Source organism: Pseudomonas sp. (genome assembly GCF_030698175.1).
GTDB lineage: Bacteria > Pseudomonadota > Gammaproteobacteria > Pseudomonadales > Pseudomonadaceae > Aquipseudomonas.
Window position 1 is genome coordinate 1 of the sequence record NZ_JAUYNT010000041.1, and the last position, 114124, is coordinate 114124.

The 114124-nt window shown below is 59.9% G+C and carries 100 protein-coding genes, 1 tRNA gene and 2 pseudogenes (1 of these 103 cut by a window edge); 62 read left to right on the top strand and 41 right to left on the bottom strand.

The features are described from left to right. From gspG to Q8R10_RS19775, 11 genes are all read left to right on the top strand, one after another. Positions 1–262 (top strand): type II secretion system major pseudopilin GspG (gene gspG / locus Q8R10_RS19725; protein ID WP_305655718.1); only part of this gene is annotated, 262 nt, incomplete at its 5' end. Between the two features lie 179 nt (positions 263–441). Beyond that, on the top strand, positions 442–987 hold the full coding sequence (gspH, locus tag Q8R10_RS19730) for a type II secretion system minor pseudopilin GspH (protein ID WP_305655719.1): 546 nt from the start codon (positions 442–444) through the stop codon (positions 985–987). A 149-nt stretch (positions 988–1136) separates the two neighbouring features. Beyond that, positions 1137–1622, top strand: a complete 486-nt coding sequence (gene gspI / locus Q8R10_RS19735; RefSeq protein ID WP_305655721.1) for a type II secretion system minor pseudopilin GspI — start codon at positions 1137–1139, stop codon at positions 1620–1622. Then, positions 1619–2353, top strand: a complete 735-nt coding sequence (gspJ, locus tag Q8R10_RS19740; RefSeq protein WP_305655723.1) for a type II secretion system minor pseudopilin GspJ — start codon at positions 1619–1621, stop codon at positions 2351–2353. The genes gspI and gspJ overlap by 4 nt, the downstream gene beginning before the upstream one ends. Then, on the top strand, positions 2350–3345 hold the full coding sequence (gene gspK / locus Q8R10_RS19745; protein ID WP_305655724.1) for a type II secretion system minor pseudopilin GspK: 996 nt from the start codon (positions 2350–2352) through the stop codon (positions 3343–3345). The genes gspJ and gspK overlap by 4 nt, the downstream gene beginning before the upstream one ends. A gap of 73 nt (positions 3346–3418) precedes the next feature. Next, positions 3419–4525, top strand: a complete 1107-nt coding sequence (gene gspL / locus Q8R10_RS19750) for a type II secretion system protein GspL (RefSeq protein WP_305655899.1) — start codon at positions 3419–3421, stop codon at positions 4523–4525. Further along, positions 4522–5043, top strand: a complete 522-nt coding sequence (locus Q8R10_RS19755) for a type II secretion system protein M (RefSeq protein WP_305655726.1) — start codon at positions 4522–4524, stop codon at positions 5041–5043. Before gspL ends, Q8R10_RS19755 begins: the two co-directional genes overlap by 4 nt. Before the next feature lie 374 nt (positions 5044–5417). Further along, complete coding sequence (gene cls, locus Q8R10_RS19760; RefSeq protein ID WP_305655727.1) at positions 5418–6845, top strand: cardiolipin synthase; 1428 nt, start codon at positions 5418–5420, stop codon at positions 6843–6845. Positions 6846–6886: 41 nt separating this feature from the next. After that, positions 6887–7591: a YafY family protein gene (locus Q8R10_RS19765; RefSeq protein ID WP_305655729.1), complete on the top strand. Its 705-nt coding sequence runs from the start codon at positions 6887–6889 to the stop codon at positions 7589–7591. A gap of 65 nt (positions 7592–7656) precedes the next feature. Next, positions 7657–7965 (top strand): antibiotic biosynthesis monooxygenase, encoded by a 309-nt coding sequence (locus tag Q8R10_RS19770; RefSeq protein ID WP_305655731.1) that lies wholly within the window; start codon positions 7657–7659, stop codon positions 7963–7965. A 96-nt stretch (positions 7966–8061) separates the two neighbouring features. Further along, positions 8062–8448 carry a DUF3703 domain-containing protein gene (locus Q8R10_RS19775; protein ID WP_305655733.1) on the top strand — a complete coding sequence of 129 codons (387 nt, stop codon included), beginning with the start codon at positions 8062–8064 and terminating at the stop codon, positions 8446–8448. On the opposite strand, the gene Q8R10_RS19780 is transcribed toward Q8R10_RS19775, so the two are convergent. The 3 genes from Q8R10_RS19780 to Q8R10_RS19790 all read right to left on the bottom strand — a co-directional run bounded on the left by Q8R10_RS19780 (position 8439) and on the right by Q8R10_RS19790 (position 11950). After that, positions 8439–9167 carry a tellurite resistance TerB family protein gene (locus tag Q8R10_RS19780; protein ID WP_305655735.1) on the bottom strand — a complete coding sequence of 243 codons (729 nt, stop codon included), beginning with the start codon at positions 9165–9167 and terminating at the stop codon, positions 8439–8441. The two genes, Q8R10_RS19775 and Q8R10_RS19780, sit on opposite strands and share 10 nt — an antisense overlap. A 129-nt stretch (positions 9168–9296) precedes the next feature. After that, positions 9297–10874: an ATP-binding protein gene (locus Q8R10_RS19785; protein WP_305655737.1), complete on the bottom strand. Its 1578-nt coding sequence runs from the start codon at positions 10872–10874 to the stop codon at positions 9297–9299. A gap of 158 nt (positions 10875–11032) precedes the next feature. Beyond that, complete coding sequence (locus Q8R10_RS19790) at positions 11033–11950, bottom strand: LysR family transcriptional regulator (protein WP_305655739.1); 918 nt, start codon at positions 11948–11950, stop codon at positions 11033–11035. Positions 11951–12301: 351 nt separating this feature from the next. Between Q8R10_RS19790 and Q8R10_RS19795 the strand changes: the two genes are divergently transcribed. The 3 genes from Q8R10_RS19795 to Q8R10_RS19805 all read left to right on the top strand — a co-directional run bounded on the left by Q8R10_RS19795 (position 12302) and on the right by Q8R10_RS19805 (position 16555). Continuing rightward, the gene (locus Q8R10_RS19795) at positions 12302–13483 is read left to right on the top strand and encodes an acyl-CoA dehydrogenase (protein WP_305655740.1); all 1182 of its coding nucleotides are present in this window, start codon (positions 12302–12304) and stop codon (positions 13481–13483) included. Between the two features lie 242 nt (positions 13484–13725). Then, positions 13726–15117: a glutamine synthetase family protein gene (locus Q8R10_RS19800; protein ID WP_305655741.1), complete on the top strand. Its 1392-nt coding sequence runs from the start codon at positions 13726–13728 to the stop codon at positions 15115–15117. A gap of 70 nt (positions 15118–15187) precedes the next feature. Next, positions 15188–16555, top strand: a complete 1368-nt coding sequence (locus tag Q8R10_RS19805) for an aspartate aminotransferase family protein (protein WP_305655743.1) — start codon at positions 15188–15190, stop codon at positions 16553–16555. 165 nt (positions 16556–16720) lie between these two features. On the opposite strand, the gene Q8R10_RS19810 is transcribed toward Q8R10_RS19805, so the two are convergent. Then, complete coding sequence (locus Q8R10_RS19810; RefSeq protein WP_305655745.1) at positions 16721–17068, bottom strand: hypothetical protein; 348 nt, start codon at positions 17066–17068, stop codon at positions 16721–16723. Positions 17069–17657: 589 nt separating this feature from the next. On the opposite strand from Q8R10_RS19810, the gene Q8R10_RS19815 reads away from it, so the two are divergent. The 8 genes from Q8R10_RS19815 to pelG all read left to right on the top strand — a co-directional run bounded on the left by Q8R10_RS19815 (position 17658) and on the right by pelG (position 31430). Next, positions 17658–18881, top strand: coding sequence for a CaiB/BaiF CoA-transferase family protein (locus Q8R10_RS19815; RefSeq protein WP_305655747.1), 1224 nt, complete (start codon positions 17658–17660; stop codon positions 18879–18881). 432 nt (positions 18882–19313) lie between these two features. Continuing rightward, entirely contained in the window at positions 19314–22067 is a 2754-nt protein-coding gene (locus tag Q8R10_RS19820; RefSeq protein ID WP_305655749.1) for a bifunctional glycoside hydrolase 114/ polysaccharide deacetylase family protein, read from the top strand. Next, on the top strand, positions 22045–25665 hold the full coding sequence (locus tag Q8R10_RS19825; protein ID WP_305655751.1) for a tetratricopeptide repeat protein: 3621 nt from the start codon (positions 22045–22047) through the stop codon (positions 25663–25665). Before Q8R10_RS19820 ends, Q8R10_RS19825 begins: the two co-directional genes overlap by 23 nt. A 24-nt stretch (positions 25666–25689) precedes the next feature. Next, positions 25690–26220, top strand: coding sequence for a penicillin-binding protein activator LpoB (locus tag Q8R10_RS19830; protein WP_305655753.1), 531 nt, complete (start codon positions 25690–25692; stop codon positions 26218–26220). A gap of 5 nt (positions 26221–26225) precedes the next feature. After that, complete coding sequence (locus Q8R10_RS19835; protein WP_305655755.1) at positions 26226–27581, top strand: PelD GGDEF domain-containing protein; 1356 nt, start codon at positions 26226–26228, stop codon at positions 27579–27581. Continuing rightward, positions 27556–28551, top strand: coding sequence for a HEAT repeat domain-containing protein (locus tag Q8R10_RS19840; protein ID WP_305655756.1), 996 nt, complete (start codon positions 27556–27558; stop codon positions 28549–28551). Before Q8R10_RS19835 ends, Q8R10_RS19840 begins: the two co-directional genes overlap by 26 nt. Continuing rightward, entirely contained in the window at positions 28542–30065 is a 1524-nt protein-coding gene (pelF, locus tag Q8R10_RS19845) for a GT4 family glycosyltransferase PelF (protein WP_305655758.1), read from the top strand. The genes Q8R10_RS19840 and pelF overlap by 10 nt, the downstream gene beginning before the upstream one ends. Further along, positions 30066–31430, top strand: a complete 1365-nt coding sequence (pelG, locus tag Q8R10_RS19850; RefSeq protein ID WP_305655760.1) for an exopolysaccharide Pel transporter PelG — start codon at positions 30066–30068, stop codon at positions 31428–31430. It abuts the gene before it with no gap. Positions 31431–31544: 114 nt separating this feature from the next. On the opposite strand, the gene Q8R10_RS19855 is transcribed toward pelG, so the two are convergent. Beyond that, positions 31545–32207, bottom strand: a complete 663-nt coding sequence (locus Q8R10_RS19855; protein ID WP_305655762.1) for a polysaccharide lyase family 7 protein — start codon at positions 32205–32207, stop codon at positions 31545–31547. Between the two features lie 468 nt (positions 32208–32675). Here Q8R10_RS19855 and Q8R10_RS19860 point away from each other — a divergent pair, with 468 nt between their 5' ends. Together Q8R10_RS19860 and Q8R10_RS19865 are read left to right on the top strand one after the other, a co-directional pair. Beyond that, positions 32676–32921 carry a hypothetical protein gene (locus Q8R10_RS19860; RefSeq protein WP_305655763.1) on the top strand — a complete coding sequence of 82 codons (246 nt, stop codon included), beginning with the start codon at positions 32676–32678 and terminating at the stop codon, positions 32919–32921. Between the two features lie 55 nt (positions 32922–32976). Next, the gene (locus tag Q8R10_RS19865) at positions 32977–34329 is read left to right on the top strand and encodes a sodium:proton antiporter (RefSeq protein WP_305655764.1); all 1353 of its coding nucleotides are present in this window, start codon (positions 32977–32979) and stop codon (positions 34327–34329) included. Positions 34330–34393: 64 nt separating this feature from the next. On the opposite strand, the gene Q8R10_RS19870 is transcribed toward Q8R10_RS19865, so the two are convergent. From Q8R10_RS19870 to Q8R10_RS19885, 4 genes are all read right to left on the bottom strand, one after another. Then, complete coding sequence (locus tag Q8R10_RS19870) at positions 34394–34921, bottom strand: hypothetical protein (protein ID WP_305655765.1); 528 nt, start codon at positions 34919–34921, stop codon at positions 34394–34396. Between the two features lie 148 nt (positions 34922–35069). Further along, on the bottom strand, positions 35070–35372 hold the full coding sequence (locus tag Q8R10_RS19875; RefSeq protein WP_305655766.1) for a hypothetical protein: 303 nt from the start codon (positions 35370–35372) through the stop codon (positions 35070–35072). After that, positions 35369–35776 (bottom strand): phage holin family protein, encoded by a 408-nt coding sequence (locus Q8R10_RS19880; RefSeq protein WP_305655767.1) that lies wholly within the window; start codon positions 35774–35776, stop codon positions 35369–35371. The genes Q8R10_RS19875 and Q8R10_RS19880 overlap by 4 nt, the downstream gene beginning before the upstream one ends. 12 nt (positions 35777–35788) lie before the next feature. Beyond that, complete coding sequence (locus tag Q8R10_RS19885) at positions 35789–36169, bottom strand: YqjD family protein (protein ID WP_305655768.1); 381 nt, start codon at positions 36167–36169, stop codon at positions 35789–35791. A gap of 278 nt (positions 36170–36447) precedes the next feature. Between Q8R10_RS19885 and Q8R10_RS19890 the strand changes: the two genes are divergently transcribed. The 6 genes from Q8R10_RS19890 (at position 36448) to Q8R10_RS19915 (ending at position 41151) form a co-directional block, all read left to right on the top strand. Beyond that, positions 36448–36609 (top strand): hypothetical protein, encoded by a 162-nt coding sequence (locus Q8R10_RS19890; RefSeq protein ID WP_305655770.1) that lies wholly within the window; start codon positions 36448–36450, stop codon positions 36607–36609. After that, positions 36606–36809 (top strand): CsbD family protein, encoded by a 204-nt coding sequence (locus Q8R10_RS19895; protein WP_305655772.1) that lies wholly within the window; start codon positions 36606–36608, stop codon positions 36807–36809. The genes Q8R10_RS19890 and Q8R10_RS19895 overlap by 4 nt, the downstream gene beginning before the upstream one ends. An 89-nt stretch (positions 36810–36898) precedes the next feature. Beyond that, a complete protein-coding gene (locus tag Q8R10_RS19900) occupies positions 36899–37723 on the top strand; it encodes a BON domain-containing protein (RefSeq protein WP_305655773.1) in 825 nt (274 codons plus the stop codon). A 230-nt stretch (positions 37724–37953) separates the two neighbouring features. Next, positions 37954–38115 carry a hypothetical protein gene (locus tag Q8R10_RS19905; protein WP_305655774.1) on the top strand — a complete coding sequence of 54 codons (162 nt, stop codon included), beginning with the start codon at positions 37954–37956 and terminating at the stop codon, positions 38113–38115. Between the two features lie 86 nt (positions 38116–38201). Further along, positions 38202–39008, top strand: a complete 807-nt coding sequence (locus Q8R10_RS19910; RefSeq protein WP_305655776.1) for a BON domain-containing protein — start codon at positions 38202–38204, stop codon at positions 39006–39008. Positions 39009–39063: 55 nt separating this feature from the next. Further along, the gene (locus Q8R10_RS19915) at positions 39064–41151 is read left to right on the top strand and encodes a bifunctional diguanylate cyclase/phosphodiesterase (RefSeq protein ID WP_305655778.1); all 2088 of its coding nucleotides are present in this window, start codon (positions 39064–39066) and stop codon (positions 41149–41151) included. A gap of 16 nt (positions 41152–41167) precedes the next feature. On the opposite strand, the gene Q8R10_RS19920 is transcribed toward Q8R10_RS19915, so the two are convergent. Together Q8R10_RS19920 and Q8R10_RS19925 are read right to left on the bottom strand one after the other, a co-directional pair. Next, positions 41168–41890, bottom strand: coding sequence for a Crp/Fnr family transcriptional regulator (locus Q8R10_RS19920; RefSeq protein ID WP_305655780.1), 723 nt, complete (start codon positions 41888–41890; stop codon positions 41168–41170). A 105-nt stretch (positions 41891–41995) separates the two neighbouring features. Continuing rightward, a complete protein-coding gene (locus Q8R10_RS19925) occupies positions 41996–42763 on the bottom strand; it encodes a Crp/Fnr family transcriptional regulator (RefSeq protein ID WP_305655782.1) in 768 nt (255 codons plus the stop codon). 234 nt (positions 42764–42997) lie between these two features. Here Q8R10_RS19925 and Q8R10_RS19930 point away from each other — a divergent pair, with 234 nt between their 5' ends. The 3 genes from Q8R10_RS19930 (at position 42998) to Q8R10_RS19940 (ending at position 43676) form a co-directional block, all read left to right on the top strand. Beyond that, positions 42998–43147 carry a lmo0937 family membrane protein gene (locus tag Q8R10_RS19930; RefSeq protein ID WP_305655783.1) on the top strand — a complete coding sequence of 50 codons (150 nt, stop codon included), beginning with the start codon at positions 42998–43000 and terminating at the stop codon, positions 43145–43147. 30 nt (positions 43148–43177) lie between these two features. Then, a complete protein-coding gene (locus Q8R10_RS19935; protein ID WP_305655785.1) occupies positions 43178–43396 on the top strand; it encodes a hypothetical protein in 219 nt (72 codons plus the stop codon). Between the two features lie 70 nt (positions 43397–43466). Beyond that, positions 43467–43676 carry a YgdI/YgdR family lipoprotein gene (locus Q8R10_RS19940; protein ID WP_305655787.1) on the top strand — a complete coding sequence of 70 codons (210 nt, stop codon included), beginning with the start codon at positions 43467–43469 and terminating at the stop codon, positions 43674–43676. A 357-nt stretch (positions 43677–44033) separates the two neighbouring features. On the opposite strand, the gene Q8R10_RS19945 is transcribed toward Q8R10_RS19940, so the two are convergent. From Q8R10_RS19945 to Q8R10_RS19975, 7 genes are all read right to left on the bottom strand, one after another. Then, entirely contained in the window at positions 44034–52676 is an 8643-nt protein-coding gene (locus Q8R10_RS19945) for a GH36-type glycosyl hydrolase domain-containing protein (RefSeq protein ID WP_371133376.1), read from the bottom strand. A gap of 141 nt (positions 52677–52817) precedes the next feature. Continuing rightward, positions 52818–53135: a BON domain-containing protein gene (locus tag Q8R10_RS19950; RefSeq protein ID WP_305655790.1), complete on the bottom strand. Its 318-nt coding sequence runs from the start codon at positions 53133–53135 to the stop codon at positions 52818–52820. Between the two features lie 983 nt (positions 53136–54118). Further along, positions 54119–54718 carry a hypothetical protein gene (locus tag Q8R10_RS19955; protein ID WP_305655792.1) on the bottom strand — a complete coding sequence of 200 codons (600 nt, stop codon included), beginning with the start codon at positions 54716–54718 and terminating at the stop codon, positions 54119–54121. Positions 54719–54730: 12 nt separating this feature from the next. Next, complete coding sequence (locus tag Q8R10_RS19960; protein WP_305655794.1) at positions 54731–55891, bottom strand: hypothetical protein; 1161 nt, start codon at positions 55889–55891, stop codon at positions 54731–54733. Positions 55892–56038: 147 nt separating this feature from the next. After that, positions 56039–56617, bottom strand: a complete 579-nt coding sequence (locus Q8R10_RS19965; protein WP_305655795.1) for a cysteine peptidase family C39 domain-containing protein — start codon at positions 56615–56617, stop codon at positions 56039–56041. After that, entirely contained in the window at positions 56614–57858 is a 1245-nt protein-coding gene (locus Q8R10_RS19970) for a nitrilase-related carbon-nitrogen hydrolase (RefSeq protein ID WP_305655797.1), read from the bottom strand. The genes Q8R10_RS19965 and Q8R10_RS19970 overlap by 4 nt, the downstream gene beginning before the upstream one ends. A gap of 140 nt (positions 57859–57998) precedes the next feature. Beyond that, positions 57999–58445: a hypothetical protein gene (locus Q8R10_RS19975; RefSeq protein ID WP_305655799.1), complete on the bottom strand. Its 447-nt coding sequence runs from the start codon at positions 58443–58445 to the stop codon at positions 57999–58001. Between the two features lie 704 nt (positions 58446–59149). Here Q8R10_RS19975 and Q8R10_RS19980 point away from each other — a divergent pair. Beyond that, positions 59150–59254, top strand: a pseudogene (locus Q8R10_RS19980) (CopG family transcriptional regulator); the annotation flags it as partial. Positions 59255–59796: 542 nt separating this feature from the next. On the opposite strand, the gene Q8R10_RS19985 reads toward Q8R10_RS19980, so the two are convergent. The 4 genes from Q8R10_RS19985 to Q8R10_RS20000 all read right to left on the bottom strand — a co-directional run bounded on the left by Q8R10_RS19985 (position 59797) and on the right by Q8R10_RS20000 (position 62197). After that, positions 59797–60804, bottom strand: a complete 1008-nt coding sequence (locus Q8R10_RS19985; protein ID WP_305655801.1) for a hypothetical protein — start codon at positions 60802–60804, stop codon at positions 59797–59799. Between the two features lie 94 nt (positions 60805–60898). Then, positions 60899–61093 carry a hypothetical protein gene (locus Q8R10_RS19990; RefSeq protein WP_305655802.1) on the bottom strand — a complete coding sequence of 65 codons (195 nt, stop codon included), beginning with the start codon at positions 61091–61093 and terminating at the stop codon, positions 60899–60901. Positions 61094–61108: 15 nt separating this feature from the next. After that, on the bottom strand, positions 61109–61240 hold the full coding sequence (locus Q8R10_RS19995; protein ID WP_305655803.1) for a hypothetical protein: 132 nt from the start codon (positions 61238–61240) through the stop codon (positions 61109–61111). A gap of 138 nt (positions 61241–61378) precedes the next feature. After that, positions 61379–62197, bottom strand: coding sequence for a hypothetical protein (locus Q8R10_RS20000; protein WP_305655805.1), 819 nt, complete (start codon positions 62195–62197; stop codon positions 61379–61381). A 1079-nt stretch (positions 62198–63276) separates the two neighbouring features. Between Q8R10_RS20000 and Q8R10_RS20005 the strand changes: the two genes are divergently transcribed. Further along, positions 63277–63492, top strand: coding sequence for an AlpA family transcriptional regulator (locus tag Q8R10_RS20005; RefSeq protein ID WP_305655807.1), 216 nt, complete (start codon positions 63277–63279; stop codon positions 63490–63492). Positions 63493–64426: 934 nt separating this feature from the next. On the opposite strand, the gene Q8R10_RS20010 is transcribed toward Q8R10_RS20005, so the two are convergent. Next, the gene (locus Q8R10_RS20010; protein WP_305655809.1) at positions 64427–65662 is read right to left on the bottom strand and encodes a tyrosine-type recombinase/integrase; all 1236 of its coding nucleotides are present in this window, start codon (positions 65660–65662) and stop codon (positions 64427–64429) included. Between the two features lie 165 nt (positions 65663–65827). Beyond that, positions 65828–65904, bottom strand: a tRNA-Arg gene (locus Q8R10_RS20015). A 372-nt stretch (positions 65905–66276) separates the two neighbouring features. Here Q8R10_RS20015 and gabD point away from each other — a divergent pair. Both gabD and gabT read left to right on the top strand, forming a co-directional pair. Beyond that, positions 66277–67719: an NADP-dependent succinate-semialdehyde dehydrogenase gene (gabD, locus tag Q8R10_RS20020; protein ID WP_305655810.1), complete on the top strand. Its 1443-nt coding sequence runs from the start codon at positions 66277–66279 to the stop codon at positions 67717–67719. A 207-nt stretch (positions 67720–67926) separates the two neighbouring features. Beyond that, the gene (gabT, locus tag Q8R10_RS20025) at positions 67927–69207 is read left to right on the top strand and encodes a 4-aminobutyrate--2-oxoglutarate transaminase (protein ID WP_305655812.1); all 1281 of its coding nucleotides are present in this window, start codon (positions 67927–67929) and stop codon (positions 69205–69207) included. A gap of 110 nt (positions 69208–69317) precedes the next feature. Here the strand turns inward: gabT and Q8R10_RS20030 are convergent, their stop codons facing one another. Both Q8R10_RS20030 and Q8R10_RS20035 read right to left on the bottom strand, forming a co-directional pair. Continuing rightward, complete coding sequence (locus Q8R10_RS20030; protein ID WP_305655813.1) at positions 69318–72218, bottom strand: EAL domain-containing protein; 2901 nt, start codon at positions 72216–72218, stop codon at positions 69318–69320. A gap of 207 nt (positions 72219–72425) precedes the next feature. Next, a complete protein-coding gene (locus Q8R10_RS20035; protein WP_305655814.1) occupies positions 72426–73493 on the bottom strand; it encodes a fatty acid desaturase in 1068 nt (355 codons plus the stop codon). A 98-nt stretch (positions 73494–73591) separates the two neighbouring features. Here Q8R10_RS20035 and Q8R10_RS20040 point away from each other — a divergent pair, with 98 nt between their 5' ends. The 7 genes from Q8R10_RS20040 to Q8R10_RS20070 all read left to right on the top strand — a co-directional run bounded on the left by Q8R10_RS20040 (position 73592) and on the right by Q8R10_RS20070 (position 79166). Beyond that, on the top strand, positions 73592–74611 hold the full coding sequence (locus Q8R10_RS20040; RefSeq protein WP_305655816.1) for an AraC family transcriptional regulator: 1020 nt from the start codon (positions 73592–73594) through the stop codon (positions 74609–74611). A gap of 236 nt (positions 74612–74847) precedes the next feature. After that, on the top strand, positions 74848–75360 hold the full coding sequence (locus Q8R10_RS20045) for a DUF962 domain-containing protein (RefSeq protein ID WP_305655818.1): 513 nt from the start codon (positions 74848–74850) through the stop codon (positions 75358–75360). Positions 75361–75532: 172 nt separating this feature from the next. Continuing rightward, on the top strand, positions 75533–76717 hold the full coding sequence (desA, locus tag Q8R10_RS20050; RefSeq protein ID WP_305655820.1) for a delta-9 fatty acid desaturase DesA: 1185 nt from the start codon (positions 75533–75535) through the stop codon (positions 76715–76717). A 406-nt stretch (positions 76718–77123) separates the two neighbouring features. Further along, the gene (locus tag Q8R10_RS20055) at positions 77124–77450 is read left to right on the top strand and encodes a helix-turn-helix transcriptional regulator (RefSeq protein ID WP_305655821.1); all 327 of its coding nucleotides are present in this window, start codon (positions 77124–77126) and stop codon (positions 77448–77450) included. Continuing rightward, complete coding sequence (locus Q8R10_RS20060; RefSeq protein WP_305655823.1) at positions 77447–77881, top strand: YeeE/YedE family protein; 435 nt, start codon at positions 77447–77449, stop codon at positions 77879–77881. Before Q8R10_RS20055 ends, Q8R10_RS20060 begins: the two co-directional genes overlap by 4 nt. A gap of 2 nt (positions 77882–77883) precedes the next feature. Then, positions 77884–78306: a DUF6691 family protein gene (locus Q8R10_RS20065; protein ID WP_305655824.1), complete on the top strand. Its 423-nt coding sequence runs from the start codon at positions 77884–77886 to the stop codon at positions 78304–78306. Continuing rightward, a complete protein-coding gene (locus Q8R10_RS20070) occupies positions 78303–79166 on the top strand; it encodes an MBL fold metallo-hydrolase (protein WP_305655825.1) in 864 nt (287 codons plus the stop codon). Before Q8R10_RS20065 ends, Q8R10_RS20070 begins: the two co-directional genes overlap by 4 nt. Positions 79167–79409: 243 nt before the next feature. Here Q8R10_RS20070 and aguA read toward each other — a convergent pair whose 3' ends face one another. The 4 genes from aguA to Q8R10_RS20090 form a co-directional block, all read right to left on the bottom strand. Continuing rightward, positions 79410–80516, bottom strand: a complete 1107-nt coding sequence (gene aguA, locus Q8R10_RS20075; RefSeq protein WP_305655827.1) for an agmatine deiminase — start codon at positions 80514–80516, stop codon at positions 79410–79412. A gap of 304 nt (positions 80517–80820) precedes the next feature. Beyond that, entirely contained in the window at positions 80821–81453 is a 633-nt protein-coding gene (locus Q8R10_RS20080; protein ID WP_305655828.1) for a TetR/AcrR family transcriptional regulator, read from the bottom strand. 57 nt (positions 81454–81510) lie between these two features. Next, positions 81511–82569: a polyamine ABC transporter substrate-binding protein gene (locus Q8R10_RS20085; RefSeq protein ID WP_305655830.1), complete on the bottom strand. Its 1059-nt coding sequence runs from the start codon at positions 82567–82569 to the stop codon at positions 81511–81513. Between the two features lie 170 nt (positions 82570–82739). Further along, positions 82740–84116, bottom strand: a complete 1377-nt coding sequence (locus Q8R10_RS20090; RefSeq protein ID WP_305655832.1) for a glutamine synthetase family protein — start codon at positions 84114–84116, stop codon at positions 82740–82742. Positions 84117–84393: 277 nt separating this feature from the next. On the opposite strand from Q8R10_RS20090, the pseudogene Q8R10_RS20095 reads away from it, so the two are divergent. The 9 genes and pseudogenes from Q8R10_RS20095 to Q8R10_RS20135 form a co-directional block, all read left to right on the top strand. Next, a pseudogene (locus Q8R10_RS20095) lies at positions 84394–84732 on the top strand (gamma-glutamyl-gamma-aminobutyrate hydrolase family protein); the annotation flags it as partial. Between the two features lie 156 nt (positions 84733–84888). Then, positions 84889–86247: a glutamine synthetase family protein gene (locus Q8R10_RS20100; protein ID WP_305655834.1), complete on the top strand. Its 1359-nt coding sequence runs from the start codon at positions 84889–84891 to the stop codon at positions 86245–86247. A gap of 55 nt (positions 86248–86302) precedes the next feature. Next, the gene (locus Q8R10_RS20105; protein ID WP_305655835.1) at positions 86303–87670 is read left to right on the top strand and encodes an aspartate aminotransferase family protein; all 1368 of its coding nucleotides are present in this window, start codon (positions 86303–86305) and stop codon (positions 87668–87670) included. 144 nt (positions 87671–87814) lie between these two features. Continuing rightward, positions 87815–88912, top strand: coding sequence for a polyamine ABC transporter substrate-binding protein (locus tag Q8R10_RS20110; protein WP_305655837.1), 1098 nt, complete (start codon positions 87815–87817; stop codon positions 88910–88912). 165 nt (positions 88913–89077) lie between these two features. Further along, positions 89078–90157: a polyamine ABC transporter substrate-binding protein gene (locus Q8R10_RS20115; protein WP_371133377.1), complete on the top strand. Its 1080-nt coding sequence runs from the start codon at positions 89078–89080 to the stop codon at positions 90155–90157. 55 nt (positions 90158–90212) lie between these two features. Further along, on the top strand, positions 90213–91358 hold the full coding sequence (gene potA, locus Q8R10_RS20120) for a polyamine ABC transporter ATP-binding protein (RefSeq protein WP_305655839.1): 1146 nt from the start codon (positions 90213–90215) through the stop codon (positions 91356–91358). Between the two features lie 23 nt (positions 91359–91381). After that, on the top strand, positions 91382–92263 hold the full coding sequence (locus Q8R10_RS20125) for an ABC transporter permease subunit (protein WP_305655841.1): 882 nt from the start codon (positions 91382–91384) through the stop codon (positions 92261–92263). After that, complete coding sequence (locus Q8R10_RS20130) at positions 92260–93159, top strand: ABC transporter permease subunit (protein ID WP_305655842.1); 900 nt, start codon at positions 92260–92262, stop codon at positions 93157–93159. Before Q8R10_RS20125 ends, Q8R10_RS20130 begins: the two co-directional genes overlap by 4 nt. A gap of 101 nt (positions 93160–93260) precedes the next feature. Next, on the top strand, positions 93261–93731 hold the full coding sequence (locus tag Q8R10_RS20135; protein WP_305655844.1) for a hypothetical protein: 471 nt from the start codon (positions 93261–93263) through the stop codon (positions 93729–93731). Positions 93732–93893: 162 nt separating this feature from the next. Here Q8R10_RS20135 and Q8R10_RS20140 read toward each other — a convergent pair whose 3' ends face one another. Beyond that, complete coding sequence (locus Q8R10_RS20140) at positions 93894–96272, bottom strand: penicillin acylase family protein (protein WP_305655845.1); 2379 nt, start codon at positions 96270–96272, stop codon at positions 93894–93896. 109 nt (positions 96273–96381) lie between these two features. On the opposite strand from Q8R10_RS20140, the gene Q8R10_RS20145 reads away from it, so the two are divergent. Further along, complete coding sequence (locus tag Q8R10_RS20145; RefSeq protein ID WP_305655846.1) at positions 96382–97446, top strand: AraC family transcriptional regulator; 1065 nt, start codon at positions 96382–96384, stop codon at positions 97444–97446. Positions 97447–97459: 13 nt separating this feature from the next. On the opposite strand, the gene Q8R10_RS20150 is transcribed toward Q8R10_RS20145, so the two are convergent. Beyond that, positions 97460–98032, bottom strand: a complete 573-nt coding sequence (locus Q8R10_RS20150) for a DUF6436 domain-containing protein (protein WP_305655847.1) — start codon at positions 98030–98032, stop codon at positions 97460–97462. A gap of 141 nt (positions 98033–98173) precedes the next feature. On the opposite strand from Q8R10_RS20150, the gene Q8R10_RS20155 reads away from it, so the two are divergent. After that, positions 98174–99100 carry an alpha/beta hydrolase gene (locus Q8R10_RS20155; protein ID WP_305655849.1) on the top strand — a complete coding sequence of 309 codons (927 nt, stop codon included), beginning with the start codon at positions 98174–98176 and terminating at the stop codon, positions 99098–99100. A 71-nt stretch (positions 99101–99171) separates the two neighbouring features. Here the strand turns inward: Q8R10_RS20155 and Q8R10_RS20160 are convergent, their stop codons facing one another. Continuing rightward, positions 99172–99915: a hypothetical protein gene (locus tag Q8R10_RS20160; RefSeq protein WP_305655851.1), complete on the bottom strand. Its 744-nt coding sequence runs from the start codon at positions 99913–99915 to the stop codon at positions 99172–99174. 85 nt (positions 99916–100000) lie between these two features. Here Q8R10_RS20160 and Q8R10_RS20165 point away from each other — a divergent pair, with 85 nt between their 5' ends. The 3 genes from Q8R10_RS20165 (at position 100001) to Q8R10_RS20175 (ending at position 101670) form a co-directional block, all read left to right on the top strand. Continuing rightward, a complete protein-coding gene (locus Q8R10_RS20165) occupies positions 100001–100621 on the top strand; it encodes a 2OG-Fe(II) oxygenase (protein ID WP_305655853.1) in 621 nt (206 codons plus the stop codon). 44 nt (positions 100622–100665) lie between these two features. Next, entirely contained in the window at positions 100666–101151 is a 486-nt protein-coding gene (locus tag Q8R10_RS20170) for a DUF523 domain-containing protein (protein ID WP_305655855.1), read from the top strand. A gap of 84 nt (positions 101152–101235) precedes the next feature. Continuing rightward, a complete protein-coding gene (locus Q8R10_RS20175) occupies positions 101236–101670 on the top strand; it encodes a DUF4399 domain-containing protein (RefSeq protein ID WP_305655857.1) in 435 nt (144 codons plus the stop codon). 109 nt (positions 101671–101779) lie between these two features. Here the strand turns inward: Q8R10_RS20175 and serA are convergent, their stop codons facing one another. Then, the gene (gene serA / locus Q8R10_RS20180; protein ID WP_305655858.1) at positions 101780–103012 is read right to left on the bottom strand and encodes a phosphoglycerate dehydrogenase; all 1233 of its coding nucleotides are present in this window, start codon (positions 103010–103012) and stop codon (positions 101780–101782) included. 201 nt (positions 103013–103213) lie between these two features. Here serA and Q8R10_RS20185 point away from each other — a divergent pair, with 201 nt between their 5' ends. The 3 genes from Q8R10_RS20185 (at position 103214) to Q8R10_RS20195 (ending at position 106541) form a co-directional block, all read left to right on the top strand. Next, positions 103214–104608 carry an FAD-binding oxidoreductase gene (locus Q8R10_RS20185; RefSeq protein ID WP_305655859.1) on the top strand — a complete coding sequence of 465 codons (1395 nt, stop codon included), beginning with the start codon at positions 103214–103216 and terminating at the stop codon, positions 104606–104608. A 211-nt stretch (positions 104609–104819) separates the two neighbouring features. After that, the gene (locus Q8R10_RS20190) at positions 104820–105488 is read left to right on the top strand and encodes a fumarylacetoacetate hydrolase family protein (RefSeq protein WP_305655861.1); all 669 of its coding nucleotides are present in this window, start codon (positions 104820–104822) and stop codon (positions 105486–105488) included. A gap of 159 nt (positions 105489–105647) precedes the next feature. Then, entirely contained in the window at positions 105648–106541 is an 894-nt protein-coding gene (locus tag Q8R10_RS20195) for an SdiA-regulated domain-containing protein (RefSeq protein WP_305655862.1), read from the top strand. Positions 106542–106565: 24 nt separating this feature from the next. Here Q8R10_RS20195 and Q8R10_RS20200 read toward each other — a convergent pair whose 3' ends face one another. The 6 genes from Q8R10_RS20200 to Q8R10_RS20225 form a co-directional block, all read right to left on the bottom strand. Next, positions 106566–107594, bottom strand: a complete 1029-nt coding sequence (locus tag Q8R10_RS20200) for a histone deacetylase family protein (RefSeq protein ID WP_305655863.1) — start codon at positions 107592–107594, stop codon at positions 106566–106568. A 169-nt stretch (positions 107595–107763) separates the two neighbouring features. Beyond that, a complete protein-coding gene (locus Q8R10_RS20205) occupies positions 107764–108807 on the bottom strand; it encodes an extracellular solute-binding protein (protein WP_305655864.1) in 1044 nt (347 codons plus the stop codon). Between the two features lie 26 nt (positions 108808–108833). Beyond that, entirely contained in the window at positions 108834–109622 is a 789-nt protein-coding gene (locus tag Q8R10_RS20210) for an ABC transporter permease (protein WP_305655901.1), read from the bottom strand. Continuing rightward, a complete protein-coding gene (locus Q8R10_RS20215) occupies positions 109622–110536 on the bottom strand; it encodes an ABC transporter permease (protein ID WP_305655865.1) in 915 nt (304 codons plus the stop codon). Before Q8R10_RS20215 ends, Q8R10_RS20210 begins: the two co-directional genes overlap by 1 nt. Next, complete coding sequence (locus Q8R10_RS20220; RefSeq protein ID WP_305655867.1) at positions 110533–111582, bottom strand: ABC transporter ATP-binding protein; 1050 nt, start codon at positions 111580–111582, stop codon at positions 110533–110535. The genes Q8R10_RS20215 and Q8R10_RS20220 overlap by 4 nt, the downstream gene beginning before the upstream one ends. 328 nt (positions 111583–111910) lie before the next feature. Next, positions 111911–112921, bottom strand: a complete 1011-nt coding sequence (locus tag Q8R10_RS20225) for an AraC family transcriptional regulator (RefSeq protein WP_305655869.1) — start codon at positions 112919–112921, stop codon at positions 111911–111913. Between the two features lie 104 nt (positions 112922–113025). On the opposite strand from Q8R10_RS20225, the gene Q8R10_RS20230 reads away from it, so the two are divergent. Then, positions 113026–113949, top strand: coding sequence for an SdiA-regulated domain-containing protein (locus tag Q8R10_RS20230; RefSeq protein WP_305655870.1), 924 nt, complete (start codon positions 113026–113028; stop codon positions 113947–113949). A 32-nt stretch (positions 113950–113981) separates the two neighbouring features. Here the strand turns inward: Q8R10_RS20230 and Q8R10_RS20235 are convergent, their stop codons facing one another. Continuing rightward, a protein-coding gene (locus Q8R10_RS20235) for a hypothetical protein (protein ID WP_305655872.1) crosses the window boundary here: on the bottom strand, positions 113982–114124 show its end. It continues 502 nt past the right edge of the window; only the last 143 of its 645 coding nucleotides appear in the window; its start codon lies beyond the right edge, outside the window; its stop codon occupies positions 113982–113984.

A 114124-nucleotide genomic window follows, 5' to 3' on the forward strand; every position in this document is an offset into this window, starting at 1 on the left:
TATGTACAAACTCGACAACGGCACCTATCCCAGTACCCAGCAAGGCCTGGATGCCCTGGTGAAGAAACCCAGCGGCAACCCCCAGGCGAAAAACTGGAACAAAGACGCCTACCTGAAGAAGTTGCCGGTTGATCCCTGGGGTAATCCTTATCAGTTCCTGTCGCCGGGCAGTAAAGGCAAGATCGACCTCTACTCCTTCGGCGCCGACGGCAAAGAAGGCGGTACTGAGTACGACACCGACATCGGTAACTGGGATAACTGATGCACCACCTTGTAGGAGCGGACTTGTCCGCGATGGCCGTCAGTTGCACGCAAGCCTCGGATTGCAGCGCGCGGGCGAGCACCATCGCGGGGCCGCAGCCGTTCCAGACGGCCTGCGGCACTTCCCACATCCCTGTGGGTCGTAAATCCGCTCCTACAAAACCGTCCAGATCAAAGCGGGTGGTACATGGCAGTGGCGGCTTCACCCTGATCGAGCTATTGGTGGTGATCGTCATCATCGGTTGCATGCTCAGTTTGGCGGTGTTCTCCATGGGCAGTTCCGGCGGTGGCCGTGAGCTGCGCGGCGAGGCCGAGCGCTTGGCGGCGGTGATGGCTTTGTTGCTGGAAGAGGCGACCCTGGATAACCGCGAATACGGCCTGCAGCTGCGTAACGATGGCTATCGGGTGCTGGCCTATGACGATGTCAGCGGGCTCTGGGCACCCGCGCCGCAGACCACTGACTATCGCCTGCCCAGCTGGATACGCCTGGATCTGCAGCTGGAAGGCGCGGCGTTAAAGCTGCCGCAAGTGGCCAGCAAGGATGATGAAGATGACGAGATGCCGGCCAACGCCAAGCTGCAACCGCAACTGTTGCTGCTTTCCAGTGGCGAGCTGTCGCCCTTTAGTCTGCAATTGAGCGATCGCCGCCCGGTCGGGCAAGCCTACGAGCTAACCAGCGACGGTTTTAGCCTGCCCCAGGCCACTGCGGCCCAGGGGCGCAAATGATGGCGCTGTACTCGTTATGTGTTGCGCAGGCTGCAGCTTTTGTAGGAGGGGATTTAGCCGCGATGGCTGTGCGCTGGTCGCGGCTAAAGCCCCTCCTACGAGGTCTGCGGCGTTTGACAGTTAACAGGTACATAGCCCCAATAATACCTATGTTGCTGTTCGCTGGCGCAGAACGAACCGTACGGCGAGACGTAGGGCGGACTCAGGAGCGCAGCGAACAGTCCGCCATTGCGCGCACACATCAGCACTTCCAGCAGCGCGGCTTCACCCTGCTGGAAGTGCTGGTGGCGCTGGCGATCTTTGCCAGTGTTGCCGCCGTACTGCTGACCGCCAGCGCCCGCAGTTTGCAAAATGCCGCGCGGCTGGAAGAGAAAGCCCTGGCCGGCTGGGTGGCGGACAATTACCTGACCGAATTGCAGCTGGCCGAAACCCCACCGGAGACCGGTAACGACAAGCGCGAGCTGGAGTTCGGCGGGCGCCACTGGCAGCTCTATAGCGAGACCGTCACCACCAGTGATCCGGGCATGCGCCGGGTTAATCTGTGGGTGGCGCTGCCACCGGGCTCGCGGGACAACTCGCCGGTGAAAGAGCGCTCCACTGTGACGCTGACCGGCTTTGTCGGGGTGCGGCAATGAGTCGATGTCAGCGTCCATGCGCGACTTCAATCAATAGCCGTAGCGCGGGTTTCACCTTGCTGGAAGTGCTGATCGCCATCGCGATTTTCGCCTTTCTGGCCTTGGGCACCTACCGCATGTTGGCCAGCGTGTTGGCCAGCGATGAGGCCACCCGCCGCCATGAGTTGCAGCTGCGCGAACTGCAACGGGCCTTTGCTGTGCTCGAACAAGACCTGGCCCAGGTTGGCCCCCGGCCGATCCGCGATGCCTTCGGTGAGCCGCGCCCGGCACTGGTCGGTGACGCCGAACCGGCGGCCATGGAGTTCAGTCGCCTGGGCTGGCGCAATCCGCTGGGTGCGCCGCGCTCCGCCTGGCAGCGGGTGCGCTGGGAGTTGGTCGGCAGCACCTTGCAACGCAGCTATTGGACGGTGCTCGATCAGGCTGTCGACAGCCAAGCTTTGCCACAAAAAGTGCTGACAGACGTGCGCAGCCTGGAGTTGCGCTACCTCGACAGTCAAGGCAATTGGCTCACCGAATGGCCCTCGGCACAGGCTGACAGCGACCCGAAAAGCCGCCTGGTGCAATTGCCGCGGGCGGTGGAAATCCGCCTGGAGCATGCTCGCTACGGGCTGCTAACGCGGTTGCTGCGGTTGCCCGACATGCCCAAGCCGAAGCCGAAAACCCCAGAGGGCGGCAACCCCGAACAGCCCAATGGTGACGGCAATGCGCCGGTCCCGGAGGTCACGCCATGATCGCGCCAAGAGTTCACGCGCAGCGTGGCGTGGCGCTGATTACCGTGCTGTTGGTGGTGGCCATCGCCACCGTAGTCACGGCCGGGATGATTGCCCGGCAGCAGCTGAGTATTCGCAGCAGCAGCAACCAGCTGAGCGCCCGCCAAGCCTGGCATTACGCTCTGGGCGGCGAGGCCTTGGCGCAGGCCATGCTGGCCCGTGATTTGAAGCAGCCGGGCGGCAATCCGGGCCAGCCGGTCGATCACCTGCGCGAAGCCTGGGCCAGAAAGCTTGCGCCTTTCGAGGTCGATGAGGGCCGCATCAGCCTGCAGATCGAAGACTTGGCCGGGCGCTTTAATCTGAACAGTTTGGTGGTTAACCAGAAGGTGATTCCGCAAGCAAGAAAACGCTTCGATCGCCTGTTGCAGCGCCTGCAAATCGACCCGCAGTATGCCGACCGGCTGGTCGACTGGCTGGATGAAGGTCAAGACCCGAGCGGCGCTTCCGGTGCCGAGGACAATCAGTATTTGCTGCTGCAACCGGCCTATCGCACCGGCAACCGGCGGCTGCAGGATGTCTCCGAGCTGCGCTTGCTGTTGGAGCTCAGCGAGCGCGACTACCGCCGCTTGCAGCCCTATGTCAGTGCCCTGCCGGCGGACATCAAGTTGAACGTCAATACCGCCAGCGCCTTGGTACTCTCCACCCTGAGCGATACCTTGAGCCTGCAACAAGCCCAGGAGTTGATCCAGGGCCGTGGCGCCGAGGGTTACCGCACGCTGGCAGATTTTACCGCGCAGCCCGTCTTGGCTGCAGCCGGCGCTCAACTGAATGACTTGGCGGTGAGCAGCCGCTTTTTTCAGGCCCGCAGCGAAGTCCAGTTGGGCGAGCGCAAGCGGGTGTTGATCAGTGTTTTGCAACGCGAAGCAGACGGCCGGGTGCTGGTGCTGCAACGGGATTTAGGCCAATCAGCAAGAGTCTTGTTGACGGATAAAAAGCTTGAGGAACGACCATGATCGATTGCCTGTTTTTACTCGTGCCCTGCAACTGGAAGGCCGGCACCCGCTGGCTTGAGGAGTAATAAGCATGATCGATTGCTTGTTTTTACCCGCCGACTGCGCCGCTGAGCTGAGCGCCGACACCCAGCTGTATTGGCAGCCAGCCAATGGCGCGGGCGCCGCGTTGAGTTGGGCCGAGTGCAGCACCGAGCTGGCCGGCCGCAGCCTGGCACTGGTGTTGCCGATGGCGATGGCCAGCGCCTGCGCGGTGAAGCTGCCGACCGTCAAGGCCCGCTGGCTGCGCCAAGCCTTGCCCTATGCGGTGGAGGAGCTGCTGGCCGATGAGGTCGAGCAATTGCACTTGGCCTTGGGCGAGCCGCTGGAAGATGGCCGGCATCTGCTGCTGGCGGTACGCCGCAGCCTGCTGCAGGGCTGGCTGGCGCAACTGGCGGCGCAGGAGCTGCAGGTCGCGGCGATTTATGTGGATGCCGACTTACTGCCCCGTGAGGGCACGCAAGTGCTGCTGCACGGTGAGCACGGTCTGCTGGGTGGTGCCGGGGAGTTGCGCCTGGCCTTTAGTCGCCGCGATTGGGACAGCCTCGCCGCCGGCCTGATTGAGCCGCCGCAGCTGATTGAGGAGGCGTGTCCCTGGCCGTTGCTGGCGGCTGGGCAAGCCCGGGCGATCAACCTGGCTCAGGGCGAATTCGCCGTGCAACAAGGCTCGGGTAATTGGCGGGTGTGGCGCAGCGTGGCGGCGCTGGCCGGGCTCTGGTTGGTGCTGCAACTGGGTTTCGATCTGGGCCAGAGCTGGTATTTGCAGCGCCAAGGCGATAGTTACGCGGCCGCCAGTCAGGCGCTGTACAAGGAGTTATTTCCCGCTGACACGCGCATCGTCAACCTCAAGGCGCAGTTTGCCGAACACCTAAATGCCGAGAGCGCCAGCGCTCAAGGCAGCTTCTTTGGCTTGCTCAATCAAGCCACCAGTGCCTTGGGGGACGCGCCGCAACTGACTGTGCAGCAACTGGATTTCAGCCAAGAGCGCGGCGATCTGGCCCTGCAACTGCAGGCCGCGGACTTTGCCAGCCTCGAGCAATTGCGCCAGCGCCTGCAACAAGCCGGCTTGCAGGTGCAACTCGGCTCGGCCAGCCGTGAGGCGCAAGGTGTCAGTGCGCGGATGATCATTGGCGGTGGCGTATGAGTGCCGTGCAGAGTTTGAGCGCGCGCCTGCAGTTGCAAATCAGCAGTTCGCCGCTGTGGCAGCGCTGGCAACAACTGCCAGCCCGTGACCGCTTGGCCTTGCTTGGCCTCGGCGGGTTCTTCGCCGCCTTGCTGGTTTACCTGCTGATCTGGCAGCCGGTGCAGCAGCAATTGCAGGCCTCACGTAATTGGTATGCGCAGCAAAGTGAGCTGCACCAGTACCTGTTGGCGCACGCCGACGAAGCCCGGCAAGTGGCCGCCGCGCCGTCGCAGCAAGTGGATCCCGAAGCCTTGCAAGGGCTGGTGACCAGCAGTGCACAAACCGCCGGGCTGAGCATCGAGCGGGTCGACAGCGACGCCGGCGGCCTGCAAGTCAATTTGGCGCCGAGCGCCTTTGCCAGCCTGTTACCCTGGTTGCAGCAACTGCAAAGCAGCGGCGTCAGCTTCGGTGAAGTGAGCCTGGAGCGCGGCGAGAATGGCCTGGTGCTGGCGCGTTTGAGCCTGGCGGTCAGCCACTGAGTAGGCTCTGTATCCGTTATGTGTTGAAACGTGCGGGTCGGTTAGGCGATGCCTGGTGCGCGGTAATTCGTAGGGTGGTAGCGGCGCGGGCGGTGGTTGTTTGCATCACCGCGCAAGCCAGGCGCCGCGTAACCCACCATGCGGTTTGCCGGTCGAGCGCCATGGTGGGTTAAGGCGCGGTCGGTTTTTGCGTTGTTGGCAGGCCGTAGTTCGCGCAATCCCCATGGATGGGGTGAATGCCGCAAGCCCGCCGGGAGCGGGCGCGGCCTAACCCACCCTACTTTCTACCAACTGAGGCGTCGACTCGCCACTTGCCACTCCCCACTTTCTAGCGGTTATGCTGCCTGGGTTGTTTGACTGCGGAGTGATTGACAATGAACTGGTGGGCGGATTTTGCCTGGCTGATTGGCGTAGTTATCACCCTGTTGCACCTGCTCGGCATAGCCGCGGCGCTGCATGCGGTACTGAGCGTGCGCACCGCCCAAGGCACCATCGCCTGGATGTTATCGCTGGTGTTGCTACCCGAGCTGACCTTATTGCCCTACCTGGTGTTTGGCCGCAGTCGCTTCGAAGGCTATATCGCCGCCCGCCGCCAGGAAAACCAACAAATGCTGCGCGCCGCCCATGCCCAAGGTTGGCCGCTGACCAGCGACAGCCATGCCGTCGAAGCCGGCTTGCCCGAACTGGCGCAACTGACCGGTATGCATTGCCGTGGCGGTAATCAGGTGCGCTTGCTGATTAATGGCGAAGATAGTTTTGCCGCAATGCTGCGCTCGATGCGGGCGGCGCGCGAATTAATCATCGTGCAGTTTTTTATCATCCGCGCCGACAGTCTCGGGCACAGCCTGCAGCAAACGCTGCTCGAACGGGCGGCGGCGGGCGTGCGGGTCTACCTGTTGTTTGATGGCATCGGCAGCCACGACCTGCCCAGCAGCTATGTCGAGACGTTGCGCGCCGGTGGCGTGCAGACCCAGGCCTTCAAGGCCCAGCGCGGGCTGATTAACCGCTTCCAGTTAAACTTTCGTAACCACCGCAAAATCCTGGTGGTGGATGGCGAGGTGGGTTTTGTCGGTGGCCACAATGTCGGCGTCGAATACCTCGGCCTCAAGCCGCCGCTGGCGCCCTGGCGCGACACCCATATCGAGGTGCGCGGGCCGGCGGTGGTCGATCTGCAACTGTGCTTCAGTGAAGACTGGTATTGGGCAGCCCAGCAACTGCCTGAATTGCAGCTCAAGCCCCAGCAAAACAGTGGCAGCATGCATTGCCAGGTGATTGCCGGCGGCCCGGCGGATCGGCAGGAAACCACTCAGCTGATGTTCCTTGCGGCGATTCATCGCGCCCGGCGGCGGATCTGGATCACCTCGCCCTACTTTGTCCCCGACGAAGCCATCGGCGCCGCGCTGCGTTTGGCGGTGCTGCGCGGGGTCGAGGTGCGCTTGCTGCTGCCCTCGCGGCCGGACCACAAAGTGGTGTATGCCGCCTCCAGCCTGTACGCCTATAAGGCGGTGGCCGCAGGCATCCAGGTGTACCGCTATGGGCCGGGTTTTTTGCACCAGAAGGTGGTGCTGATTGACGACGAATTAGCCGCCATCGGTAGCGCCAACCTGGATAACCGCTCGCTGCGGCTGAATTTTGAAGTGATGCTGCTGACGGTGGACCGCGACTTTGCCACGGCAGTCGAACAGATGCTGAATGACGACTTCGCCCTGTCACGGCAAATCGGCGTAGACGAGGGCAACCAGGTCGGCTTTTTACCGCGCTTATGGATGCGCCTGGCCCTGCTGTTTGCGCCGATTCTGTAAGGCTAACGGCGGCTTACCGCCCACTGCAGTAGAGCGAGCTTATGCGTAAAGCCGAACGGCTGTTTCAATTGGTCAACTTGCTCCGCGCCCAACAGCCGATCACGGCTGAGCAACTGGCGCAGCGTATCGGTGTGTCGGTGCGGACGATTTATCGCTATATCGACGATTTATCCCTGAGCGGCATTGCCCTCTATGGCGAGCCGGGTCGTGGCTACTCGTTGCAGGAAGGGTTCGAGTTGCCGCCGCTGACCCTCAGTCAGGGCGAGATTGCCGCCCTGCTGCTCGGCGTCGAGCTGCTCTCGACCTCCAGCGGTTCTGGTTTAGCGGCGGCTGCACGGTCGTTGCTAAGCAAAATCGGCGCGGTGTTGCCAGCCCGCAGCATCGACCCCAGCAATGCGCCCGTACGGGCCTTGAGTACCCAGCTGCGCGGCGAGCAGTTACGCCATTGGGACGCTTTGCACCAGGCCATTTTGCAGCAGCAGGTCGTCAGCCTTAGCTACCTCAGTTTGGATCAGCAGCAGACCCAGCGGCAGATCTACCCGCTGGGTTTATTTTACTGGGGCGGCAAATGGACGCTGGGCAGTTGGTGCACGTTGCGCGGCGGCTATCGGGACTTTCGTATTGATTGCATCCAGACCTTGGCGCTGATCGAGCCTGCCGAGCCACTGGGCGCAGAGATTAATTTGGGTGCCTATATGCGTCACCAAGCACAGCAATGGCAGCAAAAAATCGACGGCGGCTACTGACACTACGCTGTCAGTAGCGCCGCTTATGCTGGGCACTCTTAAATCAGCAATTGGAGTGCTTGAACATGCCAAATTCCCATGTCCTGGAAATCGCCATTTTCACCGTCAAAGAGGGCTATCAAGGCGATATGCCGGCGTTGCGTGCGGGCCTGCGCGAAGCCCTTAAAGGCTTTCCCGGCTTGCTCGAGTTTTGTGCTTATAGCCCAGTACAAAATGAGCAAACCTTTGCCGACATCGCCAAATGGGACAGCCTCGAAAATGCCACGGCGGCGGCCAATGCCTTTGCCGCCGGCGACCCGCGGTTTGCGCCCTATATGCAAGCCATCGACGGCTTGGTGTTTATGGGCCACTTCAGTCCGCAAGCGGCTATTTAGCCGTCTACGGAAAAAAGGCGGCCAGACACTGTTTTATTCAGCCAAAATCAACAGTGCCTGCCCCTTTTGCGCTTAGAGGCGCGTGGAGTTTTGCCTATGCAGCCCGTTACTAAGTTGGCCTTCGTGGCCGAAATAAGCCAAGCCCAAGGGCTGATCGCCGAGGGTAAGCTCGCGGCAGCTTTCACTCATCTGGAGCGCGCTCATGTGCTGGGCCAGCTGGAGGTGGTGTCCCATGTGCAGGTGCATTGGCTGATGTTTAAAGTCGAGGTCAGCCGTCGCCGGGTTATGGCGGCGGTCGGTCAACTGCTGCGGATTGTGCTCGGCGGGCTGGGCTCGGCCGTGGGGGTGGTGCCGGTCGGCAATACCGGCGGCAGCGATATCAGTATGTTCAAGCGCCTGCCGATTGCGCCGGACTTGCAGGACTTGGCCGCCGGGCGCACAGCTGACGTCGGCCAAGCGGAGCAGGATAAACCTCAGGCTTGAGCCGCGGCCTGCTTGACCTGCGCTTCCAGTTCCACCTTGAGCGCGGGATCGAGCTTGAGTTGGCGGGCCAGTTCGTCCAGATAAGCGCGTTCCATAAAGTGCTCCTGGTCGACCAGCAGCACGCTGGCCAGGTACATTTCGGCGGCCATTTCCGGGGTGCTGGCGGCGCTGGCCACCTCGACCGGGTCCAGGGGTTTATTCAGTTCGGCGCTCAGCCAGTGCTGCAACTCTTGATCGCTGCTGAGCTTGCTGAACTCGCCCTCAATCAACTGCCGCTCGCGGGCATCGACATGGCCGTCGGCCTTGGCGGCGGCCACCAGCGCTTTAAGAATGGCTTGGCTGTGTTGTTCGGCGGCCGGCGCCGGTAGCCGGTCGATGGTTTGCGGCTCCGGCTGCGCCGCGCCGCCTTGCTGGCTTTGCCAGTTGCCATAGGCTTTATAAGCCAGCACGCCAAGGGCGGCCAAACCGCCATAGGTCAGGGCTTTGCCACCCAGGTTGCGGGCGGTTTTATTGCCCATCAGCAAGCCCATGGCGCCCGCTGCCAGGGCACCGCCGCCGGCGCCGCTGAGCAAACTCCCAAGACCGCCGCCACCGAGTAAGTCGCTCAGGCCACCGCCGGTAGAAGGCGCAGCGTTGCCTTGGCGCGCAGGCGGGTTGTTGCCTTGCAGCGCTTGTTGGCCGGATTTAAGCAATTGATCGAGTAAGCCACGGGTAATCATCAGAGCAACTCCAGAGGGCGGTTAGTCATGTCAGGTCAGCGCTCAGGGTAAAGCCAAGTGTGCGCGGGTGGGACAGTCGGAGTGCTTCGAGATGTTGCCTGCCGCCGTCACTGGCCAGGCAACAGTTGATTAAGCTTTGGCGGCAGGCGCCTGCAGCGGTAAGCGAATGTCGAAGCGGGTGCCGCCGCCCGGCTGGGAATCCAGGGTGAGGCTACCGCCGAGGACCTCGTAGACCAATTGATGCACCAGATGCAGGCCCAGCCCCGTGCCGCCGGTGCCCTGGCGGGTGGTGAAAAACGGCTGGAAGGCTTGCGCCGCCACCTCCGGGCTCATGCCGCGGCCATTGTCGCTAAGGGTTAATTGCAGCGATTGCGTGTCTACTAGGCACGCGCTAATGCTGATGGTCAGCGGTTGATCGTCATGCATGCCGTGCAGCACGGCGTTATTGATTAGGTTGCTGATGACCTGCTCCAGCGGCCCCGGATAGGAGTCGAGGCGGATCTCGGTGGGGATGCTGGTGTTGATGCTCACCGGGCTGTGTTTATGGCTGGGCGCCAGGGTATGCAGTGTCTCGTCGACCAGTTCGGCCAGGTTGAATTCGCGCCGGCGCTGGCTGACTTGATCGGCGCTGACCTGCTTGAAATCGGCGACTAGCGCGCTGGCACGCTGCAGATTGCGTTCGAGCAGCGCACAGGCCTGGCTGGCAGCGCTGGCAAACCCTTCCAGCTGGGTTTTGCGCAACTGATTGGCGGCCAATGCGCTGTTCAGCTCTGCGACTTGTTCGGTCAGGGTGCTGAGCACCAGCGTCGCATTACCCATGGGCGTATTCAGTTCGTGGGCCATGCCGGCGATCAGCGCGCCGAGGGCCGCCAGGGGTTCGCTGCGTTCGATATGGTGCAGGGCCTGGTGCAGATCGGCATTGGCCTGGGACAGATCCGCCATGCGCGCCTCGACGCGGTCTTCCAAGTCGCGGTTGAGCTGCTGCAAGGCACCGGCGGCGCGGCGGGTGGCGAAGGTGGCGACGCCGGCGAGGGCGAGAATTCCGGCCAGCACGGCGAGACCGACCTTGAGGATGCCGCGATCGATTTCGCCCTCGATTCGATCCACCGGCACCGTGACTTCGATGGCGCCACGCACATCGCCGACTTGCCAGTCGCGCTTGGGTGAATCGCTGCGCGCGTTATGGCAGGCCACACAACCGGCTTGCATGCGGTCGGCCACCACCAGGCGCAGCAGGCGGCGGCCATCGCGCCGCTCCAGCAGCGCTTGCGGCTGCTCGGGCGCGGCCATCAGCACGGTCAGGGCGCGAGTCTCGAAGGCGTCATAGCGTTCGCTGGCGACGCGATTCGGGAAGGGGTAATTGCTGTAGAGGCGGATCGACATGCCTGGGTATTCGCGTTCGATACTCTTGCCTAAGGCCTTTACCAGGGTGGCCGGCAAGGGTAGCGTCCCTGGGCGGTGCTCGAATTCGGAGTCCAACTGCATCCCGGCCTGAATGGCGCGCGTGGCGATCTCGGCGGTGTAGAACTGGCGCAGATTGACTATCTGGCTGGCGACGGCCTTGGCGGTGGCGATGCCGGCCGCCTCGACTGTGTGCTCACGCACGCTGAGGAGGATGGCCAGCACCCCCAGTAGCATGGCGATGCTGGCCAGCACCAACGGCAGCAACATTTTGCGCGTCACGCTATCGAGCCGGATCCGCCCCATGGTCACCACTGTCGTTGGCAAGTTAAACCGCTGAGGAATCCAGTGTTGGATTGGCGCCCGCCGGCCGTCACCGCTAAATCCCTCAAAGCACTTTAGTTGAGGTTTGCTAACTGCACTGGCAGACAAACGCGCAAATCTGCTTGCGGTTGCCTGGCCGCTTAACTCGGCGGATTTATCCCGGCTTGCTGGCGGTACTCGGCCGCCGCACCCAGTAGCCAATCGCGAAACGCCTGTAAGGTGGCCGACTCGACCTTGCGCTGCGGCACCATCAAGTAATAGCCCTTGTCGCTCTGCACGCTGTATTGATGGGCAATCACCAGGCGACCCTCGGCCAGTTCGCGCTGGATCAAAAACGGTGGGATCAAGGCGATGCCCATCTCGTGCATAGCCGCCTGCGCCAGCATCGAGAACAGCTCATAACGCGGCCCGCTCATGTCGCGCGGCACGTTCAAACCCTGGGCATTGAACCATTGGCGCCAGGCATAGGGACGGGTGCTCTGCTGCAACAGCGGCAAGTTGGCGATCTGCTCGGCGCTCAGTTGCTTGTGTTCGTCCAAGAGCGCCGGGCTGCACACCGGCAGTAAATTTTCCGACATCAAAAAATACGCTTCGGTGCCCGACCAGTCGGCGTCGCCAAAGTAAATCGCGGCGTCCAGCTCGGTGTCGGCAAACAGAAAGGGCCGGGTGCGGTTGGTTAGATTAACCGTCACTTGCGGGTTCAGCGTTTGAAACTGTTTCAAGCGGGGCAGCAGCCACTGGGTGCCGAAGGTCGGTACCACCGCCAGTTCCAAGCTGCCGGCACCGGGTTGGCCCATCACCGCCAGGGCGTCGCGCTCCACCGCATCTAGCTGCGCCGCCACCCGCCGGCTGTACGACAAGCCGGCCTCGGTGAGCTTGACCCCACGGCGCGAGCGGCGAAATAACTCGATACCGAGAAAGGCCTCCAGCCCGGCGATTTGCCGGCAGATGGCGCTCTGGGTCAGGGCCAGTTCATCGGCGGCCTTGGTAAAACTCTGATGGCGGGCGGCGGCTTCGAAGCTGATCAAGGCGGTGGTGCTGGGGATTTTGCGGCGCATGCTGGGCTTCTTTGCTGAGGTTGTATTGGCACAGTGCAAGTTACAGCGAGTAGGGTGTACTCGCCGCAGGCAGTACACCATTGAGGCTGGCGGACTGTTCGCTGCGCTCCTGAGTCCACCCTACGCCCGTCCTACGATTTTGCGGCGCAGCTGGGCTTTATATGCGGATACTGCACTTTAAACCGGCATATCGGGACTAAAAACCCAGTTCGAAGTGCGAAATTAGCACAACGGCGTGCGAATTCCTCGGTTGTCGGACAAGGCGCGGCTGGCTAGGCTTAACTCATACGAACTTTCGCCTGCCGCTCGCTGCGTGCAGGCCATCACCGCGCAACTCTTGAGGATTGGATTATGGCCGGCAAGGCAAGCTTCAACTGGGAAGACCCACTGTTGCTCGATCAGCAACTGAGCGACGAAGAACGCATGGTGCGCAACAGCGCCCAGCAGTTCGCCCAAGACAAGCTGGCCCCACGGGTGCTGGAAGCCTTCCGTAAGGAATACACCGACCCGGCGATTTTCCGCGAGATGGGTGAAACCGGCCTGCTCGGCGCGACCATCCCGGAAGCCTACGGCGGTAGCGGCCTCAACTATGTCAGCTACGGTCTGATCGCCCGTGAAGTGGAGCGTATCGACTCCGGCTATCGCTCGATGATGAGCGTGCAGTCATCCCTGGTGATGGTGCCGATCAACGAATTCGGCAACGAAGCCACCAAGCAAAAATACCTGCCAAAACTGGCCAGCGGTGAGTTCATCGGCTGCTTCGGTTTGACCGAACCCGACCACGGCTCCGATCCCGGCTCGATGATTACCCGCGCCAAAAAGGTCGACGGTGGCTATCGCCTCAGCGGTGCGAAAATCTGGATCACTAACAGTCCGATCGCCGATGTGTTCGTGGTTTGGGCCAAGGACGACGCCGGCGAGATTCGCGGCTTCGTGCTCGAGAAGGGCTGGCAAGGCCTGAGCGCCCCGGTGATTCACGGCAAGGTCGGGCTGCGCGCCTCGATCACTGGCGAAATCGTCATGGACAACGTGTTCTGCCCAGAAGAAAACGCCTTCCCCGATGTGCGCGGCTTGAAAGGCCCGTTCACCTGCCTGAACTCGGCCCGTTATGGCATCAGCTGGGGCGCGCTGGGCGCCGCCGAAGCCTGCTGGCACACGGCGCGCCAGTACTGCCTGGACCGTAAACAATTCGGCCGGCCGCTGGCGGCTAATCAGCTGATCCAGAAGAAGCTGGCCGACATGCAGACCGAAATTACCCTGGCCCTGCAAGGCTGCCTGCGTCTGGGGCGGATGAAGGATGAAGGCACCGCCGCGGTGGAAATCACCTCGATCATGAAGCGCAACAGCTGCGGCAAGTCTTTGGACATCGCCCGGATGGCTCGCGACATGCTTGGCGGCAACGGTATCAGCGACGAATACGGCGTGGCCCGGCACTTGGTCAACCTCGAAGTGGTCAATACCTATGAGGGTACCCATGATGTGCACGCGCTGATTCTGGGTCGCGCGCAAACCGGCATTCAGGCGTTCTTCTAAGTCCCGGCAGGTGGCGCACGGGCAGCTTGGCTGCCCGTTTTGGTTGGGTTCTGTTTAAGGAGATTTTCAATGCTGGCTGGCCTTACGTGCACCGCGCGGCTCAAGGCGGGCAGCCGCCGACTTGTTTAACCGCAGCAAAGCTTTACACCCAAGCGTCCTAAACTTTCCGCTGCCGCTGCCCGAGTATCCTGCAAGAATGCCACTTGGTGACTTTTTGCTTAATGACCCTGAGGTTTCACCCCATGCATCCGCAACTTTCCAGCGCCAGCGAAGCCCTTGCCTGGCTGACGGCCAATGACATTCGTCGAGTTGAACTGGTGTTCGCCGACCTGACCAGCGTGGCCCGTGGCAAAGTCATGAGCACGGCCAGCTTTGCCGAAACCCTGGGGGCAAAAATGCCTTCGTTGTTTCTCGGCTTGACCGTGACCGGTGGTGAGCCGCCGGCGGTATTTGAAAAAGTCTTTCCACCGACTTTCCCGGACATGGCCATGCAGCCGGACTGGCGCACCCTGGCGCGTGATCCGCTGGCGGCGGTGCCATCGGCCAGCGTTATTTGTGACCTTGAAGCGCGCTTTACCGCCGCCGATGGCAGTCACGAAATTGAAGTGGCGGACCTCTCGCCACGGCAAATCCTCAAGCAAGTGCTGGCCCGTTTGCAGGCGGCCGGTTACCGGGCCAAAGTAGCCCCGGAGCTGGAGTTTTTCTTAGTCCATCGGCAGCGCACGGCAGACGGTGGATTGCAGGTGGCGCACGGCATGTCGGGCCAGGTGCCGCATATCGAAAGCTCCCATGATTTGGGTTCGGCAGAAAGCGCCGCGACCTTCACGCCGTTTTTTGATGAGTTGTGGGCGGCCTGCGAAATGCTCGGCATCCCAATCAGCGGCTACGGTCACGAGTCGGCGCTCGGTCAGTTTGAAGTCAACTTCAGCGCCGGCGAACCCTTGGCCCAGGCCGATGCGGTGTTTCGCTTCAAGCGCCTGGCCCGTGAAGTGGCGCGCCGGCATGGCTGCTACGCAACCTTTATGGCCAAGCCCTACCTGGAAGAGCCCGGCACTGGCTTGCATTGGCATATCAGCCTGGCCGATGCCGAGGGCAACAATCCGTTTACCGCCACCGACGGCTCGCCCCGTGAGCAGCTCAAGCACTTTATCGGCGGCTGGCAGGCCTCGGCCCGCGCCTCGATGGCGTTTCTGGCCCCGTACGCGCACTCCTATGTGCGCCTGCAGCGCCCGGACGCCTCGCCGGCCAGCGTCGAGTGGGGTTTTGACAACCGCACCGCAGCCTTCCGAGTGCCGCAATCGAACCCGGCCAACCGCCGCGTAGAACACCGCTTGCCGGGTGGCGACGCCAACCCCTACCTGAGCTTGGCTCTGATGTTGGGCGCCGGCTTGATCGGCATGCAGCAACAGATTCAGCCGGGCCCGGAAGTCAGTGACCGCGCGGCCGTGTCCGCCCGTGGCGCCTTGCCGATGCAGCTGAGTGAGGCGCTGGATGAACTGCAGCGCTGCTCGATCATGGCGGATATTTTCAGCGCCGACTTCCTCGCGCTGTACGACATGATCAAACGTTTTGAGCTGGACGAGCAGGCGGCCGATGCCGATTTTGCCCTGAAGCACTTGCTCGACAGAAGTTGATTGGGATGGCGTCGCTGACCCGGCGACGCGTCTTGGGCAGACCCGCCCGCCGCACTACCTTGGAGGCGCTATGAGCAGCAGTAGCAATAACCCGCAAACCCTGAAATGGCAGGCCATGAGCCGCGACCATCACTTAGCGCCCTTTACCGATTATCAGCAGTTGAGCGACAAAGGCCCACGGATCATCGTGCGCGCCGATGGCGTGTACCTGTGGGACAGCGAAGGCGAGAAAATCCTCGATGGCATGGCCGGGCTTTGGTGCGTGGCCATCGGTTATGGCCGCGATGAGCTGGCCGATGCCGCCAGTAAACAGATGAAAGAATTACCCTTCTACAACACCTTCTTCAACACCGCCCACCCGCCTGTGCTGGAGTTGGCCAAGACCATCGCCGAGCTGACCCCGGAAGGCATGAACCATGTGTTCTTCACCGGCTCGGGTTCGGAAGGCAACGACACCATGTTGCGCATGGTTCGCCATTACTGGGCGATTAAAGGTCAGCCGGACAAAAAAGTAATCATCAGCCGTATCAACGGCTATCACGGCTCGACCTTCGCCGGCTCCAGCCTGGGCGGCATGCAGGGCATGCACGATCAGGGCGGCGTGGTGCCGGGCATCGTGCACATTCCGCAGCCGTACTGGTTTGGTGAAGGTGGCGACAAGACCCCGGAAGCCTTCGGCATCTGGGCCGCCGAGCAGCTGGAAGCGAAAATCCTCGAAGTCGGCGAAGCCAATGTCGCCGCGTTTATTGCCGAGCCGATTCAGGGCGCCGGCGGGGTGATTATTCCACCCGACAGCTACTGGCCGAAGATCCGCGAGATCCTCGCCAAGTACGACATTTTGTTCGTCGCCGATGAAGTGATCTGCGGTTTCGGCCGCACCGGCGAATGGTTCGGCAGCGACTACTACGGCAACCAGCCGGACCTGATGACCATCGCCAAAGGCCTGACCTCCGGCTATATCCCCATGGGCGGCTTGATTGTCAGCGACAAGGTCTTCGATGTACTGAAAACCGGCGGCGACTTCAACCACGGCTTCACCTACTCCGGGCATCCGGTGGCGGCGGCGGTGGCGCTGGAAAACATCCGCATCCTGCGCGATGAAAAGATCATCGAGCGAGTCCGTGAAGAGACTGCGCCCTATCTGCAAAAACGCCTGCGCGAACTGGCCGATCACCCGCTGGTTGGCGAGGTGCGTGGGGTGGGCATGCTCGGCGCTATCGAGCTGGTGCAGAACAAGCAAAGCCGCGAGCGCTATGTCGGCAAGGGCGCCGGCATGATCTGCCGTGGCCATTGCTTCGCTAACGGCCTGATCATGCGCGCCGTGGGCGACACCATGATCATCGCGCCGCCGCTGGTGATCAGCAAAACCGAGATCGACGAGCTGATCGACAAAGCCCGCCTGTGCCTGGACCTGACCCTGCAGGATTTGCAGAAGTAGGCAGTGGGAAGTCGGAAGTGGGGAGTGGGCGGATGTAGGGTGGACTCAGGAGCGCAGCGAAGCGGCCACCGTGTCCAGCGAAGCGGCCACCAATGCCCCCAGCTCTGCGCCATAAACAACTACGCCCGGCATTGCCGGGCGTAGTTGTTTTCGCCTGCCGGGTTTCTACATGTCGACAGTCAGCGACAGGTGCACGGCCTGTGGCAGCGCTTTGCGGTCCGCATAGGGACTTTGGCGCAGCACTTCAGTGAGCGGCAGTTCCAGCGGCATGCCGGTGCTGCTGCGGCCCTTGAGCAGGGTCCAGGGGTGTACCGAGTCGATATAGCGCGGTGCTTTACCGTAGGTTTCGGTAAACAGCGCGACGGCCTGGTCGGCTTGATTGGCGGCGAAGTAGTCCTGTTCCAGCTGGAAAAACTGTACCGGGCCGCCTGCACTCAGTTGTCCGCTGCGATTGGACTTGCCCAACAGCAGGGCAAGGGTGTGTTCGATCAGGGCGAGTAAAGTCTTAAGCATCAGCTAATCCTCGTCATTGGTGGTGCTTGGAGCGCCAACGTATGCGATTGAAACCCACGCCAAAGGCGGCGAGGTTCAGTTAGGGTATTTTAAGTGGGTTTTCATTTTCACCCATGACCTGGGTCATGGGGCCGCGCATCCGGTTTCGCGGTACCCGGCAGGCGTCTGGGTGACGCCGTGGCCGGATAAGGGGCAGTCTTGACGGCTGCTTTATGCGCCGATTATGCCGTATTAGTCAGCAAAAGCCCGCTTTGGTGATCAGCGGTCATATTACCGAAGGCTCTGGTACGCCTGTTCCAGCCGGCCATCAGGCCCCCGCCGGGCTTCTCGCCGGTATTGCTGGGCCGCTCTTGAGCGCATAGCTACGCACCCTAGTCCCCTTCCTCGCCTGTTTGCTCGGGGTTGTTAGGCGGCATGCGCCACAGCGGTGCTGCAATTGTGGTGCGGCGCTGGTTTGGAGTGCGGATTGCGCACAATGGCGTGCGAATTCCTCGTTTGCCGGGGCGGCCTAGGGCTCCTAGGATGAGGTATGGGCACTTGGACGCACGGCTTTTGCGGCGCGCCGCCCCCCTTCCTTGGAGCACTTTCTATGTCCGGCGCCCTTGCGCATATTCGCGTCCTCGACTTGAGCCGGGTTCTGGCAGGCCCTTGGGCGGGTCAGGTGCTGGCCGACCTGGGCGCCGAAGTGATCAAAATCGAACGCCCCGGTTGCGGTGATGACACCCGCGCCTGGGGCCCGCCGTTTCTCAAAGACGCGCAAGGCCAGGACACCAGCGAGGCGGCCTATTACCTGTCAGCCAATCGCAATAAACAATCGGTCACCGTCGACTTCACCCAAGCGGAAGGTCAGCGGTTGATTCGCGAACTGGCGGCGCAGTGCGACGTGGTGTTGGAGAACTTCAAGGTCGGTGGTCTGGCCGCCTATGGCCTGGACTACGAGGCCCTGAAAGCGCTCAATCCACGGCTGATTTACTGCTCGATCACCGGCTTTGGTCAGGACGGCCCCTACGCCAAGCGCGCCGGCTACGACTTTATGATCCAGGGCCTCGGCGGCCTGATGAGCCTGACCGGTCGCGCGGAAGGCGAGGAAGGTGCCGGGCCGATGAAAGTCGGCGTGGCCGTGACCGATATTCTCACTGGCCTGTATGCCACGGTTGGCGTGCTGGCGGCGCTCAATCACCGTGAACAAACCGGCATTGGCCAGCATGTCAATTTGGCCCTGCTGGATGTGCAGGTGGCTTGCTTGGCCAACCAGGCGATGAATTTTCTCACCAGCGGTGTAGCGCCGCGCCGGCTCGGTAACAGTCATCCCAATATCGTGCCTTATCAGGATTTCCCTTCGGCCGATGGTGATTTTGTGCTGACGGTGGGCAATGACAGTCAGTTTCGTAAGTTTTGCGAGGTCGCCGGCCAACGGGAGTGGGCCGACGACTCGCGTTTTATTAGCAACTCCGCGCGGGTGGCCAACCGCGAGGTACTGGTGCCGCTGATCCGCCAGGTCACGGTGTTTAAAACCACCGCGCAATGGCTCGCGGCGCTGGAGCTGGCCGGGGTGCCCTGCGGGCCGATCAACAACCTAGCGCAAGTGTTCGCCGATCCCCACGTCCAGGCCCGTGGCCTGCGCCTCGATCTGCCCCACAGCCTCGGCGGCACCACACCGCAAGTCGCCAGCCCACTGCGCCTGTCCGCCACCCCGGTGGAATACCGCAACGCACCGCCGCTGCTCGGCGAACACACCGACGCGGTGCTGCAACGCCTGCTGCAAATGAGCGCTGAGCAGGTCAATGAACTGCGCAGTGCTGGGGTGATTTGAGCCGCTAGGGGCAACTTTGGTCGTGGGGCCGGGCTTCTATTATCTTTTGCTCGGCGAGGTTGCTAGGATGCCGGCCAATATGTGATCGTCGTCACATTTGGCTGGCGCTGTGATAGGCAATTAGTCCTCCCTGCGGTGAAGTTTGCGCGCTGAACTGTTGCCGGCACTAGCAGCCTGTCGGACTTAACGCTGTCCTACTGCGGAAAAGCCGGATTTGGTCATTTTCTGCGTTCTTTCTCGTTGAATAGAATGACTATTCGCCTCAAAAGAACGCAAAAACTGCCTCAAGCCGGTCTTTCCCTCGCTACGAACGGTCAAGCCCGACAGACTGCTACGCTGCAGTTATCTACGCTAGAGCCTTCTGCTTATATCTATTGAGTGTTGGCTAACCTCTGCGGTGGGCTCACATTGAATTTTTTTGAGGCAGGATGCGTGCGGCATATTTTGGTTTTTATGGGTTTGCTGCTGGCGTCTGTCGCGATTCAAGCGGCGCCCAAAAGTGTTGCGTTTTTTTATGCCGATCAGCCGCCCGTGGCCGAGCTGGCGCAATTTGACTGGGTGGTGCTTGAGCCTGGGCATGCCAGCGCTGAGGCCCTAAAAACCCTGGCTGATGAAGGTTCGCGGGCATTTGCCTACCTCTCGGTAGGGGAAATGATCACCGACCAGACCAACAGTTCGCTGATTGATCCAAGCTGGAAGCTCGGCAGCAATCAAGCCTGGTCCAGCAGTGTTATGGACTTGGCCAATCCCGGTTGGCAGGGCTACCTGCTGCAGCGCGCCAGGACCCTGCAGAGCCAGGGCTTTCAGGGTTTATTCCTCGACACCCTCGACAGTTACCAACTACTGCCACCAGCTGCTCGCGCGACCCAGCAGCAAGGGCTGCGGCAGATTCTCGAACGCCTGCACCGCGAACTGCCGGGGCTGGCGCTGTTTTTCAACCGCGGCTTTGAAGTGATCGAGGGCTTGTCATGGACGCCGGATGCGGTGGCCGTGGAGTCGCTCTACGCCGGCTGGGATCAGGCCGGGCAGACCTACCGAGCGGTGCCCAAGGCCGATCAAGAGTGGCTGCAAGTGCAATTTGCTCCACTAAAAAAGCGCGGCATCCCGATTGTTATCCTCGATTACTTGCCCCCCGAGCAGCGCGATGCCGCGCGCGCCCTGGCCAAGCGCCTGAGTGCCGAAGGCTTTATCCCCTGGGTCAGCGTGCCGGCCCTGGATTATCTGGGGGTTGGCGCCGTTGAAGTGCTGCCCAGGCGCATAGCGGTGATCTACGACCCGCGCGAAGGCGATCTGAGCCTGACCTCAGGGCACCTGCTGTACGGCGGTTTACTTGAGTACCTGGGTTACCGGGTGGATTATTTTGCCGTTGACCAGGCGTTGCCCGCGGCGCCAACCCGTGGACTGTACGCCGGCGTTTTGCTCTGGATGACCTCCGGGCCGCCGGCCAATGCTGCGCAATTTGAACGCTGGCTGCTGGCGCAAAAAGCTCAAGGCGTGCCCTTGGCCTTTATCGCCGGCTTGCCGATTGCCCAGGAGCGGACCTTAACGGCCTTGGGCCTGGAGCTGAAAAACCGCAAAATCGCCGGGCCTTTGCAGTTGCAACTCAAGGATCCCAGCCTGTTTGGCTTCGAGGCGCCGATTAGGCTGCGTACCCGCGACCTCGTGCCCCTAAGTATTAAAACCGAACAAGTGACTCCATTGTTGCAACTCAGCGGTGCCAAAGGGCAGTTATGGACAGTTGCCGGGCTTGCCGATTGGGGCGGTTTTGCCCTCGCCCCTTATGTCCTCGAGGACGGCGCTGAAGGGCAGCGGCGCTGGATTCTTGACCCGTTGAGTTTTATCCAGAAAGCCTTGCGTCTGCAGCCAATACCAATACCCGATGCCACCACCGAAAATGGCCGACGGATTGCCACCGTGCACCTGGATGGGGATGGTTTTGTTTCGCGGGCCGAAGTTGCCGGCACCCCCTACGCCGGGCGATTGATTCTTGAGCAGTTCCTTAAAAAGTATCCACTGCTCAGCAGCGTCTCGGTCATTGAGGGTGAAATTGGCCCGCAAGGCATGTTCCCGTACTTGAGTCCCGAGCTTGAGCCCATAGCCCGAGAGATTTTTGCCGAGCCGCAAGTAGAGGTGGCTAACCACACCTTTAGTCACCCGTTTTACTGGCAGTCACAGCAGGCCGCCAAACGCGAAGGCTTCACCGCTAAATATGGCCTGCATATGAATATCCCGGGCTACAGCTTGAACTATGCGCGTGAAGTGCTCGGCACCCAGGCGTATATCAACTCACGTCTGACCACCCCACAGAAACCCGTCAAAGTGATGTTCTGGTCAGGCGATGCGTTGCCCGATGAGGCCACCCTGCGCCTCGCCTACCAAGGCGGGATGGACAATATCAATGGCGGGGCAACCAAACTGACGGCGGCGTTCCCATCCCTGACCGGGCTCTACCCTATGGTGCGCCCGGTTAATGGGCTGCTGCAGTTCTACGCGCCGATCACCAATGAAAACGTTTACACCAACCTCTGGGCCGGCCCGCACTACGGTTTCCGTGACGTGCTGGAAACCTTCAAGTTGACCGATGAGCCACGCCGGCTGCGGCCCTTGAGCCTGTACTACCACTTCTATGTGGGCACTAAACTGGCCGGAATTGAGTCGCTGCATACCATCTATCGCAGCATCCTGGCCCAGCAACCCTTACCCCTGTGGATCAGTGAGTTTTTGCAGCGGCAAAAGGGCGCCTACTACGCCAGCATTGCTGTGCGGGCCGATGGTGGCTATCAGCTTCGCGCGCTGCAGGGCCTGCGCACGGTGCGCCTGCCCAAAGAACTGGGCTGGCCGGATATGGCCCGCTCACACAATGTGGCCGGCGTGCGTGACCTGCCACAGGGCCGTTATGTGCACCTGAGTGGCGCCCAAGCAACGCTGTATTTGCGCCCTGACGCCGATCCAGGCCCCAGCTTGTTGCAGGCCAACCTGCCATTGCTTGACTGGGCGCAAGAGGGCCCGGGCCAGGTGCGGTTAAGCTTCAAAGGTCAGTTCCCCCTGACCTTCAGTGTGCAGGCCTCCGGTAATTGCCGGTTGCAGTTGGCCGGGCAGTCTTGGGCCGCCACTCGAGTCGGTAAGGAACAGCAGTTTTCGCTGAGTCAGAATCAGGTGAGCGATGCGCTACTCCAGTGCCGATGAGCGCCGCCCGCACCTACTAAACGGTTGGGGTTTGAGTCTGATCGGCTTGCTTATCGTGGTGGTGCTTGGCTTGGTGTTTCCGCGCCAGTCGGTACTCACGCTGCCGGCGGGAGGCAAAGCCGATGGGGTGTCGATTGCCTACGCCGAGCTGCTGCTAAAAAGTAAGCCCGATGATCAAAGCCTGCGCCTGCAACTGATCGAGCAATTGGTTGCGGTCGGCAATTTCGATCGCGCCGAGTTGCACCTGGCGAATATGACCACCGGCGAGCTGCAAGCCCAGGCAGATTTTTTGCGCTTAGAGGTCAAGCTGCAAAAGGCCTTTGCCCATCCAGGCGGCTTGACTGAAAGCCAGCGCCTTGAGTACAGCAAATTACTCGCCAGCTTATTACAGCGTGGCTTATCCGCTGCGCGTCTGCAGCAGGCCGCCGAGTTGGCGTTGGCGTTTGCTGAGCCACAGTTGGCGGCACAGGCCTATGGGCGCTTGGCTCAGGTTGATCCAAATAACGCGCCCTATTGGTTGGAGCTGGGGGCGCGCTGGTACCGCGCGGCGGGTGATTCAGCCCAAGCGGCCGCGCTCTACCAGCGCTTGGTCAGCCTCAGCGCCAGCGCCGATGAGCGTGATCGCTATCAACTCGCGGTATTTACCAGCCTGGTGGCGGCGGGTGAGGGAACCCAGGCATTGCGTTGGCTCGATCAGCGACTCATGCAATTACCGCCTTCGGCTGCGGCCATCGAGTTGCTCCAAGCGGGTATTCGCGAGGCCCGTGGACATTCCGATAATGCTCGCGCCTTGGCCTATTTAGAGCGCTGGCAAGCGTTGCTGCCGAATCAGGAGCTGTGGCTGGAGCAGGCTTTCGCCTTAACCCTGGCGATGGGCAAATTGGACTCGGCGTGGTCCCTGGGCTTGGAGTTGCAGGCGGTGCGCCCGGATGATCAAGGCTTGCTGCGGCAATTAGCCCAGCTCGCCGAGTGGTCGGGGCAGCCCGCGCAAGGGCTGCCGTTCTGGGTGCGCCTGGCCCGCGAGAACCGGGCGACGGCAGACTACGAGCATGCCTGGCGCCTATCTGGACAGTTATTCGACTATCCGCAAATGAGTGTGTTGCTGGTCGAGCTGGCCGAGTTGCGCGCACTTAGTCTGGAAGAACTCAAGGCCTTGGTTTTCGCCCTGGAATCCCAAGCCAAACCCGAGCAGGCCCGCGACTGGTTGGCGCTCTATGTGCGACGCCGGCCAGGCGAGCGCGATGCGTGGCGGCAGTGGGCGCAAATCAATCGCAATATGCAGCACCTGCAGGCCGAGACCGAAGTGTGGGCGGCCATGGCCCGCCGGCATAAGTTGAGCGAGCAAGAACGCATCGAGTGGGCCGGCGTCCACTGGATGATCTTCGCGCCGCAACAAGGCTGGGATGTGCTGGCGCCAATACCCGTGGAGCAAGCCCGTTCTGTGGCCTTCCTGACCTTGCGCAGCGATCTGGCCTGGGCGCTGGAATTGGATGCCGAAGTCGTGCGCTCCCTTGAGCAGTTACAACGGGTGCAGGAACACCTGAGCGGCGATCAAACCGAGCGCCTGCTGTCGCTGTACCTGAGCCTCGATCCGGCCAAAGCCTTGCAGTTAGCCATCCACTCCTGGCATCAGCGTCAGGCACTCAACCGCCTGGCCTTGGCGCTGCAACTGGCCAGCCAACTGCGCGATTGGCCGACGCTGCGCAGCCTGCTGGATGAGGCCAAACCCTACGCCCAGCAACTGCAGGGGGAGCCGATCTACTGGCAGGCACAAATCGAGCAGGCCACCCAGCGTGGCGACGATGCGCAAGTGGATAAGTTGCTGGCGCGCTTGCTGGCGCTGTTTCCCGAGCAAAGCTGGGTGATTGAGCGTTACCTGTGGACCCAGATTGATCGTCAGCGCACTGCCGATTTAGCCCAGCGCCTGCAGCACTGGCGGCCATTGGCGCGGCAAGAAGCCAGCCTGTGGCTGCCTTTCGCCTCGGCCTACAGCGTGCTCGGCGATCTACCCGAGTCGTTGCGCTGGTATCGCCTCTACACCAAGGCTCACCCCAACGACCTGCTGACGCTGGCCGCCTATGCCGACACCCTGGAGCTGGCCGGCCAGGCGGACAGTGCCTGGCGTTTACGCCGTTATTTACTGGCTAAATGGCAGCTGCACACGCCCGAGAGCGCTGAGCTGCAGCCGCAACGCTTTACCAGCTATTTGCGTTTGCTGGCCAACTTGGCCGGTGCCCAGCGGGCCCGTTTGGTCAGTCAGCAGGCCCTGCAACAGGCCGCACCGGCAACCTCACAGCCGCTGCTGGAGGCCTGGTTCGAGCGTTGGCTGGCGCAGCTGGAAAGCCTTAAGCAAGGCGGCGCCATCGAGCCTTGGCTGGCCTGGGGCAAGGCGCGCGGGATCAAGATCGACAACAATGCGCGCCTGCAAAGTGCCTTGCGCGGCATGCGTCGGCAGGAGTTGCAGCAATGGTTGGCCAAGGATGAGCTGCCGCCGGACAGTCGCGCCGAAATCTGGCTGCGTTTAGGGCTGGAGCAACGGGCGCTAAACGAGAGCCTGCAAGCCTTGCATGACCGCCGCGCTCCGGCGCAGTTGCAAACGCTGCGCAATCAGGCGCAGGGAGTTATCGAGCGGCAACCTCAGGGTGTTCAGCTCGCTTTGAATGAGCGTAACTTTGGCGGTTTACGCCAGCTTGGCGAGCAGTTTTTGCTGGCGACAGCTGTGGGCGATAGTTACCTGGCCGTGGGCCTGGATAGCTCCAAGTTCTCCGGCTCTGACCTGCTGGACGAACAGCGGCTCGGCCGCGAGCAGGCGTTGCGCTTGAGCCTAACAACCCCGCTGGCCGATGGTGATTGGACACTGCTGCTGGAGGCCAGCCAGAACGCCGTGCAGAACCGCCAAGGGTTTGGCTTGGAGCGCAGCTGGCAGCTTAGCGGCCGTGATGCACTGGCATTGGGCCTGGAGTGGCAAGTGCAGTCCGATGACAGCGGCCTGATGCGCGCGCTGGGTGCGCGCGACAGTCTCTATGCGCAGGGCCAACATGCTTTGTCGGTGCGCGACCAGCTCAGTTGGCGGCTGGCGCGTAACCAGTTCAGCACAGCTGAGGGGGCTGCGCTCGGCGATGGCTGGGCGGGGTCTTTCGAATTGAGCCATAGTTTGCTGGCCCGCGAGCCGCAATGGTTGCTGCGCAGTGGCGTTACCTGGCAGGAGAATAAAACCGTTTCAGAGCTGCCGAGTGAGTTGTTTAGCAGCCATGGCGGGGCGCTGTATGACAGCGCTGGTAGTTTTACTGGTGCGGCCCCCAGTGACTTTATCTCCAGCCGCTTCGGTGAGCTGTATGTCGGCAGCTCCTGGCAGCGCGGCACCCCCGGCGCGCTGAACCGCGCCTGGCCGCAGTTTACCTACCGGCTGGATGCCAAGGCCGGCTGGCAAGTACCCGCGAAGAAACTGGTCTATGCCCTTGAGGCAGGGTTGGGTGTGGAGGTAATCGGCGACGACGAATTGGCGTTGCTGGGTAGTTACAGTTCGGCTCCGGTCGGTGGTACGGGTCAAGCCGGCGGACAGTTACGGCTGGCTTACAGCCTGCGGTTTGGCCGTTAATGAGTCATGCAAAGAGGAAGTGTTATGCGCGTTGTTAACCGATTCGCCCTGTTGTGCTTAAGCCTGAGCCTGAGTGCCTGCTCGATTCAGTCCAGCCAACCGAATGTTAAATTGCCGCGCGACGGCAGCTGGGTGCTGTTGCCGTTGCTGAACTATTCGCAAGCCCCGCAAGCGGGTGAGCGTGCCGAGCAAATTCTCTACACCTTGCTGGCCAAGCAAGGACTTAACGCCGCCCCTTACCCGGTGACGGACAACCAGGACATGCCGTTGCTGGACGATGGCGAGCGGCTGCAGCAAGCCTTGCTGTGGGCCAAGCAGCGCGGCGCCAACTATGCCGTCAGCGGCAGCGTCGATGAGTGGCAATACAAGAGCGGGCTGGATGGCGAGCCGGCAGTGGGCATTACCCTTAAAGTGATTGAGCCGGCCAGTGGCCGCATTCTTTGGAGCGGCAGTGCGGCGCGCGCGGGTTGGTCGCGTGAAAGCTTGGCTGGCGCCGGCCAGCGGGTACTGGATGCGCTGGTCAATGACTTGCCCATCGATCAAATAGATGAGTAGCACCCATGCCGGATAGTTTGCAGATCGCCCCACGCCAAGCCGGCGTCGCTACCTGGGTGGAAACCCTGGTACTGACCATGGTGGTGGTCGGCTTGGGCTACTGGAGCGAGCCGACCGATCCGTTGTTGGCGTTTTCGGGGTTTGCCTGGTCGTTATTTGCGCCGTTATTGCTCAGTCTGCGTTACGGGTTTTTCCATGGTTTGGTCAGCGCGGTGTTGTTGCTGGCGGTGATGCTGGTGTTGCATTTTGCCAACTATGGCGATTATCAAACACTGCCCAGTCACTACCTGGTCGGGGTGTTGGTGGTGAGCATGGTCAGCGGCGAGTTCCGCGATCTCTGGGGGCGGCGTCTGGATGGCCTGCAACGGGCCAATGACTACCGGGAGATGCGCCTCGAGGAGTTCACCCGGGCGCACCATATTTTGCGCATCTCCCATGACCGTCTCGAGCAAAAGGTGGCGGGCAATGATCACAGCTTGCGCAGCGTGCTGCTGGCCATGCGCCAACGCATGGCCAGCCTGGAGAAAGGCCAGGACAATCTAGTGGTAATGGCCGAAGCCATTCTCGATCTCTTCAGCAATTACGGCCCGCTGCGGCAAGCGGCCCTCTATCGGGTCGAGGACAACAGGTTGAGCGGTAAGGCCATGAGCATGCTCGGCGAGATGGACGAAATCAGCGACAGCGATCCGCTGGTGCGCCTCACCTTGCAGCAAGCCGAGCTGATTAGCCTGCGCCCGGAGCTGCTTGAGCAAGGCGGCGCGGTGACTACGTCGCCGCTGCTGGCCGGCATCCCGCTGCTCGACACCCATGGCAAGATTCACGCGTTAGTGCTGGTGCAGCAGATGCCATTCTTTGCCTTCAATGACCGTAACCTCAACTTGCTGGCGATTTTAGGTGGGCATATTGCCGATTTACTGGCCAGTCAGGTGCAAGCCGCCCGGCACAGCGATGTCGATGCCCAGCGCTTCGCGCAACTGTGTTTGCGCTCCCTGGCGGATGCTAAACGCTATGACATTCCTGGCTACTTGCTCGGCCTTGAGCTCAACGATGTTGCTTGGTCGCAAGAGGTGTCGCGCTTACTGCATACCCAGCAGCGCGGGTTGGATGTGATTTTGGCCTTGCCCAATGCGCGCGGGAATACCTTGGTGTTGGTGCTCTTGCCACTGACGGCCGAAGACGGCTTGCGCGGTTATTTAGAGCGCATTCGGCTGAATCTGTTGGAGAACATTGGCATGAGTCTCGCGGTCGCCGGCGTGCAGGTGCATAGGCATGCCATCGGCCGCAGCGACAACGTCAAACGTCTGGGTCAATTTTTGCAGCAGGAGTGCGCCCTGAATGAGTTCGAAGTGGCTATTCACTAGCGCCTTTTTGCTTGAGCTGGGCAGCCTGCTGAGCCTGCTCAGTGAGTCATCGTCCTTGGCGGCAATCCTCACCTTTGCCCTGCTGCATGGCGCCGCATGCCTGTGCCTGATGGCGGGATTATGGCCGTTACTGCCTCGGCAATACCGTCAACCGTTGCCGTGGAGTCCGTTGTTTATCTTCGGCTTGGCGTTTTTTATTCCGGCGCTGGGCGTACTTGGGGTGGCGGCGGCGGTGTTTCCGGCGTTGTACTTTCCGCGCCGGCAAAGGGCGGATGTTTGGAAGCAGACCGCCATTCCAGACTTGCCTTTCCGAGCCACCGAGCCGGACATGCGCAGCATGATGAGTGCCGGCGGTTTGCAGGATGTGCTGCGCCATGCGGTTAACCCAAACAAGCGCTTGTCGGCCATTTTGTCGACCCGGCAAATGTCTGGCCGCGACGCCATCCCGATTCTCAAGCTGGCGCTGAAAGATCCGGTGGATGATGTGCGCTTGTTGGCCTACTCGATGCTGGATGCGCAAGAGAGCGGCATCAATCTAAAAATCAAACAGGCGCTGGAAGAGTTGCACAACGCCGCCAGCGACCGCATTGGCCAATTGCATGCCAGCCTGGCCCAGCACTATTGGGAGCTGGTGTACCTCGGCCTGGCCCAGGGCAGCGTGTTGGAACACATGCTGCAGTGCGCCCGCAGCCATATCGAACAGGCAATGAACAACCGTGAGTCCGCGGATGACTGGCTCTTGGCCGGGCGCATTGCCCTGGAGCAGCGGCGTATTGACGAGGCCGATACGGCCTTTGCGAAGGCCCAGAATTTAGGCATGGAGGCGGCGCAGGTGGCCACCTATCGCGCTGAGGTGGCGTTTATTCGCCGGCGCTTTGCGGATATTCCCGGTTGGCTCGCACAACTTCATACCGATGATCGGCAGCGCCTGCCGTTTTCAGCTTTGGCAAGGTACTGGCAATGTCCCTGATGACAAAAAAAATCGCTCCAATCGCCGATGTTTGCATGCTGCTCGAAGGCACCTATCCCTATGTGCGCGGCGGTGTGTCGAGCTGGATTCACCAGTTGATCAGCGGTTTGCCCGAGGTTAGTTTTTCGATCATTTTCATCGGCGGCTCGCCAGCCTCCTATGGTGAGATGCAATACAAGATGCCGGCCAATATCGTGCACTTTGAGAAGCACTTTCTGGAGACCGCGTGGCAAACCGGTGACGCTAAACCGCGCCGCGGCGACCCTAAACGTATGGCCAAGGTGCGTGAAATGCATCAATGCATGCACCGCCCAGGCGGCGAATTGCCGAGCGAGTTGGCCGATGAAGTGATGACCATGATTGGCGATGGCAAGGGCCTGTCGCGGGAAGACTTTCTCTACAGCGAGGCGTCCTGGCAGGCGATCACCGAGGGTTACGAAACCTACTGCAGCGATCCGTCCTTCGTGAATTATTTTTGGACCTTGCGCTCCATGCATGCGCCGATTTTCCTGCTCGCCGAAGTCGCCCGCAACGCGCCCCCGGCCCGGGTGATTCATTCGATTTCCACCGGCTATGCCGGCCTGCTGGGGGCTTTTCTCAAGCGGCGCTGGCAGTGCCCGTTCATCCTCAGTGAGCACGGCATTTACACCAAAGAGCGCAAAATCGATCTGGCCCAAGCCAGCTGGATCAATGACCGGCCCGATTCGGTGGGGGAAGGTTTGTCGGCTGAGGTGGGTTATATCCGGCGCATGTGGATTCGTTTTTTCGAGCAGGCCGGGCGCCTCACTTATCAGGCGGCCGACCCGATCATTGCGTTGTACGACGGTAATCGTTTACGCCAGGTAGCCGATGGGGCCCAGGCCGAACGCACCCAGGTGATCCCCAACGGCATCAGCCTGGCGGCTTACCGCGATGCCATGGCCCAGCGCCCAGTTGGCATTCCGCCGGTGGTCGGTTTGATTGGCCGGGTGGTGCCGATCAAGGACATCAAAACTTTTATTCGGGCGATGCGCGGCGTGGTCTCGAGCATGCCCGAGGCGCAAGGCTGGATCATCGGCCCGGATGAAGAAGATGCTACTTACGCCGAAGAGTGCCGCAGCCTGGTGACCAGTCTGGGCCTGCAAGAGCAGGTTAAGTTTCTCGGTTTTCAAAACATCAGCGCCATCATGCCGTCGCTCGGGGTGATGGCCTTGACCTCCATCAGCGAGGCGCAGCCGTTGGTGATTCTGGAGGCCTACGCGGCGGGCGTGCCGGTGGTGGCGACCGATGTCGGCTCTTGCCGGGAGCTGATCGAAGGCGGCTGCGCCGAGGATGTCGCCTTGGGCAGCGCCGGTGAAACCGTGGCGATTGCCGATCCGCAGGCCAGTGCCCGAGCGATCCTCAACTTGCTGCAAAACCCCGAGCGCTGGCTGCAGGCCCAGCAAGCCGGCTTGCAGCGGGTCAGCCGGTTTTATACCGAGGCGCTGATGTTTGAGCGTTACCGCACGCTGTACGCCAACGCCATGGAGGTTTAAATGGCCGGCATTGGTTTTGAATTACGCCGCATTCTGGTTAAGGACACCTACAGCGCAACCTTGCGCGCCTATATCTACGCCGGGCTGATCAGCTCCGGGCCTTGGGTGTTGTCGATCCTCAGTGTGATGCTGATCGGCATTATCAGCCTCGGCGTATCGGAGCTGAAGGTTCGGCAGTTTCTGATCAGCGTGACCTATCTGATGGCCAGCTCGCTGATACTGACCGGCGGCCTGCAGCTGTATTTCACCCGCTTTATTTCGGATCGCCTGTATGAGCAAAAGGCCAAGGTGATTCTGCCCAACCTGATCGGCATCCTGACCCTGGTGACCTTGTCTGCCGGGGTGCTCGGCGGCCTGTTTGTGTTCAGTATGTTTACTGAGTCGCTACTGTTTTGTGTGCTGCTGGTGGCCAACTTCGTCACCCTGTGCAACCTGTGGATGGTGATTATTTTTCTCTCCGGAATGAAGGCCTATAACCGCATCCTGATCACCATGCTGATTGGCTACTCGGTGATGGTTGGCAGCGCGCTGCTGCTGCGCCAGTTTGATCTGCCCGGCTTGCTGCTGGCGTTGCTGATCGGCCATGCCAGCCTGTTGTTTATGTTTCTCTTTGAGATCCTCCGTGAGTACCCGACTGAACGCTTCGTCAGCTTTGATTTTCTCGAGCGCAAAAAAATCTTCATTAGCCTGTTGTTTACCGGCTTGGCTTACAACCTCGGGGTCTGGGCGGATAAGTTTATTTTTTGGTTCAACCCCAGTACCTCGGATGCGGTGATTGGGCCATTGCGAATGTCACTGATCTACGATCTGCCGATTTTTCTGGCGTATCTGGCGGTGATTCCGGGCATGGCGGTTTTCCTGGTGCGCATCGAAACCGACTTTGCCGAAGCTTACGAGCGCCTGTATGCGGCCATTCGCGGCGGCGAAACCCTGGAGCATATTTACTACCTGAAGGACCAGATGCTGCTGGCCATCCGCCAAGGGATCTTTGAAATCTTCAAGGTGCAGGGCATTACCGTGGTGCTGCTGTTTCTCTGGGCGCCGAACTTGCTGAGTTGGCTGGGTATTTCCCAGCATTACTTGCCACTGTTTTATGTAGACCTGGTGGGTGTGAGTATTCAGGTGCTGCTGATGGCGCTGTTGAATGTGTTTTTCTATTTGGACAAACGGCGGATTGTCTTGGAGCTGACGCTGCTGTTTCTGCTGCTCAACGTGATGCTCACCATCGTCAGCCTGTACCTTGGTCCTGGGTTTTATGGTTACGGCTTTTCCTTGTCGCTGCTGGTGACGGTGCTGGTTGGGCTGGCCCAACTGTCGCGCTCGTTACAAACCCTGGAGTACGAGACCTTTATGCTGGGGCGCTAGTCGGACCGGTGCGCGCTTGGCCCTTATAGGCGCGGAGAAGTCCGCGCCTATAAGGGTGTTTGGCATGCACCGACACCCAGGCAGCGGGTGCCGGCGCTGCTCAATGGCCTAGCTCTAGCGGTGACTGATGCGCAGTCTGCTGTAGGTGGCCGCGCCGGCCTCGGTTTCATAGCCGCTGTTGTCCTGGGTATAGACCCCGGCTTTGAAATACAGCGGCTGTGTCGCCCAGGCGGCGCCGATCTTGCCGTACCAGCGCACGCCGTTGAAATTGACGCTGAGGATGCCACCCGGCGTCAGGTGCACGTAGTAGGTGAAGGGCTGATTCAGCGGCACCCCCTGTACCAGCACATGGGTGACCGATTCGGCGTCAGTGGGGCGTAGACGAATCTTGTAGACCAGGTCGGCGCTGCCGGAATCCTTCATCTGGTATTCGAGTTTGAGCAACGGCCAATGGCTGTCGGCGTTGTGAATCTGGCCGATCACCACCTTGCCGCTGGAGGGCACCTGGTTCACCTGCAGGCGGGCGCTGAGGATATTGTCGGCCGCTGGATACAGCCAGTTGTGCAGGGTGCCGTCGGCATAGGTTTCGCGCAGCTCACTGCGTGGGTAGTGGGCGTTCTCGGTGGTGGTGCCGTTAACCGGCGACCAAAAATAAATCTGCTCGTCGTTGGATTTGAAGTAGTGGTCCCGATAACCGCCGGCCAATTGCGGCGTATCTATGGTGGTGGCTGGAACGCCGACAGGAATACTTAGATTCCAGGTGGCAAGATCGATCATGCAAATGACTCCCGATACCGGCAACGCCTTACCTGTGGTTACCCGGCCGGGAGGGCGGGCAACTCACGACTACGCTCGCGCTGCGATTTGCTTGAGGGGTTTGAAGGTGTCCAAACGGACACCTGGCGTGAGCTCTAGCGACGGCTGCGCAAGGGCTGGAGGGCCCCTCGTCGTGCGCATGGAGCGATCGGGCCTGGTCAGAGAGCACGCTATCGTCGTTGCCTGCAGCCTTGCAGTGACTAGCAAAGCCTGGATTAGTTCAGATTTTTTGTGCCGACTTGCTGGGTGGCTGAGTTCATACCCCCGCGGCGGCTTTTGCGCGCCTCGCTCACCAAGGGCAGCGTGAACTCCAGCAGGTTGGAACCTCAGCTAAGCGTGCTAACGCACCGACGCTGGCCAGTTGGGCTGCCATTGTCGCGGTTACGTGGCTCGCAATTCTGCGCGAGCTCGGCGCAACTGGAGGTCAGCATGTACAGGTCCGGCGATAACGACTTGACCCAGCAAGTGCTCAAAGACTTTGAGCGCAACGCGGAGGGCGGGCAGCATGTCGTCGCCTTTCCCAATCTGCGACTCGACCGGCGCAGTGCCAAACCCCTGCCATTGGTGACAACGTTTTACGTGTCGGCGCAGGGGGTGGTGCATTGCCCGTTTGCACCTTTGCCGGTGCCCCGTGCCGGGTTCACGCCGAGTCGGGTTGGCAAGAGGGGCCAATGATTGAAAACCACCTGAGCCGGCCTGCGCAAAGGGCTCCGTCAACATGAACGAGGCCATGACGTTCGCGCTCTGGGCCATCATCATCGGCATCCTGCTGGTCAGCATGGTGCTGTTCGGTTCGTTACTCAAACGCTTGCCACTGAGCATGGCCATGTTCTACCTGCTCGCCGGGGTGATTCTCGGCCCGGCCGGGTTTGCCCTGCTGACGCCTAATCCGCTGCTGCATGGGCTGTTGCTGGAGCGCATCAGCGAGGTCGCCATGCTGATCTCACTGTTTGCCGCCGGCTTAAAACTCGGCCTGCCACTGACCGACCGGCTGTGGCGCATGCCGATTCGCTTAGTGTTTATTTCGATGACCCTGACCGTCGCCCTGATCGCTCTGATCGGGGTGTATGGCTTGGGCTTGTCGCTTGGCGCAGCGATTCTGCTGGGCGGTATCTTGGCACCCACGGACCCGGTGCTGGCCGCCGATGTGCAAGTGGCCAGCGCCGCCGACCGTGACTGGTTGCGTTTTAGCCTGACCGGTGAGGGCGGCTTTAATGACGGTGCGGCGTTGCCGTTTGTGTTGCTCGGGCTGGGCTTGCTTGGCCTGCATGACCTTGGCCCCTGGGGCTGGCATTGGCTGGCGGTCGAGGTGCTCTGGGCGATTGCCATTGGCTTGTTGCTCGGCGCGCTGCTGGGCACCCTGGTCGGCAAGCTGGTGGTGTACCTGCGCAGTCGCCATCATGAGTCGCTGGGCCTGGATGAGTTTCTCGCCTTGGGTCTGGTGGCGTTGGCGTACGGGGTGGCGGTGCTCTGTGAGGCCAATGGTCTTCTCGCGGTGTTTGCCGCCGGGCTGGCACTGCAGCGGGTTAAAGAGCGAGACAAACAGGACGGCGCGGGCGTTGCCGGGTTTGTCGGTTTATTCGGCCAGCAAGCCCAGGACGATTGCACTACCGACCCCAAGCACGCCAGCGCCTACATGATGCAAGGCGTGCGTGGCTTCAATGAGCAGTTGGAACGCATTGCTGAAGTCACGGTGGTACTGGTGGTCGGTGCCATGCTGGCGCTTATCCGGGTGGATGCCAGCGTGCTGGTGGTCGTTATCGTGTTGTTTGTGTTCGTGCGACCGGTGTCGGTTTGGCTGGGTTTACTCGGTACCGACTTTAGCGGCGATCAGCGCCGGCTGATCGGTTGGTTCGGGATTCGCGGCATCGGCTCGGTGTACTACCTGATGTTCGCCATCAGCCATGGCTTGCCCAGTCCATTGGTCGAGCAGTTTATTGCCATCACCCTGACCGCCGTCACCGCCTCGGTAGTGCTGCATGGGTTTTCCGTGACGCCGCTGATGGCCCTGTACGATCGTCGCAAAGCCCGCTTTAAAGTTCAGGCGAGCCGGCTCAAACCGCCCAGCACCAAACTACAGTGAAACTGCTCCAGCGCCGAGCGCGTTTAGTTTGCGCTGGGTAGCACAGAAGGGGGCATAGCTTTCTTCAAGCCAGGCTGAGGTCTTTGTATTCGCCGACGGCGGCCGCAATAACCTCACGGGCGATGGCGGTTTGCTTGGCGCTGAAGGTTTCGGCCACCAGCACCACATCACCGGCTTTGATCGCCGTGCTAATCAGGTCGGCAAAGCGCCCTTGATGGTCGCCGGCGCCGGCAGAGGCGCCGACTACGGCACCGAAGAAACCGCCCAGGCTGGCGCCGCCACCGAACAACATCAGTGGCGCCAGTAACGGGCTGGCAATAAACAAACTGACGTTGGCCGCAGCCAAGCCAATGCTCGCCAGACCGGCGAGCCCGCCGCCGACGGCAGTGCCAATCGCACCGTCAACCAACATGTCTTTGAGTACCCCATTGCTTTTTCTCTGTGGCGCAGGGGCGGGCGGCACTTGCCCAGCGTCAACAAAAATCTGTAGTTGCGCGCTGGGTATGCCGTGTTCGAGCAGGGTGGCCAAGGTGCTGTCGGCTTTATCGCGGTGCGGGAAAAACCCCGAGACGTGATGACGGTAATCGTCCATGTCGATGCTCCTTATGTTGTGCGAGGCCGTGCAATACGGCGATTTTTTGAGCCTAGGGACTGGCCCAGCAGCTGTCTGTGCGCAGGCGAACACAGTGGGGCGTGCGGCCGATAATCGCTGGAGGTGCGTTATCGAAGTGGGCAGCGGTTTATAGCGGCGGGGTTTGCGCTGCCAGCAGTAAGCGTTGTCGGCGCTTGAGCGCCAGCGTGCGGACTAAGCGTGCCACCATCAGGGCGGTGCTGAGTGAGCGAATCAGGCGGCCGCCGACCGCTAATGTGGCAACCTCGGTCAGCAGTTGTGCTGCCAACGCCGGTCGGGCGGTTAAAAAACGCATCGTCAGGCTGCGTGGGTAGGCACCGCTGGCGGCGTTAGGTTCGAGCTGTTGGCCAATCAGCAGGCGCTGGTTCTGCAGTTGTTGGCGCAGCGCCAGTGAGGTGGCGGAGAGGCTCATAGCTTGCTCTTGAGCAGGTTCAGGTCGGCGTTTAGCTCTGTGCGGGTCGCGGCAAAAGCCTGCTCGCCGAGTGCTGACAGGCGATTAAAACGCCACCACGCCAAACCTGCGCCAAGGCTGTAGAAGGCGATCAGGGCGATCCAGACGGGGATGCGCAACTCGCTATCCCAGCTCAGGATTAATACCAAGGCGCTGAGCAGTAACAGGGCGCAGAGCAAACAGCTAAAGCCCAGCAGGGTCATCAGTAACATCGACAGCAGCCGCTGCTGCTCTTGCGCCCATTCAATCCGCAGCAGTTGCCCGTGCAGACTGGCCTGGGCCAGCCAGGCGCTGCCGGTTGCGCGTAACAAACGCAGCACGGCCAACGGCTTAAAGGTGAAAGGCGCGGCTGGCTGTTCGGGCATGACAGCTCTCGCCTAGCTGCGGCGGTTGAGCAGCAGGCCCAGTACAAAGGCCACTGCGGCTACGCCGCCGATGGCGCGCCAAGGTTGCGCGTGGACGTACTCATTGGTCCGCTCGCTGTTTTTGCGCACCTGTTCGGACACCGTATTGCCCAGTCCGGCCAGCACCTCTTTGGCGGCGTTGACGCGGGCGGTGAGCATGACTTTGGTCTGGGCCAGCTCGTCGCCGGTGAGGGTTGCGGTGTCTTTGATCAGGTCTTCGATGTCGGTAATCAGATTGTGAAATTCACGGGAGACGCCCGAGGCGATGCCTTCGGCTTTGAGTTTGGCAATGGCGATGGATTTTGCGTCAGAGGCCTTCTCGGCGGGTTGCGAATGGCTGGATTTAAGCAGCATGGCTGACTCCTAAAGCGGCAAGGTAAACGCAGTGAGTGCTCGACGGCTGCGCGGCCGGCGGCGCGGCACTGCTATTGGTGGGGTTGGTTGCAGCAGTTCACAGCATCCGCGCCACGCCGGCCAACGTCTGTTCGCCAACGAACAGAGGGTCAAACCTGTAGGCAGGTCCGCGCACGGCTTAAGCGCGCTAGCGCACCGACGCAGTGGCGGTGATGGCCCATGGTGGTCTGCGCGGCGTTTAGCAATCTTGCCGAACGCCGGGTTCACTGGAGGTCAGCATGCATAAATCCGCTGGTTACAACTCGCCCAAGGGCGCAGCCAATAACGCCGAGCAGAATTTAGCGCGCGGCCAAGCCAAGCCTGCCCTGTGCAGCAGTCACGTCACCGTGACGGTGCCGCCGGCTGCACAGCAAATCAATGATGAAGGACATCCCGCATGAGCTTGCCTGACGAACTCAAAGGCAAATGGAAGCAGCACGTAGGTGCGGCCAAAATTGCCTGGGGCAAATTGACGGAAGACGAGCTGCTGGAGTCCCAAGGCCAACTCGAAAAACTCGCCGGCCTGGTGCAAGAGCGCTACGCGGTCACCCGCGACGAAGCCGACCAGCAAGTTAAGCGTTTCCTCGACAAAACCAAGTAATGCGTTGAACCCCTGCTGCCCTGGCGTAGCCGTCGCAATTGAGCGGCTGGCGCGCCGGTGCAGGCATTTTCCCCGGATGGAGAACCACTATGTATAACCAACCCCGCACGCTACTGATCGCCACTGGCGTGGCCTTGTCGATGGCGGCAATGAGCGCTTCTGCCAACAGCGTGGCGCAAGACATTACCGATGCTCGGCAGGAAGCCCAGATCTGGACCACCTACACCCTGAGCCCCTATCTGAGCGCCAGTGACTTGAGTGTCACGGTGAATGAAGGCTTGGTGATCTTGACCGGTAAGGTCAATGAAGAGGTCAATAAAGACCTGGCCAAGCAAATTGCCTTGGGGGTTAACGGCATCCAGAAAGTCGATAACCAGATCGTCGTGCAAGCCGACTTCAGCCCACCAGCCGCCACGGCCCGTGGTTATAGCCAAGTGGTTGAAGATGCCAGCATCAGCGCCGCAGTCAAATCCAAACTGATTTGGAGCAAGTACACCGATGCCCAGGCCGTGGCGGTTGAAACCCTGGGTGGCAAGGTCACCTTAACCGGCCTGGCCGAGAGCGCCAAGGCCAAGGAACTGGCCGGCCGCATGGCGATGAATACCCGTGGCGTGGTCTCGGTCGACAACCAATTAAAGCTTGCCAGCACTGCCAGCAAGATGACCGATAGCGCCAAGCAAACCACCGCCGCCGCCAGCCAGGAAATTACCGACAGCTGGATTACCGCCAAGGTCAAATCGACCTTGCTGTACTCCAGCAATGTCAGCGGCGCGGATGTGGGGGTGAGCACCGACGCCGGTGTGGTCAGCCTCACGGGCACCCTGAGCAGTGGTGCCGAACAGGCCCTGGCCATCGAGTTGGCGGATAACGTGCGCGGGGTCAAAAGCGTCAACGCCCAGGCCCTGAGCTTCTAAACCCATGCGCGGCCAGCCATTGCGGCTGGCCTAACGCCTGCGCCTTGCGGTTTGTAAGCGCGTCGTCAGTGCGGCACTGCGATTGGGTGAAGCGCTTCACAGAATTGACTCCCGGACTGTCTAGCTCGGGCCTAGGTGCGCTAGCGCACCGACGGTTTGGCGCCGACCGCCTATGGTGGCTGCGCGGCGTTTAGCAATTTTGCCGGACGCGGGGTTCACTGGAGGTCAGCATGCATAAGCCCGCTGGTTACAACTCGCCCAAGGGCGACGCCAATAACGCCGAGCAGAATCAGCCACAGGCTCAAGCCAACCCTGCTCCGGGCGGCAATAGCGCCACTGTTACGGCACTGCCGGCGGTGCACAAGGTCGCTAGCGCCGTCGAACTCAAGTAGCCAGTTGAACCCCACGCTGGCCTGACGTCGATGCAGCTATTGGGCTGCTGGCGGGTGTCGGCATTTTCCCAGGATGGAGAACCGCTATGTATGGCCACGCCCACAAGCTACTCATTATCACCAGCATTGCGTTGTCGATGGCGGCCATGGGTGTCTTGGCAGCCAGCACGGCGCAAGATATTACTGCGGCCCGGCAGGAAACCCAGATCTGGACCACCTACACCCTGAGCCCCCATCTGCGCACCAGTGACTTGAGCGTCAGCGTGCATGAAGGCCGGGCGACCTTGACTGGCAGGGTCAATGAAACGCTCAAAAAAGACCTGGCCAAGCAAATTGCCTTGGCGGTTAACGGGATCAAAACGGTCAATAACCAGATCGTCGTGCAAGCCGGCTTCAGCCTGCCAGTTTCCACTGTCCGTGGTTATCGCGAAGTGGTTGAAGATGCCAGCATCAGTGCCGCAGTCAAATCCAAATTGCTCGGGAACACGTACACCAGCACCCAGGCCGTGACGGTTGAAACCCTGAGCGGCAAGGTCACCTTAACGGGCCTGGTCGAGAGCGCCAAGGCCAAGGAACTGGCCGGCCGTATGGGGCTGAGTACCCGTGGCGTGGTCTCGGTCGATAACCAATTAAAGGTCGCGCAGAGGACCGGCAGTGCGAGCACCGCCGGTCAGAAAGTTGCCGAAAGTTGGACTGCCGACAAGGTTAAACCGACCTTGTTGTACTCCAACGATGTCAGCGGTGCTGATGTGGGAGTGAGTACCGACGCTGGTGTGGTCCTGACTGGCATGCTGAACCGCAGTGTGGAACAGGCTCTGGTCATTGAGTTGATGAATAACGCACGCGGCGTTCAACCGATCAAAAGCGTCAATGCTCAGGCTCTGAGCTTCTAGGCCAGTGTTCGGCCAGCCACTGCGGCTGGCCAGGGTTTTATCAGGAGGCAGGATGGTGAGTCGAGTCATGATTCTTACCGGCGATGCCGGTGACGCCCAGGCGTTAGGTGAAGTGTTAAGCAATATTCAGGACGAGCCCTATGCCGTCGAATGGGTAAAACGGCTGAGTGACGCCCTGCCACGTCTGGAAGCGGGCAATGTGGATGCGCTGCTGGTTGACCTGGCGTTGCCGGACAGCCACGGCATCGACACCTTCGACCAGCTGTTTGCGACTGCGCCGCAGGTGCCGATCATGACCCTCTGCGGGGTTGCGGACGAGGGCCTGGCCAGTTTGGCGGTGGAGCGCGGCGCTGAGGGTTATCTGTCCAAGGATCATTTTGACAGCTATCTGGTGGCGCAATCGCTGCGCAATATCATCCAGCGTAAAGTCGTCGAGGAGGGCGTGTTTAGCGATCAGCTGCGCGCCGAAGTGACGCTTAACTCCATCAGTGATGCGGTGATCGGTACCGACATGCAGGGCAATGTTGATTACCTCAACGTGGCGGCCGAAACCATGACCGGCTGGTCCCGCGAGGAGGCCCGCGGCCAGCCCATCAGTGTGGTGATGCGCATCCTCAATGGTGCCACCCGGGCGATTCGGCCGAACCCGATTGAGCTGGTATTGCAGCAGAATGCGCCGATGAAGTTGGCGGTGGACACTGTGCTGCTGCACCGTGATGGCGGGGAGCGCGCGATTGAGGATTCGGCCGCACCGATTCACGACGCCAACGGCCAACTGAGTGGCGCGGTGATCGTGTTCCATGACGTCACCGACGGGCAGCTCATGGCCTTGAAAATGTCCTATCTGGCCCAGCATGACTTTCTCACCAACTTGCCCAATCGAGTGCTGCTCAACGACCGCATCGGCCAGGCCATTGCCTTGGCCGAGCGGCGTGGTCAGCATCTGGCGGTGATGTTTCTCGATCTGGATAATTTCAAGCAGATCAACGATTCGCTTGGCCACAGCATTGGCGACAAGCTGCTGCAATCGGTGGCGCAACGGCTGTGCGCCTGCGTGCGCCGCTCCGACACCGTCAGCCGCCAGGGCGGTGATGAGTTTGTGCTATTGCTGGCGCAAGACAACTACGCCGAGGACGCGGCCCTGACCGCAGAGAAGATTCTCACTGCGCTGGCCGCGGTGCATCGGCTCGAGGGCCACGAGCTGCTGGTTACCGCCAGTATTGGTATCAGCTCCTATCCCGGTGATGGGCTAAACGCCGAGGCGCTGATCAAGCATGCGGATACCGCCATGTATCAGGCCAAGGAGCTGGGGCGCAATGCCTATCAGTTTTTTACCCCGGACATGAATAACCAGGCGATTGAGCGGCAGCTAATCGAAAATCAACTGCGCCATGCCCTGGGGCGCAACGAATTCATTCTGCATTACCAGCCCAAGGTCAATTTGCGCAGCGGGGTGATTACCGGCACCGAGGCCTTGTTGCGGTGGAATCATCCGCAGTTGGGGCAGCTGCTGCCGGAGCGGTTTCTCGCGATTGCCGAAGACAGCGGGCTGCTGGTCGAGATCGGCCATTGGGTCCTGCAGGAGGCCTGTAGTCAGGCGCAACGCTGGCGCGCCGCCGGGCTTAGATGCGCAACCATGGCGGTGAATATTTGCGCGGGGGAATTTCGCCATCCGCAGTTTGTCGCCACTGTCAGTGCGGCGCTGCAAGCCAGCGGACTCAACGCCTGCGACCTGCAACTGGAAATTCGCGAAAGTGCGCTGGTGCGTGAGGCTGAACTCAGTGCGCTGGTTTTGTCGCAGCTGAGTGCGCTGGGGGTGCAGCTGGCGGTGGATGAGTTTGGCCGCGGTTATTCGAGCCTGAGTCAGCTGACCCAGTTTCCGATCAGTGTGTTGAAGATCGACCAGTCGTTTGTGCAAAAGCTTGACTCGCCAGGCGATGATCGGGTGATCGTCAGCGCCTTGCTGGCCATGGGCAATAGCCTCAAGCAGCGGCTAGCCGCCGGAGGTATAGAAAGCCGCGAGCAACTGGCGTTTCTGCTGGCCCAGCACTGTGAAGAGGGCCAGGGTTATTTGTTCAGTCCGCCGCTGGCGGTGGAGCAATTCACCCTGTTGCTGACGCGCAGGCGCATCGATTTGCTGTGAGTGGGGCGCCGGCCTGTTAATGCACTGCCGGCGCGGTAAATAACGCGTCGTAGTCGTTGTTCACCGCTGCATAGCATTCACAGGCAACGTTTTCCAAGCCGCCGCGTGACAGCACGGTGATCTTGCCGCGGCTGTAGTGAATCAGCCCTTGCTGCTGTAACGCGCCGGCGGCGATGGTCACGGCGCTGCGCTGCACGCCGAGCATTTCGGCGAGAAACTGATGGGTCAGGTAAAAGTGCTCGGCATGGGCGCGGTCGTGGCTCATCAACAGCCAGCGCGCCAGCCGCGCCGGCACCTCGTGGAAGCTGTTACAGGCGGCGGTTTGCGCCAGCTGGGCCATCAGCACATAGAGGTAGCGATTGAGGGTGCGCAGCAATGCCGGGTTGGTCCGCAGTTCAAGGCGAAACTGACTGGCGGTCATCCGCAGCGCCGTGCCGGAGCCCTGCACCACGGCCCGCAGTGGCACTCGGTTGACGCCCAGGGTGAGCATGCCGCCGAGCATGCCTTCGTTACCAATCAGGCCCATCTCCAAGGGTGGATGGCCATCGGTTAAGGCCACCAGCGAGATAAAACCGGTGAGCGGAAAGTACAGATGACGAAACGGCTGGCCACGCTCGCAGAGGGTGCTGCCGAACTCCAGATTGACCAGCTCGCAGCGCTGCAAAAGGCTGTGCCGGGGTTTGTTGGGCAAGTGCTCAATCAGTTGATTTAGCACGGGTAGTGCATCGGCGCCGGACATGCTCGGATCCCGCCGCACGGAGTCAGCCAAGGTCTGGCGCGTGCTGGGTGCGGTGACCAGCACGCTACTGCAGCCTGCGGCACCCAGCAGGCTGCGGTCTGTACGCTAAGACACAAAGTGGCCGCTGGCTTTGAGCGGCTTTAAATTCTCGGCCTTGCTTTTGTGGTTGTGGCTGCAGCCGTAGGGCAGCAGACGGTCGTTTTCCTGTTTGACCACGGCGTAGCACTCGCAGCTGAGGGCTTCCAGCTCCTCGCGGTCGAGGACGTTGATATGGCCACGGCAATAGTCGATCACCCCGAGCTTTTGCAACTTGCCGGCGGCCTCGGTGACCCCTTCGCGGCGTACGCCAAGCAGATTGGCGATTAGCTCCTGGGTCACGCTGAGCTGGTTGTCCGGCAGGCGGTCAAGGGACAGCAACAGCCAGCGGCACAGTTGCTGGTCGATGGCGTGATGGCGGTTACACACGGCGGTCTGCGACATCTGGGTGATCAGCGCTTGGGTATAGCGCAACAGCAGCAGCATCAGCTCGGAGTGCTGGTTGAATTCATCTTTAAGCTTCTGCCCCGGCAAGCGATAGGCCGCGCCGCTGCTTTGCACTATGGCGCGGCTGGGAGTGCTTTCACCGCCCATAAATAACGCCACCCCGACCAGGCCCTCGTTACCGACCATGGCGATGGCGGCCGAGGCACCGCTTTCGGTCACATAGAGCAGTGAAACAATCGCGTCAGTGGGGAAATACACATGCCGCAAGGTGTCGCCGGATTCGTACAAGACCTGGCCCTGCTGCAGCGTTACCAATTCAAGTTGCGCGAATAAACGCTGTTGAATTTCTGTGGGTAACGCTGCCAATAAATGATTTCGTTGCGGAGTCATGCTGCTCACCATCCTGTGGGTCTGGGGAAAGTCCTCCTTCCATGGGACAGCCTATCGGCGATTGAGTGCCCTCTTTGCGCGATAACGCACATATCCGCGTCTACAGCGGTGCTGCGCCGCGATAAATAACTGCGCTTATGTGTGCTGGCGTACCGAGTCTGGCCGCTAGAGCGATCACCCTGAGGCCATGCTGATCGCACCGGCGATCAACGCGCTGCTTGGGAGATCAACCTTATGTTGCAAACCATCGCGGTCATCTTGCTGATTCTGTGGATTCTAGGGCTGGTGTCGTCCTACACCATGGGTGGGCTTATTCACATTCTGCTGGTCGTGGCCATCGTCATGGTGCTGGTACGGGTGATTCAAGGGCGTCGCATTGTTTAGCGGCGCTGTAGACGTTAGCGGAGGATCTATATGAATGGATTAACCAGTGTGGCCATCGTGCTGATGATCGCCGGTGGCCTGGGCTTGGCCTATGGCGGTTTCAGTTACACCAAGGAAACCCACACGGCCGATGTCGGCGCGCTGCATTTGTCGGTGGACGAGGAGCAGCGGGTGAATATCCCGTTGGGCGTCGGCCTTGGTGCGCTGCTGCTCGGCGGTTTGCTGCTGGTCGTTGGCAGAAAGCGCTAAGCGCATAGCCCGGCCCGCTGAAGATAGATTTTTAACTGCTGTTAATAGTTCGAACCTTAGAGGTAACACCATGAAAAAGCTGCTAATTACGGCTTGCTGCTTGTTGAGCCTGACCGGTTGCGCGAGTGAATACATCATCGCCACCAACGATGGCAAAATGATCACCAGCAACGAAAAACCCGAGCTGGATGAAGAAACCGACATGCTTCACTACCAAGATGAAGAAGGCCGTGACCAGCAAATCCAGAAGTCCGAAGTTAAACAAATGATCGAACGTTAAGGCTCGCCAAGCGTTTGGCATGACCTGTAACAGGCATAAAAAAACCGGACTCTGTCCGGTTTTTTTATGGCTGGGTATTCGCCGCCAAGGTGTTAATTGCCTGAGGCCGGGCATTCGTAGGTTGGGTTAGCGGCGGCTGGCGCGAGCTAAGCAGCGCTACGGTTCAAGCCGCCGCGTAACCCAACACAGGTTTTATGCCGCGTTAATTTTCGCAGAGTCTGAAACCGCTTGGTGGGTTACGCGGCGCACTGACTGCGAGCAGAAGTTTGAGCCTGCGTGGCGCCGCTAACCCACCCTACGAAATCGGTCTTCAACACGTAACGGTACATAGCCTTGCGTCCCCTGCTAGTTTGCCCATCAAGGTTGGCTGCGGCACTCAATATCAATCCGGTGTGCAGCGCCGTCGTCGACCAACAGCACCTCTGCCGTGGCTTGTAACACTCCATCCAGGCTGACCTGCTGCTGGCTGTCGGCCGTGCTGGTTTGCCGCACCTCGATCAGGTACTCGGTAACGCCAAAACGATAGGTCAGGCTGAACCCCGGCCACTGCGCCGGCAGTACCGGCACTAGCCGCAGGCGGGCGCCTTGCAGTTGCAAGCCGAGCAAGGATTCGACCAGCAGTTGATACATCCAGCCCGCCGAACCGGTGTACCAGCTCCAGCCGCCACGGCCTGCGTGGGGCGCCACCGCATAGACGTCAGCGCACACCACGTAGGGCTCGACCTTGTAGACCTCAATCGCCTCAGCACTGTTGCCGTGGTTGACCGGGTTGAGCATGCGCGTCAGCTCCCAGGCCCGCGCGCTGTCGCCCAGGGCGGCAAAGGCCATGGCCGCCCAGACGCCGGCGTGGGTGTACTGGCCGCCGTTTTCGCGCACGCCGGGGACGTAGCCTTTGATATAGCCAGGGTCCAGTGCCGAGTCATTAAAAGGTGGCTCGAACAGTTGGATCAGGCCCAAATCGCGGCGCACCAGATGCTGGTCGAGGGCTTCCATAGCGGCGCTGCGGCGCGCCGGCGAGGCAGCGCCGGAGAGTACCGCCCAGCTCTGGGCGATGGAGTCGATGCGGCATTCGTCATTGCTGGCCGAACCCAATGGCGTGCCATCGTCAAAGTAGGCGCGCCGGTACCAGGCGCCATCCCAGCCGTGGGCTTCGAGGCTACTTTGCAGCAGTGCGGCTTGCGCCTCGCAACGCAGAGCAAAGGCCTCGTCGTTATGACCACGGGCGGTCTCGGCAAAGGTCTGCAGCACCTGATACTGGAAGAAGCCCAACCAGATGCTTTCGCCCAGGCCCTGTTCACCGACGCGGTTCATGCCGTCGTTCCAGTCCCCTGAGCCGATTAACGGCAAGCCATGCACGCCGCGCCGCAAGCCATGTTCGATGGCCCTGACGCAGTGCTGGTAGAGGCTTTCTTGCAGGGCTGAGCGCCTGGGCAAGTCGAAGTAGGACTCTTCGCCGGTATTTAACGGGCGACCTTCGAGGTAGCCAACCGTTTCGTCGAGCACGCTGCTATCGGCCGTCAACCGCACATAGCGGCTAGTGACCAGTGGCAGCCAGAGGAAATCATCCGAGCATTGGGTGCGCACGCCACGGTCCTGCGGCGGGTGCCACCAGTGCTGCACATCGCCTTCGGCGAACTGGTGGCTGGCACTCAGGAGCAAATGCGCGCGGGTGCTGGCCGGGGTGGCGTGCAGCATGGCCAAGCTGTCTTGCAGCTGATCACGAAAACCAAAGGCACCGCCGGACTGGTAATAACCGCTGCGCGCCCAGAAGCGACAGGCAATCACTTGGTACAGCAGCCAGCCGTTGACCAGCACATTGACTTGCGGGTCCGGGGTTTGCACCTGCACCTTGCCCAGGGTCGTTTGCCAGTAGTTACGCACCGCGGTTAGGGCGATGGCGGCCGTGCCGACGCCGCGCAAGCGCTGCACCAGGTTGCTCGCGGCGCGAGCGTCATGCTCGGCACCGAGGCGAAAGATGACCTCATGGCTGGCCCCGTCGGCCAGCTCAAAGCCGACCTGAATCGCCCCGCAGGGGTCGAGCCCGGCGCCGATACGCCCGGACAGGCGCGGCTGGCTCATCGCTGCGGGGGCGCGCAAATTGCCGTTACGGCCGAGGAACTCGCTGCGATCGCCGCTGATGTTGCGCCCCGGCCAGTCGACATCAAAAAATCCGACCCGCCCGCCATATTCCATCGAATAAGCGTTGCGGGCGAACAGTGCACCGCTTTGCGGGTCGGACTCGGTCACCACGTGCATGGCGGTTTTTTCGCGCAGATCCCCCAGCACCCATTCGACATAGCCGGTGGCCGATAAGCGGCGCGCCCGCCCCGAGTTGTTGCGCAGCTTTAGTACCGAGAATTTCACCGGCGCATCCAGCGCCACGTACACCCACAGCTCACTGTGGATACCGTCTTCCTCGTGCTCAAAGACGCTGTAACCAAAACCGTGCCGGGTGATGTAGGCGCCACTGCCGCGGCGTGGCAGCGGGGTTGGCGACCAATAATTGCCGCTGTCTTCATCGCGCAGGTACAGTGCTTCGCCACTGAGATCGCCGACCGGGTCGTTATGCCAAGGCGTCAGGCGATACTCATGGGCGTTGCTGCTCCAGGTGTAAGCGCTGCCACTTTCGGAAATCACGCTGCCAAACTGCGGATTGGCCAGCACGTTGGCCCAGGGCGCGGGGGTGGGTGCGCCGGGGCGCAGGGTCAGCACATATTCGCGGCCGTCGGCGGCGAACCCGCCATAAGGATTGCTCAGCAACAGGCTCGGGTCCGGCGCGGGCACGTGGGCGGGCAAGGGTTTTAGGGCGCGCAGATAACGCGGATCAAAGCGTGGCAAGGCCACTTCAACCCGGCGCCGGTGCATTTGCTCGTGCAGGCTGCCGCGATTGCCCGTGATGACGATGCGCGCCACCGCTTGCATCAGCGTGCGGTCTTCCGGGGACAGTTGTTGGGCGCTGCGCACGAAAATACCGCCCGGCCGGTCGATCAAATTGGCCTCAATCCCCGAGGCGATCAGGCCCATGATCAGGTCTTGCAGGTGCTGGCGATAGCCGGCTTGGTCTTCGTTCCAGATCACCAGATCAACCGCCAGGCCTTTTTGCCGCCAGTAGGCATGGGCCTGCACCAGTTGGCGGACCAGTTCGATCTGTCCTGAGTCGTCGATTTGCAGCAGCACAATCGGCAGGTCGCCGGAAATCGCCTGGCCCCACAACCCCGACTGATTGCGTTGATTGCCGCTCAGCAGCGCACTTTCGGCGCGCAGCGCGGCGTTGGCGTAGATCAAGGAGGCGGCCATCTGTTCGTACAGGCGCGCATCGGCCACCGAGGCATTCAGTTGACGCAGCAGCACCTGGCTGTGGGTCCAGGCCAGGTCGAAGACCCGGTCGGCCAGGTAGCGGTCGCGGTATTTGCCGATCAGTTGCAGGCAACCCTCGCGGCTATGACTCAGGCCGCTGACCAGGTCGATGCTGGCCGATTGGCCTGGGTCCAGGGTGATCCGGCAGCGGATCGCCACCACTGGATCGAGCACCGAACCGGCACTGTTGGACAGTCGGCCATCGCCGCGAGGGCTGTCGTCCATGGCTGCCGGATGGGTGATGCTGCGGCCGCGGCCAATAAAACACGAACGGTCGGTTTCGTAGGAGATCGAGTCGATATCGACGCCGTGGGCGGCCAGTAAATGGCACATCCAGGGCACGGCTTCGCTGCTGGCACGCGGCCGGCGACTGCAGATGATGGCTTGCAGCGCCGGCACCAGTTCGGTCTGCACAAACAGATTGCTGAAGGCCGGGTGCAGGGCGTCGGCAATCGTCGGCGCCAGCACCACTTCGGCATAACTGGTGAGCTCCAGGGTGCGCCGCACCCGGGCGCGGTTGGTAATGTTGATGCGGCGCAGCTCGATGTCGTCCTCGGGCGAGACGGCGATCTCGGTGTGGCTGTCAAAATCATGTTCACGCACGCGAAATTCGGCGCGGGCATCGGAGAAAATCGCTTCGTAGCTCTGCGGCTGTTTGAGGGTCGGCTGGTGCGCGCTGGACCAGAACTCGCCACTGGCGACATCGCGCAGGTAGCAGAACATGCCCCAGTTATCGCAACTGATGTCCTCGTGCCAACGGGTTACCGCCAACTCCCGGCAGCGGCTGTAACCGCCGCCGGCGCTGCTGAGCATGACGTGATAGCGGCCATTGGAGAGCAATTGCACTGAGGGCCGCGAGCGGCTTGGATCGCGGATCACCCGCAGCTTGGTCTGGGCCGCCAGCGTCGCCGGGTTAACGGCGGGAAAGGTCGCGGCGTGCAAAAACTGCGTGGCGGTTTTCGGAATACGCTCCTGCAACAGCAGGGTGTTGGCCTGAAACTGCGGCTCGGCCTCAAACCGGCGTTGCATCTTCTGGCCGAGTAAGACGCTGGCCAGCGCCAGCAGGCTCATACCCTGGTGATGGACCATAAACGAGCGAATTATCATCGACTTTTGCCCCTGCGGCAGGCGCGCCGGGCTGTAGTCGATGGCTTCATAGAGGCCAAAGCGCCCGGCTAAACCATCGCCGGTCAAGCGTTGTAAGTTCTGGCAGGCGGCTTGCGGGGCGACCATCAAGGCCAGTGCGCTGGCGTAGGGCGCCACCACAAGGTCTTCGCCGAGCCCGCGTTTGAGCCCCAGCCCAGGCACGCCGAAGGCGCGGTATTGATAGTTTTGCTGCAGATCCAGCAGGTTGTAGCCCGACTCGGACACGCCCCAGGGCAGACCCAGCTGGTTGCCGTATTCAATTTGCCGGGCCACTGCGGCGCGGCAAGTTTGCGCCAGCAAGGTGTCGGCGTAGCTGGGCATGACCAGCATCGGCATCAGGTATTCGAACATCGACCCCGACCACGACAGCAGCACGGGAACGCCGCCATTGCTGGTCAGCAGGCGGCCGAGGCTGAACCAGCTTTCTTGCGGTAACTGACCTTGGGCGATGGCGACGAAATTGGTCAGGCGCACTTCCGAGGCCAGCAGGTCGTAATAACCGGCATCCAGGCGCCGTTCTTCGATGTTGTAGCCGATGGCCAGCAGGTTTCGGCGCTTGTCGTAAAGAAACTCAAAGTCCATGACCGCCATGTCGCCCGCCAGTTGCGCCAAGCGCGTGGCGGTGGCGATGCGCTGCTGGGCGCAGCGTTGCACCCGAACCACCTGCTCACGCTCGGCCGCGGGCCAGGCGCCGCTATCCAGGTGTGCCAATTGCTCCCAGGTTGGCCAGGCCGATTGTTGGCTGCCGGCCACTGCGGGCAGCAGCACCTGCGCCAGTTCACTCTGCAGGTCGATGCAGTGGGCCAGCAGCGCCTGCAGCCAAAAGACGCTGTCACTCAGTGGCGGCGCCTGGCAGGTGGCGGCCAACGTCTGGCTGTGCACGGTGAGCCCGTGCAGCGCCGTGTAGGCTTCGGCCAGGCTTTGCACGGGCGCAGTTTGCAGGCGCTGTAACTCGTCCTGCAGTGCTTGCAGTGGACGCGCATCCAGGTTGTCGGCTAGCAAGGCGGCGTGCAGCACCACGACGCTGTCGATAATCGCGCTGAACTGGCGCGGGGCGAACACCGGCTCATGGGCCAGGGCTAACAAGCCTGGGCGTAAGGTCAGCAGGTGGCCGGCCAGGTTGCCGCTGTCCACCGTCGAGACATAGAAGGGCGGCAGCGGTTGCAGCGTCAGGGTGTCGTACCAGTTGTAGAAATGTTGCCGATAGCGTTCCAGCCGGGCCATGCTCGTCAGTGACTGGTCGAGGCGCGCAAGCAAGCGCCCGGCACTCAGGTAGCCAAAGTCATAGGCGGATAAGTGCGCCAGCAAGGCCATGCCCATATTGGTCGGTGAGGTGCGATGGGCGATCACCGCAATGGGTTGCTCTTGCACGTTGTCTGGCGGTAGCCAGTTATCCTGCGGGCCTACATAGGTGTCGAAAAACGCCCAGGTGCGCCGCGCCAGTGCGCGCAGAAATTGCCGCTCTTGTGCGTCGGGCAGAAAAACCCGGCGCTTCGCTGGCTGGTTGATCCACCAGGCCAGCGCCGGCGAGATCAGCCAAAGCAGTAGCAGCGGTGCGGCATAGCTCAGCGTCAGGGGGGTTGCTAGCAGCAGCGGCACCAGCAGCACGGCGAGTAACGGGCCGACCGCCATCAGCCGATACAGGCCAAGCAGTGTATTGCTGCTACAGCGCTCGACTTCCCGCGAGGGACGCCATTGCAACAACCGGCGGTGGCTGATCAGCATGCGCCAGAGCGTGCGGCCGATGGCATCCAGGCTGTAGAGCACTTCATGGGGCAACCACGCGAGATTCAGCACGCTGCGCAGCAAGTGCTGCCCAGCAGCGCGCATGACGCTGCGCAGATGCTGCCTGAGACTCATCTGCGCCGGTTTTTGCGGCAGTGCCAGGAGTGCGTGCAGCAGCGGCGCGCTGAGCACCAGCGCGACAATCAGCAAGGTCCACAGACCGCTGTGCGCCGCGCCGAACCAGCCGAGCAGCAGTAGCGCCAGCAGAGCGCTGGGTACCAGGCTACGGCGCAGGTTATCGGCCATTTTCCAGCGTGACAGTGCGCACAGTGGGTTGCGGGTCACACCACCCGCGCGGGTCGGCGCCCAGGGAAAAATCCACGGCAGCAACTGCCAGTCCCCGCGAATCCAGCGATGCCGGCGCTGGGCATCAGCGCTGTAGCAGGCCGGGTATTCTTCGTACAGCTGCACATCGCTGAGCAAGCCTGCGCGGGCATAGCAGCCCTCAATCAGGTCGTGACTGAGAATGCGGTTATCCGGGAAGCGGCCGTTGACCGCCAGTTCAAAGGCATCCACGGCGTAGATGCCTTTACCAATAAATGAGCCTTGATGGAAAAAATCCTGGTACACATCCGAGACGGTGCGGGTGTAGGGATCGATGCCGGCATCGCTGCCAAACAACTGGGCATAGGCCGAGCGGGCGGTACTCGGCAGGCTGATCCCGACCCGTGGTTGCAAAATCGCGTAGCCACCGGTGACCCGCTGCTTGAGCGCGTCGTAACTGGGGCGGTTGAGCGGGTGGGCCATGCTGGCGATAAATTTGCGCGCGGCATCCCGGGGTAATTGGGTGTCGGTGTCGAGGGTGATCACGTAGCGCACTTGCGGCAGCACCGCGAGGTCGCCGACGATCAAGGCAAAGTTCTCCTGCCCCTGGCCGCGCAGCAAGGCATTCAACTCGGCGATTTTGCCGCGCTTGCGTTCGTAGCCCATCCACAGTTGATCCGCCGGATTCCACAGGCGCGGGCGATGAAAGAGGAAAAACGGCTGACCACTGGTTTGCGGGTACTTGTCATTCAGCCCTTCGATGCGCTGCTGGGCCAGCAACAATAAGGCCGCGTCGGTCTCCAGTACTTCACTGGCGGCGTCGGTAAAGTCGCTCAGCAAGGCAAAGTGCAGGTGCTGGTCACGGTTGGCGAGAAACCGCACCTCCAACCCTTCGCAAAGGTCTTCAACGTCCTGAGCAGCGCCAATCAGGCTGGGCACCACCACCAGGGTGCGGGCGTGGGCGGGAATGCCATCGGCAAAATCCAGGCGCGGCAGCACGTGCGGCGGCACCGTTAAGGTCACCAACCAGTTGACCAAGCCAATGGCCAACTGACTGGTCAGCAGCAAGGTCGGCACGCCAATCAGGGCCAGTAACAGGCCCTGCCAGCCACTCAGGCGCGCCAGCTCCAGAAACGGCAGGGCCAGCAACAAGCTGCCCAGCAGCGCCAGGCTCAGGTAAATCGCCAGCGGCGCGCGGTCTTGCAGCAAGCGGCGGACTTCCACCCAGGTTACTTGCGCGCCAATCTGCTGCTCCAGTTGCGGCAAGCCTTGGTCGATCAAATAAAAGCCGACATGGGCGCTCAGTTGCTCGGTATCCGCTTGCGCACGGGCCAGCTCGATGGCGGCGTGGGCAACACTGGCTTCGTCGGTCGCGCTGTTGCGGGCGAGCCGCTCGACCACATGGCGGTATTGGTCGCGGGTGGCGAAGTCCATGCTGGGGTAAACCCCGGCCGGGTCTTCGCGCAGCATGTGTTCAACGATGCTCATGCTCTCGACGAACTCACTCCAGTCGGTGGCCGAGAGCAGGCGCAGGCTGCAGATGCTGTGGCTAATCGAGACCTGATCGGCGGCTTGTTGCTGGGCTTCCATTTGCACCAGGTGTTCAATGCTCGAGCCGGACTCCGCCAGCAGTTGTTCGAGCCAGCTCAGTGGCAATGCCAACGCCGCGCTCTGACCCTGCAGGCGGCGCACCAGTTCGGCGACGAATGAGCTGGTCATTGGTGGCGCCGAGCGAGCCATGTCGGCGACGCTCAAGACCACGCTCTTGGCATCTTGCTCGGCGATTTCGGTCATGCGGTCGGCCCAGTCATCGGCCAGGTTGCGGTCATTCCAGTCGGCAATCACCCGTGAGGCGACCCGCCGCAGGTTCTCGATCAGCGCCAGCCTGAGCATGATCGGAATCGCCCATAGCTCGCCCAGCGTAAGCGGCATAACCGTCTGATACGCATCGACGAAACGGCTCAGGCTGTCACTGTCGACGCGGCCATCACCGTGGGAAATGACTTCCAGGGCAATGTCATAGACCCGTGACAAGCCTGCCGATGGGCCGTTGGCCAAGCGTGGCAGCTCGCGGCTATAGCCTTTGGGTAAATGCAGTTGGGCGGTGCGGATCTGCTCTTCAATCAGATAGAAGTTATCCAATAACCACTCGGCTGCGGGCGTTACCCGGCGGGTAGAGAGCGTCGCCTTGGTCAGCAATTCACAACTACGGGCCAGCAGCACTTCGTTCTCGGCCAGCCGTTGCAGCAGCGAGTCGGACGCCGAGCAAGGGCTCAAGCGGTGTTGTTGGGCGAGGTCAATGCCGTGCTGGGCCATCTGCTCGGCGCTGAATAATTCTGAGCGCAGGGCCGGCTCGTATTCGAACTTGCGGATTGAAGCTGGCCACAGCTTGAAGCTTTTGGTCAGCTGCGGGAATTGCAAGAATGCGAGAATCCGTTGCATGTCCATTGGCGCTTTGATTTCCGAAGAACTGAAGCGTTAGTTCGCGAATGCGTCTAGCGACAATTGCCTGGGCTGATGGCGTTGCGGGCGCGTACTGCTTAGCCTCTAGCGCGCTGCGGTGAGCTGCGTGCCAGAGGGCTGGCGCCGTTACTTCAGGCGCATATCATTGGTCACCGAGTTGACCCCTTTAACCGCGCGCGCCACGGCGACCGCCTGGTCGATATCGGCTTGCGAGTTCACATAACCGCTGAGCTGCACCTTGCCCTTGAAGGTTTCGACATTGATTTCCGTCGCCTTCAACTCGGGGTCATTCAGTACCGCGGTTTTAACCTTGGTGGTAATGACCGTGTCGTCGACATATTCGCCGGTGCCTTCTTGGCCAGGGGTCGATGCGCAGGCCGCCAAGGCGGCAAACACCGTGAAGCTGGCAATCGCCAATGTGCGGCGCAATAGAGAGTTAGACATGCTGTGCTCCTTGAATTAGCGACGACGCGCCGGGGAAGCCGGGATGGTTGCCGCGAGGTCGTCGTGCCGGTCGCAGTTACCTGCCGGCGCCGTTCAAGAGTCACCCCATTGGGTGCAGGGGGTCGGTGCGCTGGGACACATAAGGCTGCGCTGCGCGGGAGATGTGGATAGCCACATTGGGCTGGCGCTGAAAATGCCCGCATTAATCGCAGGCAAACAAAAAGGGCCGAGGTTTTCACCTAGGCCCTTGCTTTGTATGGTGCCCAGACGGGCCTCTAACCTGTTTTGTAAGCTGCTGTATTTAAAAGTTTTTATATTATTATTATTTTTAAGCATACAGGCTGGCATACACGGTACAGGCTGCTGGTGCGGCTCTAGCTGTTGGGTGTGGCTTGTGTGATTGCACGGACTTGAGCGCTAAATTGCATAGATGCTGATCAGTCGATTGCATCTCAAATGAGCAGTTCACACGACCAAGGCTATAGGCAACGAACGTCCGAAACCGATCCATTTCGAGCATTCAAAGACGTCTACAAATCGATGAGGCATTCAGGCCGTACGGTTGGTTGTAATCTGCCGAATGCCACAGGCCCGTACTCAAGCACGGAGCCAAACAAATCAACGCATTAACCGAAACATCAATCCGCGCATGTACGTGGCTGTGTTTGCCCTGCCTTTGTCATATGCCACCTGCAGGTAGATAAAGCCGGCAGAAATCCGCAAGCTCATGCTGCGAGACGCAAGGTAATCGGTTAAATGGCGGATAAAAAAGCCCAGCGCATGGCTGGGCTTAGGATATCTTGGATGGGGTAAAGTTATTTTGCCCGATTATTAAGTGATGCGGGTAATCAAGCAGCCTGATTTCTTGATTCGCTTCATATTTAAACTCGGCGAAAACGAACGGTGCTTGGTCATTGTGCACCGCTCTATGGCGATGGTTTTTGCCATAGAGCGGTGACCGGAGCCAGTTAACCTACAGGCATTTATAGCTTTTGGTTTTTCAGAAGAAGTTTGGCTCTCTCAGATGATGGGGAGGCCGAGGCAGCCTCTTTATTTAAAACGCCATTCAAGCTGTAGGTCCCGCTAAGCTCAATAGCATCAATTACAGCGGTTATAATATCGATCCTGCTACTGTTGAGTGCTTCTTTTTTGATTTCTACAGGCGTGCCCTTGGGTAGCGTCGTTGCCGCTATAGATTTTGATTGGTCATAGATTTTCTGTAAGACTGGATTTGCATATGAAGGGTCAGCTGCACCTAATAGATAAATGAGTTTTGTGATTTTTGTTGTCGACTGACTCTTGTTGGACAAAACAGCCTGCTCGATAGTTGTTACAAGATCCCATCCATCAATGACTGAAATATGAGATTGTAGCTCACTCTTTTTTTGTTTCAGTTGGTCAGACTTGGAGGTCGCGGACTGTGCGAGGTTTTGGCTTTTTGCTTCTGCTGGCTCGTTGCCACACAAGTAGCCAACCTCATTAATTAAAGTGTTTAGCTTCTGCTGTACGACCTCAGAGCTTAGTGCAAATTGCGGAGTCAAAAAAGAAGCACTTAAAATAATAGTAAATAATGTGCGATTCATGAATTTGGTCCTTTATCGATATTGATTTGGAGTTAAGCGATTATGAATTATGTACATTAGATCACATTGAGCGCCGTTAATTCCTGGTGGATTAAATCCCCAGCTATCACCTGCACCAGTACTGCCGCCGATTATTGGGCACATAACATTACTAGATGGGATTCCTCGACATTCCTCTGTCCAGTAGTAATGCTCAAGTTGAGAAGCTTCATGACCAAATTCGTGTACAAGTAGACGTGCTGCGTTACGAAAGCTCATTTCGTTGAACGCATCATCCTCAATGGCAATAAAAGAAACTCCAGGAGTGTCTCCGTAACCTGCATTTGCCCTTCCAATGATTCTTCCTGTGTCGTTAGTGTTGTAGAACATTTGATTCACGAAGAAAACATGAAAGTATTGTCTTTGGGGGTCGATATTCTGAACGTATCTCACAAACTGGGTTGGTAAATAATTCGAGCTGATACCATCGTAAGAATAAGCCGCCTTAAACCTTGTAAAGTTGAAACTGGCCGGGAGCCAGCCATTAGCATCGACTATATCATGGGCATAAAATCTAAGTTGCAGCCTGACTTCGGAGCGACAGCTAGCCAATATATCGTCTGCATTGAAGTTAAGTCCTGATGGTCGTCCTGTTGGCTCAACAACATTGCTATCACCATTATCGATATAATCTACAATTCTACGCATGCGCGCCTCATCGGCTACGGTGGCCTCACCGTTATCACGGACAGAGTGAAACCAAACCTTTGTTACCCTTAAGCGTGGATCGAGGCCTATATTAGCTAGGTTGGCATCACCATTGGGTACAATAGAGCAGGGTACTCCGTTTGCCCCTTCCCCGTTATTGCGGTTACACACGCGGACTGAAAACGTCCCGCGGTTATTAGTAAGAGGGTAGTTCATGCTGGAGATCCAGGAACCTTGCTCTTGGTTGTTGCCGATTGGTCGTGTACTTACCGTGGTCGACCAGTTCTTACCGTTGCCGGTGTTTTGGTCTATAATAACTTGGCCTGGAGCAAGCGCGTGAGTAACCGAGGCCTTAACATATATTTGATCTCTTTCTAGAGTGGCGTTGGGAGCGAGATTTTGAATGTCTACGGTGGCACCGCCAATGATAGTGCTGGCAGTACCTGCGTCAACTTCCTGCGCTGCGAGTGTTAACGGAGCTTGCATTAATGCTGTAAGTGTTAAGAGAAATGCTCTTATAAACATAATTCACCCTGTAATTAAGTTGGCTTCCTGCTCAGAAATGAAATTGCATTCTGGTTGTTGTGATTCCTCTTGGTGTGATTCATCATGGGTTTGGAGTTATAATTGTAGTTATTTATGTGATGAGGCGAGATGGCTATTGTGGTACTTGAAAGTAATTCCTATTCCCGACCATTTTTCAATAAAGTCGGATTTTGGGATGGAGAAATTTTCGCCAAATGCCGGATCAAAATAAGTGATTTCGTTTTCATTTACCCTCAATGTCACAACGAAGTGCTGTGAGCGAAGATGAGCTATAACTGGCAAGTTTCCTACAGCTAGCAAATCTTCCCAGTTCATTCGCAGAGTCGATGCTTTCAGTCCAAATTTTGATGCGATTTTTGAAAGTTCGATAGCGTTATAGCCGTCCCGTTCAGCTCTGGGGTATTTTGAAACTAAATCTTCTTCAAAGGTATAGTTGCCCAATCTTGTTAGTAGGTAAGCTAGCGCTGTTGCACCGCAAGTATTTGGTTCATTCTGTTTGAAGAGGTTTTCATATCCAGTAACGGATGGCTGGTTAAAGCCTTCTACTCTTGCTAGTTCTGAAATTGCGGAGGACTGATTAAGTCGAGAGATAGAGGTGGCTTCAATTAATATGGCTAGCAGCGGAAGTAGTAAGACGCCCATGAAAATAGCTATCGGCTTTTTCATAGGTGTTTGCGCGTCAGGCCGACAACTAACAGTGCGAGAATTGCAAAGTATACGTATTGGTGTAGTGCGAGCCAGCCAGGGCTCTCAATGTTGGATGCAATTCTCCAGGAGTAGACTTGAGGCAGGCGACCTGAGTAGTCAATGTCTAGTATTTCTCCGCGACTGCCAGTGGCAAATGAAACTCCGTTGTTATTAACGAAAACTGCTGGCTTCTTGTAGATTGCGGAGAAAAGAATTACATAGGAGGCGTGGATATAAGGTAGGTTTGTCCGTGCTAAGGATGAGTCATCGGTGACGATAAAGAAAAAGTCTGACTTCATTTTTGTTAAAGCTTCAAAGTGTGCATTAAATAAGGCGTCAAAACAAATTGCAATCCCTAAGTTGCCATGTGAGGAGTGCAATACCGCTGGCGATCCTTTCCTAAGGTTAGACTCGGCAATGGGGGCAAGCTGTGTCTTTCTTGCGGATTGAGATTGGCCGTTGGGGGAGATAAGGACTGCGGAATTAAATTTATTATTGTCCTCGTCATATTCATAGCCGGTCAGCAATAACTCACTACGACCACTACTGCGGAATTGATGTGTTTGGCTAATGCGGCGCGGGATGTTGAAATTATCTAGTCCGTTGGCTCCTTCAGGCCAAACAACAATGTCTGGCTTAATGGCTAGGCCTCGAATGGTTAGCGCGTCAACCTTATCCTCAATCTCTTTCCTTTCATGTAGAGACCAGCTTGTCGCGAGAAAGCTTGAGTGCTCAATGCTCGGTTGTATAGCTGCGATCGTGATAATTTTTTCATCGGGTTGTTTGTTGGTGAGTGGCAATGATGAAGTAAAAAATAGAATTAAAGTTGTAATGGTCGAGATCATGTGGTCGGCATTAAAGAATATAATTGGCATGCAGCTGCATAATATTATCAGAAGCTCTAGCCCGTAAAATCCTAAACTTGAAAAGGTATGTATGAACCAAGGGTTTGAAAAGGCGAGGGTGGCTGAGAATGTGAGTGGATATTGAAGTAGGTTTGCCAGATATACTAACCCTAGCCAGGCTAATGAAATAAATAGTGCAAAGGCTGATTTAGGTAGCCGGCTCCAAGAGATGTTAATGGCTAAGAAAAATAGGCCTGTGAGCGCGGCTGCGATAAACCATGGAACGCAAGTCAAAAGTGCTCCCCAATTTGACGCGCCAAGTATTAAAGGGGAATTCCAAATTCCACCTAAAATGCAGCCTCCTGCAAAGCTCATACGGCCATTATTGTCGCGAGCTTTCCAAATAGCTGCGGTTAATGCAATAAAAAAGATGAATGGAATGTTGAGCGGTGGCGCACTAAGGCGAAGAGCTATACCGCATGATAAGAATAGTAGTAGGTGAATGCAGGTCCTCACTAGTTTAGTTCCCAGAACCCAGTGAAGTGGTAGTCTTTATTTAGTTCGGCGTCATGAAGTGATAAGGTCCACTTTCCAAACGGTCTCTCAATAAGCGGTTCATTGAATATCCCGGTAAAGCTTCCTCCCATAATTTTGACAGATGGTTTTGAGGAGTTGCCCGTACCTATAGCACCAGAAACAATCCCGCCTGAGCACTTTGCGATACCGCCTAATTCTAGGATCGGCTTATCTACGCCTACAAAGCTATCAAATATTTTTATTTGATAGTTAAGTCCGTTCTCGCTGTTTGAGAATTTTAGTTCGCCATCCCCGCTAGAAGCACCTAAGTAATTAACTTTATAGGAGGGGGAAAGAGCGCACTTGTCGAGTGAGACGTCTTGACGAGAGCAGCCCCAAGAGAGAAGACAAATGTGTACAAGTAAAATAAGTTTGGAAATTTGCACTTAGCCATCCTTGGAGTTGCAGTTATTACGATTGGCGCACGACTGGGTGGCGAGCGTCAAGTTACAATTATCGTTCGAGCGTAAACTGGCCGAAGGTTAAATGCAACGTCTGCAGCCATAAGAGTTTTCGAACCAGATTGTAATTTATTATGGTGCTTGATCAGAATCGTAACGCGTTTGGTGGCAGCGATGTATGGCACCGAGGTGTTGACTATCTGCCCCGCGCTATCGAACCCACCTCCTTCATTGCCTTGGAGAAGGCCTTGGGCCTACTCTGAGGTGACCATCTTGGAGGAGGCCACCTTATGCGCCGCCCAATCACTCCCGAAGCGCTCTCCCTGCTGGAACTGGCCGCGATCTACCTGGACGTCAAAACCCGCACAGGCGATCACTACGAAGCGTTTGCGGACACCTGCCGGTGGGCGATCCAGGCCGGTTACCGGCCGACGGCCTGCTGGGTGACCCGCGAAATGCTGGCAGCCAACAGGCCAACGCACTGCGTCGCGCTGCGCGACCCTGCGGATCGAGGTTTTTACCTGGTCGTCGTCGGTGGTGTATCTCTTAGCCATGCCCTGGATGGCGGCCTTTTCGAGGGTTCAGCGCCAGGCTGGCGGATGATTGAGGGCGAGGCACTGGATCTGTACCGCCAATGGGCGATCGCGGGGCCTGGTATCTCGGGCGAGGACCGGGGGCTATTCGAGATCCGCGAGGCCTTGGCCGATGTGGACATCGGCCGCGTGATCGGCCACCACGCCGTCCATGTCTGGGCCGACAGCCTCAGCACCAACAATCCGCTGCCGGTGCCGCGTTGTTTGGATAAAGACATCGCGCGGCAGAAACGGGTTGAGGCTGCTCAGTACGCCCGGGCCACGAGTGCCCTGGCGGGCTCCAGGCAGTCGCCCGCGACTAAGGCGCTTATCGAGCGATTCATCGAGGGTGAGCTGTCGATCGAGGATGCAATCGACCTGGCGCGGGAGAGGTACGGGCTGTAGAGGTGTGCGAAAGCTTAAGTTATCGTCATTTTGCGTAAACACCCTGATCGGCGTTCGACGTGCATTCCCTCACGCAATCAGTCGTCCAGCTCAGGTCCGCAGCGACGGTAACGCTCGATCGCCCAGATCCACGGATCGTGAATAAGCGCAGATGCCTCGTCACGCAGTCTCTCTACAGACTCTGAATCGGTCAGAAGCTCTCTGGTTTTGGCCTTTATCTGAGAGGCGGTTGCCCCATCTGGAATTAGCCCTTGAGCCTCTCGGTATGCGAGCCCCACGACCTTATAGCCATAGACCTCGCACTCGGCGGGGAAAATTTCGATCAAGCAGACGTGAGCCATGAGATCTCCAGAGCGGGGTTAATCGCCATCGGCGTTCGACGTGCGTTTGAGTTTCCAGGCTCGGAAAGCCTCGACGAAATCGCCCTCTGGCCAACTGCCCTGCCCGACCATTTCGGTCGCCCACGTCTGCAGGTCGGCCGGGTCGATTCCCAGTTCGGCCAGCTTGGCTTGGCTGCGCGCCTGCGCGGCGCGACTCCCATTGGTAACCAGGCGCTCGATCGCTAGCTCGGCCAGATCCTCGACTCGATCCTGCTCGCGCTCCCACAGAGAGAGAAAATGTTCCCAGTCATCCGCGTAGTATCCCAACATTGAGCGGGTAGAGCCGCGGCTTGCAACCATAAAGCGGGTGGCCCACGGTTCAGGGATTTCACTCAAGCAAACGTAGTGCGGGTGCCCATTTTCGACGTGGATCGGCACCTGACCGCGGATCTGCTCGAGGCTCCAGCCCGCAGCCTCACCGATCGGGTGACGTTGATCGAGGCGCCAGATCCGAAGCAACGTTTCCTCGGCGGATTGACGACGTGGCTCGTCCTTCAAACTCCAGAGCGCTCGCCGACGTGCGGCCTCGCGGCTCATGAGGTCGTCGCGTATGAGATCGATCACCGGGGCAAAGAAGAATGCTGCGGACTCGAGGCAGGTCATCCGCCCCAGGACGGCGCGGTTGTCGCTGATGAAGATGGCGCGCAGACCAAAAAACGCCGAGGAATTCAGCGCGTCGCGGGCGGCTTTCAGTGCAAAAGTTACGGCCGATCGCTCGAATCGTTCGGCCTGCTCGACCAGGACATATATCGGCTCGCCAACAAGAGCACTGGCCGCCTCCAGGGTGGCCGAGATCGTGTGACCTGCAGGCACGCCGAGCTGGCTGGCGAGCTGCTCAATCGCAGCGCCCATGTTGTCGGGCTGGTCTAAGATGGCAACGGCCTTGCCAGCGTCGCGCACCTCCTCGGCGATGCCCAGGCCGGTACCGGCCGGGGCATTCAGGAAAAGGCCAGATTCCGCGTCGGCCAGGCGGTCGAGCAGTTTCATCGCGACCGGCCTTGGTCGCGCTCTGCGGCCTGCGTCACGCGATCCATCGCCTTGGTCGCCGTCTGCCAGGGTTTTAATGATAACCATGTCCACCTCAGTATTTGATCAACTCAAGCAGCTGTTCCAAACCGTCGTCCAGCCTCGATTGCTCACGGCAATCGCTGCCGTTGGGCCATAAAAAGCCGCACACCTCTTCGCGCCGTTCGCACAGCCGGATCAGGGCTTCGCGTTCTGAGGTGCAAAAGTGGTCGCCAAAATTGGCGGCTGGCAAGTCGTTTGGGTTGGTCATTTCCCTCTCCTATCTCTACGCGAAGTGTGTGAAAAAACACACTTCGCGTGCACTTAATTCGGATTTCAACAGTTCTAAAACCGAGGGCTTCGCGCCAATCAGGCCCTGCGCGAACGCGCCGGCCAGCTCGACCAGCATCTCACGCATGCGGGTCTCCTCTGGTCAGGCTGGGCGCAGGATGCGCTTCAACACCTCCTGTTCGCCGATGTTGAGATCGAGGCTGGCGGTGATTCTATCGGTCATGGAGTTTCTCCATGGTGGGTTCGTCGGTGCCGCTCGCCGGCTTCAGTGTAGGTGCGCGCCTATCAGGGCCTGGGGGTCATCGTACGTATCGTTTACGATAGGAGTTGGATCGGTAAATAGTGCCACCGGATCGCGTACCTCACCACGCAGTTCTCGGTCAGCCTCGACAGCCAGCAGTACTGATCTTCCGCCCCATCCATGACGAGCAGATCCATAACGACTCTTGCTGGCCCGGCTGACGTGACCAAGTGCCAGCGAGATGGTGTCCGGATCTATTTTCATGGCCTTCAGATCAGCCGCGAATGCGTGACGCAGGCTGTAGGCGCTAACCCCCTTGAGGCCGAGCCGCTGCGCGGCTGCTGAGATCGCCTTCTGAAGGCCCAACCCCTGTTTAGGCGGAACGATCACTAGCCCACCTCGCTTCTCAACAGCCAGGCGCAACCGATCAGCGAGCCCGCCGCGCAGAGTTAGGCGCCGCCATGCCTGGCCGCCATCCGTGTGCTCACTCACCTTGGCACCCTGGATTAAAACCTCCAGGCTACCGCCTGGCATTGCCCTAAGCTCGACCTGCTTCCCCATTTCTTCTGGTCTGGCGCCGGTCAGTGCCATCACGGCGCAATGGTGACGATGTTTAGATGAGATCTCATCCACCAATTGATCGCGCCAGTTGCCTGGTAACCCTGCAATGCTGCTTCGCTTGCCCTTGGAGCTGGGCTTGGCCTTGATAGCGGGCCGACAGTACTCCTGGCGCACCAGGAGTTGCGCTGCATAGTTTCTGGCCAGCGCTCTAGCCTCTGCGCGCGCCTCGTCGGTAGGTGCCTGCTCAGACTCCCGCAGCGCCTCGATCACCCAGCAGGCCATCGATACACGCCATGCCGCTCGCACTGCACCAGGGTCGCGCAGTTGCCTGGCTGTCGCGTAATCGTGCCAGTGCTCGCCAGCTAGCCGCTTAATTGCCTGCTGGTATTCCGCTCTGGTCGACTCAGCTAGCCTGGCGTAGCGATCCAAGATTGGCTTGGCGATTGCTCGGATTGCGCCCCTGTCTGACGGCACTGTGCTCTTGTCTGTCCGCCTCATATTGACCTCTGGCTATCCGTTTGCGCCTTTGTCTACGCTTCGCTCCGACAGTCGCAATTACCGTGGACATAGGGTTTACCCTCCCATTTTTGGCCGCCATTCTGGCCACCAAAAATGGGGTGAAAGAGTTGTTTTACTCGCCTGATTTCCCCTCGCCGGGCGGCACCTCCCCGGGCCACTGGAGTGGCCCGGGGGAGCCGTGACAGGGTGTCTGTTCAGGGCGTGCGTCAACGCCAGGCGGCTGCGCCGGCCTTACGCTCCGTTCGCTCGGGTCGTGCCGACACGACGAGCCGGTGCACGGCGCGCTGACCCACTAATTGAGGTCATGCCAACCGCTACCTGGCGGCGTACTAAATATGCAACTTGATGGGCTTGCCAACTCATGAGTTTCGCCCCCTCCCAGGCAGGCTGAAAATATTCATTGATGAATATCTAAGTCGCAATCGAGCAACGATTAATTTGAATGCAGAATTAATGAGAAAGGTGAAGTAACAACCTCAATGTTTTAGTGCTGCTCGTTATCTGGTTGGGCCAAACTTGTTATGCGTTTATATATACAAAGGCATATCTTTTTTGCCGCATATCTTGATGCAGTAATGGGCCAGTAGAATCAACACAGTGCAGGCAAATCGCCAAATCACGCCACAGCTGAGAGTGCATCAAGCCAGCACAATGTGGACAATTGTTTTTCCCTATAAGAAAAACTCCCAAAACAGTAAAAAATACAAATAAAATATTACGGCGCAATTCTGATAGTAAAACAAGAGATAGAAAAATCTCATTTGATTCCCCGTGCCGCCAAACGTTGAATTGATTTGTGCACAGCAGTCCATATCAAGTTATTTCAACGCAGGGCAAACTATATGAATACAGATCTACGCATTATCCGCATTCGAGAAGTCGAAGCACTAACCGCACTAAAACGCTCAACAATTTATAAAAAACTGAGTACTGATAAAACTTTTCCCAGGCCGATACCGCTGAGCGACAGCAACTCACGCGGAGCACCTGTGGGGTTCGTGCTGAGCGAGGTACTGGCTTGGATTGAGAGCCGAATCGAGAAGCGCGAGGACCGGTAGATGCCTCTCTCGAGCGTTGTCGTAAGCACTTTTCATGGCCCAGAAACCAAGGCGAGACCATCACCCGGAGGAGCTCTCTGTGTGCAGATAACGCCATCGACTGGTTCGTCCGGTTCGTCCGGTTCGTCGAGCTAGGCGGTGAGGTAGATATGGCCAGGAGTAGGCTGAAATCTAAGGGGCGGACAGATCGAGGCGGTTTTATTGCGATCCCAAATGCATTGCACGACTACCCCGCATTTTCCGATTTGAGTGGTACCGCATTAAAAGTTTTACTGGGATTAGCGCGTCAGTATCGGGGGGCTAATAACGGCGATTTATCGGCATCCCACACACAAGCGGTGAAATGGGGCGTGGGTAGCAAAACATCGCTTGCTAAAGCGCTGTGTGACCTCCAGAGACACGGTCTGATAATCCGCACTCGAGAGGGCTTCTTCATCAATCCAGGCGGGCGCTGCGCCCTTTATGCGCTGGCATGGAGGCCAATTGATGACTGTCCTGGCAAGGGGTTGGAAATTGCGTCCACGCTCACGCCATCGCTCAAATTGAGTATGGAAAACAACAAAAAACTCGGTCCAGTTTGTGTACCGGGATGAGTACATTATCTGTACGCGCCACAGTAAAAGAAGGGGGCAGGATCGCCGTTATGAGTACAGTTTGTGTACCGATTGCGTTGCATCCCCGGTCCACTTTCTGGCCCCCTTTTTATATATACCAACGGATGTGGGTTGTGAGCTCCAGCCGTCGGTAATTGATGATGGGGGTGTCGGCGGCCCACGGCGATAGCCATCAGTTCGTTGAGGTTTGCCATATGCCCTCCCGGGCGCTCCCATCTCGAATAGATCGGCCAGCCGTGCAGGTGGAAAATCTACTTTCACTCCGCCGGGTTAGGCCAGCCAAAACGCTAGTCCTGTAATCACCACAGTTAGTCGCAGGGTCATGCCTGCTGGCTGAACTGGCCCTGCACCACGTTGTTTTTCTCCAGGTCGTCCAGGTGATCGGCGTACCACTGCATCATGGTTCGGCGTTGTTCCAGGTAGGTGGCCTTGTTGTAAACACCGGATACACCATCTTCGACGTGGGAGAGCTGAGCCTCTACATGATCCTTGGCGAAACCGTTCTCACGCAGAGTGGTGGACGCAATATGGCGAAAGCCGTGACCGGTCTGTTGGCCGGCATAACCCATGCGCCGCAGGGCCATGTTGAAGGCCATGTTGCTACGTGGCTTGGTGCGGTCATTACGACCCGGGAACAGCAGGGGGTAAGCTCCTGTCATCTTGTACAGTTGCTCCAAGGCATCGAGCACCTGGCGAGAGAGCGGCACGGTATGCGCGCGGCGCTTCTTCATCCGCTCGGCAGGAATTAGCCACAGGCCGGCCTTGCGGTCGAACTCATTCCAACGGGCTTCACGTAGTTCACTGGGGCGCACCCCAGTCAGCATCAGCAGGCGCAGACCAAGGCGCAGATCATGGGCGTGAGGGTAGGCACTGATAGCCCGTAGGAGGGTGGGCAGCTCCTTGGCGGTGACGTGGGCATAGTTCTCGGCTGGCCTGGATTGCAGAAAACGGCTCAGCCCTTCTAGCGGGTTATGTACGGCGCGGCCGGTGACCCGGGCTAGGTCATAAATTTCTTTGCAGGATCGGCGTACCCGGCTCATCTGCTCGATGATTCCCAGTCGCTCCATGCCTTGTAGGAACTCCATCCACTCGATGGGCAGAATGCTGGCATACACGCGCTGGCCAAACACTGGGAAGGCATGCAGCTCCAGCGCACCTATGGTGCGCTTGGCTGTGCTGTCGGCCCAGCCCGGGCGGCGGATCTCGATCCACTCCAGTGCCAGTGCCTTAAAGGTGCTATTGGTGGCCTCCAGCTCAGAAGCCTTGCGGGCATGCTTGGCAGTCAGCGGGTTGATGCCGTCGGCTGCATCGGCGCGCAACTCGGCAGCCTTCTGCCTGGCACCTAAACCGCTAACCTCGGGGTAACTACCAAGGCCAAGCCATGACCACTTACCGTCTGGTTTCTTGTAGCGCAGCTCCCAGGACTTGCCGCCGTTGGGCTTCACCCGGAAGTACAGACCCAGGCCGTCATGTTCCCGATAAACGGCGTTTTCTGGCTCCAGTCCCCCCAAGGTGGTATCCGCCAGCGGGCGGCGTTTTATCTCGCTGCGCTTCATGCTTGTATGCCTCTGGTTCGAATTTTCTCCTAGCATACAAGCTGGCATACACGGCGGGAAGGCGTAGGGGTAAACAGAGGTAAACAGCCAGAAACAAGAAAGCCCGCACAAGGCGGGCTCTCAGGGTGTTTCGTAGACTGCTAGAGACAGGCAGAAACAGCTATTTGGTGCACCAGACGGGATTCGAACCCATGACCACTGCCTTCGGAGGGCAGTACTCTATCCAGCTGAGCTACTGGTGCAGCGGGCGTCATGATACGCATGTCGTTGGCGTGCGTCCATGCCGAGCGTATTGTTCATGATTTCGCACGGAAACAGGTTGTTTTGGCGATGGCCGGTGATTAGTTTTACCAATTCGAGCATTTTTGTTAATTTTTCCGAACAGCCTATTGCCCTTTCTTCACGCTCCCCCTAGGATTCGTTTGAGATTTCAAACGCCTGTGGCAATAAACCTAGGTCCCTGGAAGGGACTATGGTTATTTTGCGCCTTTATATTGCTGTCAGGCCCACGCCAGCGCGGCGTTACGCGCAAAAATTTATGACTGCAGCCATTAGCGCGCGGTCGACTGCTAATCACCGCTCGCGGCCAGGCTGCCGAGCTGAAGGAGACCGTTATGCAATTGAAAGACGCTAAGTTGTTCCGCCAGCAGGCCTATATCAATGGTGTCTGGCTGGATGCTGACAATGGTCAGACCATCAAGGTGAATAACCCGGCGACCAACGAAATCATCGGTACTGTGCCAAAAATGGGCGGCGCCGAAACCCGTCGCGCTATCGAAGCGGCCGAACAGGCACTGCCGGCCTGGCGCGCCCTGACCGCCAAAGACCGTTGCAACCGCTTGCGTCGCTGGTTTGAACTGCTGATTGAAAACCAGGACGACCTCGCCCGTCTGATGACCATGGAGCAAGGCAAGCCACTGGCCGAAGCCCGTGGCGAAATCGTCTACGCCGCCTCCTTTATCGAGTGGTTTGCCGAAGAAGCCAAGCGCGTTTACGGCGACATCATTCCGGGCCATCAGCCGGACAAGCGTCTGCTGGTGATGAAGCAGCCGATTGGTGTGACCGCCGCCATTACCCCGTGGAACTTCCCAGCCGCGATGATCACCCGCAAAGCCGGCCCGGCCCTGGCCGCCGGTTGCACCATGGTGATCAAGCCCGCCAGCCAAACCCCGTATTCGGCCCTGGCCCTGGTTGAACTGGCCGAGCGCGCCGGGATTCCAAAAGGCGTGTTGAGCGTGGTGACAGGCTCCGCCGGCGATATCGGCAGCGAGCTGACCGGCAATCCGATCGTGCGTAAATTGTCGTTCACCGGCTCGACCGAAATTGGTCGCCAGTTGATGATGGAGTGCGCCAAGGACATCAAAAAAGTCTCGTTGGAGCTGGGCGGTAACGCGCCCTTTATTGTCTTCGATGATGCCGACCTGGATGCCGCCGTCGAAGGCGCCCTGGCGTCCAAGTACCGCAACGCCGGGCAGACCTGCGTGTGCGCCAACCGTCTGTATGTCCAAGACGGTGTGTATGACGCCTTCGCCGAGAAGCTGCGCCTGGCCGTGGCCAAGTTGAAGATCGGCAATGGCTTGGAAGAGGGCATCACCACCGGCCCGCTGATTGATGCCAAGGCCGTGGCCAAGGTTGAAGAGCACATCGCCGATGCCCTGAGCAAAGGCGCCAGCATCCTGGCCGGCGGCAACGCGCTGGGCGGTAACTTCTTCGAACCGACCATCCTGATCAACGTGCCGAAAAACGCCGCCGTGGCCAAGGAAGAAACCTTTGGTCCGCTGGCGCCACTGTTCCGCTTCAGCGATGAGGCCGATGTAATCGCCCAAGCCAACGACACCGAGTTCGGTCTGGCGTCCTATTTCTATGCCCGTGACCTGAGCCGTGTGTTCCGCGTTGCCGAGGCTCTGGAGTACGGTATTGTTGGCGTTAACACCGGGATCATTTCTACCGAAGTGGCACCGTTCGGCGGCATCAAGGCCTCGGGCCTGGGCCGTGAAGGCTCCAAGTACGGCATTGAAGATTACCTAGAAATTAAATACGTCTGCCTTGGGGTGTAAGCAGCTACTGCGGGCTTCGCGCGTCATACGGCGTTCTGCCTTGTGACCCACATGGATGTGGGAAATGCCGCTAGCCGCAGGGAGTGGGTGCGGCCTGACCTTCGCTCGCTACACTACTAACCTTTTGACGGCGGCAAAAAGCTGCTGCAATCACTAATTTTACTGACACTGCGTAACTGGCCCGCCCGGCGGCCCACGAGGATAATCATGAGCAAGACCAACGAATCCCTGATGCAACGCCGCCAAGCCGCCGTACCGCGCGGTGTTGGCCAGATCCACCCGATTTTCGCCGAACGCGCCGAGAACGCCACCGTGTGGGACGTCGAAGGCCGTGAATTTATCGACTTCGCCGGCGGCATCGCCGTACTTAACACCGGTCATCTGCACCCCAAAGTGGTGGCAGCCGTGCAAAAGCAGCTGACCAAGCTGTCGCACACCTGCTTCCAGGTATTGGCCTACGAGCCCTACGTTGAGCTGTGCGAGAAGATCAACGCCAAGGTGCCCGGCGATTTCGCCAAGAAAACCCTGCTGGTCACTACCGGCTCGGAAGCGGTTGAGAACGCGGTGAAAATCGCCCGTGCCGCCACTGGCCGCGCCGGCGTAATCGCCTTCACCGGCGCCTACCACGGTCGCACCATGATGACTCTCGGCCTGACTGGCAAGGTCGTGCCCTATTCGGCGGGCATGGGCATCATGCCCGGCAATGTATTCCGTGCTCAGTACCCGTGCGCTCAGCATGACGTCAGCGTCGATGACTCCATCGCGAGCATCGAGCGGATTTTTAAGAACGACGCCGAGCCACGCGACATCGCCGCCATCATCATCGAGCCAGTACAAGGCGAAGGCGGCTTCTATGTGGCGCCGAAAGACTTTATGGCCCGCCTGCGCGCGCTCTGCGACCAGCACGGCATCCTGCTGATTGCCGACGAAGTGCAAACTGGCGCTGGCCGTACCGGCACCTTCTTCGCCATGGAGCAGATGGGCGTGGCGGCGGACCTGACCACCTTCGCTAAATCCATTGCCGGCGGTTTCCCGGTGGCGGGCGTCTGCGGTAAGGCCGAGTACATGGACGCCATCGCCCCCGGCGGCTTGGGTGGCACCTATGCCGGCAGCCCGATTGCCTGCGCGGCGGCCTTGGCGGTACTGGAAGTATTCGAGGAAGAGCATCTGCTGGAGCGCTGCAACGCGGTTGGCGAGCGTCTGGTTAACGGCCTCAAAGCCATCCAGGCCAAGCACAAGTCGATTGGCGACGTGCGCGCGCTCGGCGCCATGATCGCGATGGAGTTGTGTGAAGGTGGCGACCTGCACAAGCCGAACCCGACCCTGACCGCGCAGGTCGTGGCCAAGGCCCGCGACAAGGGCTTGATTCTGCTGTCGTGTGGCTCCTACGGCAACGTTTTGCGGGTGCTGGTGCCACTCACCGCTCCCGATGCACAAATGGATAAAGGCTTGGCGATTATCGCCGAGTGCTTCGACGAACTCGCTTAAGGCTCACCAGTCAGGCGATTTATTGACCCGCTCCGGCGGGTCTTTTTTTGCCGGTTTTTTGACCTTGGTGCAGTGCATTAAAATGCTGTGGTTGAGCCGCACGGTCAGCTTTAGAGCCCCAGGCTTGGGCTGGTCAGGGCCTGCGCGCCGCCCTGGTCGGCGAGGGTTTCCAGCGGTTTGGGGTGGTCGATAAAGTAGCCCTGGGCGTAGTCGATACCCAGGCCGTGCAGACAGTCGAGGGTGGCTTGGCTTTCAACAAACTCGGCCACGGTTTTCAGCCCGAGCTGCTGGGCGATTTGCTGCATGGAGCTGACCATCGCCTGGTTGATCGGATCGTGTTCCAGGCCGCGGATAAAGGTGCCATCGATTTTTAGCAAATCCAGGGGCAGATGGCGCAGGTAGGCATAGGAGGCGAAACCGCTGCCAAAGTCGTCGAGGGCGACCTTGATACCTTGCTCGCGCAGCTTGGTGATCCAGTCGGAGGACACGCCCAGTTCGCCCAGGGCGACCATTTCCGTGACTTCGATGCAGAGTTTGTGGGCCGGCAACTGATGGCTGGCCAAGAGTTCCTTGAGCAGTTGGTGCACTTCGCCATCCAGCAGCGAGCTGCCGCTGAGGTTGAGGTTGACCTGGCTGAGCTGGCTCAGGTGTCGCGGGTTTTGCTCCATCCAGGCGAATACTTGGCGAATCACCCAGCGATCAATCGCTCCCAGCAGGCCATAGCGCTCGGCCGCGCCGAGGAACTGTCCGGGGGCAATCCACTCGCCCGATTGTGGGTCGCGGTAACGCAGCAGCACTTCATAGTGCCAGCCGGTTTCCGGTTGCTGCAGCGGCATCACCGGCTGAAAAAACAGCTCGAAGTGCTGGTGCTCGATGGCCGCGCGCAGGCGGGTAATCCACTGCAGTTGGCGCTGGTGCTCAAGCAGCACGCCGTCGGCCGGATTGAATTGATGGACGCGATTGCGGCCCTGATGCTTGGCCCGCTGGCAGGCGCTGTCGGCCCAGTTCAGGGCGGTTTCCCAATCGTTAACCGCACTGCTCAACTCGAGCAGGCCAATGCTGACAAACAGCCGAAACGGTCGCCCTTGCCAACTGAAGACAAACTGCTCGACGCAGGCGCGTAAGGCTTCGGCCTGGGCCATGGCCGCGGCGCTGTCTTGCTGCTCGAGTAACACGACAAATTCATCGCCGCCAATCCGTGCCAGCTTGGCCTCGGCCGGCAGCTGGTGTTGCAGCTTGCTGGCCAGCTGGCGTAACAGTTGGTCGCCGGCGGAATGCCCGCAGAGGTCGTTAACCTGCTTGAACTGATCGAGGTCGAGGTACAGCAGGTGACTGAAGTCCTGCGCCCGCGGATCGCTCAAAGCCGCTTGTAGCAAACGCTCCATCTCACGGCGGTTGAACAGGCCGGTGAGCGAGTCGTGGGCGGCGAGGTTTTGCAGGTGCAGCTCAAGGGCATGGCGTTCGCTGAGATCGACCACTATGCCTTCAATGCCCTCTTGGGCCGGCAACAGGTACAGCGACAGGTAGACCCAGCGGGCGTTGCCGCGATGATCGTGGACTTGGCACTCGCCGCTGACGGTTGGCTGCTCGGCGCTTAATTGCTCCAGCAGGTGGGTCCAGTCCGAGGTTTTCAGCAGGCTCTGAATCGCCTGGCCGCGCAAGTTTGGCGTCTGCTGCGGTAATTGTCCCAGCAGGCGCAGGAAGCTTGGGTTGGCTTCGAGAATAGTGCCGTCACGTTGGCAGCGGACTATGCCCTCGGCGGCGTTATTGAACAGCGCCTGGTAGCGCTCGAGGTTGTCTATGGCTTGCTGCTGGCTGGCGAATAAGTCAACGCGCACCTGTTCCAACTGCTTGGCGCTGAGGATGCCAAACAGAAAAAAGCTGATCGCCGGCAAATAGAAACTGATCTGGCTGAGCAGCGGCAAGTTGGGCAGCAAGCCCATTCGGCTCAGGGGCAGGGTGATCATCACCAGAAACGCGGCGGACCACAGCATCAGCAAGGGTTTGGCCAGCGGCCGTTTGAGTTTGGCGCCATACAGGCACAGGCCGATCTGGTACAGGCCATTGAGCAGGAACAGGCTGTTGATTAATTGCTGCTGGCGAAAATCGTTCAGCCCCAGCACTGCCGGGCTGGCGCACAGCACTATCAGGGCAAAAAAGCCATTGCGCAGCAAGCGCAACCGCCGGCCTTGCAAGGCCAGAATGCTGCAAATAAACAGGCTGCTGGCAATCAGCGTGGCGGAGCCGGCGAGGTTCAGCAGAATGGTCTGCAGGCTCGGTTGCAACGGCCAGAGCAGATTGATCGGGCCGAGCAGGGCGCTGTAATACAGTGTCGCGCTGAACAGGGTGGCGCAATAAAAACCCAGCTGGGGCTCGCGCAAGGTGCTGTATTTGGCCAGATGAAACAGCGCCATGATCAGCAGCGCGCCGCACAGCAGGCCGCTTTTTAGCCAGCTGGTGGCCAGTAATTGCTTGCTGTTGGCGCTGGCCAGCAGGGACATGGGCAGGCTCAAGGAGCCGCTGCTTTTTACCCGTAAGAGAATCTCGTGACGGCCGGCTTCCAGCGCCGGTAGCGGTAACAGGAAGTTCGCATAGGGTTCGCTGCGGGCGCTGAACGGCAGCAGGTCACCGGCGCGTCCGGCCGGCACGGGTTGGCCGTTAACCACCCGCCAGAGCTGGATGTCGTCGGTGAACGGATTGTCGATGATCAGCGACAGCGGCTCGGCCGTACTGGTGTCGAGCGCAAAGCCAATCCACCAAGCACTGCCGGAATAGCCCAGCCGCAGATTGCCGTCGCGGAGCTGGCCGTGCAACTGCAGCTGTTCGAGTGCCTGGCTGGGGCTAAGGCTGGCGTGGGGGTCTTCGAACAGTTGAATTTGCTGCAGCGCCAGCGGTTGCTGGAGCATTTCCAAGTTGGCGCTAAAGGTGGGTAAGGCCGCCAGGCTCTGGCCTGCAACCAGGCACAGACAGGTCAGCAGCAAGCAGGATGGCGTGCGCAGAAATCGCAGCATTAACAGCACCTGTGGACAGAAAGTGGCGGCGCCAGAGCTTCTAGTGAGCTCTGTGCGGTTTCCCGTGGCGCGTGCTGAATTCTAGTCGAGGCTGGCGGTGTTGCTGGGGTTGTCCGCACATTCTGGCCAACCAGTCGGCCAAATAGCGGCAAGCCGCCAGTGCAGGGCTGCGCTGGCGGCTGAGGTGGCTGGGCGAGCCGCTTGGGCTTAGGCGGTTTGGCTTGAGGCTGTTGCCGCCTGGCTGCGACGGGTCCAGCGATTGGCGCGGGCGAAGGTGCCAAAGTCGTTGAAACGCACGCCCGCGTCACGCAGCAATTGATGGCCCAGGGGCACCGTCAGCTGGCGGATATAGAAGGGTTCCTTGACCAGGAAATGGTGGAGCGCATGGCTGCTGCCGAAGTTAAAACAGAATGCCTGCAGCGGCCACAGCCACCAGGGGTTGAGCACCTGACATTGCTGCAACACATTGCCGGCCTCGAGATCGCCGTAGTAGTGCATGTTCGAACTGACAAAGTGCAGGCAAAAGGTGCGCAGCACGTTAGGCCCGACCAGCACCACCACGGCGATATTGACGATGTTCATCACCGCCAGGGTATTGGCCGACCAGTCGATTGGCGCGCCCAGCAGGCTGGCGATGCCATTGGCTGCATGGAAGCCGAGAAACACATACCAGCTGCCCCAGTTCAGCAAGCCCAGCGGCGCATAGACCTTGAGCGTGCGGCTGACGATCAGCCAGCGCTGCTGTGGATTCTTGGCGCGCAGAAAACGGATAAAGGACGACATCATATTGTCGCCAACCATCAGCAACCGGGCGATGCCCCAGGGTTCGCCATTGGTGATGGCGCGCTCTTCCATGTCGGTCTCGGTGCCGGAGACCTTGTGGTGATTGAGGTGCAGGTGACGGCGCACCCAGGGGTTGATGGTGCTCGGCCGGGCCAGCCAGACCAGTCCCAGCATCAGGTTGTGCAGCACGCGCTGCTTGCGAAAATACATCGAGTGGATCAGGTCGTGTTCCAGCTCGTGGGTCAGCGAGGCAAAGAAGGCATTCAACAGCAGGCAGGCCCACCAGGCCAACTGGCCGTTGATATAGAGCGCGGCACTGGCAAACATGCCGGCCAGGGCGAAGGCCAGGATGCCGGCGCCGAGGGCATCCTGATGGTTCAGGATGGGAAAGCGCTGACGCAGTTCGGCGCCATGAGCCATCAGTACTTCGCGAATATGGGCGGCCTGTTGTTGCGGATTTAACGGCACGGGGCTTGCGGGAGAGTGGGACATGCTTACATCCTCTAATCAATGTGCCGCCAGTGTGCGTCGATCAGCCGCACTGAGCCTGACCCTAAACGCCAACCTGTTGACCGGATGCGCCAATCTGCATGACTGCTCAAGCCACTACCCTCGCCAGTTGGACCCGCGCCCTGCGCAAGCAGCTCGACAGCCTGGGCCTCGATAGCCTGGCGCTGTGCCGCGAGGCCGGGCTCGACCCGCAGTGGATGGACAACCCGCAGGCGCGCTATCCGCTGTCGGCCACCACCAAGCTGTGGCAGTTGGCGGTGGCGGCCAGCGGCGATCCGGCCCTGGGTTTGAAGACTTCGCAGTTCGTCACCCCGACCACCTTTCACGCCCTGGGTTATGCGCTGGGCGCCAGTGCCAGCCTGCGCGAAGTGTTCGAGCGGATCGTCCGTTATCACCAGGTGGTCAGCGATGCGTTGCTGCTGGAGCTGAACCTGGTCGGCGACTGCTACGAGTTCCGCCTGCGAGTGCCACCCGGCAGCAGCGAGCCGGCGGCCGAGGCGCAGGATGCCTTTGCGGCACTGCATGTGCGCACCTGCCGCAATCGCCTTGGGCGCGCTTATGCACCGCTGGCCGTGCACCTGCGCCGCCCGCCACCGGCCGATCCGCAACCCTGGCAGGCGGTGTTTCGCGCGCCCATCGTATTTGCCGCTCCTGAGACCCTGCTGCGTTTCGACCGGGCCAGTTTCGAGCAGCCGCTGGACGACGCCAATCTGGAGTTGGCCGAGCACAACGACCTGGTGTTGCAGCGCACTCTAGAACTGCGCGAGGCGCCAAGCTGGCAGCGCAAGGTGCGCGCTTGTTTGCAGGCGCAGTTGCCCAATGGCGAACCCTCGGCGGAGCGCATCGCGCAGATGCTGCACCTGAGCTTGCGCAGCTTGCAGCGCCATCTGGCCGATGAAGGCTGCGGCTACGAGGCGTTGCTGGCCGACACCCGGCAGAGCCTAGCGCTGGCCCATATGCGCGACCCGCGTTGCTCAATCAGCGAGATCGCCTACCTGCTGGGCTTTGCCGACACCAGTAGCTTCAGTCGCGCCTTCAAACGCTGGACCGGCCAGGCGCCGAGCCAGTACCGCGAAGCGCTGCGGCAAAATGGCAGCTAACGGCTACAGCGACAGGCGGTCGGCTAACGTATGGCTCCGGCGGCCATTGCCGAAGTTGTTTGCCGGCAGTATTTTTTGGCTATGGCTGCGTGAGTGGTTGAACGTGCTTGGCAGTCCAGCGCGCGACAACGCTAGACACTTGGACCTGAGATGGAGCCGCTCCTGCAGGTAGCGTTGCAACCGTTAACGGGTACACAGCCTATTTTTCACCCCATCAACCCTGAGTCGAAACCCAGATGAAAACCTTGATCGAGCACCTGGCGCAATACGCGGCCTATCACCGCGATCGGCGCAATATCGCCACGCACTTTATCGGTATTCCTTTGATAGTGCTGGCGGTGGCGGTGTTGCTGTCGCGTCCAGGCGTTGCGCTGCTCGGTATGTGGTTGTCACCGGCAGCGTTAACGGCGCTGGCGGCGGGGTTGTTTTACTGCCGACTGGATCTGCGTTTTGGCCTGCTGATGAGCGGCCTGCTCGGTCTGTGTCTGTGGGGCGGGGCGAGTCTGGCGCAGCAGGGTACTGGCGTCTGGCTCGGCTGGGGGATTGGTTTGTTTGTGCTCGGCTGGATCATCCAGTTCGTCGGTCATTACTACGAGGGGCGCAAACCGGCCTTTGTCGACGACATCATGGGCTTGGCGGTGGGGCCGCTGTTTGTGGTGGCCGAGTTGGCGTTCTTGCTGGGTTGGCGCGATGAGGTGCGCGAGGAAGTCGAAAAGCGTGCCGGCCCAAGCTGTATCCGCAAGCGCTAACATCTCCTCGTCGGCGTAGTCAGCAGCAAGCTGGCCACGGTTAATTACGACTTAAGGGTTCTGTTCGCCGGCTAATAGCGACAAGCTACTGGGACTTTCGCCCCAATTGCGGCGATAATGAGTGCACGCTTGTTCATCCAGCGCTTTTCTCTTTGCTTGAGGCCATTTCCCCATGTGGTACAACGGTTTACTCGACTTGTCAGCCTGGCAGTTGTTGGCAGTTACCCTGCTGATCACCCATGTGACCATTGTCGCGGTCACGGTTTATTTGCATCGTTACTCGGCGCACCGGGCGCTGGAGCTGCACCCGGCGCTGAAGCATTTTTTCCGCTTCTGGTTATGGCTGACCACGGCGCAAAATACCCGCGAGTGGACCGCCATCCACCGCAAGCACCACGCCAAGTGCGAAACCGTCGATGACCCCCATAGCCCGGTAATCAAAGGCCTGCGCACCGTGCTGTTGACCGGTGCCGAGCTGTACCGCGCCGAGGCCGAGAACCCGGAAACCCTGCGCATCTACGGCAAGAACTGCCCGGAAGACTGGCTCGAGCGCAATCTCTATTCGCGCTTCCCAATCGGCGGCATCGCTATCATGGCGGTCATCGACCTGGCCCTGTTCGGCGTGCTCGGCATGACCGTTTGGGCGGTGCAGATGATGTGGATTCCGGTCTGGGCAGCGGGCGTGGTCAATGGCCTCGGCCATGCGGTGGGTTATCGCAACTTCGAGTGCCGCGATGCGGCCACCAACCTCTCGCCTTGGGGCATTTTGATCGGTGGCGAAGAGCTGCATAACAACCACCACACCTACCCGAACTCGGCCAAGCTGTCGGTTAAGCCTTGGGAGTTCGACATGGGCTGGGCCTGGATTCAACTGTTCAGCTTCCTGCGCCTGGCCAAGGTCCAGCGCGTGGCGCCGATTGCCCACCGGGTCCCCGGCAAGGGCAGTATGGACATGGACACCGCCATGGCGATCCTCAACAACCGCTTCCAGATCATGGCCCAGTACCGCAAGTTGGTGATCGCGCCGCTGGTCAAGCAAGAGCTGGCCAAGGCCGATGCTTCGGTGCGTTATCAGTTCCGCCGGGCCAAACGCCTGCTGTCTCGCGAAACCAGCCTGCTGGATGAAAAACACCAGGCACGCATCCAGCTGATGTTGGAGCAAAGCCAGGCGCTCAAGGTGATCTACGAGAAGCGTTTGGCCCTGCAGCAGATCTGGGTCAAAACCAGCGCCAACGGTCACGACATGCTGGAGGCGATCAAGCAGTGGATCAGCGAAGCGGAAGCCAGCGGCATTCAGTCGCTGCACGAGTTTGCCGCGCAGCTGAAAACCTACTCGCTGCGCCCGGCTAACGGCTAAGTGCGCCTTAGCGACTCAACAGCCCGCCCGTCCCCGCAGACCGGCGGGCTTTTTGTTGGTACTGCAGTCGATGCGCGCAGCCTTTGGTAGGGTGGATTAGTGGCGCAGGACAAGGCTTGAAAATCAACTGAGCAATATGTGCGCCACGTAACCCACCATGGCGCTCGACCGGAAAACCGCATGGTGGGTTACGCGGCGCCCGGCTTGCGCGGTGATGCAAACAACCACCGCCCGCGCCGCTAACCCACCCTACGAATTACCGCGTACCAGGCATCGCCTAACCAACCCACATACCTCAACACATAACTGGGACAGAACCTTTTCCATGGCCGTTGATCGGCCTGGCTGGACACTCTCCATAAATACATTATATTAAATTACATATTGTATTTATCTAAGGTGAACCATGTCCCTCGCCGATCCTGTGCTTAATATCGAGCAACTGCGCGCCAATGCTGGGGCCGCTGGCCAGCTGTTGAAGACCCTGGCCAACCCTGACCGGCTGTTGTTGCTCTGCCAGCTGTCCCAGGGCGAGCGCAATGTGGGTGAGTTGGAGGCGCTGCTGGGCATTGTGCAGCCGACCCTCTCGCAGCAACTGGCGGTGCTGCGCCGCGAAGGTCTGGTCGACACCCGCCGCGACGGCAAGCAGGTGTATTACCGCATCAGCAGCTCGCAGGCGTTGGCGGTGATCAATACCCTCTATCAACTGTACTGTGCCGAGGGCGGGCAATGATTATCGACTGGCTGAACTTCAGCCCCTGGTCGGCTTTGGCCGGTGGTGCCTTGATTGGCCTGGCGGCGGCGCTGTTTGTGCTGTTTAACGGGCGGGTGGCCGGCATCAGTGGCTTGCTCGGCAGCCTGCTGGTGCGCGGCGGCGAGGGGCGTGGCGAGAAGGCGTTGTTTCTGCTCGGCCTGCTGCTGGCACCGCTGCTCTGGCAGCTGTTCGCTGCCTTGCCAATGCTTGAGTTTCAGGGCGGCTGGCTGAGCCTGACGTTGGCCGGATTGCTGGTTGGCGTCGGCACTCGGTATGGCGCCGGTTGCACCAGCGGTCATGGCGTCTGCGGTATCTCCCGGCTGTCGCCGCGCTCCTTGGTGGCCACCGGGGTGTTTATGGCCGCCGGATTTGCCACGGTATTTATCCTTCGTCATCTGTTGGGGGCCTGAGCATGGGTAAGCTGATTGCGTTAGTCGCCGGGCTGATCTTTGGCCTGGGTTTGCTGTTGTCCGGCATGGCTAATCCGGCCAAGGTGCTGGGCTTTCTTGACCTGGCCGGCCCTTGGGACCCGTCGCTGGCCTTAGTTATGGCCGGCGCCATTGGGGTGGCGCTGTTGCCGTTTAGCTGGGCCAAACGCCAGAGCCGCTCGCTGTTGGGCGCCGCCATGCAGTTGCCGCTCAAGCGCGGCTTGGACAGTCGTTTGCTGATCGGCAGCCTGCTGTTTGGCATCGGCTGGGGCATCGCCGGCATCTGTCCGGGGCCGGCCGTGGCGATTTTGCTCACCGGCCACTGGCAGGCACTGCTGTTTGTACTGGCCATGCTCGCCGGTATGGGCCTGTTTGAGCTGCTGGAGCGGCGCGGGAGCCAGGCATGAATGCGCAGGTTGAGGCTTTTTTTGATCCGGCCACCTTCACCTACAGCTACGTGGTCAGCGACCCGCAAAGCCGGCGCTGCGCCATCGTCGACCCGGTGCTCGATTACGATCCGGCTTCCGGGCGCACTTCCCACGTCAACGCCGACCGGCTGCTCGCCTATGTGCGCGAGCAGGGCCTGACGCTGGACTGGCTGCTGGAAACCCACGTGCACGCCGATCATCTGTCCGCCGCCGGCTACCTCAAGCAGACGCTCGGCGGGCGCTTGGCGATTGGTGCGCAGATCACTCAGATCCAAACCACTTTCGGGGAGCTGTTTAACGCAGGCGCTGAATTCGCCACCGATGGCCGCCAGTTTGATCGGCTGTTTGCCGATGGCGACAGCTTCAGCGTCGGCGGCATCGCCGCCAGCGTGCTGCATACGCCGGGGCACACCCCGGCTTGCCTGACTTACGTAATCGGTGACGCGGCCTTTATCGGCGATACCTTGTTTATGCCGGACTACGGCACGGCCCGCTGCGACTTTCCCGGTGGCGATGCGCGCACGTTGTACCAGTCGATCCAGACGCTGTTCGCCCTGCCAGACAGCACCCGCTTGTTTATGTGCCACGACTATCTGGCACCGGGCCGCGATCAGCATCTGTACCAGAGCAGCGTGGCCGAGCAACGCGCCCATAACGTGCATGCGCACGCGGGTATCGATGAGAACGCTTTCGTCGCCATGCGCCGCGCGCGGGATGCCAGTTTGAGCATGCCGGTGCTGATGCTGCCGGCGGTGCAGATCAATATGCGCGGCGGCGAACTGCCGCCGGCCGAGAGCAATGGCGTGCGCTACTTGAAGGTGCCATTGAATCGGCTGTAAGCCAACGTAAAGGCCATGTCCCAGTTACGTGTTGCACGCAGCTTTTGTAGGGTGGGTTAGGCGCGAACCACGGTCTGCCAACAACGCAAGCCGACCGCGCCGTAACCCACCATGGCGCTCGACCGGTAAACCGCATGGTGGGTTACGCGGCGCCCGGCTTGCGCGGTGATGCAAACAACCACCGTCCGCGCCGCTAACCCACCCTACAGCCCCACCCACACGCAGCTCTGCGCCCGTTGCAAATCAGCGCCGTTGCGGCGCCGGTTGTTGCTGGGTGATGCAGTGGATATTGCCGCCGCCGAGCAGGATCTCGCGGCCCGGCACCATCACCACCCGATGCTCAGGGAATAGCTGCTGCAGGATAGCTTCGGCTTCGGCGTCCATCGGGTCGTCGAATTTCGGCGCGATGATGCCGCCGTTGACGATCAAAAAGTTGACGTAGGAACCGGCCAGGCGAATCGACGGATCGCGCTCCTGGGTGCCTTCGGCGGCATCGACGCCGGCGCATTCCTCAACCGTGGCGTGCAGCGGGCCGGGGATCGGCATCTTGTGCACGATCAATTGACGACCCTTGGCGTCCCGCGTGTTGCTCAGCACCGCCATGGCGGCTTGGCAGCGCGGGTAGTTGGGGCTCTGCGGGTCGTCGGTCCAGGCCAGCAACACTTCACCGGGACGTACGTAACAACAGAAGTTGTCGACGTGGCCGTCGGTCTCGTCATTGAATAGGCCGTCCGGCAGCCAGATCACAGTGTCTATGTCTAAGTGTTCACGCAGTGTGCTCTCTATCTGCTCGCGGCTTAGCTCGTGGTTGCGATTGCGGTTAAGCAGGCATTCTTCGGTGGTGATCAGGCTGCCCTCACCGTCGACATGAATCGAGCCGCCTTCGAGCACGAAGCCTTCGGTGCGGTAACGTGCGCAGCCTTCGATCTCGAGGATCTTGCGCGCCACCTGATCGTCGCGCTGCCACGGCCAGTACAGGCCGCCGTCGAAGCCACCCCAGGCGTTGAAGGTCCAGTCGACGCCGCGCACTTCACCGCTGGCGTTGGTCACGAAGGTCGGGCCGGTGTCGCGCACCCAGGCATCGTCGGTGCTGATTTCCACCAGGCGGATATTGCCGTGGTCGAGGCGTGCGCGGGCATTGTCGTATTGCCCGGCAGACACGCAAACGGTCACTGGTTCAAATTCGGCGATGGCCTTGGCCACTGCGGTGAAGGCGGCCTGTGCCGGCTTGCCGCCGAGCCGCCAGTTGTCCGGGCGCTCGGGCCAGACCATCCAGGTTTGGCTATGGGGTGCCCACTCGGCGGGCATCTGGAAGCCGTCGGCGCGTGGGGTGCTGGTCAGGGTAGTCATTAGCGATACCTTTTAGGGCGAAGCCCAAAATTTGTCGAAGGTCAATCCACTCAAGCGCTTCTGGGCTAGAGCCAGACAACGCGCAACAACCAACGGGGGTAACAGCCCTAGGCTGACCCGGAGGGTGAGCACCGGCGAATCAACCGTGGCGAAAAGACGCTAGCAGATGAACACAGACTCTGGCGTGTCGGCGGCTTGCAGTTGGTCGGCACTTGCTTACTTTATATCCGATAAAAATCCGTCTTAAAAGCTGTTTTTATCTATCGATCAGGTCTGTGTAATTTATTTGCAGATAAATATCGGTTTATTGTTCGCGTTTAGGCAATAGCGGCGGCAGGTACAGGGCCAGGTAAACGTCAAATACCCGCATGCCTTCTTCGGCCATGCGCGGGGTGATCAGCCCGTGCTGCTGCACCGAGCGGGCGTACACCCGGTCACCCAGTTCCATGGCCAGGGCAAACACATCGACCTCCTCGGGCAGGACGGGCAGTTGGAAATGCCGGTTGAACAGCGCCTGCATTAACTGGCCGAGTTCGATGTCGTGCAGGCGGTCGGCTTGGGTGACTTCGGTCAAACCGTGCTGGGCGAGAATCAGCTGGCGGGCGGCCGGGTCGGCGGCGTAAATCGCCAGCATCCGCTCTTCGACCAGCCGCGACAGATCCCGCCAGTCACGCAGTTGGTTGTGGGCTATGGGTAGCTGCAAGCAGGCGCGAAAGGCGGCGTGAATCTCGCCGGTCAGCGCCTCGAGAATCGCCGGCACGCTGGCGAAGAAGTGATAGACCGATGACGGTGGCATCTGCGCACGCTCGGCGACGCTGTACACCGAGAGGCTATTGACGCCTTGTTCGGCCAGCAAGCTGCGCGCCGCGGCGAGTATTGCGTTAATCCGCAGTTGGCTGCTGGCGCGCGGTTTACGGCTGCTGACGGGGCGTGACATAGGGCTCTCCTTGGCATGGGAGCCGCTATTGGACGTTAGTCACGCCGCCGGGGCAAGTCAGGGAGCGGCAATAAAACGCTGCCAGATCTGATCGCGGATCGGCGCGAGCTTCTCGGGCAGCACTTCCAGGGCGGATAAGCGGCGCTTGGTGTCGCGGTCGGGATACAGCCCCGGCTGGTCGCGAATGCTCGGATCGAGGAACTCCTTGGCGTCGGCATTGGCGCTGGGGAAGAGCGTCTCGGTGGTGATCAGGGCGGCGACCTTGGGTTGCATTAGGTAATCGATAAACTTATGCGCCAGGTCGGCGCGGCGGGCGCTCTTGGGGATCACCAGGCTGTCGATAAACATAATCGAGCCCTCTTGCGGCACCACAAACTTAACCGGCTGACCTGCTTTGGCGGCGGCCAGGGCGTCGCCGACCCAGGCGAAGGCGACGCACAGCTTGCCGCTGGCCAGGTCCTCGATATAGCGGGTGCTGTCGACATACTGCAGGTTGGGGCGCAGCTGATTAAGCAGCTCGCCACTGCGTTTCATTTGGCTTGGCGGAGTTTGCGCCAAGCTGCGGCCCTGGTAGCTCATCAAGGCCGAGAGTACTTCATCGCGGGCATCCAGCACGCTCATGCCGCAACTGGCCAGACGTTTACTCTGCTCGGGATTGAACAGCACGCTCCAGCTGTCCGGCAGCGGGCCGCCGAAGGCCTGCTCGGCGGCCGGGGTATTGATCGCCAAACCGACCGAGCCCCATAGATAGGGAATGGCGTAACTGTTGTTGGTGTCGAAGGCCGCGAGCTTGCTCAGCAGTTGCTTGTCCAGGTGGCTGCGGTTGGGCAGCAGTTTGAGATCCAGCGGCTGAATGCTGGCGGCTTTGATCAGCCCAGGCAGCGCGTCATGGGAGGGCACCGCGACGTCGATGGCCTCGCCGCTGGCCAGCGCTTTGCTGAGCTCTTCGGCGGTGCTGTAGGTGTGATAGTCGACGTGAATGCCGGTTTCTTTCTCGAAATCGACCAGCACCTGTGGGGCGATGTAGTCGTTCCAGTTATAGACGCTAATCACCTCTTCGGCATGCGCCAGCAACGGCGCCAAGGTCAGGGCAAGCAGAGCAAGAAAACGCGGCATAACGATCTCCATGTTGATAAGGCGCAGTCAATTCTGCGCACAACTGCCAGTGATTTTTGGTCCTCGAACCGTTCACTCGACCACGGCGTTGCAGTCGCAAGAGTTGAGCTAGGTAAAAGCCAAATGTCAGATAAAAAGACGCCGGCTAAGGCCGGCGTCGGATGCTGCGGTTAAACCGTGTGTAAGTACCAGTTGTACTCAAGGTCGGAGATTGAATATTCAAACTCGGCCAGCTCGCTTTCTTTGCAGGCGACGAATACATCGATGTATTTCGGGTCGATGTAGCGGCCCATGACTTCGTTGTCGTCCAGCTCGCGCAGCGCATCACGCAGGTTGTTTGGCAGGCTGGCTTCGGTCTGCTCGTAGGCGTTGCCTTCGAGTGGCGCGCCTGGCTCGATCTGGTTGGTCAAGCCGTGGTGAATGCCGGCCAATACCGAGGCCATGACCAAATACGGGTTGGCATCGGCGCCGGCGACGCGGTGCTCGATGCGCACGGCATCGGCCGTGTCATTCGGTACGCGCAGCGCCACGGTGCGGTTGTCGATGCCCCAGGTTGGCGAGGTCGGCACGAAGAACTTCTCACCGAAACGGCGATAGGAGTTTACGTTCGGGCAGAGGAACGCCATCGATGCGGGCATGGTTTCAATGATGCCGCCAATCGCGTGGCGCAGTGCATCGTTGGTCGCCGGGTCTTCGCTCTTAAAGATGTTGGTGCCATCTTTATCGAGAATCGAGATATGTACATGCAGACCGTTACCCGCTTGGTTCGGGTAGGGTTTGGCCATGAAGGTGGTGTCCATCTCATGGTCGTAAGCGATGTTCTTCACCAGACGCTTAAGTAGCAGCGCGTAGTCGCAAGCCTTGAGCGGGTCGGCGACGTGGTGCAGGTTGATCTCGAATTGCGCCGGGGCGCTTTCCTTGACTACCGCATCGGCCGGGATGCCTTGCTCTTGTGCGCCTTCGAGGATGTCTTGCAGGCATTCGGCGTATTCATCCAAGTCATCGATCATATAGACCTGGGTGGATTGTGGACGCTTGCCGGACAACGGCGACATCGGCGGCTGTGGTCGGCCATTCACGTTGGCCTGGTCGATCAGGTAAAACTCCAGCTCGAACGCCGCGCAAATCGTCAGCCCAAGGGCATCAAACTTGTTGATCACTTGCTGCAGCACTGCCCGTGGGTCAGCAAAGAAGGCTTCGCCTTCCATCTCGTGCATGGTCATTAACAGTTGCGCGGTAGGGCGCTTCTGCCAAGGCTCATTGCACAGGGTATTGGGGATTGGGTAGCAGACCCGGTCGGAGTCGCCGATATCCAGGCCAAGGCCGGTGCTCTCAACGGTGGAACCATTAATGTCGAGGGCAAATAGCGAGGCGGGCAGGTTAATGCCGCGCTGGTAAACCTTGTGCAGGCTGGCGCGATCAATGCGCTTGCCGCGAACAACGCCGTTCATGTCGGCTATTAATAGGTCGACGAACTGGACGTCGGGATGCTTCTTAAGAAAATCATTCGCTTCGTTAAGCTGAACGGCACGCGGAGGAACCGACATGATGCAACACCTTTTTTGTTAAAAATATCAATCATGCAAATGGCACGACTTGAGTCAATCTTAAACCAAAGTCGCTGTCAAGAGCGTCCCTATTGTGCCCTAAAAAGGGGCTGCGTGGCCAATTTTAGGGCTTTTCAAGGCAATTCATCGGCCACCCCTGCGTCCTTGAGCCTGCCGTTGTGGGTGGTGTGTTTAATTTTTTACAGGCCTATTGTGTAAAAAATCGAACAAGGCTAATCTCGGTCGCAACCCATAACATCAATAAAACGGGTGTCACATGTCTCGCCTGCCGTTGATTGGCGTGACCGCCTGCACCAAGCAGATCGGTTTTCATTCGTACCATGCTGTTGGCGACAAATACGTCTGCGCCCTTGTAGTTGGCGCCGGTGATTTGCCGCTGGTGATCCCTGCACTCGGCGATTTACTTGATCTGCCAGTGTTGCCAGCGAATCTTGATGGTCGGCTGTTTAGCCGTTCGCCGTCCAGCGTTACGCCCCATCATTACCGCGGCCCCAGCAACATACCTGGCACTGCGCATGACCCGGTGCGCGACACCAGTACCCTCCCTTTGATTAAAGCTGCTATTGCCGCTGGCGTGCCAGTACTTGGTATTTGTCCTCGCAGCTCAGTGGTATGCCGAGTGGCAGGTAGTAGCAAATCCGCATCACCTCGCACTCTTTCAGGCTTTCGGTGAAGCCTGTGCAAGCGCGCGAGTTAACGTTGAGCTTAGCTATATCAGCCAAGCTCTGATTCCCCACCCCTAGAGGTTTGTATGACTAGCAAAATCGACCGGCTTACCAGCTGGCTCAAAGAAAACAAGATCACCGAAGTGGAATGCATGATCAGCGATTTGACCGGGATTGCCCGGGGCAAGATTTCGCCGACCAATAAGTTCCTCGACGAGAAGGGCATGCGCCTTCCGGAGAGCGTACTGCTGCAGACTGTCACCGGCGACTACGTGGAAGACGACATTTATTACGACCTGCTGGACCCTGCCGATATCGACATGGTCTGCCGCCCGGACGAAAATGCCGTGTTCCTCGTACCGTGGGCGATCGAGCCCACTGCCCAGGTGATCCACGACACGTACGACAAGCAAGGCAATCCGATTGAATTGTCGCCGCGTAATATCCTCAAGAAAGTCTTGAAGATGTACACCGATAAAGGTTGGCAGCCGATTGTCGCGCCAGAAATGGAGTTCTACCTGACCAAGCGCTGCGAAGACCCGGACTTCCCGTTGCAGCCGCCGATTGGTCGCTCGGGCCGCGCCGAAACCGGCAAGCAGTCGTTCTCCATCGAAGCCGCGAATGAATTCGACCCTTTGTTCGAAGACGTTTACGACTGGTGTGAGCTGCAGAATCTGGATCTGGACACCCTGATCCACGAAGACGGCACCGCGCAGATGGAAATCAACTTCCGTCACGGCGATGCCCTGTCGTTGGCCGACCAGGTGCTGATCTTCAAACGCACCATGCGTGAAGCGGCGCTGAAACATAATGTCGGCGCGACCTTTATGGCTAAACCCATGACCGGTCAACCGGGCAGTGCCATGCACTTGCACCAGAGCATCATCGACATCAAAACCGGCAAGAACATCTTCTCCAACGCCGATGGCAGCATGAACGACCTGTTCTTGCACCATATCGGTGGCCTGCAGAAGTACATCCCCGAGTTGTTGCCGCTGTTCGCGCCCAACGTTAACTCGTTCCGCCGCTTCCTGCCGGACACCTCGGCGCCGGTGAACGTCGAGTGGGGCGAAGAAAACCGCACCGTTGGCTTGCGCGTACCGGATGCCGGCCCGCAAAGCCGTCGGGTGGAAAACCGCCTGCCCGGCGCCGACGCCAACCCTTATCTGGCCATCGCCGCCAGCTTGCTGTGCGGTTATATCGGCATGGTGGAAGGGCTCAAGCCGAGCGCGCCAGTCAAGGGGCGTGGTTATGAGCGGCGCAACCTGCGTTTGCCGTTGACCATCGAAGATGCGTTGGAACGCATGGAAAACTGCAAGGCCCTGGAGCAATACCTGGGCGCTGCCTTTATTACCGGTTACGTCGCGGTTAAACGCGCCGAGCACGAGAACTTCAAGCGCGTGATCAGCTCTTGGGAACGCGAGTTCCTGCTTTACGCCGTCTGATCATCACCCGGGTCGCGCATCAGCGCGGCCCGTGTTTTACCCAATAGGTTGAACCATGACAACGCCCAACACTAATCCGCAAACCCAGCAATGGCAGGCCATGAGCCGTGACCATCACCTGGCGCCGTTCAGCGATTATCAGCAGCTGAGCGACACCGGTCCGCGCATTATTACCAATGCCGACGGGGTGTATTTGTGGGACAGCGAAGGCAACAAAATTCTCGACGGCATGGCCGGCCTTTGGTGTGTAGCCATCGGCTATGGCCGTGACGAGTTGGCCGATGCGGCCAGCAAACAAATGAAGCAGCTGCCGTTCTACAACACCTTCTTTATGACCGCCCATCCGCCGGTGCTGGAGCTGGCCAAGACCCTCGCCGAAATCACTCCGGCCGGCATGAACCATGTGTTCTTCACCGGTTCGGGTTCGGAAGGTAACGACACCATGCTGCGGATGGTGCGCCATTATTGGGCGCTCAAAGGTCAGCCGAATAAGCAGGTGATCATCAGCCGTCTCAATGGTTACCACGGTTCCACCTTCGCCGGTTCCAGCCTGGGCGGGATGCAGGGCATGCACGATCAAGGTGGCGTGGTGCCCGGCATAGTGCACATCCCGCAGCCTTACTGGTTCGGTGAAGGCGGCGACATGAGCCCGGAGCAGTTCGGTATCTGGGCAGCCGAGCAGCTGGAAAAGAAAATCCTCGAAGTTGGCGAAGCTAATGTCGCAGCCTTTATTGCCGAGCCTATTCAGGGCGCCGGCGGGGTGATTATTCCGCCCGACAGCTACTGGCCGAAGATCCGCGAGATCCTCGCCAAGTACGACATCTTGTTTGTCGCCGATGAAGTGATCTGCGGTTTCGGTCGCACCGGCGAGTGGTTCGGCAGCGACTACTACGGCAATAAACCCGACCTGATGACCATCGCCAAGGGCCTGACCTCTGGCTACATCCCCATGGGTGGGTTGATCGTCAGTGACAAGATAGTCGCGGTGCTGAAAACCGGCGGCGACTTTAACCACGGCTTCACCTACTCCGGACACCCGGTGGCGGCGGCTGTGGCGCTGGAAAATATCCGTATCTTGCGTGACGAGAAGATTTTGGAGCAGGTGCGTGAACAAACGGCACCCTACTTGCAAAAGCGTTTGCGTGAGTTGGCCGATCATCCCCTGGTGGGTGAAGTGCGCGGCCTCGGCATGCTCGGTGCTATCGAGTTGGTGAAGAACAAAAGCACTCGGGCGCGCTATACCGATAAGGGCGCGGGGATGATCTGCCGTGGTCATTGCTTCAATAACGGGCTGATTATGCGTGCCGTAGGCGACACCATGATCATCGCGCCACCGTTGGTGATCAGCAAAACCGAGATTGACGAGTTAGTAACCAAGGCGCGCTTGTGCCTTGATCTGACCTTGCAGGATTTGCAGGCTTAACTTAAAAAGCAGGTGTACTCACCGTCGGCGTGACGCCGCTGGGCAACGGATAAAGTAGCGGCACGGACGCGCTGAGTAATTTGGCTAGGCTTAATGAAGGTGGTTTTTAGCCCCTTCACACACTCAGGAACAGGAGCTGTAAGCATGAACAAATTCGGTAAGTCTGTACTCGCTATGTCGCTGTTGGGGCTAATGGCAGGTGCTGCGCAAGCGGATGAAAAAGTGCTGCACGTGTACAACTGGTCTGATTACATCGCGAAAGACACCGTAGCCAAGTTCGAGAAGGAGTCGGGCGTCAAAGTTGTTTACGACGTGTTCGACAGTAACGAAACCCTTGAAGCCAAGCTACTGGCGGGTAAGTCGGGTTACGACATTGTGGTGCCGTCGAACAACTTTCTGGCCAAGCAAATCAAGGCCAAGGTTTATCAGCCACTGGATAAGTCGAAACTGCCGAACTGGAAAAATCTCAACCCAGACCTGCTGAAAACCCTGGAAGTCAGCGATCCAGGCAACCAATACGCCTTTCCCTACATGTGGGGCTCGATCGGCATTGGTTACAACGTCGATAAAGTCAAAGCGGCACTGGGCGACAACGCCCCGGTGAATTCCTGGGACTTGCTGTTCAAGCCGGAAAACATCGAGAAACTGAAGTCTTGCGGCGTGGCCTTCCTCGATTCACCGACCGAAATTCTGCCGATTGCCCTGCACTACCTGGGCTACAAGTCCGACAGTCAAGACCCGAAAGAGCTGGCGGCCGCCGAGGCATTGTTCCTCAAGATTCGCCCGAACATCACCTACTTCCACTCCTCCAAGTACATCTCGGACCTGGCCAATGGCAACCTCTGTGTCGCGGTCGGTTACTCGGGTGATATTCAGCAGTCCAAGAGCCGTGCCGAGGAAGCCAAAAGCGGGATCAAGGTTGGCTACAACATTCCTAAAGAAGGCGCCGGTACCTTCTTCGACATGGTCGCCATGCCGGCGGATGCCGCCAACGTCGATGCCGCCTATGCCTTTATAAACTTCCTGCTCAAGCCGGAAATCATGGCCGAGATCACCAACGAGGTGCAGTTCCCTAACGGTAATGCTGCGGCAACCCCGCTGGTGGATGAAGCCATTCGTAACGATCCGGGCATCTACCCAACGCCGGAAACCATGAGCAAGCTGTATGCCTTCGCCGATTTGCCAGCCAAGGTGCAGCGTTCGATGACGCGCATCTGGACCAAAATCAAAGCCGGTAAATAAGCCCAAACCCACTTGCGGCGACCGTGGTCGTCGCAAGTGTTCGTCCGAGCAATTGTCGAATGGCTTAGGCCCCGTGCCACTAACCCATTCAACAAAGGCTCAGTCCCTGCGCGGTATGTAACCGCCGCACCATCAATAACAAGAGGACTTCCTGTGCATTGTTCTTTGCGTACCACCCTGATTGCGGCGGCCACCTTTGGCTTGCTGACTAACGCCCAGGCCGAGCCTGTGGTGCATGTGTACAACTGGACCGACTATATCGGCGAGACCACCCTGGCGGACTTTCAAAAAGCCACCGGGATCAAAGCCGGTTACGACGTGTTTGACTCCAACGAAACCCTTGAAGGCAAGTTGCTAGCCGGCCGCTCCGGCTATGACGTGGTGGTGCCGAGCAACCATTTTCTCGGTAAACAGATCAAAGCCGGCGCGTTTCAAAAGCTCGACAAAGCGCAACTGCCTAACCTGGTTAATATCGATCCGGCGCTGCTCAAGCAGTTGGACGTGAACGATGCCGGTAACCAGTACTCAGTGCCTTATCTGTGGGGTACTAATGGCATCGCCTACAACGTCGACAAGGTCAAGGCCGCGCTGGGCGTCGATCACATCGACTCTTGGGCCACTGTGTTTGAGCCAGAAAACCTGAGGAAGCTCACCGCCTGTGGCGTGGCCTTTATGGATTCACCGGATGAAATGTTCCCGGCGATGCTCAACTACATGGGCCTGCAGGCTAATAGCAAGAGCCCGGAAGACTACCAAAAGGCCGAGGCTAAATTCCTCGCGGTACGACCTTTTGTTACCTACTTCCACTCCTCCAAGTACATCTCGGATCTGGCCAATGGCGAGATCTGCGTAGCTTTTGCGTACTCCGGTGATGCTTTCCAGGCCAAGGCCCGGGCAGAGGAAGCTGGTAAGGGCGTCAAGATTGCCTACAGCATCCCCAAGGAAGGCGCCAACCTTTGGTTCGACATGCTGGCCATCCCGGCCGATGCCAGTAACGTCAAAGAAGCCCATGCCTTTATCAATTACCTGGTGCAGCCGCAAGTGATAGCCACGGTCAGTGACTACGTGGGCTACGCCAATCCAAACCTCAAAGCCGGGCCTTTTATGGATCAGGCAGTGCTGACCAATCCTTCGGTTTATCCCTCCGCCGAGGTGATGGCCAAGCTGTATGTGTCAGAAGAGTTACCGGTCAAGGTGCAGCGCGCCATGACCCGCAGCTGGACCAAAATTAAGACTGGTAAGTGAATAAAAATAGCCCGCTTAAAGTGAGCGGGCTTCAATGTGTTGGGAGTCGTGGTAAATGGCAATAACCGCCGGTGTGCATAAGAAAGCCCTTAGTGGCAACCAGAAGCCGCAGAAAGAGGTGCTGGTAAAAATCGACCGGGTGAGCAAGAAGTTTGACGAGGCTTTGGCGGTAGACGATGTGTCGCTGACCATTCATAAGGGTGAGATTTTCGCCCTGCTCGGCGGCTCTGGTTCAGGTAAATCAACCTTGCTGCGAATGCTCGCGGGCTTTGAGCGACCGACCTCCGGACGGATCTTCCTCGACGGTGAAGACATTACCGATATGCCGCCCTACGAGCGGCCGATCAACATGATGTTTCAGTCCTATGCCTTGTTCCCGCACATGACCGTGGCGCAGAACATCGCCTTCGGCTTGCAGCAGGACAAGATGCCCAAGGAGCAGATCGACGAGCGCGTGGCCGAGATGCTCAAATTGGTGCGCATGAGCGAGTACGCCAAACGCAAACCGCACCAGTTATCCGGTGGCCAGCGTCAGCGCGTGGCCTTGGCTCGCTCATTGGCGAAAAGCCCGAAATTGCTGTTGCTCGACGAACCTATGGGTGCGCTGGACAAAAAGCTCCGTTCGCAAATGCAGCTGGAGCTGGTTGAGATCATCGAACGTGTGGGCGTGACCTGCGTGATGGTGACCCACGACCAGGAAGAGGCCATGACCATGGCCGAGCGCATCGCCATCATGCACCTGGGCTGGATTGCACAAATCGGCAGCCCGGTGGACATCTACGAAACGCCAACCAGCAAGTTGGTCTGTGAGTTTATCGGCAGCGTTAACCTGTTCGATGGCGTGGTGGTGGATGACCAAGAAGGCTTTGCCGTCATCGACTCGCCAAGTCTTGAGCGCAACATCTTTGTCGGCCACGGGGTGACCACCTCAGTTGAAGACAAAAGCATCAGTTACGCGCTGCGCCCTGAAAAACTCATAGTCACCACCGAACAACCTACTGGCGAGCACAACTGGTCGCGCGGCAAGGTGCATGACATTGCCTACCTGGGCGGTCACTCGGTGTTCTACGTCGAGTTGCCGAGCGGCATGATAGTGCAGTCCTTTGTGGCCAACGCCGAGCGGCGCGGCACCCGGCCAACCTGGGGTGATGAAGTGTTCGTCTGCTGGGAAGACGATAGCGGCGTGGTATTGCGCTCATGAAACTAGCCAAGCAGCGACTCCTCATGCCCAAAGGACGGCACCTGGTAATCGGGGTGCCTTTTGTCTGGCTGTTTATGTTCTTTATTCTGCCCTTCGCCATCGTGCTGAAGATCAGTTTTGCCGAAGCCGATGTGGCTATCCCGCCCTATACCGAGATCTACAGTTACGTTGATCAGCAGTTTCAGATTTTGCTGAATCTGGGTAACTACCTGATGTTGGCCAGCGATGAGCTGTACATTTCGGCGTATTTAGGCTCGCTGAAAATGGCCGCAATCAGCACGTTGCTATGCCTGTTGATTGGCTACCCGATGGCCTATGCCATCGCCCGTGCGCCAAAAGAGATGCAAACGGTGTACGTGCTGTTGATCATGATGCCGACCTGGACGGCGATCCTGATCCGCGTCTATGCCTGGATGGGCATCCTCAGCAACAACGGCCTACTCAACGGCGCCTTGATGGGCATTGGCCTGATCGATGAGCCGTTGATCATCCTCAACACCAACCTGGCGGTGTACATCGGCATCGTCTATTCGTACCTACCGTTTATGGTGCTGCCGCTCTACGCCAACCTGGTCAAGCATGACCTGAGCCTGCTGGAGGCCGCCTCCGATCTGGGTGCGCGCAGCCTGACCAGCTTCTGGAAAATCACCGTGCCGCTGTCCAAGAACGGCATTATTGCCGGCTCAATGCTGGTGTTTATCCCGGTGGTTGGCGAGTTCGTGATTCCGGAAATGCTCGGTGGCCCGGAAACCCTGATGATCGGTAAAGTGCTCTGGCAAGAGTTCTTCAATAACCGCGATTGGCCGGTGGCTTCGGCGCTGGCGGTAGTGATGTTGGTGATCTTGATGGTGCCTATTGTGCTGTTCAATCGTAACGAAGCTAAAGAGCTGGAGGCCAAAGCATGAAGCGCTTTAGATTCTCAAATTTCATGCTGGTCGCCGGCTTGTTGTTTATCTACCTGCCGATGCTGATTCTGGTGATCTACTCGTTCAACGCCTCCAAGCTGGTAACGGTGTGGGGCGGTTGGTCGCTGAAGTGGTATTTCGGTCTGCTGGATAACAGCCAGCTGATGGGTTCGGTGATGCGCTCGATGGAAATTGCGGTGTATACCGCCGTGTCCTCGGTGATCCTCGGCACCCTGGCGGCCTTTGTGCTGACGCGGATTCCGCGTTTCAAAGGGCGCACGCTGTTTGCCGGCATGGTTACAGCACCGCTGGTAATGCCTGAGGTAATTACCGGTCTGTCGCTGCTGCTGTTGTTTGTCGCCATGGCGCAAATGATCGGCTGGCCGGCCGAACGCGGCATCATGACCATCTGGATCGCCCACACCAGTTTCTGCTCGTCCTACGTGGCGGTGGTGGTCTCGGCGCGCCTGCGTGAGCTGGATATCTCCATCGAGGAGGCCGCCATGGACCTGGGCGCCAAGCCGTGGAAGGTGTTTATGTTGATCACCATCCCAATGATCGCGCCATCACTGGCGGCCGGCGGCATGATGTCCTTTGCCTTGTCGCTGGATGACCTGGTGCTGGCCAGCTTCGTCTCCGGGCCGGGTTCGACCACCTTGCCGATGGAAGTGTTCTCCGCTGTGCGTTTGGGGGTTAAACCGGAGATCAACGCAGTGGCCAGCCTGATTCTGTTGTCGGTGTCGCTGTTTACCTTCTGCGCCTGGTACTTCACGGCCAAGGCCGAAGAGCGCCGCAAGCGGGCGATCCAGCAAGCCATGGACGAAACCGCCGGGGTGGCCTTGATGCAAGGCCCCGACAGCCGTCGTGATCCGTCGCAAAAGCACGCCGCCGCCTAACCGGGCAGCGAGCTAGAACAAAAAAGGGTCACTGCGGTGGCCCTTTTTTGTGCTCGGGTGCTAGGGTGCGCGCATCAGTCAGCCATAGTGCGGAGAATCCCATGCAAGCCCATCAACAAGAACAAAGCACCGACCCGGTATGGGTACAAATCTGCGAGGCCGGCGAACTCGATCCGGTGGCGCGCCTGGCATCGCGCCTGGCGATTTTGCAGCACGCCGATGCACAGGACTGCACCTTCTACCGCCCCGACGAATTTGATGCCGACGCCGAAGAAGAAGACCTCGGCGATGCCCGGGTGCTGTTCCTCGGCCCGTTTCAAGTACCGGCCGAATGGGATGAGGCCGAACGTGTGGAGTTCTTCGGTGAGGATGATCCCGAGTGCTTCGTCAGCGCCTATATCGAGTGCGAAGCCAAGCCTGCATCCAAGCAGTATTTCACTGCCGAATCCGGCGATTACCTGGCCTGCATGCAGAGCGATGGCTCAGTGCAGATGTTCTATCTGTACGACTATTTTGAAGATGAAAACGGGCGCAAATGCGTGCTGATTCGTGATGACGAAGAGTTGGAGTAAGGCCGCGCGCCTGTGTTTGGCGGCTAAGCAGGGCGGGTGAAGCCCGCATGGCGTGTTCTGTGGTATTGACGCGCGGGCAGCGTTTTACCGCTGCGATTCTTCGGGTTGCCCCCGCAATAAAAAACCTCGCCGCGGCGAGGTTTTTTATTGTGCGGGCTTTGCCTATTTGGCCGGCAACAACCGCAGGGTGCTTTGCGTATTGGCCGCCACCTCGGCGTCACTGAAGTGCTGCGGCACGTACTCGCCCTTGATGTAAGGCTCGGCCTGGTCGCTGTAGTGCGCATCGAACAACACGCCACTCTGCCCGACCGGGTTGATGCCCAGCGCATGGGTGGGATCGGCAAAGTCGATCAGGCGCCGGGTCGAGGGGCCGTAGACCACCGACCAGGGCGCCGGGCCGACTTTGTGCGACAGGTTGTTCGGCGTTTCGTGACCGCCGGGGGCGGCGAACGGGCCGACGTTGAAGAGTTTATCCAACGGTTTTTGTTTGCCCAGCGGATGCTCGTGGGTCAGGGTATGGGCCGCGCCCCATTGCCAGTCGGCGGGGTTCGCCCCTTGAGTGCTGCGCAGGTGGGCGAGGCTGGCTTGCCAAGCGGCCTTGACGGTGCTGGCGCGGTCTTCCTTGGCCGGGGTGCTGCGGTTGTCCCACCACGGTGAGTCGGCATCGGCGGCCAGGCGCGGCAGGGCCACATCGAGCACGCGGGTCGACAGCAGGTTGTCGAAGAAGCTGTCGCCCAACTCATCGCGCATGGCGGCGTCGGTCAGTTGGTAGAGCAATTGGTTGAACAGCGTCGGGGCTATGCCGTCGAGCGTGTGCTCGCCATTCCACTCGGCCAGCAGTTGCACCAAGGGTTGCTCCTCGGCGCTGGCGGCGGCCTGCAAGACCGGCAGCAGCGGTTGCAACACGCGTTGGCTATAGCCGCTGCCGGTGTCCAGTTGCAGGGCCTGGCTGTTCTGTAGGTTCCACTTCACGCTGTTGTCGGATAGACGCTGATCGAGCCGTTGAGCGCGGTCGGGCAGGTTGTAGTAGCCGGGGATCTCGATACCGCTGGCCGGCAGCGGCTGGTGGTTGGCGGAAACGATATAGCCGCGCGCCGGGTTTTCTTCCTGGGGATTGGCGGTGAACGGGATGAAGCCGGGTTTGTCGGCCTGGTCGCTGGCGCCGTCGAGAATAAAGTTCGGATTAACCCCGGCCGGCCGCTGCGGCAACTGGGCGGCGGCCCACCAGCCGATATCGCCCTTGGCATTGGCCCAGATCACATTCAGGCCGGGGGCCTGGATTTTCTCGGCGGCGGCGCGGGCCTTGGGCAGCGTGTCGGCGCGATTGAGCTGGTAAAAGGCGTCGAGAATCGGGTTCTCGGTTTCTAAGAATGCCCACCACATGGCAATCGGCGTCTTGCCGGCAGTGGCACCGAGGGCGTCATTGATGATCGGCCCGTGGGGCGAGCGGCGCAGGGTCAACTGGACCGGCTCGCCGCCTTTGACCTCGATCTGCTCGCTGCGGCTTTTCAGCTCGACCCACTGGCCCCGGTACCAAACCTGATTGGGGTTGTCGGGGTTGAGCTTCTCGGCGATCAAATCGACGTCGTCGTTCTGGAACATGGTGATGCTCCAGCCGAAATTCTGGTTGTGGCCGAGCGAGGCGGTCGGGTTGAGCGCTTGATGATGGCCGTATAGCTCAAAGCCCGGATAGGACAGCTGCGCCTCGTACCACACCGCCGGCGCGGCAAAGCGGATATGCGGGTCGCCGGCCAGCAGCGGTTTGCCGCTGGCGGTGCGGCTGCCCGAGACGGCCCAAGCGTTGCTGCCTTCAAATTGCGGCAAGCCGGCTTCTTCCAACGCTTGCTGGCTGAGGCTGGCGAGGCGATTGAGGTCGCTCCAGTCGTTGGCCGCGAGGCTCGGTTTCAGTACGCCCTCGGGGTGCCAGGCCAGGTCAAACACCTTCAGGTAATCGGCGCCCAACTCATCGCGCACATAGGTCAGCACCGGTTCGGTGCGAAAGGCCGCAGCAAAGCTGTAGGCCATATAGCCGGCGACGCTGAGGGTGTCCTCAGTGGTAAAGGGCCGCTTGGGAATCCCCAGAATGTCGAATTCCAGCGGTGCCGGGTGGCCGGCCTGATATTGGTTGATGCCATCCAGATAGGCCGCCAGGGCTTTATTGGCCGGCTTGGCCGGGTCCATCTGCGCCGCATAGGCATCGGCATGCTGGCGAATGCCGAGGGTGCGAAACAGCCGGTCGGTGTCGATCAGCTTCGGCCCGAGCACCGCGGCCAATTCACCGCGGGCCAGGCGACGCATCATTTCCATCTGAAACAGCCGATCCTGGGCATGTACATAGCCGAGGGCGCGGTACATGTCGGCCTCGTTTTGCGCCTGTATATGCGGCACGCCGCGCTCGTCGTAACGCACGCTCACCGGCGCCTGCAGGTTGCTCAGGCTGACCTCGCCACTGCGCACTGGTTGCTTGCTGTGGATATACCAAGCGCCACCGGCGCTGACGGCGGCAATTACGACCACTAGGACTTTCAGGCGACGCTTCATCGGCAAGGTTTCCTTGTTTTAGTGCGTCCATAGTGCCCGCAGCCGGGCGCTCGCAGCATTGACCAAAACTCTAGGGCAGGTAATTATTCGGTCACTCAAAGAGGCTGCCATGACCCTTGCCACGCTTATCCCGCTGACCCACTCCGCCACCCTGCGCCGTTTGCTCTATGAGGGCATGCAGGCGCTGGGGCTCGACCCTGGGCACATCTATCGGCAGGCCTACCAGGGCATGCCGCTGAAAGCCGGCGCGCTGGAGGCGCGGTTGGTGCACGAGATGGCGCCATTGCTCTGGCAGGCGTTGCCGGCCCTCAGTGGCGATGTCGACATTGGCTTGCACCTGGGCGAGGTGATGCGGCCGCGGCCGATGGATGTCGTGAGTTATGCCCAGCAGGCCAGCAGTACTCTGCGCGAGGCGTTGCAGGTGTTTGTGCGCTGGCAGCACATTCTTTCCGGTGGCTTTGCCGCGCGGCTGCTGGAGGACGAGCCGGCTGGGCAGGCCTGTCTGGTGATCGATCTGGACTATCAGGGCATCGGCTCGCTGCGTCAGCAGATGGAATGCCTGGCGCTGTTATTTAGCAAACAACTGTGCAGTCTCACCGATGGCGAGTTTCGCCTGACCGGCTTGAGTTTTCGCCATGCCCAGCCGGCGAACCTGGGCGAGCATCGGCGCTTGTTTGGCCTGACGCCGCAATTCAGTCAGCCCCACGATTGCCTGCTGTTCCCGCAAGCCTTGCTGGCGCGACCGCTGCGCAGCGCCAATGGGCCGATTTTTGCCTTGCTCTGTGCGCATGCCGAGCAGCTGTTGGCCGGCTTGCAGGAGAACCAGCTGCTTAATCGTCTGCGCTATCAGATCGACTTGCGGCTGGGTCGTGAGCGTTGTGATCTGACCGCCTGCGCCCAGGCCATGGACCTTCCTGTCGCCGCTTTGCAGCGCGCCTTGTTGCAGCAAGGGCAAGGCTTTCGGGCGGTGCGCGAAGAGGTGCAACGCCTGCGCAGTGCCGAGCTGCTGCTAAGCGCGACAGCGCTGCGGGAGGTGGCCCGGGCCTGCGGCTTTGCCGAACTGTCGCCGTTTTACCGGGCATTCCGCCGTTGGTATGGGCAAACGCCGGAGCAGTATCGGGGCCGTAATCTAAGCGCCGCAGTTGCTAGGCCTGGGGTGCTGGCGCCGGGTTAAGGGCGAGAGGCGTTCAGGGTTGCTGCCAGTCGCAAAAGCAGCCGACGGCCAGGGTTTGGGTCGTGGTTACCGGGCGCCCGTCCAGCAAGGCTTTGAGAATCGGCTCGATAAAGCTGTTGCCGGCGTTGCAGGTAACGCCTTCGCTGTAGGGACCAAAATAGGCCAGGTTGCCTTGCTGGTCCCAGATCGCCACGGCCGGGCTGGCGGGTAACTGATCGCTGCCGGGTAGCCCTGGCAAGTTTTCCAAGCCGGCCAGGGCTGGCGGTAAATGGCCTTGGCTGGCGGGTTTTTGCACGGCGTAAAAGCGCACGCCCAGCGGGCCAAAGTGCGCCAGTAACTCGGCCAGGTGTTGCTGGTTGCCGACGTTGCAGGGGCAGGCCGGATCCCAAAAGTGCACGATGCGGATCGGCCCTGCGCCAGCCAGGTTTGCCGGCAGGCGCAGGCCATCCCCGGCAAATACGGTGGCCTGTGGGCTAAAGGCGCGCACGTACTGCAGCTGATACCACCAGTAAGCGCCCGCCATTGCGCCCGCCCAAAGGACAACAAACAGGCTGGTGAGTAAGTGGGTACGAGAGGGCAGGCGCATGTTTTATCGGTTCGGCAAGGCTATGGTTAAACGACTAGCTTGCCACGGCGCGCGGCTAAGCAGAATATCGCCAGCCGTTAATCTGTCGGCGAAGCTCGTCATTCGGGTCGCCGCGACTCCTGCCTTTTTGTGGAAAGCCTTATGCCTGTGCCTTTTCAGCCCGATCAGCTGCGTGCCAGCCTGCGACCCTTGGCCGCAGCTGCGCCGTTAACGCCAGAGCAGCATGCCTATCAGGCCTTTTACGGGATCGATAAGGCCGGCGTGCAGAGCCGGCTGGGCTGCTTTCAGGCGGCCGGTTACCAAGTGGCCGTGCAAGTCTGGTGGCCCGAACAGCCGGTGGCCACGCTGATTTTTCAGCATGGTTATTACGACCATATGGGCCTGTATCGGCATGTAATTGACTGGGCGTTGCAGATGAACTTTGCCGTGCTGGCCTGCGACTTGCCGGGGCATGGTTTGTCCAGCGGCGCCCGGGCCGATATTGGCGAGTTTGCCGATTACCAAGCGGTGCTGCAGGGCGTCTTTGCCCAGGCCGAAGCCCTGGACTTGCCGCAGCCTTGGCACCTGTGCGGACAAAGTGCCGGCGGCGCGATTGTGCTCGACCATCTGCTGCTGGGGGAGGTCAGTGCCAAGGTTGGCCAGACCATCCTGTTGGCGCCCTTGGTGCGCCCGCGGGCCTGGGGTTGGTCGAAATTCAGCTACCGGATGCTCAAGCCTTTCGTGTCCTCGATCCCGCGGCGCTTTAACGCCAACTCCAATGACCCGGAGTTTTTACAGTTTATTCAGCGTGATCCGCTGCAACCGCTGAGCCTGCCGACCGCTTGGGTTGGTGCCTTGTCGCGTTGGGTGCCGAGGATCGAGGCGGCGCCGCGCAGTGCTCGCAGCCCGTTGATTATTCAGGGTGACGACGACATGACCGTGGATTGGCGGCATAACCTTGAGGTGCTGCAAGACAAATTCAGCGCGCCGCAACTGCTGATGCTGCCGCAGGCACGGCACCATCTGGTCAATGAAACGGCGGAGTTGCGCGGTCGCTATTTTGATTTTCTCAGCGAACGGTTGGGGTAGAGGCTGGGAAGTGGGAAGTGGGAAGTAGGGAGCGAAGTCGACACCCCACTTCCTACTTTCCACTCCTTGTTTTACTCGGCATTCAGGCCGGCGCGCAGGGCGGCGAGGGCGGCCTGATAGTAGGCTTTACCTTCGGCGGACTCGGCAAAGCTGGCGTACTCCTCCAGCTCAAGGTCGCTAAGGTCGCGATAGACGTACAGCAAGGTGTTATCCAGGTCGCCGGCAATCTGCCCCATCAAGCGTTGCCGCTGGCCGTTGAGCAGGCCCTGGGCTTGTTCGCCGCCGAGCAGGCCGGGAATCATCTGGCTGAGGCTGTCCGCCGCGACGCCGGCCAAGGCCAGGCTCACCTCGGCGCCGGCCTCTTTGGCCGGCAGCGCTTGCACCAAGTGGCCAATCAACAAGCGCCGGCTGGCGCCGGCCTGACTGCGTGGGATGCCCTTGGCGTTTTGCGCCAGTTGTGCGCGCTGGGTGGCTTGCACCTCGCTGGCAATGATCTTGCGGCCCACCGCTGACTGTAAAAAAGCCAAGGCCGGCTGCGGGTCAGGCAGTTGCTGGCGCAGGCTGGCGAGGGCGCGTTGGTCCATGGCGGCCGGGGCGAAGCGTTGATTGGAGTTGTCGACCAGCGCCTGATAAATCGCCGGCGGCAGGCTGTTGCGATAACGCGCTTGCGCGGCCTTAAGGGCGTCATGGAAATGCGCGCGCTGTTCTGGCCAGCCGCCGGCCTGATACAGCTCGACATAGCGGTCGCTAGCGGCATTGGCCGCGAGGCTGGGCAGGGTGAGCATCAGCAAAAACACAGCAAGAAGGGCGCGCATACAGGCTCCTGGGTTAGTCGGGGTATTTTCCGCGTCTGGCGTGCGGCTTGTCGAGGAGAGTTGGCGTGGCTGTTAGACTCAGCCGATGTCAAATCTCAATGAAATATCCTTTGCCCTGCTGATTGATGACCTCGCCGAGCACGGTTGGGCCATTCAGCACGCCGCCTTGCCTGTAAGTCTGACCCTGGAGTTGGCGGCGGAGTGCCATGCGCGGGAAAATAATGGCCGCTTGTTGCCGGCGGGCGTGGGCCGTGGCGCCGCGCAAGGGGTGCATCAGCAGGTGCGCGGCGACCATATTGAGTGGCTGGAGGCCGAGCAATCGCCGGCCAGTGCCGGTTACTTAGCTGTGCTGGAGGCTTTGCGTTGCCAGCTCAATCAGGCGCTGTATCTGGGGCTGGACGATTTTGAAGGGCACTTTGCCCTGTACCCGCCGGGGGCGTTTTACCAGAAGCATCTGGATCGCTTTCGCAGCGATGACCGGCGCAGTGTGTCGGTGGTGTTCTACCTCAACCCAGATTGGCTGCCCGAGCAGGGTGGCGCCTTGCGCCTGTATCTGGACGCCGGCCGCGAGCTGGATGTCTATCCGCAGGCCGGCACTCTGCTGTTATTTATGTCCGCCGACTGGCCCCATGCGGTATTGCCGGCCAGCCGTGAACGCTTGTCGCTGACCGGCTGGTTTCGTCGGCGTGGCAATCACCCGCTGTAGGCCGTGTTAAGCCGGACTGCCGGCAAACTTAGGGAGAGCAACGGATGCAAAAAATACTGGTCAGCGCCTGCTTGCTCGGTCAGCCGGTGCGCTATGATGGCGGGGGCCACGGCCCCTTTGCAGCCTTGTTGCAATGGCAGCAGCAGGGCCGCGTGGTGGCGCTGTGCCCGGAGGTTGCGGGTGGCCTGCCGACACCGCGGCCGCCGGCGGAGATTGTCGGTGGCCAGGGCGGGCAGGTGCTGGACGGGCTGATTGCTTTGTACAGTGTGGATGGCAGCGATGTGAGCGGCGCCTTCGTTGCGGGTGCGCGTCAGGCCGAGCAGTTGGTGCGAGCGCACGGCATTCAAATCGCCGTGCTCAAGGCGCGCAGCCCCTCCTGCGGTAATCAACAAACCTATGACGGCAGTTTTAGCGGTCAATTGGTGGCGGGCGAAGGCGTTACCGCGGCCGCGCTGCGGCGCATGGGGGTGCGGGTGTTTAACGAGACGCAATTGTCACAGGTGCAGGCGCTACTGGACGGCGCTGGCTGAGTCGCGTGGGACGACTATGCTGCTAAACCTAGCCCGCAGGCTTTGGTGCGCGGGCTGAGTCTCGTCACTGCAAGGAGAACGCCCATGAATATGCATATGTCCCACCTTGGCTGCGCCTTGGTGTTGTTGACCGCCAGCACGCTGGTCGGCGCCGAGACGCCGCGCACGCCCGCCCCCGAGGGCGCGCAGGTGTATTTCATCGAGCCGGCGGCGGGGGCCGTGGTGCCCCAGACCTTCAGCGTCAAGTTCGGTCTTAAAGGAATGGGCGTGGCGCCGGCTGGGGTCGATGTGCCGGCTACCGGGCATCATCACCTGCTGGTGGATGGTGCGGCGCTGCCAGCGCTGGATCAGCCATTAGCGACGACTGAGCAGATCCGTCACTTTGGCAAGGGCCAGACCGAGACCCAGCTAACGCTGGCGCCTGGCCCGCACAGTTTGCAGTTGCTGGTGGGGGACAAGAACCACGTGCCGCTGAACCCGCCGGTACTCTCGGAAAAAATCAATATCACGGTCAAATAGGCGGGCCAAAATGCAAAAAGGGAGGCCGAGGCCTCCCTTTTTCATCCAGCAAAAACAGCCACTAAAGCGTCGCGAGCTGACAGTCGCGCAGTAGCTTTACGGCGGTTTTTTAGAACAGCACGCGACTACGGATAGTGCCGTTGACGTGCTGGAGTTTTTCCAGGGCCAGGTCCGAGTACTCGGCGTCGATATCGATCACCACGTAGCCGACTTTCTCGTTGGTCTGCAGGTACTGGCCGGAGATGTTGATGCCGTTTTCGGCGAACACCCGGTTGATCTCGCTGAGCACGCCCGGCACGTTGGCGTGGATGTGCAGCAGGCGGTGCTTGCCCGGATGCGCCGGCAGGGCCACTTCCGGGAAGTTGACCGAGGACACCGAGGTGCCGTTGTCGCTGTACTTGACCAGCTTCTCGGCCACTTCCAGGCCGATGTTGGCCTGGGCTTCGGCGGTGGAGCCACCGATGTGTGGGGTCAGAATCACGCGATCCAGGCCGCGCAGCGGGCTTTCGAACTCTTCGTTGTTGGAACGTGGCTCAACCGGGAACACGTCGATGGCGGCGCCGATCAGGTGCTCATCCTTGATCGCGGCGGCCAGGGCCTCGATCACCACCACGCTGCCACGGGCGGCGTTGATCAGGATGCTGCCCTTCTTCATCGCGCGAATTTCTTTCTCGCCAATCATCCACTTGGTGCTGTCCAGCTCCGGCACATGCAGGGAGACGATGTCGGCCATGCCCAGCAGCTCGGTCAGGGTCGCAACCTGAGTGGCGTTACCCAGCGGCAATTTGGTCAGCGGATCGTAGAAGAACACCTGCATGCCGAGGGCTTCGGCGAGCACCGACAGCTGGGTACCGATTGAGCCATAGCCGACAATGCCAAGCTTTTTGCCGCGGATCTCGAACGAGTTGGCGGCCGATTTGATCCAGCCACCGCGGTGGCAAGACGCGTTCTTCTCGGGGATGCCGCGCAGCAGCAGAATGGCTTGCGCCAAAACCAGTTCGGCTACCGAACGGGTGTTCGAGTAGGGGGCGTTGAACACTGCAATACCGCGTTCGCGGGCGGCGTTGAGGTCTACCTGGTTGGTGCCGATGCAGAAGCAACCGACGGCCACCAGCTTATTGGCGCAGTTGAAGATCTCTTCGGTCAGCTGGGTGCGTGAGCGAATACCGATAAAGTGCGCGTCGGCGATTTTCTCTTTCAGCTGATCGTCCGGCAACGAACCGGTGAGGTATTCGATATTGCTGTAACCGGCAGCCTTGATGGTGTCCACGGCGGATTGATGGACGCCTTCGAGGAGAAGGAACTTGATCTTGCTCTTGCCGAGAGAAGTCGTCTTAGTCATCTGCGTAAACCTATTGGCCGAATTAAATATGGCTGCGAAGCATCGCTTACAGGCGTACTAGGCCGGGATAAACCGGTGCTATGGTCGCTGTGGGGGACGCTGCAAAGGGTGCGTATGCTAGCATACGAGACCCTTGAAACACCCACCCCTGGCCGATGAAGCGTGCTCAGGGTGACCATGAATCGTTTGAGAGTTGCGTCCATGACCCATCCCGCCTTGATCGAAGCGCTGCAGACCCTGGTTGAACCTGGCAAGGTGTTGACCGATGCCGATTCCCTCAACACCTATGGCAAAGACTGGACCAAGCATTTTGCCCCGGCACCCCTGGCCATCGTGTTCCCGAAGACGGTTGAGCAGGTGCAGGCGATCGTCCGTTGGGCCAATCAGCACAAGGTCGCGCTGGTGCCCTCGGGTGGTCGCACTGGGTTGTCCGCAGGCGCGGTGGCGGCCAATGGCGAAGTGGTGGTGTCGTTCGACTACATGAATCAAATTCTCGCCTTCAACGAATTCGACCGTACCGCCGTCTGCCAGGCCGGCGTGATCACCAAACAATTACAGAGCTTCGCCGAAGAGCAGGGCCTGTATTACCCGGTGGATTTCGCCTCCAGCGGCTCCAGCCAGATCGGCGGCAATATCGGCACCAATGCCGGTGGCATCAAGGTGATTCGCTACGGTATGACCCGTAACTGGGTGGCCGGCATGAAGGTAGTGACCGGCGCCGGCGATATTCTGGAGCTGAACCAGGATCTGATCAAAAACGCCACCGGCTACGACATGCGTCAGTTGTTTATCGGCGCCGAAGGCACCCTGGGTTTTGTGGTGGAAGCCACCATGCGCCTGGATCGTGCCCCGAAGAACCTCACCGCCATGGTGCTTGGCACCGCCGATTTCGACTCGATCATGCCGGTGCTGCATGCCTTCCAGGGCAAGCTCGATCTGACTGCTTTTGAGTTTTTCTCCGACAAGGCTTTGGCGAAGATCCTCGCCCGTGGCGATGTGCCGGCACCGTTTGAATCCGAATGCCCCTTCTATGCCTTGCTGGAATTCGAAGCCACTACCGAAGAGGTGGGCAACGAAGCCCTGGCGACTTTCGAGTATTGCGTCGAGCAAGGCTGGGTGGTCGATGGCGTGATGAGTCAGAGCGAGCAGCAACTACAAAACCTGTGGAAACTGCGCGAATACATCTCCGAGACCATCAGCCATTGGACGCCGTACAAGAACGACATCTCGGTCACCGTCAGCCAGGTGCCGGCGTTTTTGCATGATATCGACGCGATAGTCGAAGCCAACTACCCGGATTTTGAAGTGATCTGGTTCGGCCATATCGGCGACGGCAACTTGCACCTGAATATCCTCAAACCAGAAAACTTGTCCAAGGACGAGTTCTTCGCCAAGTGCGCCACGGTGAATAAGTGGGTGTTCGAGACGGTGCAGAAGTACCGCGGCTCGATCTCCGCCGAACACGGCGTGGGTATGACCAAGCGCGACTACCTGCACTACAGCCGCTCGGAGGCCGAGATTGGCTATATGAAGGCGATCAAGGCGGTGTTTGATCCGAACGGCATCATGAACCCAGGAAAGATTTTTCCGGTCTGAAAGCTACTGCGGGCTTCGCGCGTGATGCTGCGTTGGCGGAGTTGGGCTGACCTTCGCTCGTGACGCTTTCAAATTTGTATCTGGTTTCGACAAGCAGTTCGTAGGATGGGTTAGCCGCGCAGCGGCGTAACCCATCAGAGGGCGCGTGCAGGGCGATGGGTATCGCTGCGCTCAACCCATCCTACGGCCTCATCGTCTTCAAGGAGCACCCATGAGCTACCAACACCACTATATCGACGGCACCCGCATTCACTTTCCTATGGGCAAGGTGGTCTGCGTCGGCCGTAACTACGCCGAACACGCTAAGGAGCTGAATAACCCGGTGCCCACCGAGCCCTTGTTGTTTATCAAGCCGGGCAGCTGCGTGGTGCCTATGGATGGCAGTTTCAGCATTCCCAATGATGAGCGCGGTGCCGTGCATTACGAGGCGGAAATCGCCGTGCTGATCGGCAAGCCCTTGTCGCGCAAACCGAATGCCGAGGAAGTGCTGGACGCGATATCCGGCTTCGCCCCGGCCCTGGACCTGACCCTGCGCGAGCTGCAAGACCAGCTCAAGGCCAAGGCCTACCCGTGGGAGGTGGCCAAGTCCTTCGACGGTGCCTGTGTGCTGGCGCCTTTCGTGCCGGGCGATGCGGTGGCGGACCTGAGCGATATCGGTATTCGCCTGAGCCTGAATGGTGAGCTGCGCCAGGACGGTAACAGCCGCGACATGCTTAACCCGATTCTGCCGCTGATCCAGCATATCTGCGGGCATTTCAGCCTGCAGGCCGGCGACGTGATTCTCACCGGTACTCCGGTGGGTGTCGGCCCGCTTAAGGTTGGCGATCAGTTGTCGCTGGAGTTGGTTGGCCATGCGGGCTTTACCAGCCGGGTGCTGTAAGCTGGCTTGAGTCGCAGCAACGCCCGTTCTATACGGGCGTTGTGCGTTTTAGGGCTGCGTCTTAACCGTTTTTTCACCCACGCCGGGTCAGTCTGCGCTGCGTTTGATAGCTCTCTAGGCCATGGATAAGGCTTCCACTGCGGCAACTGTGGGTTTTCCATGTCCCGAACATTTCGCCTCTGCGCCCTGGCTGTTCTGCTGGTCACCTGCGCAGTCACCCTGCACCTGCTGCGTATGGATGCGCGGGCGCTGTTATGGTTGCAGGAGTCGCGCGCCACGGCTGAGCAACGCGCTAGCGGGCTGTGGTTGCCGGGCTATCAGGCGGTGCTGCAGATCGAAGTGCCGGGCTTTGAGAAGGAAGAGTTTTCCGACCTGAGCTACAACCCGGCGACCGACACGCTGTTCACCGTCAGCGGCAAGCAACCCTTGCTGATCGAGCTGTCGCTGGACGGCCAGTTACTGCGCAGCATTCCGATCTTCGGCGCGTCCAATCTGGAAGGCGTGGCGGTACTGGAAGACGGCTATCTGGCGGTGACCGATGAGCGTCAACACAACCTGACGATTTTTAAACTCGACGCCAACACCCGCGAGCTGCGCACCGAGCAGGCCGTGCAGCAGGTCGATCTTGGCTACAGCGACAGCGCCAATAAAGGCTTCGAAGGCCTGGCCTGGGACAAACGCAATCAACGCCTGCTGCTGGGCAAAGAAAAGAACCCGATGCTGCTGTTTGGTTTGTCGTCCGATGGCCGCAAGGTGACTGGCGAACTGCAAGAGTTGGCGCCTTTGGACGCGCATATGACCGATCTGGCAGCGCTCACGGTGGATCCGCGCAGCGGGCAGATTCTGGCCCTGTCGCAAGAGTCGCACCTGTTGGTTAGCTTGAATCAGCAGTACCAGCCGCAGAGCTTTATCGCCTTGCTGGGCGGTTTGAATGGCTTGGACCATTACATCCCGCAGGCCGAAGGGGTGGCGCTGGATGGCGTCGGCAATCTGTATATGGTCAGCGAGCGCAATAAATTTTATGCGTTTCGCCAAGAGCCTGCGGCCCAGTAACCGCAGGTTTTTCAGCGCGCCGACTTAGGCGCTTTCGAAACCTTGCAGCACGTTCACCGCGTTGATGCCAATCTCCTCGACGGCATAGCCACCCTCCATCACAAACAGGGTTTGCAGGCCCAGTTGGCCGATGATTTCGCCCATGCGCAGGTAGTCCGGGCTGGCCAGTTTGAACTGCGAGATCGGGTCTTCCTTGAAGGTGTCGACGCCCAGCGAGACGATCAGCGCATCCGGGGCGTATGCGCCGATCTGTCGGCACGCGTCCTGCAACGCCAGGCTCCAGGTCGACCAGTCGCTGCCGGCGTGCAGCGGATAGTTGAAGTTGAAACCTTCGCCGACGCCCTGGCCTTTTTCATCGGCATAGCCCAAGAAGTACGGGTACTCGAAGCTCGGGTGGCCGTGGATCGAGGTAAACAGCACATCGGCGCGGTCGTAGAAGATGTCCTGGGTGCCATTGCCGTGGTGGTAGTCGACGTCGAGGATGGCAATCCGTTTGGCGCCCAGATCCAGCAGCGCCTGGGTGGCGATGGCGGCGTTGTTCAGGTAGCAGTAACCGCCCATGTAGTCGGCGGCGGCGTGATGGCCCGGTGGTCGGCACAGCGCAAACGCCCCGCGCGCGCCCTTGGCCAATTCGGCCTGGCCGGTGAGGGCGACGTTGGCCGAGCTGAGGATCGCCTGCCAGGTGCCGGCGGTGATTGGCGCGCCGGCGTCGAAGGAATAAAAGCCCAATTTGCCGTCGATATCGCCGGGTTCGATCTGCCGCAAACGGCGGATCGGCCAGGTCATCGGCAGCATGTCGTGGCTACGCCCCAGGGCCTGCCAGTCGCTCCAGGCGTTCTGTAGAAAATTGACGAAACCGGCGCTGTGCACCCGGCGAATCGGCGCCAGGCCAAAGTCCAGCGGGCCGCGTACTTCGCCAAGGCCCACGGCGCGGGCGCGGGCCAGCACCATGTCGGCGCGGCTGGGCATTTCAAAGCAGGGGCTGAACTTGCCGTCGATCAATTCGGCGGCGCCGTGGTGCAGGCGATGATCGTCACTGTAAATCGTCAGCATAAGGGTCTCCCAGGACTCGCGTGGAGTCCGTCAGGCAGTTCATCGGGGGAGAGCGCGCGAGCGCAGCTCAGGCTAGGCGAAAGCCGGCGAGGGCGCGGAGTTTACGGCTGTAAATGAGCAGCCCGAGCCGGCTTTCAACAACGCATGAGCAAAGCGCAGCCGCTCGAGGTTATTTCTTCAGCTTGGTCCAGACCGCGCTGCGCAGCTTCAGGGATTTCGGCGAGCACAGCTCGAAGGGCCGCAGGCGCTCGAGTTTGTCGGCCGGGGTGTTGATCGCCGGGTCGTCGAACAGGGTTTTGTCCATAAACTTCTCGGCGCCGCTGATGGCGTTGTTGTACTTGGCGAAGTTGGAGGCGGCGGCGATGTTCTCTGGCTGCATCATCCAGTTGATAAACACATGGGCTTCGGCCACGTTGGTGGCGCCTTTGGGAATGGCGAAGTTGTCGATAAAGGCCGCCACGCCCTCTTTCGGGTAGACGTACACCAGGCTGTCGCGTTGCTCGTGGGCGCGGTGGTAGGCGCCGTTCCATTGCTGGTGCATGGCCACTTCGCCGGCGGCCATGCGCTCGATGGTGCCATCACTGTTGTACATGGCCAGCAGCGGTTTTTGCGCCAGCAGCAGCTCTTGAATCTGCTTCGCTTCTTTCGGGTCTTCGGTGCAGACGCTGATCCCTAAGTAGCGGGCCGCCGCCGGGTACAGGTCATCGGCGGAATTGAGGGCCACGACCTTGCCTTTCAACTCGGCCGGCGGCTCGAAGAAACCTTTCCAGCTCTCCTCCAGCTTGCCGCCCGGCACCTGCTTGGCGTCATAGCTGTAGCCGGTGGTGCCCCACAGGTACGGCGTGCTGTAGTCGTGCTCGGGGTCGAAGCTTAAATGCTGGAAGGTCGGCGCCAGGTTCTTCAGGTTCGGCAATTTGCTCTTGTCGAATTTCTGCAGCAGATCCTCTTTGACCATGATCTGGATAAAGCTGTCGGACGGCACTATCACGTCGTAACTGCCGCCACCGGCCTTGAGCTTGGCCAGCAGGGTCTCGTTGCTGTCGTAGGCATCGAGGGTGGCTTTGATGCCGGTGTCGGCCTCGAATTTTTTCAGCAGCTCCGGCGGGTAATAGTCCGACCAGTTGGCGAAGTTCAGGCTGCCGGCGGCCTGGGCATTGCCCGTGAGGCCGAGGGCGATCAGTAGCGACAATGCGAGCGGTGTGCGACGGGTCATGGTCAAGCTCCTTGCAGGTCTGAGGTTTAACGTTTGCGTTGGCCGAGGTAGTAGGACAGGGTCACGAACAGAATCGAGATCACCAGCATTAGCGACGAAATGGCGTTGATCTTCGGGCTGATGCCCATGCGGATCGAGCTGAAAATATAAATCGGCAGGGTGGTGGAGCCGGCGCCGGCGACGAAGTAGGTGATCACGAAATCGTCCATGGAAATGATGAAGGCCATCATCGCCCCGGAGAAAATCCCCGGCCGCAGCAGCGGCAAACTGATCCGCCGAAAAGTCTGCCAGGGCGTGGCGTAGAGGTCCGCCGCTGCCTCCTTGAGTGCCGGGTTCATGCCTTGCAGGCGTGCCCGGATAGGTAGGTAGGCGAAGGGCGTGCAGAACACTACGTGGGCGATCAGGATGGTGAACAGCGACAGCTTTAGGGCGATCAGCGAGAAGAACATCAGAATCGCCACGGCGCTGACGATGTCCGGGATCAGCAGCGGCAGGCCGAGCACGCCACTCATCAGCGTCTGCCCGCGAAAAGTGCGGCCGTGCATGCCCAGCGCCGCCAGAGTCGCCAGCCCGGTGGAGATCAGGGTGGCGAGGCTGGCGACAATCAGCGAGTTCTTCGCGGCGCGCAGAATCTCCGGATCGTTCGCCACCACCGCGTACCATTTCAGGCTAAAGCCTTTCCAGAGGGTGGCCGACTGGCCGCTGTTAAAGCTCAGCGCCACCAGCACGATAATCGGCAGGTAGAGGAAGATAAAAAACACCCAGGCGGCCGGGCGCACGCCGGTAAAACGCCAGAGCGGATTGTTTGCGCTAATCATAGGCCGGCTCCACTGTCGCTCGATTTGAACCGCATGCTGTAGGTGAGCATGGCCAGCAGCACAAAGCTCAGCAGGGCAAAGGCCAGTGCCGAACCAAAGGGCCAGTTGTGCGAGCCGCCGAACTGCAGTTGGATCAGGTTGCCGATCATCAATGCCTTACCGCCACCGAGCAGCTCGGGAATGATGTAGTTGCCCAGCGCTGGGATAAACACCAGTAGCACCCCGGCAATGATCCCCGGCATGGCCAGCGGAATGATGATGCGCTTGAGGGCTTGCCAGCGATTGGCGCCCAGGTCGAAAGCCGCCTCGACCAGGCGCCAGTCGAGTTTCTCCAGGCTGGTGTAGATCGGCAGCACCATAAAGGGCAAAAAGCTGTAGAGCAGGCCGATGATCACCGCCGTGTCGGTGTACAGCAGCCCTAGCGGCTGCTCGGTGATGCCGGCGCCTTGCAGGCTGGCGTCGACCAGGCCGCCGTTACGCAGCAGCAGAATCCAGGCGTAGGTGCGCACCAGCAGGTTGGTCCAGAACGGCACGGTGACCAGAAACAGCAGCAGGTTACGTTTGCGCTCGCTCTGCAACGCCAGGTACAGGGCGGTGGGGAAACCAATCAGCAGACAGCCGCTGGTGGTCAGCAGCGAGAGCAGAAACGAGCGTTGGAAGATCTGCAGATAGTCAGTGTTAAACACCCAGCTGTCGTCCAGGTCGCGCTCGTAGAAGAAGTTGATATAGGCGTCCAGCGAGTACTGGCCCCAGAGCACGCCGCCGTAGTCGCCGGATTTCAGGATCGAGACCAGAAACATGATGCTCAGCGGCACCAGCAAGAACACCAGCAGGGTCAGCATGGCTGGTGCGGTGAGCAGCAGGCGGCGCTTGAGCAGGCGCTGGGCGGCGATCAGTTGTGGCGTGCTCATTCGCTAAGCACCCGAATGGCATTGCTCGGTACCTTGACCCGCACCTGGTCGCCAATGGCGCAGCCGAACTGGGCGCCATGGTGGTTTTGCTGGCGCACGCGAAACCCCGACTGACCGGCAACCTTCAATAAATACAGGGTGTCGGTGCCGATATACACCAGGTTCTCCACAGTGCCGGCCAGCTCGCCGTCGGCGGCCAGGCTGATGCGCTCCGGGCGAATCGCCAGGGTCACGCTACCGGTGCTTGGGCTGCTGGTCGTCAGCCGTTGACCGTCTTTCAGGCGCACGCCGCCGCTGTAACTGTCGCCCTCGAGGAAGTTGGTTTCACCGATAAAGTCGGCCACGGTGCGGTTGGCCGGCGACTCGTAAATCTCGCTGGGGGTGCCCACTTGCAGCACCCGGCCCTTGCTCAGCACCGCGATGCGGTCGGACATGGTCAGGGCTTCTTCCTGATCATGGGTGACGAAGATAAAGGTGATGCCGGTTTCACCTTGCAGGCGCTTGAGTTCGATCTGCATCTCTTTGCGCAGCTTCATGTCCAGGGCCGACAGCGACTCGTCCAGCAGCAGCACCTTGGGCCGGTTGGCCAGGGCGCGGGCCAGGGCGATGCGTTGCTGCTGGCCGCCGGACAGTTGATCGGCACGCCGGCGGCCGATATCCGGCAGCTTGACCAGTTCGAGCATGGCCTTGACCGTCTGCTCGATCTCGTTGCGCTTGAGCCCGCGCATCTCCAGACCGAAGCCGATGTTCTCGGCCACGCTCATATGCGGAAACAGCGCATAGCTCTGGAATACGGTATTGACCGGGCGGCGAAACGGCGGCAAATCCTGCATCGGCTCGCCGTACAGGCGGATGGTGCCGCTGGTGGGTTGCTCGAAGCCGGCGATCAGCCGCAACAGGGTGGTTTTACCGCAGCCAGAGGGACCCAGCAGGGTGAAGAATTCGTTGGCGCGGATCTCCAGCGACACTTCGTCGAGGGCCCGCAGACTTTGCCCCTGGTCGGCGAACTCCATGCAGATCTGCTCGATGCTTATGGCGCTGGTCATATCGATATAAAGCTCTAACTAATTGTTATTATTGGTTTTTTGTTGGCTTGCAGAGCTTGTTGAGAGTCTGGCAGCGCTTTGATTGTGGCAGTGCCCGGGGGCTTAGCAGAATGCTAGAAACGGACAAAAGGGGATAATTGCGGCCAAGTTTTAGGTTGTATAGTCGTTATGTTGCGGTGTCGTAGCTCTTTGTAGGATGGGTTGAGCTTGCGATACCCATCGAGTCCGACTGCGATCAAGTCTGTGATGGGTATCGCTGCGCTCCACCACATCCTACGGTCAGCTTTAGCCGCGACAGAGTCCTGGAATCGCTAGGAATTGCCGCGCGCTAGCGGCGATAGAAGCTCGGCGACTGCCCACTCCAACGCTGGAAGGCGTGGCGGAAGCTGGCGGTTTCGCTGTAGCCGAGTTGCTCGGCGATGCGGGCGATGGGCAGGTCGGTCTGGCCCAGCAGGTGCCGGGCCTTGTCGAAGCGCACTTCATCGAGCAATTGCTGGTAGCTGGTGTTGAGCCGTTGCAGGTGGCGGCGCAGGGTGCGGCTGCTGCGGTGCAGTTGCGCCGCCAGCCGCTCCAGGCTGCCGGCTTCGTGCAGATGGCCGGTCAGGTGTTGGCGAATCTGCTCCAGTACATCGCGGCCACTGTTGAGTTGGGCTTCCAGTTGCAGGCACTGCTGCAGGCCGTAATGGCAGCTGACCGGGTCGGCCAGCGGTAACGGCCGGTCGAGCAGGGCGGCGTTGAAACACAGGGCGCTGACCGGCGCGCCGAAGTCTACCGGGCAGGCCAGTTGCTCGGTGTAGGCACGCGCATGCAGGGGCGGGCGAAACGCCAGCTGCAGGCGCCGCGGCAGTATCGCCTCGCCGAGCAGGTCGCGCACCACGGTGAGCAGCGAACTCAGGCAGAGCTCGGTGTTGAACACCGTCAGCTCTGGTGCGTGCCGATAGCCGATAGCGATTAGCTGCGCCTCGTCGCCCTCTTCATGCAGGCTCAGTTTAAAGTAGGTGCCCAGCAGGCTGGGGTAGCTCAGGGCCAGGTGCAGTGCGCTGCGCAGGGTCGGGCTGGCGAGCATGCTGTAGCCGAGGATGCCGTAGGCCGACACATGCATGCGCAGGCCCAGGGACAAACCCAGCGCCGGGTTCTGGGTGCAACTCAAGGCGTTGGCAAACACCCGCAACTCTTGGGCGTGGGTGATGAGTTTGTCCGGGGTCTGCAAGTCGGCGCTGCTCAGTCCGCTGTCGTGCAGCAGACGCTGTTGCGGCACGTCATTGAGTTGCTGCACCGCCAGTGCGATGGTGTGCAGGGTGGTCAGTGCGCGTGCTTCGGGTAACAGTGAGATGCCCATCCGACGGCCTTTTGGGTGGTGTTTGGTAACTTCAGGTTGCCCGGTTCAGCTTGAATTCAGTTAAGCGTGCTATTGATGCGGGCCTATTTTGCGGAGCTTGGCCCATGCGTTATCTGCTTAACCCCCGCGCCCTGTTGTTGCTGGCGCTGTCGTTGGCGGTTTTGTTCGGGTTGGCCAGCGCTCAGCAGATGCGCTTGTTCGAGCGGGGCTGGTTTGCGGTGCAAGAATGGCGCCATGCCCCCGAGTGGCGAGAGCGCTCCTTGTGGCTGCCCGATTATCGGGTCGAGATTGAGGCGCAACCGATTGCCGGGCTGGCCGCTAACCTCTCGGCCCTGACCTTCGATCCGGATCGGCGCAGCCTGTTTGCGGTCACCAACAAGCAGGCCGAGTTACTCGAACTGTCCCTCGATGGACAGATTGTGCGGCGCATTCCCTTGACCGGTTTTGGCGATGCCGAGGCGGTTGAGTACATCAGCCCCGGCATCTACGTGATCAGCGACGAGCACCAGCAGCGCCTATTTAAAGTGCATGTGGATGCGCGCACGCGCTGGTTGGACGCCGCCGACAGCGAGCAGCTGTCGCTGAGCATTGGTGAGGACGGTAACAACGGTTTTGAAGGCCTAGCGTACGACAGCGTCGGGCGTCGCTTGTTTGTGGCCAAGGAGCGCAAACCGCTGCGGATCTTGCAGGTGCTGGGTTTCCCGTCACAGGACGAGGGTCAGCCCTTTGCCGTGCATGTGCAGGGCGATGCGGTGCGCGATCAGCGCTTGTTTGTCAGCGACCTGTCCAGCTTGGTGTTCGATCAGGGCAGCGGCCATCTATTGCTGCTGTCGGATGAGTCGCGGCTGGTGCTGGAGTTGGATCAGGCCGGCAAGCCGATCAGCAGCCTGTCGCTGCTGGCCGGCATGCACGGCCTCAAACGCAGCGTGCCGCAAGCCGAGGGGCTGGCCATGGACGACCTGGGCGACCTGTATATCGTCAGCGAGCCGAACTTGTTTTACCGCTTCAAGAAGCCGGTCGGTGAATAGCCGGCCCTTTCAGCTGCAGAGCTACGCCAAGGCTACGGGTTAGGCAGTTGTGCCTCGAAGGCCTGCAGGCGGGCGATCAGCTCTTCCTCGCTGCCGCTCTGGTTGACGGCCAAGTCTCTGATGGACTTGCCCAGTCCCGCCATCTCGGCCGGCAGCCCCTCGTCGGGTGACCAGG

Coding starts and splice junctions, on each gene's coding strand:
- Q8R10_RS20190 (WP_305655861.1), top strand. CDS start 104,820: ATGAGCTACCAACACCACTATATCGACGGCACCCGCATTCACTTTCCT.
- Q8R10_RS20065 (WP_305655824.1), top strand. CDS start 77,884: ATGGGTAAGCTGATTGCGTTAGTCGCCGGGCTGATCTTTGGCCTGGGT.
- Q8R10_RS19795 (WP_305655740.1), top strand. CDS start 12,302: ATGGCCGGCAAGGCAAGCTTCAACTGGGAAGACCCACTGTTGCTCGAT.
- Q8R10_RS19870 (WP_305655765.1), bottom strand. CDS start 34,921: ATGGACGATTACCGTCATCACGTCTCGGGGTTTTTCCCGCACCGCGAT.
- Q8R10_RS20060 (WP_305655823.1), top strand. CDS start 77,447: ATGATTATCGACTGGCTGAACTTCAGCCCCTGGTCGGCTTTGGCCGGT.
- Q8R10_RS20170 (WP_305655855.1), top strand. CDS start 100,666: ATGCAAAAAATACTGGTCAGCGCCTGCTTGCTCGGTCAGCCGGTGCGC.
- Q8R10_RS19945 (WP_371133376.1), bottom strand. CDS start 52,676: ATGGACATGCAACGGATTCTCGCATTCTTGCAATTCCCGCAGCTGACC.
- Q8R10_RS19805 (WP_305655743.1), top strand. CDS start 15,188: ATGAGCAGCAGTAGCAATAACCCGCAAACCCTGAAATGGCAGGCCATG.
- Q8R10_RS19905 (WP_305655774.1), top strand. CDS start 37,954: ATGCATAAGCCCGCTGGTTACAACTCGCCCAAGGGCGACGCCAATAAC.
- Q8R10_RS19840 (WP_305655756.1), top strand. CDS start 27,556: ATGAGTTCGAAGTGGCTATTCACTAGCGCCTTTTTGCTTGAGCTGGGC.
- gabD (WP_305655810.1), top strand. CDS start 66,277: ATGCAATTGAAAGACGCTAAGTTGTTCCGCCAGCAGGCCTATATCAAT.
- Q8R10_RS19900 (WP_305655773.1), top strand. CDS start 36,899: ATGTATAACCAACCCCGCACGCTACTGATCGCCACTGGCGTGGCCTTG.
- Q8R10_RS20000 (WP_305655805.1), bottom strand. CDS start 62,197: ATGGCCTGCTGGGTGATCGAGGCGCTGCGGGAGTCTGAGCAGGCACCT.
- gspJ (WP_305655723.1), top strand. CDS start 1,619: ATGAGTCGATGTCAGCGTCCATGCGCGACTTCAATCAATAGCCGTAGC.
- Q8R10_RS19935 (WP_305655785.1), top strand. CDS start 43,178: ATGAATGGATTAACCAGTGTGGCCATCGTGCTGATGATCGCCGGTGGC.
- Q8R10_RS19965 (WP_305655795.1), bottom strand. CDS start 56,617: ATGAAAAAGCCGATAGCTATTTTCATGGGCGTCTTACTACTTCCGCTG.
- Q8R10_RS19810 (WP_305655745.1), bottom strand. CDS start 17,068: ATGCTTAAGACTTTACTCGCCCTGATCGAACACACCCTTGCCCTGCTG.
- Q8R10_RS19990 (WP_305655802.1), bottom strand. CDS start 61,093: ATGACCAACCCAAACGACTTGCCAGCCGCCAATTTTGGCGACCACTTT.
- Q8R10_RS19775 (WP_305655733.1), top strand. CDS start 8,062: ATGCAGCCCGTTACTAAGTTGGCCTTCGTGGCCGAAATAAGCCAAGCC.
- Q8R10_RS20160 (WP_305655851.1), bottom strand. CDS start 99,915: ATGCGCGCCCTTCTTGCTGTGTTTTTGCTGATGCTCACCCTGCCCAGC.
- Q8R10_RS20155 (WP_305655849.1), top strand. CDS start 98,174: ATGCCTGTGCCTTTTCAGCCCGATCAGCTGCGTGCCAGCCTGCGACCC.
- Q8R10_RS19835 (WP_305655755.1), top strand. CDS start 26,226: ATGCCGGATAGTTTGCAGATCGCCCCACGCCAAGCCGGCGTCGCTACC.
- Q8R10_RS19860 (WP_305655763.1), top strand. CDS start 32,676: ATGTACAGGTCCGGCGATAACGACTTGACCCAGCAAGTGCTCAAAGAC.
- Q8R10_RS19925 (WP_305655782.1), bottom strand. CDS start 42,763: ATGACTCCGCAACGAAATCATTTATTGGCAGCGTTACCCACAGAAATT.
- Q8R10_RS19800 (WP_305655741.1), top strand. CDS start 13,726: ATGCATCCGCAACTTTCCAGCGCCAGCGAAGCCCTTGCCTGGCTGACG.
- Q8R10_RS20200 (WP_305655863.1), bottom strand. CDS start 107,594: ATGCTGACGATTTACAGTGACGATCATCGCCTGCACCACGGCGCCGCC.
- desA (WP_305655820.1), top strand. CDS start 75,533: ATGTGGTACAACGGTTTACTCGACTTGTCAGCCTGGCAGTTGTTGGCA.
- Q8R10_RS19940 (WP_305655787.1), top strand. CDS start 43,467: ATGAAAAAGCTGCTAATTACGGCTTGCTGCTTGTTGAGCCTGACCGGT.
- Q8R10_RS19855 (WP_305655762.1), bottom strand. CDS start 32,207: ATGATCGATCTTGCCACCTGGAATCTAAGTATTCCTGTCGGCGTTCCA.
- Q8R10_RS20070 (WP_305655825.1), top strand. CDS start 78,303: ATGAATGCGCAGGTTGAGGCTTTTTTTGATCCGGCCACCTTCACCTAC.
- pelF (WP_305655758.1), top strand. CDS start 28,542: ATGTCCCTGATGACAAAAAAAATCGCTCCAATCGCCGATGTTTGCATG.
- Q8R10_RS20055 (WP_305655821.1), top strand. CDS start 77,124: ATGTCCCTCGCCGATCCTGTGCTTAATATCGAGCAACTGCGCGCCAAT.
- gspK (WP_305655724.1), top strand. CDS start 2,350: ATGATCGCGCCAAGAGTTCACGCGCAGCGTGGCGTGGCGCTGATTACC.
- aguA (WP_305655827.1), bottom strand. CDS start 80,516: ATGACTACCCTGACCAGCACCCCACGCGCCGACGGCTTCCAGATGCCC.
- Q8R10_RS19875 (WP_305655766.1), bottom strand. CDS start 35,372: ATGAGCCTCTCCGCCACCTCACTGGCGCTGCGCCAACAACTGCAGAAC.
- Q8R10_RS20185 (WP_305655859.1), top strand. CDS start 103,214: ATGACCCATCCCGCCTTGATCGAAGCGCTGCAGACCCTGGTTGAACCT.
- Q8R10_RS20105 (WP_305655835.1), top strand. CDS start 86,303: ATGACAACGCCCAACACTAATCCGCAAACCCAGCAATGGCAGGCCATG.
- Q8R10_RS19955 (WP_305655792.1), bottom strand. CDS start 54,718: ATGAATCGCACATTATTTACTATTATTTTAAGTGCTTCTTTTTTGACT.
- cls (WP_305655727.1), top strand. CDS start 5,418: ATGAACTGGTGGGCGGATTTTGCCTGGCTGATTGGCGTAGTTATCACC.
- Q8R10_RS20045 (WP_305655818.1), top strand. CDS start 74,848: ATGAAAACCTTGATCGAGCACCTGGCGCAATACGCGGCCTATCACCGC.
- Q8R10_RS19790 (WP_305655739.1), bottom strand. CDS start 11,950: ATGCGCCGCAAAATCCCCAGCACCACCGCCTTGATCAGCTTCGAAGCC.
- Q8R10_RS19830 (WP_305655753.1), top strand. CDS start 25,690: ATGCGCGTTGTTAACCGATTCGCCCTGTTGTGCTTAAGCCTGAGCCTG.
- Q8R10_RS20215 (WP_305655865.1), bottom strand. CDS start 110,536: ATGAGCACGCCACAACTGATCGCCGCCCAGCGCCTGCTCAAGCGCCGC.
- gspI (WP_305655721.1), top strand. CDS start 1,137: ATGTTGCTGTTCGCTGGCGCAGAACGAACCGTACGGCGAGACGTAGGG.
- Q8R10_RS20085 (WP_305655830.1), bottom strand. CDS start 82,569: ATGCCGCGTTTTCTTGCTCTGCTTGCCCTGACCTTGGCGCCGTTGCTG.
- Q8R10_RS19780 (WP_305655735.1), bottom strand. CDS start 9,167: ATGATTACCCGTGGCTTACTCGATCAATTGCTTAAATCCGGCCAACAA.
- Q8R10_RS20195 (WP_305655862.1), top strand. CDS start 105,648: ATGTCCCGAACATTTCGCCTCTGCGCCCTGGCTGTTCTGCTGGTCACC.
- pelG (WP_305655760.1), top strand. CDS start 30,066: ATGGCCGGCATTGGTTTTGAATTACGCCGCATTCTGGTTAAGGACACC.
- Q8R10_RS19865 (WP_305655764.1), top strand. CDS start 32,977: ATGACGTTCGCGCTCTGGGCCATCATCATCGGCATCCTGCTGGTCAGC.
- Q8R10_RS19770 (WP_305655731.1), top strand. CDS start 7,657: ATGCCAAATTCCCATGTCCTGGAAATCGCCATTTTCACCGTCAAAGAG.
- Q8R10_RS19910 (WP_305655776.1), top strand. CDS start 38,202: ATGTATGGCCACGCCCACAAGCTACTCATTATCACCAGCATTGCGTTG.
- Q8R10_RS19815 (WP_305655747.1), top strand. CDS start 17,658: ATGTCCGGCGCCCTTGCGCATATTCGCGTCCTCGACTTGAGCCGGGTT.
- Q8R10_RS20005 (WP_305655807.1), top strand. CDS start 63,277: ATGAATACAGATCTACGCATTATCCGCATTCGAGAAGTCGAAGCACTA.
- Q8R10_RS19885 (WP_305655768.1), bottom strand. CDS start 36,169: ATGCTGCTTAAATCCAGCCATTCGCAACCCGCCGAGAAGGCCTCTGAC.
- Q8R10_RS19930 (WP_305655783.1), top strand. CDS start 42,998: ATGTTGCAAACCATCGCGGTCATCTTGCTGATTCTGTGGATTCTAGGG.
- Q8R10_RS20225 (WP_305655869.1), bottom strand. CDS start 112,921: ATGGGCATCTCACTGTTACCCGAAGCACGCGCACTGACCACCCTGCAC.
- Q8R10_RS20030 (WP_305655813.1), bottom strand. CDS start 72,218: ATGCTGCGATTTCTGCGCACGCCATCCTGCTTGCTGCTGACCTGTCTG.
- Q8R10_RS19970 (WP_305655797.1), bottom strand. CDS start 57,858: ATGAGCTTTGCAGGAGGCTGCATTTTAGGTGGAATTTGGAATTCCCCT.
- Q8R10_RS19920 (WP_305655780.1), bottom strand. CDS start 41,890: ATGTCCGGCGCCGATGCACTACCCGTGCTAAATCAACTGATTGAGCAC.
- Q8R10_RS19785 (WP_305655737.1), bottom strand. CDS start 10,874: ATGGGGCGGATCCGGCTCGATAGCGTGACGCGCAAAATGTTGCTGCCG.
- Q8R10_RS20205 (WP_305655864.1), bottom strand. CDS start 108,807: ATGACCCGTCGCACACCGCTCGCATTGTCGCTACTGATCGCCCTCGGC.
- Q8R10_RS19985 (WP_305655801.1), bottom strand. CDS start 60,804: ATGAAACTGCTCGACCGCCTGGCCGACGCGGAATCTGGCCTTTTCCTG.
- Q8R10_RS20080 (WP_305655828.1), bottom strand. CDS start 81,453: ATGTCACGCCCCGTCAGCAGCCGTAAACCGCGCGCCAGCAGCCAACTG.
- Q8R10_RS20175 (WP_305655857.1), top strand. CDS start 101,236: ATGAATATGCATATGTCCCACCTTGGCTGCGCCTTGGTGTTGTTGACC.
- Q8R10_RS20130 (WP_305655842.1), top strand. CDS start 92,260: ATGAAGCGCTTTAGATTCTCAAATTTCATGCTGGTCGCCGGCTTGTTG.
- Q8R10_RS20230 (WP_305655870.1), top strand. CDS start 113,026: ATGCGTTATCTGCTTAACCCCCGCGCCCTGTTGTTGCTGGCGCTGTCG.
- Q8R10_RS19765 (WP_305655729.1), top strand. CDS start 6,887: ATGCGTAAAGCCGAACGGCTGTTTCAATTGGTCAACTTGCTCCGCGCC.
- gabT (WP_305655812.1), top strand. CDS start 67,927: ATGAGCAAGACCAACGAATCCCTGATGCAACGCCGCCAAGCCGCCGTA.
- Q8R10_RS20145 (WP_305655846.1), top strand. CDS start 96,382: ATGACCCTTGCCACGCTTATCCCGCTGACCCACTCCGCCACCCTGCGC.
- Q8R10_RS20220 (WP_305655867.1), bottom strand. CDS start 111,582: ATGACCAGCGCCATAAGCATCGAGCAGATCTGCATGGAGTTCGCCGAC.
- Q8R10_RS20165 (WP_305655853.1), top strand. CDS start 100,001: ATGTCAAATCTCAATGAAATATCCTTTGCCCTGCTGATTGATGACCTC.
- Q8R10_RS20135 (WP_305655844.1), top strand. CDS start 93,261: ATGCAAGCCCATCAACAAGAACAAAGCACCGACCCGGTATGGGTACAA.
- Q8R10_RS20040 (WP_305655816.1), top strand. CDS start 73,592: ATGACTGCTCAAGCCACTACCCTCGCCAGTTGGACCCGCGCCCTGCGC.
- Q8R10_RS20035 (WP_305655814.1), bottom strand. CDS start 73,493: ATGTCCCACTCTCCCGCAAGCCCCGTGCCGTTAAATCCGCAACAACAG.
- Q8R10_RS20140 (WP_305655845.1), bottom strand. CDS start 96,272: ATGAAGCGTCGCCTGAAAGTCCTAGTGGTCGTAATTGCCGCCGTCAGC.
- potA (WP_305655839.1), top strand. CDS start 90,213: ATGGCAATAACCGCCGGTGTGCATAAGAAAGCCCTTAGTGGCAACCAG.
- Q8R10_RS19880 (WP_305655767.1), bottom strand. CDS start 35,776: ATGCCCGAACAGCCAGCCGCGCCTTTCACCTTTAAGCCGTTGGCCGTG.
- Q8R10_RS19950 (WP_305655790.1), bottom strand. CDS start 53,135: ATGTCTAACTCTCTATTGCGCCGCACATTGGCGATTGCCAGCTTCACG.
- Q8R10_RS19755 (WP_305655726.1), top strand. CDS start 4,522: ATGAGTGCCGTGCAGAGTTTGAGCGCGCGCCTGCAGTTGCAAATCAGC.
- Q8R10_RS19890 (WP_305655770.1), top strand. CDS start 36,448: ATGCATAAATCCGCTGGTTACAACTCGCCCAAGGGCGCAGCCAATAAC.
- Q8R10_RS19995 (WP_305655803.1), bottom strand. CDS start 61,240: ATGCGTGAGATGCTGGTCGAGCTGGCCGGCGCGTTCGCGCAGGGCCTG.
- Q8R10_RS19960 (WP_305655794.1), bottom strand. CDS start 55,891: ATGCAAGCTCCGTTAACACTCGCAGCGCAGGAAGTTGACGCAGGTACT.
- Q8R10_RS19895 (WP_305655772.1), top strand. CDS start 36,606: ATGAGCTTGCCTGACGAACTCAAAGGCAAATGGAAGCAGCACGTAGGT.
- Q8R10_RS20100 (WP_305655834.1), top strand. CDS start 84,889: ATGACTAGCAAAATCGACCGGCTTACCAGCTGGCTCAAAGAAAACAAG.
- Q8R10_RS19825 (WP_305655751.1), top strand. CDS start 22,045: ATGCGCTACTCCAGTGCCGATGAGCGCCGCCCGCACCTACTAAACGGT.
- Q8R10_RS20010 (WP_305655809.1), bottom strand. CDS start 65,662: ATGAAGCGCAGCGAGATAAAACGCCGCCCGCTGGCGGATACCACCTTG.
- serA (WP_305655858.1), bottom strand. CDS start 103,012: ATGACTAAGACGACTTCTCTCGGCAAGAGCAAGATCAAGTTCCTTCTC.
- Q8R10_RS20090 (WP_305655832.1), bottom strand. CDS start 84,116: ATGTCGGTTCCTCCGCGTGCCGTTCAGCTTAACGAAGCGAATGATTTT.
- Q8R10_RS20150 (WP_305655847.1), bottom strand. CDS start 98,032: ATGCGCCTGCCCTCTCGTACCCACTTACTCACCAGCCTGTTTGTTGTC.
- Q8R10_RS20110 (WP_305655837.1), top strand. CDS start 87,815: ATGAACAAATTCGGTAAGTCTGTACTCGCTATGTCGCTGTTGGGGCTA.
- Q8R10_RS20125 (WP_305655841.1), top strand. CDS start 91,382: ATGCCCAAAGGACGGCACCTGGTAATCGGGGTGCCTTTTGTCTGGCTG.